Origin of the sequence: Sphingobium lactosutens DS20 (assembly GCF_000445105.1) — a bacterium.
GTDB classification, from domain to species: domain Bacteria; phylum Pseudomonadota; class Alphaproteobacteria; order Sphingomonadales; family Sphingomonadaceae; genus Sphingobium; species Sphingobium lactosutens.
In genome coordinates this window covers 53,465-165,188 of record NZ_ATDP01000103.1, presented here as the reverse complement: position 1 = coordinate 165,188, position 111,724 = coordinate 53,465, and the positions used below count along the sequence as shown (strand labels likewise).

At 63.1% G+C, this 111,724-nt stretch carries 116 protein-coding genes and 4 pseudogenes (2 of these 120 cut by a window edge); 92 read left to right on the top strand and 28 right to left on the bottom strand.

Features of this window, described 5'->3' with window-relative positions; translation table 11 throughout:
- The 24 genes from RLDS_RS48065 to RLDS_RS0128685 all read left to right on the top strand — a co-directional run.
- Nucleotides 1–970 carry the 3' portion of a hypothetical protein gene (locus RLDS_RS48065; RefSeq protein ID WP_009824059.1) on the top strand. It extends 239 nt beyond the left edge of the window, so only the last 970 of its 1,209 coding nucleotides appear in the window; its start codon lies beyond the left edge, outside the window; its stop codon occupies nt 968–970.
- 208 nt (nt 971–1,178) lie between these two features.
- Complete coding sequence (gene nirB / locus RLDS_RS48060) at nt 1,179–3,701, top strand: nitrite reductase large subunit NirB (RefSeq protein ID WP_009824060.1); 2,523 nt, start codon at nt 1,179–1,181, stop codon at nt 3,699–3,701.
- A gap of 5 nt (nt 3,702–3,706) precedes the next feature.
- Nucleotides 3,707–4,042 (top strand): nitrite reductase small subunit NirD, encoded by a 336-nt coding sequence (nirD, locus tag RLDS_RS48055; RefSeq protein WP_021224520.1) that lies wholly within the window; start codon nt 3,707–3,709, stop codon nt 4,040–4,042.
- Entirely contained in the window at nt 4,042–6,651 is a 2,610-nt protein-coding gene (locus RLDS_RS48050; RefSeq protein ID WP_009824062.1) for a nitrate reductase, read from the top strand. Before nirD ends, RLDS_RS48050 begins: the two co-directional genes overlap by 1 nt.
- A complete protein-coding gene (gene cobA, locus RLDS_RS48045; protein ID WP_009824063.1) occupies nt 6,638–7,426 on the top strand; it encodes a uroporphyrinogen-III C-methyltransferase in 789 nt (262 codons plus the stop codon). Before RLDS_RS48050 ends, cobA begins: the two co-directional genes overlap by 14 nt.
- A gap of 9 nt (nt 7,427–7,435) precedes the next feature.
- Nucleotides 7,436–8,653, top strand: a complete 1,218-nt coding sequence (locus RLDS_RS48040; RefSeq protein WP_009824064.1) for a molybdopterin molybdotransferase MoeA — start codon at nt 7,436–7,438, stop codon at nt 8,651–8,653.
- Nucleotide 8,654: 1 nt separating this feature from the next.
- Nucleotides 8,655–9,176, top strand: a complete 522-nt coding sequence (locus RLDS_RS48035; protein ID WP_009824065.1) for a molybdenum cofactor guanylyltransferase — start codon at nt 8,655–8,657, stop codon at nt 9,174–9,176.
- Between the two features lie 420 nt (nt 9,177–9,596).
- Entirely contained in the window at nt 9,597–10,022 is a 426-nt protein-coding gene (locus RLDS_RS48030) for an MASE1 domain-containing protein (protein WP_021224521.1), read from the top strand.
- 36 nt (nt 10,023–10,058) lie between these two features.
- Nucleotides 10,059–10,337 (top strand): hypothetical protein, encoded by a 279-nt coding sequence (locus tag RLDS_RS48025; protein WP_021224522.1) that lies wholly within the window; start codon nt 10,059–10,061, stop codon nt 10,335–10,337.
- An 89-nt stretch (nt 10,338–10,426) separates the two neighbouring features.
- On the top strand, nt 10,427–10,843 hold the full coding sequence (locus tag RLDS_RS48020; RefSeq protein WP_021224523.1) for a PaaI family thioesterase: 417 nt from the start codon (nt 10,427–10,429) through the stop codon (nt 10,841–10,843).
- A gap of 355 nt (nt 10,844–11,198) precedes the next feature.
- A complete protein-coding gene (locus RLDS_RS48015) occupies nt 11,199–13,238 on the top strand; it encodes a conjugal transfer protein TraG (RefSeq protein WP_021224524.1) in 2,040 nt (679 codons plus the stop codon).
- A gap of 14 nt (nt 13,239–13,252) precedes the next feature.
- Complete coding sequence (locus RLDS_RS48010; RefSeq protein WP_021224525.1) at nt 13,253–13,654, top strand: ribbon-helix-helix domain-containing protein; 402 nt, start codon at nt 13,253–13,255, stop codon at nt 13,652–13,654.
- Nucleotides 13,651–14,628: a P-type conjugative transfer ATPase TrbB gene (trbB, locus tag RLDS_RS48005; protein WP_021224526.1), complete on the top strand. Its 978-nt coding sequence runs from the start codon at nt 13,651–13,653 to the stop codon at nt 14,626–14,628. Before RLDS_RS48010 ends, trbB begins: the two co-directional genes overlap by 4 nt.
- 3 nt (nt 14,629–14,631) lie before the next feature.
- Nucleotides 14,632–14,961: a TrbC/VirB2 family protein gene (locus RLDS_RS48000; RefSeq protein WP_021224527.1), complete on the top strand. Its 330-nt coding sequence runs from the start codon at nt 14,632–14,634 to the stop codon at nt 14,959–14,961.
- A complete protein-coding gene (locus RLDS_RS47995; RefSeq protein ID WP_021224528.1) occupies nt 14,961–15,263 on the top strand; it encodes a VirB3 family type IV secretion system protein in 303 nt (100 codons plus the stop codon). Before RLDS_RS48000 ends, RLDS_RS47995 begins: the two co-directional genes overlap by 1 nt.
- Complete coding sequence (gene trbE, locus RLDS_RS47990; protein ID WP_021224529.1) at nt 15,257–17,749, top strand: conjugal transfer protein TrbE; 2,493 nt, start codon at nt 15,257–15,259, stop codon at nt 17,747–17,749. The genes RLDS_RS47995 and trbE overlap by 7 nt, the downstream gene beginning before the upstream one ends.
- On the top strand, nt 17,746–18,468 hold the full coding sequence (gene trbJ, locus RLDS_RS47985; protein WP_021224530.1) for a P-type conjugative transfer protein TrbJ: 723 nt from the start codon (nt 17,746–17,748) through the stop codon (nt 18,466–18,468). The genes trbE and trbJ overlap by 4 nt, the downstream gene beginning before the upstream one ends.
- 11 nt (nt 18,469–18,479) lie before the next feature.
- Nucleotides 18,480–19,814: a P-type conjugative transfer protein TrbL gene (trbL, locus tag RLDS_RS47980; protein ID WP_021224531.1), complete on the top strand. Its 1,335-nt coding sequence runs from the start codon at nt 18,480–18,482 to the stop codon at nt 19,812–19,814.
- Nucleotides 19,815–19,819: 5 nt separating this feature from the next.
- A complete protein-coding gene (gene trbF, locus RLDS_RS47975) occupies nt 19,820–20,668 on the top strand; it encodes a conjugal transfer protein TrbF (RefSeq protein WP_021224532.1) in 849 nt (282 codons plus the stop codon).
- Nucleotides 20,665–21,642, top strand: coding sequence for a P-type conjugative transfer protein TrbG (gene trbG, locus RLDS_RS47970; protein ID WP_021224533.1), 978 nt, complete (start codon nt 20,665–20,667; stop codon nt 21,640–21,642). The genes trbF and trbG overlap by 4 nt, the downstream gene beginning before the upstream one ends.
- Nucleotides 21,639–22,940 (top strand): TrbI/VirB10 family protein, encoded by a 1,302-nt coding sequence (locus RLDS_RS47965; protein WP_021224534.1) that lies wholly within the window; start codon nt 21,639–21,641, stop codon nt 22,938–22,940. Before trbG ends, RLDS_RS47965 begins: the two co-directional genes overlap by 4 nt.
- Before the next feature lie 12 nt (nt 22,941–22,952).
- Nucleotides 22,953–23,174: a DUF2274 domain-containing protein gene (locus RLDS_RS47960; RefSeq protein WP_021224535.1), complete on the top strand. Its 222-nt coding sequence runs from the start codon at nt 22,953–22,955 to the stop codon at nt 23,172–23,174.
- Entirely contained in the window at nt 23,171–23,530 is a 360-nt protein-coding gene (locus RLDS_RS47955) for a DUF736 family protein (protein ID WP_021224536.1), read from the top strand. Before RLDS_RS47960 ends, RLDS_RS47955 begins: the two co-directional genes overlap by 4 nt.
- Nucleotides 23,523–23,744 carry a helix-turn-helix transcriptional regulator gene (locus tag RLDS_RS0128685; protein ID WP_031297364.1) on the top strand — a complete coding sequence of 74 codons (222 nt, stop codon included), beginning with the start codon at nt 23,523–23,525 and terminating at the stop codon, nt 23,742–23,744. Before RLDS_RS47955 ends, RLDS_RS0128685 begins: the two co-directional genes overlap by 8 nt.
- A 46-nt stretch (nt 23,745–23,790) precedes the next feature.
- On the opposite strand, the gene RLDS_RS47950 is transcribed toward RLDS_RS0128685, so the two are convergent.
- On the bottom strand, nt 23,791–24,258 hold the full coding sequence (locus RLDS_RS47950; protein WP_236616786.1) for a Gfo/Idh/MocA family oxidoreductase: 468 nt from the start codon (nt 24,256–24,258) through the stop codon (nt 23,791–23,793).
- A 25-nt stretch (nt 24,259–24,283) separates the two neighbouring features.
- On the bottom strand, nt 24,284–25,684 hold the full coding sequence (locus RLDS_RS47945; RefSeq protein ID WP_021224539.1) for an aldehyde dehydrogenase: 1,401 nt from the start codon (nt 25,682–25,684) through the stop codon (nt 24,284–24,286).
- A gap of 127 nt (nt 25,685–25,811) precedes the next feature.
- Between RLDS_RS47945 and RLDS_RS47940 the strand changes: the two genes are divergently transcribed.
- The 6 genes from RLDS_RS47940 (at nt 25,812) to RLDS_RS55485 (ending at nt 34,353) form a co-directional block, all read left to right on the top strand.
- Entirely contained in the window at nt 25,812–28,670 is a 2,859-nt protein-coding gene (locus RLDS_RS47940; protein WP_021224540.1) for a TonB-dependent receptor domain-containing protein, read from the top strand.
- An 81-nt stretch (nt 28,671–28,751) separates the two neighbouring features.
- The gene (locus tag RLDS_RS47935; RefSeq protein ID WP_021224541.1) at nt 28,752–29,666 is read left to right on the top strand and encodes a hypothetical protein; all 915 of its coding nucleotides are present in this window, start codon (nt 28,752–28,754) and stop codon (nt 29,664–29,666) included.
- A 49-nt stretch (nt 29,667–29,715) separates the two neighbouring features.
- Nucleotides 29,716–30,642 carry a ketopantoate reductase family protein gene (locus RLDS_RS47930; RefSeq protein WP_021224542.1) on the top strand — a complete coding sequence of 309 codons (927 nt, stop codon included), beginning with the start codon at nt 29,716–29,718 and terminating at the stop codon, nt 30,640–30,642.
- Between the two features lie 38 nt (nt 30,643–30,680).
- The gene (locus RLDS_RS47925) at nt 30,681–32,381 is read left to right on the top strand and encodes a thiamine pyrophosphate-requiring protein (protein WP_021224543.1); all 1,701 of its coding nucleotides are present in this window, start codon (nt 30,681–30,683) and stop codon (nt 32,379–32,381) included.
- Entirely contained in the window at nt 32,378–33,754 is a 1,377-nt protein-coding gene (locus tag RLDS_RS47920) for an MFS transporter (protein WP_021224544.1), read from the top strand. Before RLDS_RS47925 ends, RLDS_RS47920 begins: the two co-directional genes overlap by 4 nt.
- Nucleotides 33,755–33,858: 104 nt before the next feature.
- A complete protein-coding gene (locus RLDS_RS55485; protein WP_084514635.1) occupies nt 33,859–34,353 on the top strand; it encodes a MarR family winged helix-turn-helix transcriptional regulator in 495 nt (164 codons plus the stop codon).
- A gap of 343 nt (nt 34,354–34,696) precedes the next feature.
- Here RLDS_RS55485 and RLDS_RS57035 read toward each other — a convergent pair whose 3' ends face one another.
- Nucleotides 34,697–35,146: a plasmid pRiA4b ORF-3 family protein gene (locus tag RLDS_RS57035; protein WP_236616787.1), complete on the bottom strand. Its 450-nt coding sequence runs from the start codon at nt 35,144–35,146 to the stop codon at nt 34,697–34,699.
- 431 nt (nt 35,147–35,577) lie between these two features.
- A complete protein-coding gene (locus RLDS_RS47910; protein WP_031297370.1) occupies nt 35,578–38,919 on the bottom strand; it encodes an autotransporter domain-containing protein in 3,342 nt (1,113 codons plus the stop codon).
- Between the two features lie 321 nt (nt 38,920–39,240).
- Between RLDS_RS47910 and RLDS_RS47905 the strand changes: the two genes are divergently transcribed.
- The 5 genes and pseudogenes from RLDS_RS47905 (at nt 39,241) to RLDS_RS54700 (ending at nt 42,838) form a co-directional block, all read left to right on the top strand.
- The gene (locus RLDS_RS47905; protein WP_021227571.1) at nt 39,241–40,359 is read left to right on the top strand and encodes a Ppx/GppA phosphatase family protein; all 1,119 of its coding nucleotides are present in this window, start codon (nt 39,241–39,243) and stop codon (nt 40,357–40,359) included.
- Nucleotides 40,356–41,030 carry an RlmE family RNA methyltransferase gene (locus tag RLDS_RS47900; protein WP_021227570.1) on the top strand — a complete coding sequence of 225 codons (675 nt, stop codon included), beginning with the start codon at nt 40,356–40,358 and terminating at the stop codon, nt 41,028–41,030. The genes RLDS_RS47905 and RLDS_RS47900 overlap by 4 nt, the downstream gene beginning before the upstream one ends.
- Nucleotides 41,031–41,052: 22 nt before the next feature.
- Nucleotides 41,053–41,778: pseudogene (locus RLDS_RS47895) on the top strand (magnesium chelatase domain-containing protein); the annotation flags it as partial.
- A gap of 94 nt (nt 41,779–41,872) precedes the next feature.
- Nucleotides 41,873–42,280 carry a hypothetical protein gene (locus RLDS_RS47890; RefSeq protein WP_201767502.1) on the top strand — a complete coding sequence of 136 codons (408 nt, stop codon included), beginning with the start codon at nt 41,873–41,875 and terminating at the stop codon, nt 42,278–42,280.
- Nucleotides 42,281–42,385: 105 nt separating this feature from the next.
- Nucleotides 42,386–42,838 carry a Panacea domain-containing protein gene (locus tag RLDS_RS54700; protein ID WP_021227567.1) on the top strand — a complete coding sequence of 151 codons (453 nt, stop codon included), beginning with the start codon at nt 42,386–42,388 and terminating at the stop codon, nt 42,836–42,838.
- A 285-nt stretch (nt 42,839–43,123) separates the two neighbouring features.
- Here the strand turns inward: RLDS_RS54700 and RLDS_RS55480 are convergent.
- A pseudogene (locus RLDS_RS55480) lies at nt 43,124–43,881 on the bottom strand (IS5 family transposase).
- Nucleotides 43,882–43,996: 115 nt separating this feature from the next.
- On the bottom strand, nt 43,997–44,956 hold the full coding sequence (locus tag RLDS_RS47870) for an IS1595 family transposase (RefSeq protein WP_021227566.1): 960 nt from the start codon (nt 44,954–44,956) through the stop codon (nt 43,997–43,999).
- 106 nt (nt 44,957–45,062) lie between these two features.
- Between RLDS_RS47870 and RLDS_RS55475 the strand changes: the two genes are divergently transcribed.
- The 3 genes and pseudogenes from RLDS_RS55475 to RLDS_RS47865 all read left to right on the top strand — a co-directional run.
- Nucleotides 45,063–45,296, top strand: coding sequence for a DUF6471 domain-containing protein (locus RLDS_RS55475; RefSeq protein WP_021227565.1), 234 nt, complete (start codon nt 45,063–45,065; stop codon nt 45,294–45,296).
- Complete coding sequence (locus RLDS_RS56100; protein ID WP_031298769.1) at nt 45,248–46,174, top strand: hypothetical protein; 927 nt, start codon at nt 45,248–45,250, stop codon at nt 46,172–46,174. Before RLDS_RS55475 ends, RLDS_RS56100 begins: the two co-directional genes overlap by 49 nt.
- Before the next feature lie 110 nt (nt 46,175–46,284).
- Nucleotides 46,285–47,079, top strand: a pseudogene (locus tag RLDS_RS47865) (ATP-binding protein); the annotation flags it as partial.
- 33 nt (nt 47,080–47,112) lie between these two features.
- Here RLDS_RS47865 and RLDS_RS47860 read toward each other — a convergent pair.
- Together RLDS_RS47860 and RLDS_RS47855 are read right to left on the bottom strand one after the other, a co-directional pair.
- Entirely contained in the window at nt 47,113–47,493 is a 381-nt protein-coding gene (locus RLDS_RS47860; RefSeq protein ID WP_021227562.1) for a bactofilin family protein, read from the bottom strand.
- Nucleotides 47,474–48,583, bottom strand: a complete 1,110-nt coding sequence (locus RLDS_RS47855) for a M23 family metallopeptidase (protein ID WP_236616903.1) — start codon at nt 48,581–48,583, stop codon at nt 47,474–47,476. The genes RLDS_RS47860 and RLDS_RS47855 overlap by 20 nt, the downstream gene beginning before the upstream one ends.
- Before the next feature lie 523 nt (nt 48,584–49,106).
- Between RLDS_RS47855 and rpsL the strand changes: the two genes are divergently transcribed.
- From rpsL to RLDS_RS47715, 28 genes are all read left to right on the top strand, one after another.
- Nucleotides 49,107–49,478 carry a 30S ribosomal protein S12 gene (rpsL, locus tag RLDS_RS47850; protein ID WP_009820628.1) on the top strand — a complete coding sequence of 124 codons (372 nt, stop codon included), beginning with the start codon at nt 49,107–49,109 and terminating at the stop codon, nt 49,476–49,478.
- A gap of 18 nt (nt 49,479–49,496) precedes the next feature.
- Nucleotides 49,497–49,967: a 30S ribosomal protein S7 gene (rpsG, locus tag RLDS_RS47845; protein WP_021227559.1), complete on the top strand. Its 471-nt coding sequence runs from the start codon at nt 49,497–49,499 to the stop codon at nt 49,965–49,967.
- Between the two features lie 159 nt (nt 49,968–50,126).
- Nucleotides 50,127–52,220: an elongation factor G gene (fusA, locus tag RLDS_RS47840; RefSeq protein ID WP_021227558.1), complete on the top strand. Its 2,094-nt coding sequence runs from the start codon at nt 50,127–50,129 to the stop codon at nt 52,218–52,220.
- A 135-nt stretch (nt 52,221–52,355) separates the two neighbouring features.
- Nucleotides 52,356–53,546: an elongation factor Tu gene (tuf, locus tag RLDS_RS47835; protein WP_021227557.1), complete on the top strand. Its 1,191-nt coding sequence runs from the start codon at nt 52,356–52,358 to the stop codon at nt 53,544–53,546.
- Nucleotides 53,547–53,754: 208 nt separating this feature from the next.
- On the top strand, nt 53,755–54,063 hold the full coding sequence (gene rpsJ / locus RLDS_RS47830; RefSeq protein ID WP_007686587.1) for a 30S ribosomal protein S10: 309 nt from the start codon (nt 53,755–53,757) through the stop codon (nt 54,061–54,063).
- A 282-nt stretch (nt 54,064–54,345) separates the two neighbouring features.
- Nucleotides 54,346–55,101, top strand: coding sequence for a 50S ribosomal protein L3 (gene rplC / locus RLDS_RS47825; RefSeq protein ID WP_021227556.1), 756 nt, complete (start codon nt 54,346–54,348; stop codon nt 55,099–55,101).
- Between the two features lie 3 nt (nt 55,102–55,104).
- Entirely contained in the window at nt 55,105–55,728 is a 624-nt protein-coding gene (gene rplD, locus RLDS_RS47820) for a 50S ribosomal protein L4 (protein WP_021227555.1), read from the top strand.
- On the top strand, nt 55,721–56,035 hold the full coding sequence (locus tag RLDS_RS47815; RefSeq protein ID WP_021227554.1) for a 50S ribosomal protein L23: 315 nt from the start codon (nt 55,721–55,723) through the stop codon (nt 56,033–56,035). The genes rplD and RLDS_RS47815 overlap by 8 nt, the downstream gene beginning before the upstream one ends.
- Nucleotides 56,036–56,045: 10 nt before the next feature.
- Entirely contained in the window at nt 56,046–56,882 is an 837-nt protein-coding gene (gene rplB / locus RLDS_RS47810) for a 50S ribosomal protein L2 (protein ID WP_009820634.1), read from the top strand.
- Nucleotides 56,883–56,887: 5 nt separating this feature from the next.
- Complete coding sequence (gene rpsS, locus RLDS_RS47805; RefSeq protein ID WP_009820635.1) at nt 56,888–57,163, top strand: 30S ribosomal protein S19; 276 nt, start codon at nt 56,888–56,890, stop codon at nt 57,161–57,163.
- Nucleotides 57,163–57,549 carry a 50S ribosomal protein L22 gene (rplV, locus tag RLDS_RS47800; protein WP_009820636.1) on the top strand — a complete coding sequence of 129 codons (387 nt, stop codon included), beginning with the start codon at nt 57,163–57,165 and terminating at the stop codon, nt 57,547–57,549. Before rpsS ends, rplV begins: the two co-directional genes overlap by 1 nt.
- A 4-nt stretch (nt 57,550–57,553) precedes the next feature.
- Nucleotides 57,554–58,249, top strand: coding sequence for a 30S ribosomal protein S3 (rpsC, locus tag RLDS_RS47795; protein ID WP_021227552.1), 696 nt, complete (start codon nt 57,554–57,556; stop codon nt 58,247–58,249).
- A gap of 21 nt (nt 58,250–58,270) precedes the next feature.
- Nucleotides 58,271–58,702, top strand: a complete 432-nt coding sequence (gene rplP, locus RLDS_RS47790) for a 50S ribosomal protein L16 (protein ID WP_007686573.1) — start codon at nt 58,271–58,273, stop codon at nt 58,700–58,702.
- Nucleotides 58,703–58,705: 3 nt separating this feature from the next.
- Nucleotides 58,706–58,906: a 50S ribosomal protein L29 gene (gene rpmC / locus RLDS_RS47785; protein ID WP_021227551.1), complete on the top strand. Its 201-nt coding sequence runs from the start codon at nt 58,706–58,708 to the stop codon at nt 58,904–58,906.
- A gap of 15 nt (nt 58,907–58,921) precedes the next feature.
- Complete coding sequence (gene rpsQ / locus RLDS_RS47780; RefSeq protein WP_009820639.1) at nt 58,922–59,185, top strand: 30S ribosomal protein S17; 264 nt, start codon at nt 58,922–58,924, stop codon at nt 59,183–59,185.
- Nucleotides 59,186–59,355: 170 nt separating this feature from the next.
- Nucleotides 59,356–59,724, top strand: a complete 369-nt coding sequence (rplN, locus tag RLDS_RS47775; RefSeq protein ID WP_009820640.1) for a 50S ribosomal protein L14 — start codon at nt 59,356–59,358, stop codon at nt 59,722–59,724.
- On the top strand, nt 59,724–60,035 hold the full coding sequence (rplX, locus tag RLDS_RS47770) for a 50S ribosomal protein L24 (protein ID WP_021227550.1): 312 nt from the start codon (nt 59,724–59,726) through the stop codon (nt 60,033–60,035). The genes rplN and rplX overlap by 1 nt, the downstream gene beginning before the upstream one ends.
- Nucleotides 60,035–60,607, top strand: a complete 573-nt coding sequence (gene rplE / locus RLDS_RS47765; RefSeq protein ID WP_021227549.1) for a 50S ribosomal protein L5 — start codon at nt 60,035–60,037, stop codon at nt 60,605–60,607. The genes rplX and rplE overlap by 1 nt, the downstream gene beginning before the upstream one ends.
- 53 nt (nt 60,608–60,660) lie before the next feature.
- On the top strand, nt 60,661–60,966 hold the full coding sequence (rpsN, locus tag RLDS_RS47760) for a 30S ribosomal protein S14 (RefSeq protein ID WP_009820643.1): 306 nt from the start codon (nt 60,661–60,663) through the stop codon (nt 60,964–60,966).
- Nucleotides 60,967–60,978: 12 nt separating this feature from the next.
- Complete coding sequence (gene rpsH, locus RLDS_RS47755) at nt 60,979–61,374, top strand: 30S ribosomal protein S8 (protein WP_009820644.1); 396 nt, start codon at nt 60,979–60,981, stop codon at nt 61,372–61,374.
- Nucleotides 61,374–61,907 (top strand): 50S ribosomal protein L6, encoded by a 534-nt coding sequence (rplF, locus tag RLDS_RS47750; RefSeq protein WP_021227548.1) that lies wholly within the window; start codon nt 61,374–61,376, stop codon nt 61,905–61,907. The genes rpsH and rplF overlap by 1 nt, the downstream gene beginning before the upstream one ends.
- Before the next feature lies 1 nt (nt 61,908).
- A complete protein-coding gene (rplR, locus tag RLDS_RS47745) occupies nt 61,909–62,262 on the top strand; it encodes a 50S ribosomal protein L18 (RefSeq protein ID WP_021227547.1) in 354 nt (117 codons plus the stop codon).
- Between the two features lie 2 nt (nt 62,263–62,264).
- On the top strand, nt 62,265–62,993 hold the full coding sequence (rpsE, locus tag RLDS_RS47740; RefSeq protein ID WP_009820647.1) for a 30S ribosomal protein S5: 729 nt from the start codon (nt 62,265–62,267) through the stop codon (nt 62,991–62,993).
- A gap of 6 nt (nt 62,994–62,999) precedes the next feature.
- On the top strand, nt 63,000–63,179 hold the full coding sequence (gene rpmD / locus RLDS_RS47735) for a 50S ribosomal protein L30 (RefSeq protein ID WP_009820648.1): 180 nt from the start codon (nt 63,000–63,002) through the stop codon (nt 63,177–63,179).
- A gap of 137 nt (nt 63,180–63,316) precedes the next feature.
- On the top strand, nt 63,317–63,838 hold the full coding sequence (gene rplO / locus RLDS_RS47730) for a 50S ribosomal protein L15 (protein ID WP_021227546.1): 522 nt from the start codon (nt 63,317–63,319) through the stop codon (nt 63,836–63,838).
- Nucleotides 63,839–64,080: 242 nt separating this feature from the next.
- Nucleotides 64,081–65,445, top strand: a complete 1,365-nt coding sequence (gene secY, locus RLDS_RS47725) for a preprotein translocase subunit SecY (RefSeq protein ID WP_021227545.1) — start codon at nt 64,081–64,083, stop codon at nt 65,443–65,445.
- A gap of 52 nt (nt 65,446–65,497) precedes the next feature.
- Nucleotides 65,498–66,154 carry an adenylate kinase gene (locus tag RLDS_RS47720; RefSeq protein ID WP_031298762.1) on the top strand — a complete coding sequence of 219 codons (657 nt, stop codon included), beginning with the start codon at nt 65,498–65,500 and terminating at the stop codon, nt 66,152–66,154.
- A gap of 209 nt (nt 66,155–66,363) precedes the next feature.
- Nucleotides 66,364–67,407 (top strand): acyltransferase family protein, encoded by a 1,044-nt coding sequence (locus RLDS_RS47715; RefSeq protein WP_021227543.1) that lies wholly within the window; start codon nt 66,364–66,366, stop codon nt 67,405–67,407.
- A gap of 54 nt (nt 67,408–67,461) precedes the next feature.
- On the opposite strand, the gene RLDS_RS47710 is transcribed toward RLDS_RS47715, so the two are convergent.
- On the bottom strand, nt 67,462–68,274 hold the full coding sequence (locus tag RLDS_RS47710) for a CsgG/HfaB family protein (RefSeq protein WP_021227542.1): 813 nt from the start codon (nt 68,272–68,274) through the stop codon (nt 67,462–67,464).
- 165 nt (nt 68,275–68,439) lie between these two features.
- On the opposite strand from RLDS_RS47710, the gene lepA reads away from it, so the two are divergent.
- Complete coding sequence (lepA, locus tag RLDS_RS47705; protein WP_031298760.1) at nt 68,440–70,245, top strand: translation elongation factor 4; 1,806 nt, start codon at nt 68,440–68,442, stop codon at nt 70,243–70,245.
- Nucleotides 70,246–70,325: 80 nt separating this feature from the next.
- Nucleotides 70,326–70,727, top strand: coding sequence for a hypothetical protein (locus RLDS_RS47700; RefSeq protein WP_021227540.1), 402 nt, complete (start codon nt 70,326–70,328; stop codon nt 70,725–70,727).
- Nucleotides 70,728–70,830: 103 nt separating this feature from the next.
- Here RLDS_RS47700 and RLDS_RS47695 read toward each other — a convergent pair whose 3' ends face one another.
- The 3 genes from RLDS_RS47695 to RLDS_RS47685 form a co-directional block, all read right to left on the bottom strand.
- Nucleotides 70,831–71,334, bottom strand: coding sequence for a DUF3617 domain-containing protein (locus RLDS_RS47695; protein ID WP_021227539.1), 504 nt, complete (start codon nt 71,332–71,334; stop codon nt 70,831–70,833).
- A gap of 88 nt (nt 71,335–71,422) precedes the next feature.
- Nucleotides 71,423–71,713 (bottom strand): hypothetical protein, encoded by a 291-nt coding sequence (locus tag RLDS_RS47690; RefSeq protein ID WP_021227538.1) that lies wholly within the window; start codon nt 71,711–71,713, stop codon nt 71,423–71,425.
- A gap of 12 nt (nt 71,714–71,725) precedes the next feature.
- Nucleotides 71,726–72,289 carry a DUF3617 domain-containing protein gene (locus RLDS_RS47685; protein WP_021227537.1) on the bottom strand — a complete coding sequence of 188 codons (564 nt, stop codon included), beginning with the start codon at nt 72,287–72,289 and terminating at the stop codon, nt 71,726–71,728.
- A 52-nt stretch (nt 72,290–72,341) separates the two neighbouring features.
- On the opposite strand from RLDS_RS47685, the gene uvrB reads away from it, so the two are divergent.
- The 3 genes from uvrB to RLDS_RS47670 all read left to right on the top strand — a co-directional run bounded on the left by uvrB (nt 72,342) and on the right by RLDS_RS47670 (nt 75,093).
- Nucleotides 72,342–74,525 carry an excinuclease ABC subunit UvrB gene (gene uvrB, locus RLDS_RS47680; protein ID WP_021227536.1) on the top strand — a complete coding sequence of 728 codons (2,184 nt, stop codon included), beginning with the start codon at nt 72,342–72,344 and terminating at the stop codon, nt 74,523–74,525.
- 98 nt (nt 74,526–74,623) lie between these two features.
- Nucleotides 74,624–74,875 (top strand): type II toxin-antitoxin system HicA family toxin, encoded by a 252-nt coding sequence (locus tag RLDS_RS47675; protein WP_021227535.1) that lies wholly within the window; start codon nt 74,624–74,626, stop codon nt 74,873–74,875.
- Complete coding sequence (locus tag RLDS_RS47670; protein ID WP_021227534.1) at nt 74,872–75,093, top strand: type II toxin-antitoxin system HicB family antitoxin; 222 nt, start codon at nt 74,872–74,874, stop codon at nt 75,091–75,093. The genes RLDS_RS47675 and RLDS_RS47670 overlap by 4 nt, the downstream gene beginning before the upstream one ends.
- Before the next feature lie 6 nt (nt 75,094–75,099).
- Here RLDS_RS47670 and RLDS_RS47665 read toward each other — a convergent pair whose 3' ends face one another.
- From RLDS_RS47665 to RLDS_RS47655, 3 genes and pseudogenes are all read right to left on the bottom strand, one after another.
- A complete protein-coding gene (locus RLDS_RS47665; RefSeq protein WP_236616902.1) occupies nt 75,100–75,447 on the bottom strand; it encodes a hypothetical protein in 348 nt (115 codons plus the stop codon).
- Between the two features lie 69 nt (nt 75,448–75,516).
- Nucleotides 75,517–76,457: pseudogene (gene pip, locus RLDS_RS47660) on the bottom strand (prolyl aminopeptidase).
- Nucleotides 76,458–76,507: 50 nt separating this feature from the next.
- Nucleotides 76,508–76,984, bottom strand: a complete 477-nt coding sequence (locus RLDS_RS47655; protein WP_021227532.1) for an SspB family protein — start codon at nt 76,982–76,984, stop codon at nt 76,508–76,510.
- Nucleotides 76,985–77,079: 95 nt separating this feature from the next.
- Here RLDS_RS47655 and hisB point away from each other — a divergent pair, with 95 nt between their 5' ends.
- The 8 genes from hisB to RLDS_RS47615 all read left to right on the top strand — a co-directional run bounded on the left by hisB (nt 77,080) and on the right by RLDS_RS47615 (nt 81,510).
- Complete coding sequence (gene hisB, locus RLDS_RS47650) at nt 77,080–77,667, top strand: imidazoleglycerol-phosphate dehydratase HisB (protein WP_031298759.1); 588 nt, start codon at nt 77,080–77,082, stop codon at nt 77,665–77,667.
- 26 nt (nt 77,668–77,693) lie between these two features.
- Nucleotides 77,694–77,984: a YciI family protein gene (locus tag RLDS_RS47645; RefSeq protein WP_021227530.1), complete on the top strand. Its 291-nt coding sequence runs from the start codon at nt 77,694–77,696 to the stop codon at nt 77,982–77,984.
- Complete coding sequence (gene hisH, locus RLDS_RS47640) at nt 77,981–78,595, top strand: imidazole glycerol phosphate synthase subunit HisH (protein WP_021227529.1); 615 nt, start codon at nt 77,981–77,983, stop codon at nt 78,593–78,595. The genes RLDS_RS47645 and hisH overlap by 4 nt, the downstream gene beginning before the upstream one ends.
- A gap of 27 nt (nt 78,596–78,622) precedes the next feature.
- A complete protein-coding gene (hisA, locus tag RLDS_RS47635) occupies nt 78,623–79,360 on the top strand; it encodes a 1-(5-phosphoribosyl)-5-[(5-phosphoribosylamino)methylideneamino]imidazole-4-carboxamide isomerase (RefSeq protein WP_021227528.1) in 738 nt (245 codons plus the stop codon).
- Nucleotides 79,357–80,121 (top strand): imidazole glycerol phosphate synthase subunit HisF, encoded by a 765-nt coding sequence (gene hisF, locus RLDS_RS47630; protein ID WP_021227527.1) that lies wholly within the window; start codon nt 79,357–79,359, stop codon nt 80,119–80,121. Before hisA ends, hisF begins: the two co-directional genes overlap by 4 nt.
- A 126-nt stretch (nt 80,122–80,247) precedes the next feature.
- A complete protein-coding gene (locus tag RLDS_RS47625; RefSeq protein ID WP_031298757.1) occupies nt 80,248–80,514 on the top strand; it encodes a PEP-CTERM sorting domain-containing protein in 267 nt (88 codons plus the stop codon).
- Between the two features lie 42 nt (nt 80,515–80,556).
- Complete coding sequence (locus RLDS_RS47620) at nt 80,557–80,877, top strand: phosphoribosyl-ATP diphosphatase (protein WP_021227525.1); 321 nt, start codon at nt 80,557–80,559, stop codon at nt 80,875–80,877.
- Between the two features lie 63 nt (nt 80,878–80,940).
- A complete protein-coding gene (locus tag RLDS_RS47615) occupies nt 80,941–81,510 on the top strand; it encodes a hypothetical protein (RefSeq protein ID WP_021227524.1) in 570 nt (189 codons plus the stop codon).
- Here the strand turns inward: RLDS_RS47615 and RLDS_RS47610 are convergent.
- Nucleotides 81,464–82,414, bottom strand: coding sequence for a histone deacetylase family protein (locus tag RLDS_RS47610; RefSeq protein WP_052034186.1), 951 nt, complete (start codon nt 82,412–82,414; stop codon nt 81,464–81,466). The genes RLDS_RS47615 and RLDS_RS47610 overlap by 47 nt on opposite strands.
- A gap of 56 nt (nt 82,415–82,470) precedes the next feature.
- Here RLDS_RS47610 and RLDS_RS47605 point away from each other — a divergent pair, with 56 nt between their 5' ends.
- From RLDS_RS47605 to RLDS_RS47580, 6 genes are all read left to right on the top strand, one after another.
- Complete coding sequence (locus tag RLDS_RS47605) at nt 82,471–83,940, top strand: L,D-transpeptidase family protein (RefSeq protein WP_040603880.1); 1,470 nt, start codon at nt 82,471–82,473, stop codon at nt 83,938–83,940.
- A gap of 4 nt (nt 83,941–83,944) precedes the next feature.
- Nucleotides 83,945–84,259: a hypothetical protein gene (locus RLDS_RS47600; RefSeq protein ID WP_021227521.1), complete on the top strand. Its 315-nt coding sequence runs from the start codon at nt 83,945–83,947 to the stop codon at nt 84,257–84,259.
- Nucleotides 84,260–84,311: 52 nt separating this feature from the next.
- Nucleotides 84,312–84,974: a murein L,D-transpeptidase catalytic domain-containing protein gene (locus RLDS_RS47595; RefSeq protein WP_021227520.1), complete on the top strand. Its 663-nt coding sequence runs from the start codon at nt 84,312–84,314 to the stop codon at nt 84,972–84,974.
- A gap of 65 nt (nt 84,975–85,039) precedes the next feature.
- Complete coding sequence (locus tag RLDS_RS47590; RefSeq protein WP_021227519.1) at nt 85,040–86,098, top strand: DUF3667 domain-containing protein; 1,059 nt, start codon at nt 85,040–85,042, stop codon at nt 86,096–86,098.
- Nucleotides 86,099–86,129: 31 nt separating this feature from the next.
- A complete protein-coding gene (locus RLDS_RS47585) occupies nt 86,130–87,047 on the top strand; it encodes a DMT family transporter (RefSeq protein ID WP_021227518.1) in 918 nt (305 codons plus the stop codon).
- 97 nt (nt 87,048–87,144) lie between these two features.
- On the top strand, nt 87,145–88,506 hold the full coding sequence (locus tag RLDS_RS47580; protein WP_031298755.1) for a methyl-accepting chemotaxis protein: 1,362 nt from the start codon (nt 87,145–87,147) through the stop codon (nt 88,504–88,506).
- 49 nt (nt 88,507–88,555) lie between these two features.
- Here the strand turns inward: RLDS_RS47580 and RLDS_RS47575 are convergent, their stop codons facing one another.
- The 7 genes from RLDS_RS47575 to RLDS_RS47545 all read right to left on the bottom strand — a co-directional run bounded on the left by RLDS_RS47575 (nt 88,556) and on the right by RLDS_RS47545 (nt 95,789).
- Nucleotides 88,556–89,338 (bottom strand): tetratricopeptide repeat protein, encoded by a 783-nt coding sequence (locus RLDS_RS47575; protein ID WP_084514916.1) that lies wholly within the window; start codon nt 89,336–89,338, stop codon nt 88,556–88,558.
- A 136-nt stretch (nt 89,339–89,474) separates the two neighbouring features.
- Nucleotides 89,475–90,170, bottom strand: a complete 696-nt coding sequence (locus RLDS_RS47570) for an ATP12 family chaperone protein (protein WP_021227515.1) — start codon at nt 90,168–90,170, stop codon at nt 89,475–89,477.
- Nucleotides 90,167–90,427: a hypothetical protein gene (locus tag RLDS_RS47565; protein ID WP_021227514.1), complete on the bottom strand. Its 261-nt coding sequence runs from the start codon at nt 90,425–90,427 to the stop codon at nt 90,167–90,169. The genes RLDS_RS47570 and RLDS_RS47565 overlap by 4 nt, the downstream gene beginning before the upstream one ends.
- On the bottom strand, nt 90,424–91,083 hold the full coding sequence (locus RLDS_RS47560; RefSeq protein WP_021227513.1) for an HAD-IA family hydrolase: 660 nt from the start codon (nt 91,081–91,083) through the stop codon (nt 90,424–90,426). The genes RLDS_RS47565 and RLDS_RS47560 overlap by 4 nt, the downstream gene beginning before the upstream one ends.
- A gap of 10 nt (nt 91,084–91,093) precedes the next feature.
- The gene (locus RLDS_RS47555) at nt 91,094–92,434 is read right to left on the bottom strand and encodes an RluA family pseudouridine synthase (RefSeq protein ID WP_021227512.1); all 1,341 of its coding nucleotides are present in this window, start codon (nt 92,432–92,434) and stop codon (nt 91,094–91,096) included.
- Complete coding sequence (gene crcB, locus RLDS_RS47550) at nt 92,431–92,829, bottom strand: fluoride efflux transporter CrcB (protein WP_021227511.1); 399 nt, start codon at nt 92,827–92,829, stop codon at nt 92,431–92,433. Before crcB ends, RLDS_RS47555 begins: the two co-directional genes overlap by 4 nt.
- Before the next feature lie 119 nt (nt 92,830–92,948).
- A complete protein-coding gene (locus RLDS_RS47545; protein ID WP_021227510.1) occupies nt 92,949–95,789 on the bottom strand; it encodes a TonB-dependent receptor in 2,841 nt (946 codons plus the stop codon).
- Nucleotides 95,790–95,917: 128 nt separating this feature from the next.
- Between RLDS_RS47545 and RLDS_RS47540 the strand changes: the two genes are divergently transcribed.
- Nucleotides 95,918–96,370, top strand: coding sequence for a PH domain-containing protein (locus RLDS_RS47540; protein WP_021227509.1), 453 nt, complete (start codon nt 95,918–95,920; stop codon nt 96,368–96,370).
- 144 nt (nt 96,371–96,514) lie between these two features.
- Nucleotides 96,515–97,216 carry a hypothetical protein gene (locus RLDS_RS47535; RefSeq protein ID WP_040603879.1) on the top strand — a complete coding sequence of 234 codons (702 nt, stop codon included), beginning with the start codon at nt 96,515–96,517 and terminating at the stop codon, nt 97,214–97,216.
- Nucleotides 97,217–97,225: 9 nt separating this feature from the next.
- Here RLDS_RS47535 and RLDS_RS47530 read toward each other — a convergent pair whose 3' ends face one another.
- Genes RLDS_RS47530 through rnd form a run of 3 tightly spaced genes read right to left on the bottom strand, consistent with a single transcriptional unit; the run spans nt 97,226 to nt 99,121 of the window.
- Nucleotides 97,226–97,615 carry a nuclear transport factor 2 family protein gene (locus RLDS_RS47530; RefSeq protein WP_021227507.1) on the bottom strand — a complete coding sequence of 130 codons (390 nt, stop codon included), beginning with the start codon at nt 97,613–97,615 and terminating at the stop codon, nt 97,226–97,228.
- 25 nt (nt 97,616–97,640) lie between these two features.
- Nucleotides 97,641–97,943, bottom strand: a complete 303-nt coding sequence (locus RLDS_RS47525) for an I78 family peptidase inhibitor (RefSeq protein WP_031298750.1) — start codon at nt 97,941–97,943, stop codon at nt 97,641–97,643.
- 11 nt (nt 97,944–97,954) lie between these two features.
- Nucleotides 97,955–99,121: a ribonuclease D gene (gene rnd, locus RLDS_RS47520; RefSeq protein WP_021227505.1), complete on the bottom strand. Its 1,167-nt coding sequence runs from the start codon at nt 99,119–99,121 to the stop codon at nt 97,955–97,957.
- Between the two features lie 129 nt (nt 99,122–99,250).
- Here rnd and aspS point away from each other — a divergent pair, with 129 nt between their 5' ends.
- The 4 genes from aspS (at nt 99,251) to RLDS_RS47500 (ending at nt 103,634) form a co-directional block, all read left to right on the top strand.
- A complete protein-coding gene (gene aspS, locus RLDS_RS47515; protein ID WP_031298749.1) occupies nt 99,251–101,035 on the top strand; it encodes an aspartate--tRNA ligase in 1,785 nt (594 codons plus the stop codon).
- Between the two features lie 141 nt (nt 101,036–101,176).
- Nucleotides 101,177–101,959 carry a polyphosphate kinase 2 family protein gene (locus tag RLDS_RS47510; protein WP_031298747.1) on the top strand — a complete coding sequence of 261 codons (783 nt, stop codon included), beginning with the start codon at nt 101,177–101,179 and terminating at the stop codon, nt 101,957–101,959.
- An 89-nt stretch (nt 101,960–102,048) separates the two neighbouring features.
- Nucleotides 102,049–103,377, top strand: coding sequence for a methyl-accepting chemotaxis protein (locus RLDS_RS47505; RefSeq protein ID WP_169534114.1), 1,329 nt, complete (start codon nt 102,049–102,051; stop codon nt 103,375–103,377).
- 71 nt (nt 103,378–103,448) lie between these two features.
- Complete coding sequence (locus tag RLDS_RS47500) at nt 103,449–103,634, top strand: hypothetical protein (RefSeq protein WP_021227501.1); 186 nt, start codon at nt 103,449–103,451, stop codon at nt 103,632–103,634.
- Nucleotides 103,635–103,667: 33 nt separating this feature from the next.
- On the opposite strand, the gene RLDS_RS47495 is transcribed toward RLDS_RS47500, so the two are convergent.
- Complete coding sequence (locus RLDS_RS47495) at nt 103,668–107,900, bottom strand: translocation/assembly module TamB domain-containing protein (RefSeq protein WP_021227500.1); 4,233 nt, start codon at nt 107,898–107,900, stop codon at nt 103,668–103,670.
- On the bottom strand, nt 107,900–109,996 hold the full coding sequence (locus RLDS_RS47490) for an autotransporter assembly complex protein TamA (protein ID WP_031298745.1): 2,097 nt from the start codon (nt 109,994–109,996) through the stop codon (nt 107,900–107,902). The genes RLDS_RS47495 and RLDS_RS47490 overlap by 1 nt, the downstream gene beginning before the upstream one ends.
- A gap of 140 nt (nt 109,997–110,136) precedes the next feature.
- Here RLDS_RS47490 and recJ point away from each other — a divergent pair, with 140 nt between their 5' ends.
- Nucleotides 110,137–111,724 carry the 5' portion of a single-stranded-DNA-specific exonuclease RecJ gene (recJ, locus tag RLDS_RS47485; protein ID WP_031298743.1) on the top strand. It continues 179 nt past the right edge of the window, so 1,588 of the gene's 1,767 nt are visible here — the first part of the coding sequence; the start codon lies at nt 110,137–110,139; its stop codon lies off the right edge, out of view.

Here is a 111,724-nt window from a genome sequence, read left to right as displayed (position 1 = left end):
TTATTATGACGGCCTCAATGGCGCGCCGACACGGCCGATCGTCGCCGATCCGGAAAATGTCGCGCTCTACATCGCGCAGCTTCAATATAAGACGAAGGCGGTCGCCCTGACGGCGGGACGCCAGAAGATCGTGCTCGATGACGAACGCTTTGTCGGCAATGTCGCCTTCCGCGACAATGCGCAGACGTTCGATGCAGTGCGGGCCGAACTCACGCCGGTAAAGGGCCTGAAGCTGGACGTCGCCTATGCCTGGAGCGTCAGGTCGATCTGGGGCGTTCAGGGGACACGTGCCCGGCAGCAGGCGGTGAGCGGCGACAATATCCTCGCCAATCTTTCCTACACGACGCCCATCGGCACGATGACGGGCTTTGCCTATCTGGTAAATCAGGATGAGGCGGCGGTGCAGGCATATCGCCTGTCGAGCCAGACCTACGGCGTGCGGCTCGCCGGCGCGAAGGCGCTGTCGAAGGCGGCGAAGCTCAGCTACCAGCTCAGCTATGCGCGCCAGTCCGACTATCATCGCAATCCCAACGACTATAGCGCCGATTACTGGCTGGCGGACGCCACGCTGGACGTGAAGGGGTGGAAGCTCAATGGCGGCTACGAAGTGCTAGGCGCCGACAACGGACGACCCTTCACCAGCTTTCAGACGCCGCTCGGCACCAATTTCAAGTTTCAGGGATGGGCCGACAAGTTCCTGACCACGCCCGCCAACGGCGTGCGCGACCTCTATGTCGGCGGCGGCTATGACTGGAAGAAGTGGGGCAGGTTGTCGGCCATCACCCTGACGGCAAGCTGGCACAGGTTCGACAGCGATAGGCTCGACCAGCATTATGGCAATGAGGTCGATCTTCTGGCGACCGCGAAGGTGAAAAAGACGGCTCTGTCGGTGCGCTACGCCCATTATGATGCGCGAGCGCTGGCGACCGACACGAACAAAGTCTGGCTTCAGGCGGACTGGGCCATCTGATTTGAAAGCATCGCGACGAATCGCTTGAGCCACCTAGCGATTCGTCCTATGCTGCGACGCAAGGGACAAGGATGTCCTCCTTCACATAGCCGCGACGATCCACAGACGGGTCGGCAAGGCACGATATGATGGCAAAGCCGCCATCCAGACTCTCGGTTCTCACCGATGGTCCGGATGGCGGCTTTTTTGTTTTCCGAAAGGCACTGGGATGGAATTTCAGCGTGAGACTGTTCCGGTCGCGGAGCGCGTTGACGATCTTCTCGTCACCTCCCCCGACCCGCGCGAACATCTGGTTGTGGTGGGCAACGGCATGGCGGGATGCCGTGCGGTCGAAGAACTGCTGGCGCGCGACGCGGGGCGCTATCGCGTCACGATCTTCGGCGCCGAACCGCATGTGAACTACAACCGCATCATGCTGTCGCCGGTTCTGGCGGGGGAAAAGACTTTCGAGCAGATCGTCATCAACGATGCCGCCTGGTATGCCGACAACGCCATCGAGCTGATCTCGGGCGACCCGGTGACGGCGATCGACCGCACCGCCAAGCGCGTGACGGCGCAGAGCGGGCGCAGCGTCTCCTATGACAAGCTGCTGATCGCGACGGGGTCAGACCCCTTCATCATCCCGGTGCCGGGCAAGGATCTGCCGGGCGTCATCAGCTTCCGTGACATGAAGGATGTCGACACCATGCTGGCGGCGGCGGAAGCCGGGAAGGCCAATGGCGGCGGCAGCGCGGTGGTGATCGGCGGCGGCCTTCTGGGACTGGAGGCGGCGCATGGCCTGACCCTGCGCGGTATGAAAGTGACGGTCATCCACCTCATGGACACGCTGATGGAGCGGCAGCTCGACGAGGCGGCGGGCTGGCTGCTGAAGACGGCGCTGGAGGCGCGCGGCCAGACGATCCTGACGGGCGCCAATACCGAAGCCATCTATGGCGACGGCAAGGTCGAGGGCGTCCGCCTGAAGGACGGTCGCGAAATCCCCGCCAGCCTCGTCGTCATGGCGGTGGGCATCCGCCCCGCGACGGCGCTGGCGCGCGAGGCGGGCCTCACCGTCAATCGCGGCATCTGCGTCGACGATCATATGGTGACGAGCGATCCCGACATCCTGGCGGTCGGCGAATGCGTCGAACATGACGGCAATGTCTATGGCCTCGTCGCGCCGCTGTGGGACATGTGCCGCAGCCTTGCCGATGGCCTCACCGATCAGCACAGCGGCTATCGCGGCTCGGTCACATCCACAAAGCTCAAGGTCGCGGGCCTTGACGTGTTCTCCGCTGGCAACTTTTCGGGCGGAGATGGCTGCGAGGACATCGTGATGCGCGACGCATCGCGTGGCATCTACAAGCGCGTCGTGGTGAAGGACGACCGCGTCGTCGGCGCCGTGCTCTATGGCGATACCGTCGATGGCGGCTGGTATTTCGACCTGCTCAAACGCGAGGAAAATGTCGCGGATATTCGCGACATGCTGATCTTCGGACAAGCCTTCGCCCAGGGAGGGGGCGCGCTGGACCCTAAGGCGGCCGTTGCGGCGCTCTCGGACGATGCCGAGATTTGCGGCTGCAACGGCGTCAGCAAGGGGCAGGTCGTGGCGTGCATCGGGGCGGGCAATGCCAGCCTCGACGCCGTGCGCGCGACGTGCAAGGCGTCGGCCAGCTGCGGCAGCTGCACCGGCCTTGTCGAAAATCTGCTGAGCGTCGTGCTGGGCGATGATGTGAAGTCCGGTCCCAAGACGATGTGCAAATGCACCAGCTTCACTCATGACGACGTTCGGCGCGAGATCGTGGCGCAGGACATGCGCTCCATCCCCGAGGTGATGCAGAAGCTGCACTGGTCGACGCCCGATGGCTGCTCGTCGTGCCGCCCTGCGCTCAACTATTATCTGCTGTGTGCGCTGCCCGGCGTCTATCACGACGATCAGCAAAGCCGCTTCGTCAATGAACGGATGCACGCCAACATCCAGAAGGACGGCACCTATTCGGTGGTCCCGCGCATGTGGGGCGGCCTGACCAACCCGCGCGAGCTGCGCGCGATCGCGGATGTGGTCGAGAAATATAACGCGCCGATGGTCAAGGTCACGGGCGGTCAGCGGCTCGATATTTTCGGGATCAAGGGCGAGGATCTGCCCGCCGTCTGGGCCGACCTCAACGCCGCGGGCATGGTTTCGGGCCACGCCTATGGCAAGTCGCTGCGGACGGTGAAGACCTGCGTCGGGTCCGAATGGTGCCGCTTTGGCACGCAGGATTCGACCGGCCTTGGCGTCAAGGCCGAGCGGATGACCTGGGGATCGTGGATGCCCCACAAGTTCAAGATCGCCGTGTCGGGCTGCCCCCGCAACTGCGCGGAGGCGACGATCAAGGACTTCGGCGTCGTCTGCGTCGATTCAGGCTATGAGCTGCATGTCGGCGGCAATGGCGGCATCCACGTTCGCGCCACCGACCTTCTGTGCAAGATTTCGACCGAGCAGGAGGCGCTGGATTACTGCGCCGCCTTCATCCAGCTCTATCGCGAAGAGGCCCGCTATCTCGAACGCACCGCGCCGTGGATCGAGCGCGTCGGCGTCGACTATGTAAAACAGCGCATCGTCGAAGACGCCGCCGGTCGGGAAGCCCTGCGCGCCCGCTTCCTCTATGCCCAGAGCTTTTCGCAGGACGATCCTTGGGCAGAGCGCGCCGCTGGCCAGCACGCCGAACTGCACCAGCCCATCGCCCCCTTCGCCATCGCAGCAGAGTGAACGACATGACCACATGGATTGACATCGGAACGCTGGACGACATCCCCCAGCGCGGTGCCCGCACCGTCCAGATCGCGGGGCAGAAGGATCTTGCGGTGTTCCGCACAGGTGATGATCATGTCTTCGCGCTGGTCAACGAATGCCCGCACAAGAAGGGGCCGCTCAGCCAGGGCATCGTGCATGGGCACAGCGTCGCCTGCCCGCTGCACAACTGGAACATCGCGCTCAGGACCGGGCAGGCGCAGGGTGCGGACGAGGGATGCACGCCTGTCATCGAAGTGCGTCAGGAGGGCGGCCGCATCCTGATCGCGCAGCCCGACGCCATGCAGGCGGCCGCCTGATGCAAGAGGCGGTCCGCACCACCTGCGCCTATTGCGGCGTCGGCTGCGGCATCGTCGCGACGCCGACCGGCCCGCGATTGGTTTCTGTGAGGGGGGATGAGGCGCACCCGGCCAACGGCGGGCGCCTCTGTTCCAAGGGCACGCATCTGGGCGAGACGGTCGGTCTTCAGGGGCGGTTGCTGCATCCGATGATCGGGGGCAAGCGGGCGGGCTGGGACAAGGCGCTCGACCTTGTGGCAAAGCGCTTCAGGGACGCGATCGATCGCCACGGCCCCGACAGCGTCGCCTTCTACGTCTCCGGCCAGTTGATGACCGAAGACTATTATGTCGCCAACAAACTGATGAAGGGCTTCATCGGGTCGGCCAATATCGACACCAACAGCCGCTTGTGCATGTCGAGCGCGGTCGCGGGGCATAACCGCGCCTTCGGCGAAGACATCGTTCCGGCAAGCTATGACGATCTCGACGCGGCGGACCTCATCGTCCTGGTGGGATCGAACACCGCCTGGTGCCACCCGATCGTCTATCAGCGGATACAGGCGGCGCGGGCGGCACGCGGCACGAAGCTGGTCGTCATCGACCCGCGCCGCACCGAGACTTGCGAAGGCGCGGACCTGCACCTGCCCATCCGCCCCGGAACCGACGTTGCGCTTATGAACGGGCTGCTGGCCTGGTGTAATGCGACATGGACGATCGACCGGACGTTCATCGAGCGCTCGATCACCGCGCCAGAAGGCTTCTGGGAGCATATCCGGAACGGTCATGACCTTTGGACGACGGCGCAGACATGCGATGTCGAGCCCGCGCTCATCAAGCAGTTTTTCGAAATGTTCGCCGCGACACCGCGCACCGTCACACTGTTCAGCCAGGGCGTGAACCAGTCGATCCGCGGGACCGATCAGGTCAATGCGATCATCAACGTCCATCTTGCCACCGGCCGCATCGGCAAGCCGGGCGCGGCACCCTTTTCGATTACCGGGCAGCCCAATGCGATGGGCGGGCGCGAGGTCGGCGGCCTTGCCTCGACCCTTGCGGCGCACATGGACTTTGCGCCGGACAATGTGGCGCGCGTGGGCCGCTTCTGGGCCGCGCCCAACATGGCGACCAAGCCGGGGCTGAAGGCCGTCGATCTGTTTCGCGCAGTGGACGAAGGGCGGATCAAGGCGCTGTGGATCATGGCGACCAACCCCGCCGTATCGATGCCCGACGCAGGCCGCGTACGCGACGCTTTGGCCTTTGTCCCCTTCCTCGTCGTGTCGGACATCATGGCCAACACCGACAGCAGCACGCACGCCCATGTCAGCCTGCCCGCCGCCGGATGGGGGGAGAAGGACGGCACGGTCACCAATTCGGACCGCACGATCAGCCGCCAGCGTCCCTTCATGGCGCTGCCGGGTGAGGCAAAGCCCGACTGGTGGATCGTGAAGGAAGTGGGCCGTCGCATGGGGTGGGCCAACGCCTTCGCCTATGACCGGCCCGCCGACATATGGCGCGAACATGCGCGCCTGACCGCCTATCAGAATGACGGGCAACGATTGCTGAACCTTAAGGACAAGGCGACGATCGGCAACGAAGCCTATGAGGCGATGGAGCCGTTCCGGTGGGGCGGTCGGCCTTTTGCCGATCGCTCGTTTGCCACGCCCGAGGGCAAGGCGCGACTGGTGCTGACCAGACAAATGGACGTGCAGCCGCCGCTCAAGGACTGGCCGATGACGCTCAACACCGGGCGCTATCGCGACCAGTGGCACACGATGAGCCGCACCGGCCTGTCGCCCAAATTGTCGCGGCATCGTGAAGAGCCGCTCGTGGAAGTCCATCCGCAGGACGCGGCGGCGCTGGGGCTTGCCGATGGCGATCTGGCGCGGGTCGATACTGCGCAGGGGAACAGCGTCTTTCGCGTCGCCCTGAACGAAGGGCAGCGTGTGGGTGAGATTTTCACGCCGATCCACTGGACCGATCGCACGAGCAGCGGCGGGCGCACCGGGCTCCTGCCGCGTCCGCTGGTGGACCCACATTCGGGGCAGCCGGGCTTCAAGTCCACGCCCGCCAGCGTCACGCGGGTCGAGACCGAATGGAAGGGCTTCCTGATCCTGCGGGGAGAGACCTTCCCGCACATCCCCTGCCTGTGGGCCACCAAAATCACCGTGCCGGGGGGCGCCCTGTTCGAAGTAGCCGGGAACGGCGATCCCGCTCGGCTCGAGGCATTGCTTCCTCATGGCGAGCGGGTCGAGGCGCTGGACCGGGCGAAGGGCACGCGCCGCGTCGCCAGCATCAACGAAGGCCGTTTGCAAGCCGTCCTGTTCGTGACGCGCACCGGCCTCCTGCCCTCCCGCGACTGGCTGATCGCGCAGTTGGAAGCGGTCAACGTGGGTGGTTCGGTGCTCGCGGCACGTGGTCCGGGCAGTCAGCCCGACAAAGGCGCGACCGTGTGCGTCTGCTTCGACATCGGCCTCAACCAGATCGTCGCTGCGATCCGCGACCAGCATCTGATGGATGTCGCCGCTGTCGGCGCCGCACTTGGGGCGGGCACAAATTGCGGATCGTGCCGCCCCGCGATCGCGACCATCTTTACCCAGACCATGCAGGAGACGCTTGATGCCGCGGAATGACCTGATCGCGCCCGGAGACGTGTGGCTGGTGGGGGCTGGCCCCGGCGATCCCGACCTTCTGACGCGAAAGGCCGAGAAGCTGATCGCAGCGGCAGAGGTCGTCTTCTATGATGCGCTGGTCGGGCCGGGCGTGGTGGACCTGATCCCCTCCAGTGTCGAGCGGGTAAGCGTAGGCAAACGATCCGGCCGCCATTCGAAGGATCAATTGACGATCGACCAGATGTTGGTCGCCGCATCGCTGGCGGGCAGGCGCATCGTGCGCCTGAAGGGCGGCGACCCAGCCATGTTCGCCAGAGCAGCCGAGGAAATGTCCGCCCTGCGTGCGATCGGCGCGCGCGTTCGGATTTGCCCCGGCGTGACGGCCGCCAGCGCGGTGGCGGCGTCGGCGGGCGTGTCCCTTTCTCTCCGGGGTATCGCCCGCCGCGTTCAGTTCGTCACCGCGCACAGTCGGCGTGGGCAGGCGCTCGATCTGGACTGGAATGCGCTGGCCGATCCGACCAGCACGCTAGCGGTCTATATGGGCCGGGATGCCGCGCCCGAACTCAGTCGCGCCCTGATCGCCGCTGGCTTGCCCGGGTCGACCCCAGCGCTCATCACGTGCGACGCGTCCCTGCCGCAAGAGCAGATGCTGCGAACCCGGCTGGACCTGCTGCCTTTGGTGATCGAGTCCTTTGCCCAGGATCGCCCGACGCTGATCCTGATAGGAAAAGCGGTGGCGCAACCCGATCTGACCGTCGTAGCCGGGGCGGTTGCCGACAATGTCATGACGCACTAGGGCCGCGTCATGACCGCAGCAACCAGCATTGCGTGCGCCGCGACCATTGGCTTCGATGAAGCGCAGGCGATCGTGCGGAAGAGTTGCGTGCCGCTAGGTTTTGAGTTCGTGCCTCTTGGCAAGGCAGGCCGGCGCGTCCTTGCCAGGGATGTCGTCGCCGGGATTGATTCGCCACGGCGGGACTGCGCGGCTATGGACGGATATGCCGTGCATTCCCGCGATCTTGCGCAAGGGGTCATCCGGTTTCGCCTCTCCGGCGAAAGTGGCGCCGGTGGACCGCTTCCAGTGCCGTTGCCACCCGGCACGGCGGTTCGAATATCGACCGGCGCGCCGATGCCTCCGGGTGCCGACCGTGTCGTCATGCGCGAATATGCGATGATCGACGGGAAACATGTCATACTGACGGACAGGGGTGGCAAGGGCCATGTCCGCAGGCGCGGCGATGATTTTGCGCGAGGCCAGACATTGCTGACCGCAGGCACCCGCATGGATGCGCGGGCCATGGTCGTGACCGCCGCCGCCGACGTAGAGGGTGTGACCGTATGGCGCCGGCCGCGCGTGCATGTCATGACCAATGGCGACGAACTGGTCGAACCCGGCAAGGCCGCAATGCAGGCCGATACCGTTCCTGATAGTCTAAGCGAAGCTTTGACGCTGATAGCGCGGCAATGGGGCGGCAAGCTGACCGGCATGTCACGCGCGACCGACCGGATCGACAGCCTGCGCGATGCCGCGCAGGCCGCGCTTTCCGAAACCGACATTTTGGTGCTGGCGGGGGGCGCATCGCATGGACATCGGGATCTGGCCCGCGCAGCGCTCCTGCCGCTCGGCCTGCGCCTCGCCTTCGCGGGCGTTGCCATGAAGCCGGGCAAGCCTCTGTGGTATGGCAGAATCGGCAGGACTCACATTCTGGGCCTACCAGGAAATCCGACTGCCGCCCTGACGACCGCGCGTCTGTTTCTGGCGCCGATGATCGCGGCCATGTCAGGCGCCGGTTTCGCCTCTGCCTTGCGCTGGTCCAGCCATGCGTCGTCCCTTGCTTTGGAGGAAGGCGGCGACAGGGATCAGTTCTTATGCGGGGTGACGCAGGGCAATACCGTTCGAACTATTGAACGCCAGCAGGCGTCGGCGCAGATGATGCTGGCGCAAGCGGATGTCCTCGTCGAGCGACGGGCAGGTGTGCCTGCCGGTCCGGCAGGTTCCGTTCTACAATGCCTGCGCTTCTGACATGGCCCTGCTGGGAGCGATCATTGGAGGTGGCATGTCGCGGCGCTTCGGCTCCGACAAGGCCATGGCGCGGATTGATGGCGTTACGCTTCTGGACCACGTCCATGCCGCCTTGCAGCCTCAGGTCGACGATATCGTCTTGTGCGGGCGTAGCTGGCTGGAGTGGACCTCCATCCCGGACGTGCCGGGCCCGGGCCTTGGGCCGTTGGGGGGCATGGCCGCGGCCTTGGAATATGGCCGCCGTAACGGCTTCGACGCTGTTCTGACAGTTCCGTTAGACACCTATCCACTTCCAAGTGACCTCGCTCGCTCGCTCGGAACTGGGCCAGTTTGTTTCGCTGACCAGTATATGGTGGGTATTTGGCCAGCATCGCTATGTGCTCGCTTGAACGCGCATATTGTCAGCGGCCACCGGTCCGTGCGGTCATGGATCAGCGCCTCAGGCTGTCAATTAATAAAAGTCGATAATCTCGCCTGGAGAAACATTAATGTAGCTACAGATCTACATGAAATTTTTGAATAATCACAACATCATCTCGAAGGGATTCTTAAACTGCTAATCGCAGAGTTGACTGGCCACTTAGATGTGGCCTGATCAGAATCGCGCGCTTTCGGCGATGTTTAATCTTTTTAATAGTTCCTGGACAGGTGAGGCGGGCCCGTGGGGTGCACCCTTTCAATAATTTTATCGCCAGGGTCTTGCTGGGCCGCCAGCCTCTCCGCCAAGGCTGCCCGTTTCAAAGAGCAATGACGGTAAAATTACCGATGTCTGTTTCCAAACCAAAACCTGCCGCTCGCAAATACAAAACTGAATGGCAGGTTTGTCCCAGGCCCAGTCATAATCGGGCGGTCCGCTTTCAAGCATCGTAATATTGCGGTCGAACGGCTTGAGTGGGCGCAGTCCGGACAACTCACGGCAGCATCCACCGGCGCATTCCAGCCAATGGCGCTTTCCAGCTTGGTATTTGGACTTGGCTGGAAGGTCGCCATGCCGCTGGCGATCACAAATGTCGGCGAAGCCTTCGCCGCGGCGTGGATGGTCCGTCGTGCCTATCCCCGTTTCGGACAATTCTTGTCCGCTCGCGAGATTCTCTGGTTTGTAGCCGTTGCCGGCATCGCCGTTCCGCTGGTCGTCGCATTTGTCGGGGCCTTGTTCGTCCATATCGCCGGCCGGGCGCCCTATTGGACGACGTGGCGTGATTGGTTCACCGCCCATGCAGTGGGCGTGATCGCATTCGGCCCGCCGATGATCCTCCTGCTTGGAGGGTACATCAACAGGTGGATGAAACGCGTCGACCGGATCAGGGCGATAGAGGCATGGGCGATCATGCTGGCTGTGTGCGCCGTGGCGACTGTCACGTTTGGCTAGGGCCAGATCCCCCTTCTCGCGTTGCCCTTTCTGCCGATGATGCTGGCAACGCTACGACTTGGGCGTTTCGGTGCAGTCACCTCCATCGTCATCCTCGTCACCATCGCCAGCATTTTCTCCCTGTCCGGCGTGGGGCCCACGACGATGATTTCGGGCGGAATGGGCCTGCGCCTCCAGATCCTTCAGGCGTACTTCGCCACCGTCGTGATGGTGATCCTGCCAACCGCCGGCGCGCTCAAGTCAAGAGGGCGCCTGTATGAATTGAAGAGAGCCGAACGCTGGCTAGCGGCATTCCAGATGCCACCCTTTCGATAATCGAAGAAACGGGGTACCTCATTCCGTTGGAACAACCTCAACCGCTAATGAGCGTCTTGAAGGCCAAACTTTTCAATTGATTGGATGCCATGAATCCCTGTCTGTCATTAAGCGAACTTGCCGAGTTTCTCGATGGCGCATTTCCGAGCGAAACGCGCGCGTCCCTTGGCGCTGTGGTCGATGTTCAAGCTGGGCATGTCCGCATGACCCTCGATCCGAACTCAAGCATGGGTCGGCCCGGAGGGATCGTATCGGGGCCAACGCTCATGGCACTTACCGATGTTGCAGCCTATGCGGTGATTATCGCTCACCATGGGCGAAAGGAGATGGCAGTAACAAACGGTCTGTCCATCTCCTTCCTCCGCGCCTGCAAAATGGAGACGATCATTGCAGACGCCCGATTATTAAAGCTGGGCCGCCGACTGGCCACGGTCGATGTGCGGGTCTGGCAGGGGAATGAGGACCACCTTATCGCCCAAGCCACTGTCGGTTACGCGCTCCCGTAGCTTGGGCTTCAACGCGCCGCTGACGGAGGATCTGATACGCTCGTAAGCCAGGAATGTCCTCTGTCAGCGAAAGCGGGCGGTCGGGTGGCGAGCTTGGAACGACTGATTAGTCCCACACCAGTCAAATCCGAATGTCCGATTCTGGGCGGGAGCATAATGCTGCCAAACGGCTTGAATGGGCGCCGAGCTGCTGGACCGCTTATGAGGAACCAACGTCATTTGCCCGTCGGCGGTTGAAAGGACGTCTTAAGCGGGTTGGACTGAGCGTAACCGATGTAACGCTCTCGAACTGGCCTGATCCACCCTTGGTTTCACTTGCGCTGCCGTGATGGCCGGCGAGTCGGAGCCAAGGCACATGACCCCCACCAAGCTGCTAGTCGGGCAGATTTTCATCGTTTTCGCGATCGTCCTGCTGGGCGTATGGGCGGGAACCCAATGGGCCGCCGCCATGCTGGGCTATCAGGCGCAGCTCGGTGCGCCTTGGACGATCGCGTGCGGCATCCCGGTCTATCGGCCATGGCAGCTGTTCGGATGGTGGTATCATTACGAGGCTTATGCGCCCGAGGTCTTCGACAAGGCTGGCGCGCTGGCCGGGGCTAGCGGATTTCTCGGATGCGCTGCGGCCATCGTCGGATCGCTTTGGCGCGCGCGTCAGAACCGCCACGTCACCACTTATGGCTCGTCACGCTGGGCGTCGCAGCGCGAGATCGCTAACGCGGGCCTGCTGCGCGATGCCGGTGTCTTTCTCGGCCGGCTCGGCTCCGACTATCTGCGTCATGACGGCCCTGAGCATATCATGGCCTTTGCGCCGACCCGCTCGGGCAAGGGCGTCGGCCTCGTCGTGCCGTCTCTCCTGTCCTGGACCGGCAGTGTCGTCGTTCACGACATCAAGGGCGAGAACTGGACACTGACCGCCGGCTGGCGCTCGCGCTTTTCGCACTGCCTGCTGTTCAACCCGACCGATCCGCGCTCGGCCCGGTACAATCCGCTTCTGGAGGTTCGCAAAGGCCCGGACGAAGTGCGCGACGTGCAGAATATCGCCGATATTCTCGTCGACCCGGAAGGCGGGCTGGAGCGGCGTTCGCACTGGGAAAAAACCAGTCACTCATTGCTGGTCGGCGCCATTCTCCATGTCCTCTATGCCGAGGAAGAGAAGACGCTGGCGCGCGTCGCCACCTTTCTCTCCGATCCCCAGCGCAGCTTTGCCAGCACCCTGCGCCGCATGATGGCGACAAATCATCTGGGCACGTCCAAGCATCCCCAGGTCCATCCCGTCGTCGCCAGCGCCGCGCGCGAAGTGCTGAACAAGAGCGAGAACGAGCGGTCCGGCGTGCTCTCCACGGCGATGTCGTTCCTTGGCCTCTACCGTGATCCGACCGTGGCGCAGACGACATCCGCTTGCGACTGGCGCATCGCCGATCTCGTCGATGCCAGGGCGCCGGTGTCGCTCTACCTCGTCATTCCGCCCTCGGACATCTCGCGGACCAAGCCGCTGGTCCGGCTGGTCCTGAACCAGATTGGCCGCCGCCTGACCGAGCGGCTGGAGGGCGATCCCCGTAAGAGCCGCAAGCACCAGTTGCTGATGATGCTGGACGAATTCCCGGCACTGGGCCGCCTCGACTTCTTCGAGACCGCGCTCGCCTTCATGGCCGGCTATGGCATCCGCGCCTACCTCATCGCGCAGAGCCTGAACCAGATCAGCAAGGCCTATGGCGAGAGCAACGCCATCCTCGACAATTGCCACGTCCGCATCGCCTTCAGCTCGAACGATGAACGCACGGCCAAACGGATCAGCGATGCGCTCGGCACCGCGACCGAACTGCGCGCGCAGCGCAACTATGCCGGGCATCGGCTCGCGCCCTGGCTCAGCCATGTCATGGTGTCGCGACAGGAGACAGCCCGGCCGCTGCTGACGCCCGGCGAGGTCATGCAACTGTCGCCCGCCGATGAACTGGTGATGGTCTCGGGGCTGGCGCCGATCCGGGCAAAGAAGCTGCGCTACTATGAGGACCGCAACTTTGCCGCGCGCGTGATGCCGCCGCCAGTGCTTAGTGATGGCCCCTATCAGGATCGGCCGGAATCCCGCGCTGACGACTGGGGAATCGAAGTCCGCAGTCCCCATGATGGCCTCGCTGCTGCATCCACGGACGATGCCGATGCTTTCGCGGAGGCGGAGGGTGGTCTTCAGCGTGAGCGCCATCCCGGCCTCGCCGAGGAGCAGGCCCCGGCCCCGGATGAGACGGAGCGCGATGCCGCCCCCGGCACCGACGACGAGAGCGACGAGGTCGCCGACCGACGCGCCATGGACCGTCTGCGCAATCTGAACCCGGTCCAGCGTGCCTATGGCATTAACGAGAGCACGGATCGCGGCGACGATCTGCTGCCGAACTTCTGACGGGGAGAACGGCAGTGAAACCACGCCATCATCTCTATCTCGACGAGGAACTTACCGCCCGTCTCGACATGCTGGCATCGAAACCGGGCACGTCGAAGTCCGCGATCATCTCCGACGCCCTGCGCGAATATCTCAATCGCCGCGCCACCCGCGAAGTCGATGACCTGCTCAAGCACCGGCTCGACCGGCTCAGCAATCAGCTGGGACGTATCGAGCGCGACGCAACCGTGCTTCTCGAAACCCTGTCGCTGTTCGTCCGCTATCAGCTGACTGTGACGGCGCCGCTGCCCGAGGCGGACAAGGCTGCACAGGTGGTCGGGCGCGAGCGCTTCCGCCGTTTCGTCGATCAGGTGGGACGACAGCTTGCGACTGGTCGGTCGATCGACACTCCGGCTGGCGATGGTGAGCCGTCATGAGCGGCGCGCTTGGGGCACAGTCACGCGACCGTCGCAGCGCCATGCTGCGCACCGCCATGGGACCGGCCATTGCCGCCGCGCTCGCCGATCCGCTTGTCATTGAGATCATGGTTAACCCGGATGGCGTGCTGCGGCTCGACCGTCTTGGCGAAGGCCGGATCGAGACCAGCGCCCGGCTGGAAGTGGCCGAGGCAGAGCGGATCGTGCGTCTCGTCGCCAGCCATGTGCGCGCAGAGATCCATGCCGACGCGCCGATCATCAGTGCCGAACTACCTGACGGTGGCGAACGCTTCGAAGGTCTGCTCCCGCCGGTAGCGTCGGCGCCATGCTTCGCCATCCGCAAGCCGGCTGTCCGCATCCACCGCCTCGCTGACTATGTGGCCGACGGCATCATGCGTGCTGAAGTCGCCGTGGTGCTCGCCAAAGCCGTCGTCGACCGGCGCAACATCCTCATCGCGGGCGGCACCTCGTCGGGCAAGACCACGCTGGCGAACGCGCTGCTGGCCGAAATGGCTCAACTCGACGAGCGGGTGATCCTGATCGAGGATACGCGCGAGTTACAATGCGCCGCGCCCGATACAGTGGCGCTGCGAACGAAGCCCGGCGCCGTGACGATGGCCGATCTCGTCCGCTCGACCTTACGGTTGAGACCCGACCGCATCATCGTTGGCGAGGTCAGGGGCGGCGAAGCCCTCGACATGCTTAAGGCCTGGAACACTGGCCATCCCGGCGGCATCGCCACCGTCCATGCCAACAGCGCGCGATCCGCGCTCTACCGCATCGAACAGCTGGTGGCGGAAAGTGTCGTCACCGTGCCGCGCCGCCTGATCGCAGAAGCGATCGACATGGTGGTGCTCATCTCCGGCCGAGGCATCGGCCGCAGGATCGAGACCGTTGCCGAGGTCGGCGGGCTCGATGAGGGCGGCGATTACGCCGTCACTGACCTCGTCATCCCCCACAGCACTGGAGACTGATCCATGTACGCATCACGTTCGTTCGTCCCCGCGCGCCTGTCGCGCGCCACGCTCATCGCTGCCGCTCTGCTGCTGCCCGTCACTGCCATGGCGTCCGGTTCGGGGATGCCGTGGGAGGAACCGCTTCAGCAGATTCTGGAGTCGGTACAGGGGCCGGTCGCCAAGATCGTCGCGGTGATCATTATCATAACCACCGGCCTGGCGCTGGCGTTCGGTGAGACCTCCGGCGGTTTCCGCAAGCTGATCCAGATCGTTTTCGGCCTCTCGATCGCCTTTGCCGCCTCCAGCTTCTTCCTCTCCTTCTTCAGCTTCGGCGGCGGGGCATTGGTCTGATGGCCGGGCCTGGCTCCATCGCCGACGGCGGGCATAGCGGCAGTGCTCGTATCGAGGGCTTCGAGGTGCCGCTGCATCGCTCGCTGACCGAGGCGATCCTGCTCGGCGGCGCGCCGCGCGGGATCGCGATCCTCAACGGCACGCTCGCCGCCGCGATGGGGCTGGGCCTCCAGCAGTGGATCGCAGGCCTGCTGCTCTGGCTCGCCGGGCACAGCCTCGCCGTCTTTGCGGCCAAGCGCGATCCCGATTTCGCGCCCGTGCTGGCCCGACACCTCCGGCAGAAGGTCTATCTCTCATGCTGAACCTCAAGGAATATCGCAGCACGGCCGACCGGCTGGCCGACCATCTGCCATGGGCCGCGCTGGTGGCGCCGGGCGTTGTGCTCAACAAGGACGGCAGTTTCCAGCGCACCCTGCGTTTTCGTGGTCCCGACCTCGAAAGCGCGACCGAGGCCGAGCTGCTCTCGGTCTGTGCCCGTGCCAACAATGCGCTGCGGCGCCTCGGATCAGGCTGGGCCTTTTTCTTCGATGCCGAACGGATCGAGGCAATGGATTATCCCGACAGCACGTTCCCCGATGCAGCCTCCTGGCTGGTCGATGAGGAACGGCGGGTACATTTCGACGGGCGCAAGGGACAGCATTTCGAGAGCCGGACCCACCTTACGCTCTGCTACCTGCCGCCCGCCGATCAGGTCAGCCGTGCCGAGCGCGCGTTGCTGGAGCGCGATGCGCCCCAGCAGGATCGCGACTGGCGCACGGAACTGCGGGCCTTCATCGCCGAGACCAACAGGGTGCAAGACCTGCTCTCAGGCTTCATGGCAGAGGTTCGCGCGCTCGACGATCGCGAGACGCTGACTTTCCTGCACAGCTGCATCTCGCCCCGGCGTCACGTTGTCGGACTGCCGGAGACGCCGATGTATCTCGACGGCCTGCTGGTCGATACGCCGTTGTCGGGCGGGATCGAGCCGATGCTGGGCGACCGGCATCTGCGCACCGTCACCGTGCTGGGATTTCCCAACGCGACCCGGCCTGGCATTCTCGATGCCCTCAACCATCAGGACTTCGCCTATCGCTGGGCGACCAGGTTCATTGCGCTCGACAAGACGGCAGCGACCAAGGCGCTGACGAAGATCCGGCGCCAGTGGTTCAACAAGCGCAAGTCCATTGCCCAGCTGATGCGCGAGGTGATGATGAACGAGCCGGTCCCGCTGATCGACAGCGATGCAGACAACAAGGTGGTCGATGCCGACCTCGCGCTTCAGGCGCTTGGCGGCGATCATGTAGCTTTCGGTTACTACACGTCGACAATCACCGTCAGCGATGCGGATCGGGGACGCGCCGAAGAAAAGGTCCGCATCGTCGAGCGGATCGTCAATGGTCTGGGCTTCACCTGCATCCGCGAGAGCGTCAATGCGGTCGAGGCCTGGCTCGGATCGCTGCCCGGCCATGTCTATGCCAATGTCCGGCAGCCGCTGGTCCATACGCTCAACCTCGCGCACCTGATGCCGTTGTCGTCGGTCTGGGCTGGCCCGGCTTGCAACCGGCACCTCGGCGGACCTCCACTGCTTTATGCCGAGACCAGCGGTTCGACGCCGTTCCGCCTGTCCACTCATGTCGGCAATGTCGGTCATATGCTGATCGTCGGCCCGACTGGCGCGGGCAAGTCGGTGCTGCTGGGGCTGCTCGCGCTTCAGTTCCGCCGTTATCCCGGTGCCCAAGTCTATGTCTTCGACAAGGGCTTGTCCGCCCGCGCAGCGGTGCTGGCGATGGGCGGCGAGCATCATGCCTTGGGAAGCGGCGGCGAAACCGGAGATGCGCTGGCATTCCAGCCCCTGCGCAATATCGACGATGATGCCGAACGCACGTGGGCGGCCGAATGGATCGCGGCGCTCCTGACTGCCGAGCGCATGGAAGTGACCCCCGAGATCAAAGAGGCGCTGTGGTCGGCGCTGACCAACCTTGCCGGCGCTCCGCCCGAACAGCGCACACTGACGGGCCTATGCCTCCTGCTCCAGTCCAATGCGCTGAAGGCAGCGCTTATGCCCTACACTTTGGAAGGGCCGTTCGGCCGCCTGCTCGACGCGGTCGAGAATGCGTTGGCGTTGGGTGATGTGCAGTGCTTCGAGACCGAGGCGCTGATGCACAGTGCAGGCGCGGTCGCTCCGGTGCTGACCTATCTTTTCCACCGGCTGGAAGAGCGGTTCGACGGGCGGCCGACCCTGTTGGTGCTCGACGAGGCCTGGGTCTTCCTCGACAACCCGCTCTTCGCCGCTCGCATCCGCGAATGGCTGAAGGTTCTGCGCAAGCGCAATGTCAGCGTGATCTTCGCGACCCAGAGCCTTGCCGACATTGCCGACAGCAGCATCGCGCCCGCCATCATCGAAAGCTGCCCACAGCGCATCTTTCTTGCCAACGATCGGGCCGTCGAACCGCAGGGCCGCGCCGCCTATGAGCGTTTCGGCCTCAACGAGCGGCAGATCGAGCTGATCGCCCGTGCGACGCCCAAGCGGCATTATTACCTACAATCGCGCGCGGGGAACCGCCTGTTCGAACTGGCGCTGGGGCCGATCGCCCTTGCGCTGTGCGGTGCCTCCGATCCCGGCAGCCAGAACCTGATCGACCGGCTGCTCGATGAGCATGGGCGCGACGGTTTCACCGCTGCCTTCCTGCTCTCCCGCGGGCTCGACTGGGCAGCGGCGTTGCTCGCCGGCTTCGATGCCGTGCCCGATGCCGGCGCCGACCCTACCGCGACCGCTTCTCACCCCCAGCAAACGGAGCTTGATCTATGAAATCCCGTTTTCTCGCCGCCCTGATGGCCGCCACCGCCACGGTGACTGCCGCCGTCGTGCCCGTCCCACCGGCCTATGCGCTGCTGGTGTTCGATTCCTCCAACTATGCGCAGAACGTCCTGACCGCCGCGCGCACGCTTCAGCAGATCAACAACCAGATCCAGGCACTCCAGAATCAGGCGACGATCCTGACCAACATGGGCAAGCATCTCCAGCGGCTCGACTTCTCTTCCCTGAGCGAGATCAGCCGCTCGATGCAGCGGATCGGCACTCTGATGAATCAAGCCGAGGGCATCGCCTTTGATCTTGCCTCCACCGACGAAGCCCTGCGCAAGCAATTCCCCGCTGCATTCGATACCGCGCTCTCAACCAACGAGATCATCGCGCAGGCGCGTGCCCGCTATCAGGCATCGATGCAGGGTTACCGCCAGACCATGCGGGTGCAGTCGCAGGTGGTGGAGAATATCCAGTCCGACGCGACGCTGCTGACCGAACTGGTCAGTCAGAGCCAATCCGCCACCGGCAGCCTTCAGGTCAGCCAAGCGACCAACCAGTTGATCGCGGTCTCCACGCGCCAGCAGCTCCAGATCCAGCAGATGATGGCGGCGCAATACCGCGCCGATGCACTGGAGCGTGCCCGCGAGCAGCAGGCGATGGAGGCCGCGCGCGAGCAGAGCCGCCGCTTCATCGGCACCTCTACCCTCTACACCCGCCGCTAGGAGAACAGGCGATGGACCCCGACATTGGCGGGCTCGACCTCAATATCGTCGACGCGTTTCTCGACACCTTCCTCACCTATATCGACAGCGGCTTTGGCCTGCTGTCCGGCGACGTAGCCTTCCTGACTACGGTGCTGATCGGCATCGATGTCACGCTCGCCGCCCTGTGGTGGGTGATGGATAACGATCAGGATATGCTCGGGCGGCTGGTCAAGAAAGTCCTCTATGTCGGGGCCTTCGCTTATATTCTCGGCAATTTCTCGCGGCTTGCCGACATCGTCTATCGCAGCTTTTCGGGGCTGGGCATCACGGCGGGCGGCGGCGGCCTCTCCGCGGACGATCTCCTTCATCCCGGCAAGATCGCGGGCACCGGATTTACCGCCGCCTATCCGTTGATCGCCAAGGTCAACGACCTGATGGGCTTTCCCGAATTCTTCGGCAATTTTCTCGCCATCGCGGTGCTGCTGATCTGCTGGCTATTGGTGGTGCTCGCCTTCTTCATCCTCGCCATCCAGCTTTTCGTCACCATCGTCGAGTTCAAGCTGACCGCCTTGGCAGGCTTTGTGCTCGTGCCGTTCGCACTCTGGAACAAGACCAGCTTCCTAGCTGAACGGGTGCTGGGCAACGTCGTCTCGTCGGGCATCAAGGTGATGGTGCTCGCCGTCATCATCGGCATCGGCACCAACTATTTCGACCAGATGACCAGCCTTGTCGGCGATGATCCCGGTGTCTCCGAAGCGCTTACTCTACTGATGGGCGCGCTGACGCTGTTCGGTCTCGGCATCTTCGGCCCCGGCATTGCCTCCGGCCTAGTATCCGGTGCGCCGCAACTTGGTGCGGGCGCCGCCATCGGCACGGCGGCAGGCGCGGCGATCATGACTGGCGGCGCTGCCTTGCTCGGCGCACGCGGCGCGATGATGGCCGGGCGCGGCGGCATGGGCGCGATCCGTGCCGGGACGGCAATGGGTTCGGCGGCCTCGACCGCCTACAAGCTGGGCCAGGAAACCTCTGGCAGTGCCCGCGTCGGCGCAGGCCTCGGCGGTATCGCGACCGCAGCAGGCGGCGCGGCATCGCAGGTAGCCAGAGCGACGGCATCGCGTATCGCCGCCCCCGTGCAGGCCAGCGCCGCCGCAGGGCAGCAAGCAGCCTGGAATGCCGGGCGGACATCGCCAGCACCTGCCGCGCCCTCCGCCAACACCGCACCATCCGATCCGGCACCGGCCTGGGCGCAGAGCCTCCGGTCCCAGCAGACAGCACGGCACCACCGGCACATGGCGATGCAAGCCGTGAAGGACGGCGATCGACCCGGCGGCTCCGCCAATCCCGACCTCAGCGAAAAGGGGTGAAAGCCATGATCTTCAAGCGATCCATCCAGCGCTATGGGCAGACGCCCGCTCCGGAAACCCCATGGCAGCGCGCCGGGCAGCTATGGGATGAACGCATCGGCTCTGCCCGCGTTCAGGCGCGCAACTGGCGATTGGTCGCCTTCTCCAGCCTGGGCCTCACCGGCATCCTCATCGCCTCCAATGTCTGGCAGTCGATGCAGAGCCGGGTCGCACCCTATGTCGTGGAGGTGGATCGGCTTGGTGAGGCGCGCAGCGTTGCTCCGGCGATCCAGAACTACCGGCCGACCGATGGCCAGATCGCATGGCATCTGGGCCGGTTTGTTTCCAACGTCCGCTCGGTCTCGACCGATCCGGTGCTGGTGAAGCGCAATTGGCTCGATGCCTATGACTTCGCCACTGACCGGGCGGCGATCTTCCTCAATGACTATGCGCGATCCAATGACCCGTTCGCCGGGATCGGGCAGCGCAGCGTGTCGGTGCAAGTGACGAGCGTGGTCCGGGCATCGGACAGCAGTTTTCAGGTCAAATGGACCGAGAGCATCTTCGAGCGCGGCAGCCTTGCGAAGACCGAGCGCTGGACGGCCATGCTGACCGTCATCATGCAGCCGCCCAAGACCGCCGATGCGCTGCGAAAGAACCCGCTCGGCCTGTTCGTCAACGCCATTGACTGGGCGCGCGAACTGGACGGCCCATCCTCCGCAGCAGGGCGGCAGGCTGGCCGTGCTCAGGTGCCGACAGATAATCTGCCGACTGCCGAACACGCAGAACTTCCGAGCGAGCCGACGGCCGCCCCCATGTCAGCAGTTGCGCCGGCACCAGTCCCCACCACCGATGAGAAGGGAGATCGCCCATGATCCGCCTGTCCCTGCTGCCGCTTCCGATCCTGGCCCTTGGCGCTTGCGCTGGCGCGACGCCGCCTCCGGCCATCGCGCTCGATGCCGCCCGGTTCCAGCCTGCCACCCGTGAAGCAGAACCGCCCAGGCCCGTCGAGATCGTCACCGTTCCGCAGCCGCTGCCCTTGCCGGGACAGATGCTGCCGCCGCCATCCGCGACGAAGGAGACCGGCGCCCCTACCGCGCGGGTGGAAGCCGCGAACAGAGCGGCAACCCGTGAGCCTTCGAGCGCAGGCTATATCAACGCGATGCAGGTCTATCCCTGGACCGACGGCGCGCTCTATCGTCTCTATGCCGCGCCGGAGCGGGTAAGCGATGTCACGCTCCAGCCCGGCGAAAAGCTGCTGGCCGTTTCGGCGGGCGATACGGTGCGCTGGGTCATCGGTGACACCACCAGCGGCTCGGGCGACGATGCCCGTGTGCATGTGCTGGTGAAGCCCTTTGCCCCTGGGCTTGTCACCAACATGGTCATCGCGACCGACCGGCGCGCCTACCATCTGGCACTGGAGAGCACCGACCGCACCGCGATGGCAGCGATTAGCTGGACCTATCCGCAGGACAGGCTTCTGGCCTTGCAGCGGCAGAACCAGCTTGCCGAGCAGGCCAAGCCGGTTGCGTCCGACATTGTGCTGGCCGACCTGCGCTTTGCCTATGCCATCACCGGCGACAATCCGCCGTGGCGCCCGGTCCGGGCATGGGACGATGGTCGCAAGGTCTATATCGAGTTCCCGGCCCGGCTCGATCAGGGCGAAGCTCCGCCATTGTTCGTCGTTGGCCCGAGTGGTGGCAGTCAGCTCGTCAATTATCGCGTGAGCGGCAATCACTATATCGTCGATCGGCTCTTCGGTGCCGCCGAACTGCGACTTGGTGAAAAACCGCAGCAGGTCGTCCGCATCAGTCGGACCGACGCCGGGGTTGAGGGGAAGCGCAAGTGAGCGCGGGCGAAAATTCTCCCGCCAACGGCGCACGGGCTGACGATGTCGTTGCCGCTGAACCGGAGGCGACGTCAGCGCCGCAGAAGGTCGCACCAGAGGGACTGGTGCTGCGTGCCAGCCCCCGCCGCGTTGTCCGTTTCCGGCGCGGCGTCATCATTGGTGGGGCGGCGCTTGGCTCGCTGGCGATTGCCGGCGTGACGTGGATGGCGCTCGGGTCGAAGACGCTGCACATCGTCGAGGCGGGCAGCGAGAAGGCCGTCAGTGACCGCCGCACGCCGGCCGACGCCGTTGCCGATCTGCCCGGCGATTATAGCAAGGTCAAAGCCGGGACGCCGGTGCTGGGGCCACCGCTGCCGGGAGACCTTGGCCGTCCGATCCTTGAACATCAGCATGGGCTCGCCAATCAGGGAGATGGTCCCGGCGCCGGGCACACGGCGTCGACTGCCGCCGAGCAGGCAGCCGAAGCCGAACGCCAGCGGATCACGTCGCAGGCGCATCAGGCCCGCGAGGCCGGCGTGATGGTGCAATCATCGGCACACGTTGCGACTAGTTCGGCGAGCGATGCTGCCGGGGCCGCCGTCGCAGGACAACCAGTGGCGACCGGCGAGGCCGGGCGTCTGGCTCTCGATCCCGATAAGGACCAGAACAACCAGCAGCGCAAGATCGACTTCATGGCGCAGCAGGCAACCGGGGGAACGGCCAGTGTCCACCGGCTCGAAACACCGGCATCGCCCTATCAGTTGATGGCGGGAAGCATCATTGTCGCCAGTCTCGTCACCGGGCTGAACTCGGACCTGCCCGGCATGGTCGTCGCGCAGGTGACGGAGCCGGTGTTTGATACGGTCACGGGCCGGACCTTGCTGATACCGCAAGGCTCGCGGTTGATCGGCAGCTATGACAGTGTCGTTGCGTTCGGGCAGAAAAGAGCGCTGCTCGCATGGCAGCGCATCATACTGCCCGATGGCAGCTCGATCCAGATCGACAATCTGCCAGCGACCGATGCGGCGGGTTATGCGGGCCTTGCCGACAAGGTGGATTTGCACAGCTGGCAACTGCTGAAAGGCGTGGCGCTATCGACCCTGCTGGGCGTCGGCACGCAGCTTTCGCTCGGCAGTGATGAGAGCGATCTTGTCCGCGCGATCCGCCAGTCCACGCAGCAATCCGCCAATCAGGCGGGACAGCAGATCGTCTCAAAGAACCTCAACATCCAGCCCACGATCACGGTCCGCCCCGGTTGGCCGCTGCGCATCGTCGTCCACAAGGACATCACCCTGCGGCCCTGGGGCGGCGCTCGCTGAAAGGAGGAAACCATGCTCAAGCTGGCAAAACTGCCCGACCGTACCCCGATCAAGATCGGGCTGACGGTGACGCCCGATCTTGCAAAGGCGCTGGGCGACTACACCGCGATCTATAATCGCACCTATGGCGACAAGGCTGAGATGGCTGATCTCATTCCGGCCATGCTGGAGGCATTTCTTGCCAGCGACCGGGTGTTCGCCAGGGCGCGCAGGGATGGGGAGGGAGGGCCATGAGGCGATACATCGTGATCGGTCGGCTAAAGCATAGCTTTCAACGTGGCTGGGAAGGCAAGATCAACACCCTTACCCTTCGCCGACAGATCCGTTTGGTGCCGAACGATGATCGTGGAAGCAGTCATGCCCCCGCTTCCCGCATCACGCTGGGATGGCAGCACATTGAGAAAGCATGGGAAAGCGAGACCTGCAAGCAGCCCTCGCGAACCTATCTGCACCTTCCGATTGAGGATCCGCATTGTCCGTTAGATGCCTTCCTCTTTCCGGATGCGGACGCCGATTGCGCAAGCCTGATTATGGACTGTGGCAGGAAGGCGCCATCCGGCCATCCGACCAGGGAGGATTCGGATGGCTGAAGCTGAGCCAGTTCCGGAGCGGTTGCTGAGGTTGGATGAGGTAATGCGGCGCGTCGGCCTCGGAAAGTCGATGATCTATCGTCTGATCTCTGAGCGACGCTTCCCGCCGCCCTACAAAATTTCTCCCTTTGCCTCTCGCTGGAGCGAACGTGAGATTGTCGGCTGGATCGCGGATGTCAAAGACGGGTTTGAAGGCAAAAAGCGATCGATCTGAGCTACATTGATAGTTCCTAGCCTCGCAATGTCCTGAAATCCGCGTCTCACCGGCGATTATGAAAAGCGGTGACGATGCGCCCGATGCGCTCCGCTGCTGCGACGACCCGCCGCGCATCACCAAGCGAGGCAGCGAACGGCTTATTGATCACCACATGTTTGCCAGCATCAAGTGCTTGCACCGCATGATCCGCATGAAGATGGTCGGGGCTGGAGACGACCACGAGCTCGATGTCGGGCAGCGCCAGCATCTCCTCCACGGTCGCCGAGACAGCGACGTTTGCAATGTCGGCGTGAACCTTGCCCTGATCGCGTGATACGACGGCGCGCAACGACAGGTCGCGCGCAGCTCGGATATAGGGTGCGTGAAAGGCACGCCCACCAAGGCCGTACCCGATCAAGCCAACGCCAATGGGTTTGCTATGGTCAGTTTCTTTCGTGGTCTGCGGGTATTCTCGCTGCCAACGAATGCAACGCATCAATGTCCTTGAATGCGCCAGCAGCAAAGGTTGCATGGCCCTCTGCTGCTGGCGCTAAGCTTCAAATGGGATAGTGACCGGGCTGGGTTTCGATCGTGACCCACCGGGTCTCGGTAAAGCTGTCGATGCCCTGCCGTCCGCCAAAGCGACCATAGCCCGATGCTCCAACTCCGCCGAACGGCATCTGGGCTTCGTCATGAACGGTGGGACCATTGATATGGCAAATGCCGGACCGAATGCGCCGCGCGACCGCCAGACCCCGTGCCGCATCCCTGGTAAAGATCGCAGAAGACAGGCCGTATTCGCTGTCGTTCGCCAGTTCTATCGCATGATCCGCATCGCGCGCGCGGATGACGGCGACGATCGGGCCGAAACTTTCATCGCGGTAAAGTTTCATGGTCGAAGTGACTTCTGCAACAATGCTGGGCTGGATAACGACGTCGCTGGCCTTGCCCCCGGTCACGACGGTTGCGCCCTTGGCAACAGCGTCGTCGATCAGATCGTTAAGATGGTCGACGGTTTTGCGATCGACCACTGCACCAAGCGGCGTTGCGCTATCGCGAGGGTTGCCCGCACGCATCGACCCGACCTTGTCGGTGAATTTCTGCAGGAACGCATCCGCAACCGACTCGACAACGATAATCCGTTCGGTCGACATGCAGATCTGCCCCTGATTCATGAACGCGCCGAAAGCCGCCGCCTTCACGGCTTCGTCCAGATCCGCGTCGTCCAGCACCAGAAACGGCGCCTTGCCGCCGAGTTCCAGAAGGCAGGGCTTTAGGTGTTCGGCAGCCCGGCGGGCAATGATCTTTCCGACGGTAGTAGATCCGGTAAAATTGATCCGCTTTACCTCAGGAGCGTCGATCAGAGCGCCCACCACGTCCCCGGCATCCCGCGGGGCATTGGTGACGATGGACAGCACGTCAGCCGGGAGACCTGCTTCCTCGAACGCCTCGACTATGAGGCTGTGAGTCCGAGGGCAGAGTTCGCTCGCTTTGAGAATGACGCTGTTGCCGCATGCGAGCGGGACCGCGACGGCTCGGACCCCCAGAATGATCGGCGCATTCCATGGTGCGATACCGACTATCACGCCAACCGGTTCCTTCATCGCCATCGCGACGCATCCAGGTTTGTCGGATGGGATTACCTCGCCAAGAATCTGCGTCGTAAGCGCCGCGGCTTCCCTGACGATGCCTGCAGCCAGAGCAAGATTGAAGCGCGCCCAATTTTCAGCGGCGCCTACCTCGTCCATCATGGCGGTGACGAACGCGCTCTCCTTGGCCATGAGTGCATCGGCTGCCCTGTTCAGAACGGCGCGCCGCGCATTGGGGCCGAGCGCAGCCCAAGCGGGAAACGCGTCGCCCGCGCGCGTGGCGATCGCGCGAACGGCATCGACGGTCATGGCCTCAGCTCGCGACGCAACTTCGCCGGTAATGGGGTTCAAGCGTTCGAATTCCGGCATTTTCTCTCTCTCCTGTTTCTAACCTCGTGAACCCGTAGCAAATAATAGTTGGACATCCAACTATTATTTGCTACGGGGAGCGGGACGGCGCTCCCAAGACGCCGGGCCAGGAGAGGGAAGGAAAAAGATGGTTTACCCCCGCATCGCAAAGATTTGCTCGGTAAGCGTGATGGCATTGGCCAGCGCGAGCCTGTGGCAGCCTATGGCGCAGGCGCAAACGACTGCAGATACGCAGGATGCTGCCGCGACCACCGACGCTAGTACCCCCGCCGAAGCCGATATCGTGGTCACCGGATCGCGCCTGGCGTCGACCGGTATGGCGCAACCTACGCCGGTTACGGTCATGAGCGCTGAAAACCTGCAAGCGGCCTCGCCCAAGGGACTGGCTGAAGGCGTTCTGCAGTTGCCGAGCTTCAACGGCTCCAATTCACGCACGGCTGGCGGCGCCGCCGCCAATGCTGGCCATAGCTATCTCAACCTGCGCGGGCTCGGCATCAACCGCAACCTTGTGCTTCTTGACGGTCGCCGCGTCGTGGCGACCCAGGATACCGGTGCGGTCGATATCAACCTCTTTCCCCAACTGCTGATGAAGCGGGTGGAGGTCGTGACTGGCGGCGCATCGGCTGCCTATGGTTCCGATGCGGTGGCGGGCGTCACAAACTTCATCCTCGACGATCGCTTCTCTGGCATCAAGGGTCTCGCATCGCAGGGCATCAGCCGATATGGCGACAGCAAGACCACACGCCTGTCTCTTGCGGGCGGCGCGTCGTTCCTCGATGGCAAGCTGCGTGTCGTCGGCAGCTTCGACTTTACCCGTGATACGGGCGTCGAAGGCTACGCCATCGGTGGTAAGCGCCGTGCCTGGCAGGAGCGGGGGCGCTTTCTGATCAACAACCCAGGAGTGACCGCCGCCAACCCGGCCTCGCCCAGCAATCCTACGTTGATCGTTGGCGATGATGTTCGGTTCCCATTTGCGACAGATGGTGGCCTCATCACCTCAGGGCCGTTTGCTAACACGCAATTCCTACCCGGCGGCGCGACCGCGCCGATGGTTTACGGTGCGAACCGCACAGGTAGCACGATGTCGGGCGGAGACGGCGCGACCGCAGCGGGAACGGGCACTCTGTCCACACCGCTGAACTCCAAGGTCGCCTTTGGCCACGTGGCTTATGGTGACGCGCAAAGCGTCGAGGTCTTCGCCGAGGGCATGTTCTCGCGAACCTATGCGACGAATAACGCCGGCGCCAACAGCTACGGCTTCAACGCCACGGCCTATCGCATCTTCGGCGACAATGCGTACCTGCCGGCAAATATCCGGGCGGGCATGGCGCCTGGCGACAGCTTCACCATGGGTCGATGGAACGCGGACCTCGGCATTTATCAAAAGCAGGTTCTGACCAAGGTGTATCGTGGCGTAGTCGGCGCCCGTGGCAAATTGGGCTCAGCCTGGGACTGGGACGTCTATTATCAGCACGGCACGACCAAGGGCGACTTCACCGGCGGCAACGGCATCATCACGGCCAATCTCTACAATGCCGTCGATGCGGTGGTGAACCCGGCCAATGGCCAGATCGTCTGCCGTTCCACGCTCACCAATCCAGGCAATGGATGCGTGCCGATCAATCTGTTCGGCGTGAATTCGGCGTCGCAGGCGACGAGAGATTATGTGTCGGGTGACCCGTTCGCCTACCAGACGCTCAAGCAGGACGTGGCGGCGGCGACCTTGCGCGGATCGCCTTTCTCGACGGCCGCCGGGCCGGTCCAGTTCGCGCTGGGCTATGAGCATCGGCGCGAAGGCCTCAAGCAGGTGGTGTCGCCCTTGTCGACCATCAGGCAGGATGGAGGCGGCGCACGCGGCTTCCCCGCCAGCCTGATCGGCGTCCAGGGAGGATATTTCCTTGGCAACTCCGCTCCGGCAAATGCGAGCTACAACGTCAATGAGGCCTTTACCGAAGTCCAGGTGCCACTCGCACGGGATCAGGCCTGGGCACATTCGCTGGAATTCAATGCTGCGGGCCGTGTCACGCATTATTCCACGGCCGGCACAGTTTGGACCTACAAGGTTGGACTGGACTATGCCCCCGTGTCGGACGTCCGCTTCCGCGGCACCCTCTCGCGAGACATTCGGGCGCCCAGCCTTGGAGAGCTTTACCTGCCGCAGGCTCAGACCATCGCTGCCGTGCTCGATCGTCAGAATAACAATGCGGCCGTTACTGCTACGATCCAGTTGCCCGGCAATCCCAATTTACGTCCGGAAAAATCCGATACGAAAACGGTCGGTATTGTCCTCACCCCGACCTTCCTGCCAGGGTTTAGCGCCTCGGTCGATTATTACGACATCAAGATCAACGACGCTATTGGGCGCTTGTCCAACCAGCTGACGGTCGATCAGTGCGCAGCAGGCAATGCCGATGTGTGCAACCTCATCACCCGCAGCAACGGCGCTATTTCGTTGATCTCTACGCCAAATCTCAACCTTGCGACGCTCAAGACGCGTGGTCTGGACGTTGAGGCGAACTATAGCTTTGGTCTGGGCACTCTCTTCGGCGCTCCATCAAGAGCCTCAATTCGCGCCTTGGGTTCCTATGTGGCGAAGCTTGAGACCACGACGCAGGGGTCCGCGCCGGTGGATCGTGCCGACCAGACCCCGTTCCAGACGACGCTGAGCGCTAATTTCGACATCGGACGCTTTTCAGCGCTGCTTCAGGAGCGCCGGGTCGGGCCCCGCGAAATTGACACCACCTATTCCCCATCGTTCATCGGGCGAAACCGGATCGGCGCCGTGTGGTACACCGATCTCAACATCACCTATCGCCTCGGCGGCGCGCTCGAGGGCGTCGAGATATTCGGCGCAGCTAATAATCTGTTCGACCGTAATCCTCCCACGGGCAATGTTCCCTATGGTGTCGGAGGCGCGCCGACGCTCGTCCAATTCTATGATGTGGTCGGCCTCTATATGACCGGAGGTATTCGCTTCAAATTCTGAGCTTCTTCAGGCGTGGCCGCGACAAGCCTCGTTGCCGCCGCGCCCGAAGATCAAAAAGATACTTGGGACAGGAGACCTTTCATGAGCAACTCTTTGAAGAAAATGATCGCTGGTTCGCTGCTCGGCTTGAGCGCATTGGGGAGCCAAGGTGCTCTTGCCCAGTCCTGCGATCGTGCATGCCTGACTGGCATCATGAACAGTTACCTTGATGCTTTGCCGCTTCATGATCGCACAGCCTTACCGATCGCTGCCAATGCGCGGGAGACCGTTAACGGGCGGGAATCGAAGGCTGAGTCCGACTATCTTTGGCAGTTAATCGACGGCGTTCCCTACCGGCAGATTTCGGCCGATCCCACCACAGGTGAAGTTGCGTTAGTGGGCGTGGTGACTGAAGGCGGCGCGCGCGGCCCTTACTGGCTGCGCCTGAAGGTGCAGAATCGCAAGGTCACGGAGATCGAGCAGATCGTTGGCGCGCGCACCGCTGGCGGCGTGCCTGGGCTCGCCGCGCCCAATCCCTATTTCGAAGAGGTGTTGCCCAAAGAGAGCCGCTCCACGCGCGAGCAGCTGATCGCAATCGCCGACAGCTATTTCGAAGGGCTGGAAAAGCATAGCGGTGTCGGCGTGCAGACGGCGCCCAATTGCCGCCGTTTCGAAAACGGTAACCAGACGTCGCTGAATCCACTCGGCAACAACTGGCCGTGTGACGAGATGGACGATTACGTCTACATGGACAAGATCAAGGAGCGACGTTTCCCGATCGTGGACGTTGAGCGCGGGGTTGTAGTCGGCGCTATGGTCATCGAGGTTTCTAAACCCAAGGCTCCGGCAGTCCCAATCCCTAATCCTGGAACCGGTCCGAACCCGCAGAGCATCCCCTTGTTCAGCCGTCCGCATGACACGATGATTCAGGAGGTCTTCAAGATTTCCAACGGCAAAATTCAGGAAATCAACGTGATCAGGCACGACATGCCCTATCGTTGGGGCAGCGGGTGGTGATCTCCTATTGCAGCTGTATCGACCCAGAAGGGCCAAGGGGCATGCAACCATGAAGGTCGCGGTCGTGGGCGCGGGCGCTATGGGCATGTTGTTCGGCGGCCGCCTGGCCCGAGCTGGACACGACGTCATGCTGATCGATGTGGACGCCGCCCGCGTCTCTGCGATCGACGCGCACGGCGTGACCGAGAATGGCGCCGCCGTGTCATGCCGGGCGTTCCTGCCGGGGACCGCGCCGCGATCTATGGCTGACTTGTTGATCGTCTTCACCAAGGCAACACATACCGTGCCCGCCATCCGCCAGAATGCCGCACTGCTGCGCCCTGGGGGCGTGGTGCTGACGGTTCAGAATGGGCTCGGAAATGGCTCAGCCATCGCGGCGGAGGTTGGAGCGGATCATGTGCTGGTAGGCATTACCAACTGGCCCGCCGATCTCGAGGGGCACGGCGAAATACATGTGAGCGGAAGCGGCATGGTAAAGCTGTGGAGTTTCGATGGCGAGGATCGCCCCGTCGTTCATTCCATCGCGGATGCGCTGGAGGATGCGGGGCTGAATGCCTCAGCCGAGCCATCGGTCGATTCCGCGATCTGGACAAAAGTAATCTTCAACGCGACGCTCAACGGTATTGCCGCGCTCACCGGACTCACGGTGGGCCAAATTGGCGATATCGAACCCACACGCGCACTGGCGATGCGTCTGGTCGCTGAAGGTGTGGCGATTGCCGGGGCGAGCGGGATTACGATCGACGAAGAGGAGGTTCGCTCCTCCGTTGCGTTCGCTTTGACCCATCATCGCGATCACAAACCGTCTATGCTTCAGGACGTGGAAGCTGGCCGGCGAACCGAAGTCGACGCAATCCAGGGTGCGCTGGTGAATGCGGCTTATCGCCACGGCATCGCGGTTCCGGCCCTTGAAACCTGCGCAGCCCTGTTGCGGGGTATTGACGCGCGCAACGCGCCCGCCTCGCTTCAACAATGATTCCCCTGTCTGCTGCCGCATGGCCGCTGGAGTAAAGAATGTATACTAGCGCTACAGCCTTCCTCGAAGCCCTCGTCGAACAGGGGATCACCCACGCGTTCGTCAATTTGGGCAGTGATCATCCGGGCCTGGTTGAAGCGATTGCAAGAGCGCGGGCTCTGGGCAATCCCGTGCCGCGCATGATTACCTGCCCCAACGAGATGGTCGCTCTGAGCATGGCCCAGGGCTACGCACAAGTCAGTGGTCAGCCGCAGGCGGTCATCATCCATGTCGAATGCGGGACGCAGGCGCTTGCGGGCGCTGTTCACAACGTAGCGAAGGGCCGTGTGCCCGTCCTTATTTTCGCTGGCTCCTCACCCTTCACGCAGGAAGGGGAGATGGTCGGTAGCCGCAACGAGTTCATCCAGTGGATTCAGGATGTCCACGATCAGCGTGGACTGGTCCGTGGTTATATGCGCTACGATAACGAAATTCGTACTGGCGCGAATGTGAAGCAGATGGTCCACCGGGCCATGCAGTTCGCTAAATCCGATCCGAAAGGGCCGGTCTATCTGATGATGGCGCGCGAAGTGATGGAGGCGGAATGCGAGCCACGCGACATCGATATGGATCGGTGGCAGCCACTGGAGCCCACCTCACTCGGAGCCAGTAATGCTCGGAAGCTGGTCTGTGCTCTTGCAACCGCCAAACGGCCTTTGATCGTTACCTCCTACGTGGGCCGCAACGCTGATGCGGTTGATGCACTGGCCGAATTGAGCATGCGCCTTGGTATTGGGGTCATCGAGTCGGTGCCGAGCTACGTCAATCTTCCGCATGACCACCCCATGTATCTCGGCAATTACTGGAATGAGCCGAGCCGCAATATCGCTCTTGCGGAAGCCGACCTTGTCCTTGTGATCGACAGCGACGTTCCGTGGATTCCTACAAAGAATAGTCCGGCGGACGACGCGCGTGTCTATCATATCGATGTCGATCCCCTGAAGGAACAGATGCCGTTATGGTACATCGAGCCCCATGGCAGCTTTCGTGCGGACGCGGGTACCGCTCTGGCGGAGATGCTTCACGCACTAGATGATACTGCCTTGCAGGACACCGACGTGGAGGAGCGTGCGGCGCATTATCGCGCCATGGCTGCGGAGCGACGGCGCGCGCTGGAAGACAGGGAGCAATCGGGCGGTGGGCTGTCTATCGGCCGGCTCATGGCGGCGCTGCGGCAGCATGTGGATGCCAACACGATCCTCCTTAATGAAGGTATCACTAACTATCAGCCTGTCTTCGACCATTTGGCGCCCACGCAAGCGGGTACGATGTTTGCGAGCGGTGGCGGTTCGCTGGGTTGGAACGGGGGCGCGGCGCTGGGAGCCAAGTTGGCCCGGCCGGATGCGACCGTCGTGGCGGTGACGGGCGATGGCTCCTACATGTTCACGACACCGTCGAGCGTTCATTGGATTTCCCGCCGATACAATGCGCCCTTCCTACAGGTCGTTCTCAACAATGACGGGTGGAACGCGCCGCGACACTCCGCGCTCGCCGTCCACCCCAGCGGCTATGCGAGCCAGGCGGACGATCTCGATCTCAGCTTCTCGCCGGCACCCGATTATGGCGGCATCGCAGCTGCCTCTGGCGGGGCAGCATCTTTCGTTATCGACGCCGACAGTGATGTTGATGTGATATTGCACCAGGCGTTTGAAGCGTTGGAGCAGGGCCTTTCCGTCGTAGTAGAGGCGCGGCTGTCATGATCCTCAGCGGGGCGGACCCGGTAGGCGGCGATGACCGTGCAACCAACATCGGCGCCCTGATTGATAGAGCGCCTTGGAGTCCGTATCAGAAGCTTCTGCTTTGTCTCGTCTCGCTGGCCATTCTGCTGGACGGGTTCGACAATCAGGCGCTCGGGTTTGCCTTGCCGCATATTCTACGCGACTGGAAATTGGCCAAGGCTGACCTCTCCATGGCGCTTGCCGCTGCGCAGCTCGGGATGTTCTTCGGCGCAATCGGCGGCGGCCTCATCGGCGACCGGCTCGGACGAAAATCTGCTCTGGTGGGCAGCGTCCTGCTTTTCGGGGTCGCTACTGCGTTGATCGGGCTGGCTGACGGTCCCGGTACGCTTGCTGCTCTACGCCTTTGCGCCGGTATCGGTCTCGGCGCAGCTTTTCCCAATGTCGCCGCGCTTGCGGCGGAATTCACGCCCGCGAGACGCCGCAGTCTTGCCGTGGTCATCACCATTGTATGCGTGCCCCTCGGCGGGGTGATTGGCGGCACTGCCGCATCATTTATCATGCCGCTTCTGGGATGGCGCTCGCTCTTTGTCGGTGCGGGCGCGGTGACGCTTGCGATTTGCGGCCTAATCGTCATCGCATTGCCCGAATCTGTCCGCTTCCTTGCGCGGTCACCCAAAAATGCCGATCGGGTCGCAGCCATCCTGCGTCGAATGGGCATTGATCCGTCAGACGGCCTGCCTCTGCTGATGTCCGAGGGATGCACCGTTTCAGAGAAGCGGCATTCGGAAGGGTCGATCTTTGCATCCAGTCTGAGGCTAGACACACTTCTCCTGTGGACCGCGTTCTTCTTCTCGCTCATGTCCGTCTATGCAGCCTTCAATTGGCTTCCTACGCTGCTAGCGGACGACGGTCATGACATCGTGGTTGCCAGCAGAGGACTTGTAGCCTTCAACCTTGGCGGGGTTGTAGCGGCATTGTGCGGCGGCTGGGCCATCAGTCGTTTCGGCTCGAGGGTGACTATGGTGACGATGGCGTTTGCCGCCATCCTGTCGGCTGTCGCCCTCGCTTTTATGCCGACCGCCACCCTTTCATTGCCCATGCTCTTCACCTTGCTTGCGCTTGAGGGCGGCTTCATCAACGGCGTGCAGACGACGCTCTATGCGCTTGGATCAGCAATTTATCCGACGTCACTTCGCGCATCTGGTGTGGGGGCCGCCACGGGCATCGGCAGGGTTGGCGCAATCGCCAGTTCCTTGCTCGGAGCTATGGTAATTGGCTGGGGTGCGGCGGCGGGCTTCCATTGGTCAATAGCCATTGTCATGTTCGTAGTCGCTCTTGCTCTACTTGGGATCCGGAACCATGCTCGGCCCGCAGTCGTGACTCGCGCATATTGAGTGCAGTGCAGCGGAAATTTCTCTACCCCTCAGCTTTATGGTACAGCGGCATCAATGGCGTTTGATACGCCGCAGAACCGTATCGTTTAAAGCAAGGTAGATAGATGGACGTCGAACCCTCGGCAGAGCTGAAATATGAAGACGGAGGGGACAGTTCGACGCGGGCTACTGAAGGTCTTGCTAATGTCATCGGCTACCACCTGCGTCTAGCACAGGAGGCATCGTTCGCAGCCTATGCGCGGCGGGTCGGAGACACCCACATATGGCCCGGCTGGTATTCACTGTTGCGGATCATCCACGACAATCCAGGCATTAACCAGACAGAGCTCAGTATCGCTGCGGGACGCGACAAATCAACCCTTACAACGTCACTGCGAGAACTGGGCAAAGCCGGCTTGGTAGTAAAAACGCGGGACGGCAGTGACCGTCGTAATCTTCGACTTTCTTTGAGCGCGAACGGGGAAGAACACCTGGCGCGGCTGGAAAATCATGCTTTGGCACATGATGCGGAGATCGATCGTATCGTGGGCAGCAATGAACGCGCGAGATTCCTGGATACTCTGAAACGGCTAGCATCCGAACTAGCGAACCAATGTTGAACCGCAGTGAGTAAACTGAATGGTGTTAAAGTATTGCTGATTGCTTCCTTACTACTGCACAACCCGCGCGGGTTTTTCATTTAGGGACACAAGTGTTGATTGCCACTGAGATGTGACCCGGGGTTTCCATTGAGAATTGGCTCTGACTCACTTTTGCTGGTGGTTAGCCTCATGTTGCCCCTACCAATCGGGCCTCGAGCAGATCGAGCTTTGCCCGGCCATACATCTGTCGCTTGATAAGTTTAAGACGCGTGATCTGTCCCTCGGTCTGGCCGTTCGACCATGGTGAGACGATTGCGTTTCGGACGTAAGCGCCGACGGAAGGTGGCGTTGACGCGGCTTGTCAGGCTTTCCGGCGTGTCCGCGGCGCCCATTTTTTCGCGAGCGCTTCCAGCCTTGCCTCGATCAAGGGGATATCGGGCTGGGCGTTGGGATCATGGTCGTCGCCGAGAGTATCGAGCGCTTCTTCATCATATTCATGCTGAGGGTCGCCGAGCGCTTCGAGCTTTTCGGCATAGCCCCATGGCCCGCCACAGTCCTCCGGCGGGCGCATGCCTACTGCATCGAGGATGAGCGGATATGTCAGGTGCGGGCTGGCCGCGCTGACGCGCTCGATCTTGACGCTATGCTCGATTTTAGCCCACAAGTCTTGCAAATGTACGGTGGGTTCGATAGAGAGACCCTCCGTCGAACTCAGGTGACAAGTATCTGTTTTCAGGCGAAAATGTCGATGTGGTACTTTTCGTGGCATTTGGGTCAGTAGTTTCGAATATAGGCTCTGTATATCAGTCACTTAGCCGTTGAGTGCGAATCCCTCCCTCTCCGCCAATTTACATCGACGCATGTCTGGCGATTGCCGTGTCTGAGCTGTGAGCCGATGCCAGGCGATCTGCCATTTATGCGGCTATCCGGGTTTTTCCTGGTTTCCACGATACATGCCCGCCAGCTTGAGCGTGTTCATGGGCAGACCGAAGATACCGCTTTCAAACTCGTGGCGATACAATCCTGCGAGATGGAGACTCGCTCAACGCGCGGCCTCAAGCTCCTGATGAAGGTGATGTCGACACAGGGGGCGTGGAGGCGCCCCGCCTCATGCGCGCGTTTTCCCGGATGGGAATGCAGATAGGTTGATATAGTCTGCGGCCGTCGCCAGTCTGATCCGGGCGTCCATAGAAAAAGGCCGCCCCAGCGTGGGAGCGGCCTTTCCTTTGTTCAAATGGCGACTCAGAAGCGGAATTTCAGGCTTGCGCGATAGCTCTGATATTCCACGTCGCTGCGCCAGGCGGTCGTATCCGCCGACAGGCTGATGTCGACATTGCCGGTCGTGACGGTCAGGCCACCACCGATTTCCGCCCAGTTCTTGTCCTGACCGCCCAGCGCGAAGGGTGCGAGCGGGCCGGTGCCGCCGATCAGGTTCGCCTGCAGGAAGGCGGGCTGATCGCGGAACTCGTGGACGTAATTGGCGGTCAGATAGGGGCGGAAACCGCCGCGATCGGACTTGACCGTGGCGCCCAGGCGGCCCTGCGCGCTCTGGATCGCCTTGCGCTGGATGACCAGCGCTGCATCCCCGCCATATTCAGCCAGATTGCCCGAGCTGATATAGGCGCCACGCAGCGCCGCGCGCGGCACGATGCTAAATGCGTCGGTGCCCAATGCCTTGCTGAGGCCGATTTCACCCGACAGCGCCAGTTCCTGGTCGCTGCCATAGAGGGTGTAGGGCGTCGTGCCGACCGAGAAGGACCGGCGCGAGCGCGTTGCCATGGTGCCTGCGCTGCCGACCGCGTCGAGCTTCAGCCCGCCAAGGTCGAACGCGCCATAGACGGTGCCCTGATACAGGCGCGCCCGGCCCCAGTCGCTGGCGGCCGTCTTGCCCTTCAACTCGCTGAACGAGGCGGAAAGACCAACGACGCCATTGTCCCCGAACGCCTTTTCCACACCCAGCGCGGCATACCAGCCGTCGAACGTGTCGCGGCCCATCGGCATGATCGAGCGCATCGGCTGCGCTTTGCCGTCGATATAGCCGCCCGCAAGGAACGCGCTCATGTCGTCGGGCAGCACGCCTTCGCGCGTCACGCTTTCATTACCGCCCTGGTCCATGCCGAGGTCGATATTGTTGAGGCTTGCGGCTGCCAACTGCATCGGCTGGCCCGTCATGGTCAGCGTGCCGCCCATGGCTCCGCCATCCAGCTTGGTCAGGCGGTCACGATAGAAACGCGCCATATTATCGTTGAGCACTTCGCTCATCGACGTCTTGAGCGTTTCGGTGCGCGGCGCCATCGCCTCCAGCGTCGCCTGGATGCCCTCGACGCTCAGCAGGTCCGCCTCGCCATAGAGATTGGCGTAGTTGGCGTAGAGCGACCGGTTCTGGTCGAGCAGCTGGGCAAAGCTGGTCTGCGTGACCGATGCGCCATTGACGACATCGGCATAGAGCCCGGCGTCGATGCGCATGGAAACGGCATTGTCGCTGTAGCTCAGCACGGGCTTGAGGATCGCGGTCAGCTGCGCGGGCTGTTCGAAGCTGCCCTCGACACCGCCTTCGGCCGTGACGAAAGTATAGCTGTCGCCATAGCGCGGGCGGGTGCCGCTGGTGGCGCCGATGGCCACGCGGCCACCGACCGAAGCGACGCCGTCATCGCCCGCTTCGCTGGTCTTGACCGCCAGCACGTCGGACGTGCCATTGGGGCCGATATCGATGTGCAGGGTGCTGCCGGACGTGAGGATCGCATTGCCCTCGACCGTCAATGTGCCGACCGTGCCGACGCCGCCGGGCGCGATCGTGCCCATGACGTTGGTGAGGAAGGGGGTGCGCACCGTGCCGCTGCCAGATAGCAGGCCCGACAGCAGGAAGTAATCGCCGGTGCTGTTGAGCGCACCATCGACATTCACGCGGCCGGCCAGATGGGCTACGTCCATCTCGCTGGTCAGCGATCCTTCGCTGGTGATGTCGAGCGCGGCTTCCGTGCCCGAAATCGTGAAGCGATCAATGGTCACGTCGGTGTCGAGCGTGGTGGTGCCCGCCGCGCTCAGCGTCACGTCATAATAGCGGCCGATGATGCCTTCCGACGCGACCGGATCGATATTATTGGGGACAAATCCGCTCGCGCCGGGCAGGCCGTTGGCCAGCGTCGCGTCGGGCAGGGCCGTCGCGGTGACGTCGCCTTCCGCCTGCGGCTGCGCGGTCGTATCCAGCGATACATTGGCGGCGGTGGGGCTGCGCTCGGCGATTTCCACCTTGCCCTTGTTGTTCGTGACGGTCTTGCCGCCCGTGCTGGTGGCGGTTTCCGTCCCGTCCGTCACCGGTTCGCCATCGACGATCAGCGTCTGCGTGCCGACATCATAGCAAATGTCCGACGAGCCGTCGGTCGGCTGATAGCAGAGCTGGCCGAACTTCTGCGCGTCATCCTGGCCGAAGGCGCCCGCGCCCGGCGAGGTCGGAACGCCGTTCACCAGCGAACCGGTGCTGTCGATGATCCGGTAATTGGGGTCGAGCGCCGTCACCCAGTGATCGGCGTCGCTCCAATTGCCATCGCCCGCCTTGGCGGTGGCGTAGCGATACGGGTTGTTTTCCGCGATCCAGTCCCAGAACAGGTAGAGCGGCTGATAGAAGGACGTGCCGCCATAGGAGCTTTCGGGCTGGTCGAAGAAATAGCGGCTGCCGCCCGACAAAACACCCAAAATCGTCTTTTCATCGAACGTCTGATCCAGGATCAGCGGGCCGCCTGAGTCGCCGCCCGCCGTATTGCCTTCATTGGGCAGCGCGTCATCCTTGAACGCGTTGAAGTCGAACGGATTTTCGCGATCCGGATCGTCGAAATCCGTCTGGTAGAGATTTTGCGTATAGCCGCCGGCCGAGCCGAACAGGAAGCTGTCGACATCATCCAGCGAGCCAAGCATGCCGAGGAAATTCTCGGCCGTCTTGCGGCGGAAATCGATGCCGCCGCTATTGCCGGTCGTGCCGCTGCCGGTGCGGCCATAGCCGGTGATGGTGACATGATAGCCGGTGCCGGCCGTTTCGCTGATCGCGTCGGGCGCGGGCAGGGCGGAAAACAGCATCGTCCATGTCGGCACATCGGCGGCGGGCGTGTCCAGCGTCGCCATCGCGACGTCGCCATAAAGGAAGCTGAGCGCCGGCGGATCGAGCGAGTCGGGATGATAGGCGATATTGTTGACGTTATAGACGCTAAGCGATGTGTTGGTGCGATAGCCGTTCGAAATCCAGTCGATCAGGCCCGGACGGGCGTCATTCTGGAAGGCGAAGGCCACGGGTACGCCGCCATTGACCGTGCTGTAATCAGGCGTCGTCAGGTCGTTCACGCAGTGGGCCGCGAAGATCACGGTCCGCGGATTGATCAGCGTGCCGGTGCACACAAATCCGTCGTCGCGATACATGATGCCGACGCCGTTCACGTCGCTGCCGTCGACAATGTCGTCCGGAGTCAAATTGTCGTTCGGCACGACCGCCTGTGCGGCAGGTGCGATGCTCAGCGCTGCGGCAGCGACGGAGGCAAAGAGGCTGGAACGACCGGCGCGCGCCAGCATCCCCGCCCCATTCTTACGAATGTGCATGATAAACTCCCCATAGACCGGAGGCGAAGCTAACCAACGGAATTGGCGAAGACAATTGGCGGGGCAAATAAAGTTTATGCCTGTCGTAAATTAGTCACTGTGCTGCCGATCGACTTTCATCGGGACTGGCCGTCTCTGTGCCGCTGGTCCATCTCGTCTGTCTTTCGCCTATCACGTCTTTGCCCTGCTTGCGTCGCTGACTGTTACGCGCACGTTCCGTCCATCTGGTCCTGCCTTGCGTATCGCGGCTCTTCTGCTTAAGCATGAGGGCAAGTTCCGATCCCAAACGGGGTCGGCGATACAGAAGAAGCGAGTTACGGCATGGTGCAGCAGAGCCGCCCATCGCCGCAGAGTTCCGGCCCGTCCGGCGGTTATGTGGGCAAGCATGCCCGTTCCGGATCGGGCAATGGGAGCAAGGCTGCGGCCATTCCTCCCCCGGCAAAGCAGCGGGGCTTTTCGTCCGCGGGCGCGCGTGACCGGCGATCCTATGCCGCCATTGATCTGGGCACCAATAATTGCCGGCTGCTGATCGCCAAACCATCGGCTGACGGGTTCATCGTCGTCGATGCCTTTTCGCGCATCGTCCGGCTGGGCGAAGGATTGGCGTCGTCGGGACGGATCAGCGACGCGGCAATCGACCGGGCCATCGCGGCCCTCTCCGTCTGCGCCGACAAGCTGCGCCGCCGCCATGTGACGCTTGCGCGATCGGTCGCGACCGAAGCGTGTCGCCGCGCATCCAACGGATCGGAATTCATCCAGCGCGTCTATCGCGAAACCGGCATCGCGCTCGACATCATCAGCGCGCAGGAAGAGGCGCGACTGGCGGTGCTGGGCTGTCATGCCTTGCTGGAGCCGGGCGACGGGCCGGCACTGATCTTCGACATTGGCGGCGGCTCCACCGAACTGGTGCTGGTCGACGCGCATGGTGACGGCGCGCCGCACATCGTCGATTGGGTGAGCGCGCCCTGGGGCGTCGTGTCGCTGACCGAAAGCGAGGCGTTCGATCATGACGATCCGGCCGAGCGGCTGGCCGCCTATGGCCGCATGCGTGCCCGCGTGTCGGAGGCGTTCCTGCCGCTCGCGCGCCGCCTGCCGCGCGACGCGCAGGGCATCCGCCTGCTCGGCACATCGGGCACGGTGACGACGCTGGCCAGCCTGCACCTCAACCTGCCGCGCTATGACCGGCAGGTGATCGACGGGTTGATCGTGCCGTGCGACGCGATGCGCGCCATATCGGACCGGCTTTCGGGCATGGCGCTGGCCGAGCGGCAGCAGCTTCCCTGCATCGGGACTGAGCGCGCCGACCTCGTGGTCGCGGGCTGCGCGATATTGGAATCGATCCTCGACATCTGGCCGGCGGAGCGGCTGGGCGTCGCCGATCGGGGCATTCGCGAAGGCATTTTGCGCGGCCTGATGGATCGCGACGGGAGAGCGATGTGAGGGGTGCGGGCGCAGGCAAGGTCCGGGTCAAGACCGCGAAAGGCCGCACCGCGCAGTCGGTGCGCTGGCTCGAGCGCCATCTGAACGACCCCTATGTCAAGAAGGCGAAGGCTGAGGGCTGGCGTAGCCGCGCCGCCTTCAAACTCATCGAACTGGATGAAAAATTCCATTTCGTGAAGGGATCGCGCGCGGTCGTGGATCTTGGCGTCGCGCCGGGCGGCTGGGCGCAGGTGGTGCGCAAGATGGCGCCCAAGGCGGCGGTGGTGGGCATAGACCTGCTGCCGACCGATCCCATCCCCGGCGTCACCCTGTTCGAAATGGATTTCATGGACGACAAGGCGCCAGACCTGCTGCGCGAGGCGCTGGGGCAGGAGCCGGACCTTATCATTTCGGACATGGCGGCCAACACCGTCGGCCATGCCCAGACCGATCATCTGCGCACCATGGGCCTGGTCGAGGCGGCGGCGCAATTCGCGGTCGAAAATCTGCGCAAGGGCGGCACTTTTGTCGCCAAGGTGTTTGCCGGCGGCACGGATGCCGAACTGCTGGCGGTGCTGAAAAGACATTTCACGACGATCAAGCACGCCAAGCCGCCGGCCAGCCGCAAAGGCAGCGTCGAATGGTATGTCGTGGCGCAAGGGTTCAAGGGCAGGGCGGACGATCCGGCCTGAACGGCCGGACCAAGGGGGGCATTTGGTCGCAACGGTTTCGACGGTCGCCTATCTGGGGCTGGAGGCGCGCGCCGTGGAGGTGCAGTGCCAGCTGGTCCCCGGCCTCCCTAATTTCATCCTTGTCGGCCTGCCCGACAAGGCGGTTGCCGAAAGCCGCGAGCGGGTGCGCAATGCCATCGCCGCGATCGGCCTGTCGCTGCCGCCCAAGCGGATCACAGTGAACCTGTCGCCTGCCGACCTGCCGAAGGAAGGATCGCATTTCGACCTGCCGATCGCGCTGGCTTTGCTGGGGGCGATGGGCGTCATCGATGCCGAAACGCTGTCGGGCTATGTCGTCGTTGGGGAATTGGGGCTGGACGGGCGGACCGCGCCGTCGCCGGGCGTGCTGCTGGCCGCGCTGCACGCCGGCGGGCAGGATATGGGGCTGGTCTGTCCCGCCGCGCAGGGGGCGGAGGCGGCCTGGGCCGGGCAGGTGGAAGTCGTCGCCGCGCCCGACCTTTTAAGCCTGCTCAATCATTTCAAGGGCACGGCCGCGCTGTCGCCACCGCAGCCGGGGATCATCGAATCGCCGCTGCGCACCGCCGACCTCCGCCAAGTGAAGGGACAGGAAGTCGCCAAGCGCGCGCTGGAAATCGCGGCAGCGGGCGGCCATAACCTGTTGATGGTCGGGCCGCCGGGTGCGGGCAAATCGCTGATGGCCAGCTGCCTTCCCGGCATTTTGCCGGACATGATCCCGTCGGAGGCGCTCGGCATTATGTAGCAAACGCACCAGCGTAAGGATAGATGTAATCGCCCGCGCTGCGTAATGTCATCATATGACAGACTACATGGTAACAGGGCTGGTGAAGCGCCGCGCCGCGCTCGCTGGTGATATGAAGCGCGCTCAAGAGGCGCTTTCTCAAATGGCGCGCGATCTAGAAACGCTGGACGCGGCTATCAAGCTGGTAGCGCCGGATATGGAGATAGAGGCGATAGCGCCCAAGTTCGTCAAGCCGCCCGAAGATTGGTCGCGCAGGGGCGAAATGAGCCGTCAGGTTCTGTCCATCCTCCGCACATCCCCCAAGCCTCTTACGGCCCGTGAAATCGCCTCCAGAATGATCGTGGATCGCGGGCTGGCCGCTACCCCTAAGCTGCTGAACCTGATGACCCGGCGCGTCTCCACCTGTCTGCGCGATCGGCGCGAGCAAGGGCTTGTGCGTAATCCGGATACGCGGGTTGGGCTTTGGATGGAGTGGGAGGTGGTGCGTTAGCAGATGCAATTTGCCAACAAGCAGTGTTTCAGACATAGCACCCGTACGGATGACATTGACGGATTCTAGCAGATTCCCTATATGTTCCGTAGGAGAACCTTGTTTATGGCATTGTCCATTATGCAGGTTGCCAAGACCATCGGAGACCTGAGCGGATGGTCAAGGTCCAACCTAGAGATGCAGAAAATAGCGTATATTGCTGAGATGATTTATCTCGGCCGCAAAGGCGCGCCCTTAATAAGAGGCAATTTCCAAGCGTGGGATAATGGACCCGTTCACCCGGAACTATATCATTGGGCTAAAATGTATGGTTCAGAACCCATAAGCAAGCGCGCTTTTTTACACGTCGCGCCCGTCCCTGCTGGGACAGATGAGCATGACGCCATCTTGAGCGCGTATAAGGCAATGAAAGACTTTTCGCCTTGGGAAATGGTGGATTTGACCCACCAGACGGATGGCGCTTGGGCGAAGCACTATGTCCCCCGCCAGCGTGGAACTGTGATTCCTCGGTCAAGTATCAAGGAAGAATATGGAATCCGAATCACAGAAAACGACTAAAAAAGAAGTCGGATTTCGTGTTGATCAATCAACCGACAACAAATCTCTGGCGAAGGCCGCAGAGGTTTTGGGGGAAGATTTGGAAACCGCCAAGGACAATCGGGCGGAAGAGCGTTTTATCTGGATAATAGTTTGCTTACTCCTATTTGACTGCCTCATATTTATGCAAATGCAAAGTTGGTCAGGGCCAATTGTCATCGGTATAGTTGAGTTAGTCCTTATCATTGCGCTCGCCAAAAGGCTCCGCGTTGAAGAAATAGCGGGCTTACTAAGGCCTGTGGACATTCACTTCGCGGCGAGGATTGTCGCGACGAGGTGCCAGTTGGCGGTGTAACTGCAGGCAGTTTTCTCGTAGCGCGTAGCGATGGCTCGGAACTCCTTGATCTTCGCGAAGAAGTTCTCGACCAGGTGTCGCCACTTATAGGCATGCCGGTCGTAATTGCGCTTGATCTTGCGGTTCGCTTTGGGCGGAATGACTGCGCTCGCGCCGCGCACATCCAACTCGGCAAGCAGCCAGTCAGCATCGAAGGCCTTGTCGGCCAGAAGCGCATCGAATGCTACGTCCTCGATCAGCGGTGCGACGCCTTTCAGGTCATGAGCCTGACCCGGCAGGAGAACAAGGTTGAACAGGTTTCCAAGCGCATCGACCAGCGCCACGATCTTGGTGGTCAGTCCGCCGCGCGAGCGCCCGATGGCCTGAGCGTGAGTCCCCCCCTTGCGCCGCTCGCCTTCTGGTGAGCCTGAACGATAGTACCGTCGATCAGCGCGTATTCAAAATCCGGCTCGCCGCGGATCTCTCTGAAAAGACGTTCGAAAACACCACCCTTCGCCCATCGCCGGAAGCGCCGGAACACGCTGTTCCAATTGCCGAATTCCGGCGGCAGATCCCGCCATGGAAGACCGGTGCGCACACGCCAGAGAACCGCCTCTAAAAACATGCGATTGTCCTTACCCGTCACACCGCTATCGCTCTTCTTGCCGGGAAGGTGGGGTTCAACGCGCGCCCATATCCCATCCGTCACCACAAATCGCTGCTCGTCCATTCAGAACTCCCCTTGGGAATCCTGAATCAGAAATCAGGCAGCGTGGGAATCCTGAATGTCCACAGGCCTTAACTCGGTTCATGGATCGAGTTGGGGATTATCCAGATAAAAAGGGCTAGCTGCCCTCACGCTGCCAATACCCCTTCCACTGTCGGCTGACCCGTGAAGCCATCGCCGCCGCCGTCACCATGGCGGCCTGTCCACCGTTCGCCACGCGGCGGTTATCCTCGCGCCACGACGCTTCACCGGCATAGGCATAGAGATACGGGCCAGCGATATGGTGGTGCGTGCCGACTTCCATGCGGCGCAGACGGCTGAAATAGCTTTCCGCCTGATTGGTGCACGCGCCGTTGTCGAGAAACGCGACCGAGTGATTGACTCGGCGCGTGTCCCAGCCAGCGTGCAGAGCGTCCCAGCCCGAACCTTCGTCAGCCATGATCGTGGCGACAGTGCCGACATGATAGCGGACATAGGGGACGGCATCGCCTTCATTGCGAACGACGAAGGGCAGCGACTTGCCGTTGCGCTCGCGCATGATGACAACGCACTGGCGCTTGCCGGTGAGGTTTGCCTTCAAGCGACGATCCTTGCGATCCTCCTTGCGGTTTTCCGGCTTGCTGTAGCCGCCGAAATACGCGCCGTCGATTTCGACCGTGCCGTCAAGCTGGCGACCGGCCAGTTCCTTCGCCATTGCTTCGCGCAGCTTGTGCGTAAGAACGAAGGCCGTCTTATACTGGCAATCAAGATCGCGGCTGAGCTGGAGCGACGAAACGCCCTTGGCACCGTTTACGAAGATGACGATCGCGGCCAGAAGGTCGGTGAACGACATCTTGCGCGAAGCAAAGATGGTGCCCGATGTTACCGAAAACTGGTGATGACAGCCCACGCACTTGAACTTGCGGCGCGAGGTGATGTTGTAGGTTTCGACGCAGCCGCAACGCGGGCAAACCGCTTCGCCGTCCGTTTCCGGCCAGCGCATTTCGCAAAAGGTCCGATACGCCTTGTCCTCGCCCATGGTGAAAACAGCCTTGAGACTGATCGTGCGGGCCTGGGCAGAGAGGAGAAAGTGTTGCATGTCATCGTATCCGTTGCTTATGCATCGTATATAATGACGTTCACGCACTGTTGTCAATGACAAACGTATCGAATATGATGCGTCTAGCATCATTGGAGATACGGCTATGCCTAAGACGGCAAAGGATTGGGAAGATCAGGTAAAGGCGATGCTCAAGGCAGAGCTAAAGCGCCGGGGACTGTCCTATGCCGACCTTGTGGGCAAGCTGGCCGACATAGGCGTTATGGACTCTGAGCCGAATATCAGGAACAAGCTGAGCCGGGGAAAATTTACAGCGGTGTTTCTGGTGCAATGTCTAGAGGCTATTGGGGCTACATCGTTGCGGCTGTCGGATTTATAGCACTCTACAGCTTCGGACTAGGCTATTATCATGCAGCCTTAAACTATCCCCAAGAGGAGCGGTATCAGACCTATCGTGCAGCCCCCGATAAGATAGATGAAGTCGATCCGGCGGCGGCGAGACCAGCCAGCGCCAAGCCCTTCAAGTATCGCGCCCCCTGCAATGAACCAAAAGGGAAGGACGAAAGCGACCTTTGCGCCCAGTGGCGCGCGGCTAAGGCCGGGGAAGATAGCGCATTTTGGGCAAAGTGGGGTTTCTGGATCGGCGTAATCGGGTCCAGTCTTTTGCTCTGGCAAATTATCCTTACCCGCAAAGCTGTCCGAGATACTGGCGACGCCACGAAAGCGATGCTGGAGGCCAACAAGATCGCCAGGAGCGCCTATGAGGCGAGCACTAGACCTGTGTTGATATTTGAGCGTTGCGATTTCGAAGAAAGGGGAACTGGGAATATCGTTGCCAAATGCATATGGAAAAATACTGGTGGAAGCCCGGCCCGCATTGTGGGGATTTCTTATGGAAATGATTTTTCCAATATTTTCGTTGCCGACCGTATAATCTCGAATATCAGATCTAGATTTACCTATACACTTGTTATGGAGAGCATTGTTTACGCCAATGGTTTTGGTGAAAACGGGCAAGTTTTGTTTGAAAAAAACTGCCTCGCCGATGACGGACCTTTTGTCAGCCAAAATTTTTTGGCAGACTCCGTAACATATTCCAGGAACGAAATATCTTTTGTTGTTAAGATTTACTACAGGTCGGCGATAGACAGTAAGGCTCCTGTTTATTGGTCCGACATTGTCATTATGATAACCAAAAAAACTAAAGAAATTGGATTCTCTTATGAGTGCCTGGCCAGCTATACTCAAATGACCTAGCGCCAACAGCACCGCGAAAAATATAAACACGCTCTTTACCCCTTAAACGGGGGCATACGCAGCGCGCACGGTGGCGTTCGTAATCGCCTTGGTGCGTTTGCTACATAATGCCGGAGGCGCTAGAGAGCTCCATGGTGGCCAGCGTCGCAGGAACCTTGGAAGGCGGCCGGATCAGCCGCGCGCGCCCCTTCCGCAATCCGCATCACAGCGCGTCGATGGCCGCGCTGGTCGGTGGCGGGCTGAAAGCGCGGCCGGGCGAGGTCAGCATGGCGCATCTGGGCGTGCTCTTCCTCGACGAATTGCCGGAATTTCAGCGGGCCGTGCTTGATTCGCTGCGCCAGCCGCTGGAAACGGGCGAGGTCACGGTGGCGCGCGCCAATGCGCATGTGACTTTTCCGGCGAGGGTCCAACTGATCGCGGCGATGAATCCCTGCCGCTGCGGCCATCTGGGCGATCCGGCGCTCGCCTGTTCGCGCGCGCCGCGCTGTGCGGCCGATTATCAGGCAAAGGTGTCGGGGCCGCTGCTCGACCGCATCGACCTGCATGTAGAAGTGCAGGCGGTGACCGCTGCCGATCTGGTGTTGCCCCCGCCGGCGGAGGGGTCTGCCGAAGTGGCGGCCCGGGTCGCGGCGGCGCGCGCGGTGCAGACAACCCGCTATGCCGGGACGCCGGCGCGCACCAATGCCGAAGTCGATGGGGAACGGCTGGAAGAGGTGGCCGGGCCTGACGAGGCAGGGCGGCAGCTGCTGGCGCAGGCGGCGGCCGCCATGAAGCTGTCCGCGCGCGGCTATACTCGGGTGTTGCGCGTCGCGCGCACTATCGCGGATCTGGCCGGCGCGGAACGGGTTGGGCGCGCCCATATTGCCGAAGCCTTGAGTTATCGCCGCCGCGCGCCGGTGAATTAAGACTCGGCCGCGCGGCAGAGCGGACGCCGACGCCTATTCCGCCGCTTCGTTCGCCAGCAGCTTTATCTCGGCGGGCGCGTCGCTCGCCTTCGGGCTGAAGCGCCCTTCGATCCTGCTGCCCGGCTCGATCGTGATGCGCTCATAGGTGACGTCGCCGGTAATCCGGGCGCTGCTTTCCACCACCAGCTCCCCGGCCGCGATGGACCCGTCGACCAGGCCCGCCAGCCGCGCGCTCTGCGCGGTGACATGGCCGATGATGCGGCTGTCGGGTCCCTGCACCAGAGCGGCGCACCGAATATCGCCATCCACCATGCCGTCGACATGCAGGTCGACGCTGGCCGAAATGTCGCCAGTGATGGTGACGTCGCCCCCGATGAGCGAAAAGGGAATGGCTTTACCCCCGGTTGCCGACATCGGCGAAGCGGGCCTTGGCGATTTGCTGGACTTTGAGAACATCTTTGCGAGCCTCCAGGAAGCGGCGCGGGTTGATGGCCTGGCCGTTGAGACGAACCTCGAAATGCAGATGCGGGCCGGTCGAACGGCCGGTCGATCCCATGCGACCGATCGTCTCGCCGCGCGACACCTTCTCGCCCATATGGGCGGCAAAGCCTGACAGATGCGCGTAGCGGGTCATGATGCCATTGCCATGCGTCACTTCCACGACATTGCCATAGCCGCTGCGCTGGCCGACGAAGCTGACCGTGCCATCGGCGGCGGCATTTATGGGCTGGCCGCGATGGCCGGGGAAATCCAGTCCTGCGTGAAAGGCGGCGTGACCGTTGAACGGGTCGCGGCGATAACCATAGGAACTGGACAGCATCGGCGTGCTGGTGGGCTGGCCCGATGGAATGGACAGCAGGCTGCGTTCCAGAAACTCCATCCGCGCCATTGCGTCGGCCAGGTCTTCCAGCTCCCCGGTCAGCGCCTTTTCATCGCCGCTCCACGGCACGAACGGACCGCCCTGCGCGCGGGCCGCGCTGCGCGCCAGCTTGTCGGGATCGAGGCCGAAGCTGCGAATCGCGGCGGCAGCCCGTTCGGCCCGGCGTTCCACGGCGCCCGTCAGCAACAGGGCAAAGCGCCGCTGCCGATCTTCAAGGCGCATCAGGGGCGCGGCTTCCGGTCCCATGCTGACCTTCGTGGCTTGCGCGGACTTGTCATCCGGCACGTCCTTGCCCAGCAGATCCTCGCCGGCCTTCTCGTCTTCACCGCCGAAATGCGCGCGGTAGAGTTCATCCATGAAATCCTGACGCGCCTCCAGGTCCTGCGCCAGTTGATCGACCGATTTGCGATAGTCCGCGACCTTGCCGGCGGCCTTGGCGACCGACTGGCCCTTCGCCGCGAGCGCAGCGCGCTCCTGCTTGAGCGCCATGCCGTCGATGGCCATGCTGACGGTCGCGCCGCCCCAGCCAAGCAGGATGGCGGCCGCGCCGCCCAGCGTCACCAGCGTCAGAAGCTGCGCGCGGCGGCTGATACGGATGAATTTGACTTGTCCGCCCGAACGCAAAAAGATTTCGCGCTCCGGGCAAAGCGCATTCCACCATGCGCGGAGGGCAACGACCCTCTGGCTATTCCACTGCAACAATGACGACCCCGTGCTCTTTTCGAGTCGGGCCGCTAGCAAAGAGCGGTCGGAGTCGCGAATCCAGCCCGCCCCACGCGCGGTGAGGCGAAATGTCGGCGCGACAAAATGATGTTTCCGGCATTTTGTTCCCTCTCGAGGAAATAAATATTGGCTGCAATAGCGGTGGAGCCGGGCGAGCAAGTGTCCTCAGCGGAGGGCTTTGGGGCCGGCTTGACCATCCGGGGGGACGCGGCTATAGCGCCGCCTGCCCAGCGGCCTTGCCGTGCGAAGACTTGTCTCCTCGCGTCATATCGGCTGAGCGACATTAGAGCTGAACATTGCCGGGTGCTCTTGCGGCTCCAGGGGGCTTATGCCCGCCGGGGCCTTTGCTGTTTGGCGGAATCCTCCGCCTTGCGCACAGGACGCGGGAATGCCGGTAAAGTAACTGAAAAAGGTGAAGGGCTTCATGCCAACGATCAACCAGCTGGTCCGCAAGGGCCGCGAACTGCAGAAGGCCAAGTCGAAGGTCCCTGCAATGGAGGCGAACCCGCAGAAGCGCGGCGTTTGCACTCGCGTCTACACGACGACCCCGAAGAAGCCCAACTCGGCGCTTCGCAAGGTGGCGAAGGTGCGTCTGGTCAACCAGCGCGAAGTCATCACCTATATTCCGGGTGAAGGTCATAACCTTCAGGAGCACTCGGTCGTGCTGATCCGTGGCGGCCGCGTACGCGACCTTCCCGGTGTGCGTTACCATGTGCTGCGCGGCGTTCTGGATACCCAGGGCGTCAAGGACCGCAAGCAGAGCCGTTCGAAATACGGCGCGAAGCGTCCGAAGTAAGAAGGGGAGACCAGGAATATGTCACGTCGTCGTCGCCCCGAGAAGCGCGTTATCCTGCCGGATCCCAAATTCGGTGATATCGTGCTGTCGAAGTTCATGAACAGCATCATGCAGGACGGCAAGAAGGCCGTTGCCGAATCGATCGTCTATGGCGCTCTCGAAACTGTCGAGACCCGCGCCAAAAAGGACCCGATCGGCATGTTCCATGATGCGCTGAACAATGTGAAGCCGGGCATCGAGGTCCGCAGCCGCCGTGTTGGTGGTGCGACCTATCAGGTCCCCGTCGAAGTGCGTCCCGAACGCGCCCAGGCGCTGGCCATCCGCTGGCTGATCACCGCCGCGCGCAACCGCAGCGAAACCACGATGGCCGCGCGCCTGTCGGGCGAGCTGCTGGACGCCGCCAACAACCGCGGCAATGCCGTGAAGAAGCGCGAAGACACGCACCGCATGGCGGAAGCGAACCGCGCTTTCTCGCACTACCGCTGGTAAAGAGGGGGGCGGGCGCCTTCGTGCCCGCTCTTCCATCAGGGTCTTGAACATCGGTCCGTTCGTCAGGGGTGCTACCCATGACGGACGGATTGGTTTAGGGGCCTCGCGCAGAACAAACGAATCCCCTCACCGCCGGTGCGCCGGCAACGGAGAAGCATCATGGCCCGCAGCCATCCGCTCGAACATTATCGTAATTTCGGTATCATGGCGCATATCGACGCCGGCAAGACCACCACGACCGAGCGCATCCTTTACTACACCGGCAAGTCCTACAAGATCGGCGAAGTCCATGACGGCGCTGCGACCATGGACTGGATGGAGCAGGAGCAGGAACGTGGTATCACCATCACGTCGGCTGCGACGACCTGCGTGTGGAAGGCGGCTGAGGGCAAGGGTCCCGAACATCGCCTGAACATCATCGACACCCCCGGTCACGTCGACTTCACCATCGAAGTCGAGCGTTCGCTGCGCGTGCTCGACGGCGCGGTTGCCGCGTTTGACGGCGTTGCCGGCGTGGAGCCGCAGTCGGAAACCGTGTGGCGCCAGGCGGACAAGTATAAAGTGCCGCGCATGTGCTTCATCAACAAGCTCGATCGCACCGGCGCCGACTTCTATTATTGCGTGCAGACGATCATCGATCGCCTGGGCGCGACCCCGGCCGTGCTCTATCTGCCCATCGGCGCGGAAAGCGATTTCAAGGGTCTGGTCGACCTGGTCGAAAATCGCGCGATCATCTGGAAGGATGAGAGCCTGGGCGCGGAATTCTATTATGAAGACATCCCCGCCGACCTCGCCGACAAGGCTGCCGAATATCGCGAAAAGCTGATCGAACTCGCCGTCGAACAAGATGACGAGGCGATGGAAGCCTATCTGGAAGGCAATGAGCCCGACACCGCGACGCTCAAGAAGCTGATCCGCAAGGGCACGCTGGGCCACGCCTTCGTGCCGGTGCTGTGCGGCAGCGCGTTCAAGAACAAGGGCGTTCAGCCGCTGCTCGACGCCGTCGTCGACTATCTGCCTTCGCCGCTCGACATCGAAGACGTCCAGGGCGTCAAGATGGACGGCGAAACGCCCGACAGCCGTCCGACCGCCGACGACGCGCCCTTCTCGGGCCTGGCGTTCAAGATCATGAACGATCCCTTCGTGGGCTCGCTCACCTTCCTGCGCATCTATTCGGGTACGCTCACCAAGGGCACCTATCTGAACTCGGTGAAGGACAAGAAGGAAAAGATCGGCCGCATGCTGCTGATGCATGCCAACAGCCGCGAAGACATCGACACCGCCTATGCCGGTGACATCGTCGCGCTGGCCGGCATGAAGGAAACGACCACGGGTGACACGCTGTGCGCCGAGCGCCAGCCGATTATCCTGGAGCGCATGGAATTCCCCGAGCCGGTCATCGAACTGTCGGTGGAACCCAAGACCAAGGCTGACCAGGAAAAGATGGGCGTCGCCCTCAATCGCCTGGCCGCCGAGGATCCGTCCTTCCGCGTGTCGACCGACCATGAATCGGGCCAGACCATCATCAAGGGCATGGGCGAACTTCACCTCGAAATCCTCGTCGACCGCATGAAGCGTGAGTTCAAGGTCGAGGCGAATGTCGGCGCACCGCAGGTCGCCTATCGCGAATATCTCAAGAAGCCGGTCGACATCGACTACACCCACAAGAAACAGTCGGGCGGCACCGGCCAGTTCGGCCGCATCAAGGTGAAGCTGACGCCGGGCGAACGCGGCGCGGGCATCATCTTCAAGGACGAGATCAAGGGCGGTAATATTCCCAAGGAATATATCCCCGCGATCGAAAAGGGCATGCGCGAAACCGCGGCCACCGGCTCGCTGATCGGCTTCCCGATCATCGACTTCGAAATCCTGCTCTATGACGGCGCCTATCACGACGTCGACTCATCGGCGCTGGCGTTCGAAATCACCGGCCGTGCCGCGATGCGCGAAGCGGCGCAGAAATCGGGCATCACTCTGCTCGAACCGGTCATGAAGGTCGAAGTCGTGACCCCGGAAGAATATCTGGGCGACGTCATCGGCGACATGAACAGCCGTCGCGGCCAGATCCAGGGCACCGACACTCGCGGCAACGCGCAGGTGGTTGAAGCCATGGTGCCGCTGGCCAATATGTTCGGCTATGTGAACTCGCTGCGTTCCTTCACCCAGGGCCGTGCGAACTACTCGATGATCTTCTCGCATTATGACGAAGTGCCGCAGAATGTTGCGGACGAGGTCAAGGCGAAGATGGCCTGAGGGTAATCCCGGGGCGACCCGTGCAAACGGGTCGGTTTGGGGCTGGTAATCTGTAAATTTGCTGCTATGGACGCGCCTTCGCGAGGCGCGGCCGAGCGGTCTGACCAAGCTGATTTGATTAGAAGGTAGGAAAAAATGGCTAAGGCTAAGTTTGAGCGGAACAAGCCGCACTGCAACATCGGCACCATCGGTCACGTCGACCATGGCAAGACCTCGCTGACCGCGGCGATCACCAAGGTGCTGGCCGAAACCGGCGGCGCGACCTTCGTTGACTATGCCAACATCGACAAGGCGCCCGAAGAGCGCGAGCGCGGCATCACCATCTCGACCGCGCACGTCGAATATGAAACCGAAGCGCGTCACTATGCGCACGTCGACTGCCCGGGTCACGCTGACTACGTCAAGAACATGATCACCGGTGCGGCCCAGATGGACGGCGCGATCCTCGTCGTTTCGGCCACCGACGGCCCGATGCCGCAGACCCGCGAGCACATCCTGCTCGCTCGCCAGGTCGGCGTGCCGCAGCTGGTCGTGTTCATGAACAAGGTCGACCTGGTCGACGACGCCGAAATCCTCGAGCTGGTCGAGCTGGAAATCCGCGAACTGCTGAGCAGCTATGATTTCGACGGCGACAACATCCCCGTCATCCCCGGCTCGGCCGTGAAGGCGCTGGACGGTTCGAACGACGAGATCGGTCGTGAAGCCGTGCTGAAGCTGATGCAGGCTGTCGACGAATTCATCCCGCAGCCCGAGCGTCCGGTGGACAAGGCGTTCCTGATGCCGATCGAAGACGTGTTCTCGATCTCGGGTCGCGGCACCGTCGTCACCGGCCGTGTCGAAACCGGCATCATCAAGGTTGGTGAAGAAGTCGAAATCGTCGGTCTGAAGCCGACCGCCAAGACCACCGTCACCGGCGTGGAAATGTTCCGCAAGCTGCTCGACGAAGGTCGTGCGGGCGACAATATCGGCGCGCTGGTGCGCGGCACGAAGCGTGAAGAAGTCGAGCGTGGTCAGGTTCTGGCCAAGCCCGGCACCATCACCCCGCACACCGAATTCGACGCCGAAGTGTACGTGCTGTCGAAGGAAGAAGGCGGCCGTCACACCCCGTTCTTCGCCAACTATCGTCCGCAATTCTACTTCCGCACGACCGACGTGACCGGCGAAGTGATCCTGCCCGAGGGCACGGAAATGGTCATGCCCGGCGATAACGTGAAGCTCGGCGTCAAGCTCATCGCCCCGATCGCGATGGACTCGGGCCTGCGCTTCGCGATCCGCGAAGGCGGCCGCACCGTCGGCGCAGGGGTTGTCGGCACGATCTCGAAGTAATATAGGACCGCAGCGGCGCGAATCGTCTGATTCGCGCCGCTCGGAATTTCTGCCGCCCCGGATCGCCTTTCTCCGGCTCCCTTGGAGCTAGAAGGGCAGGGAGGGGGCGGATATTTTTTGTTGGCGCATTTCCGCAAGTCATCGGCTGCTCCGGCTGACTTTCGAAAATGCTCCGGGTTTTTGGCTCTTTCGCATCGGTACAGGAACAATGGACAGCAATATCCGCATTCGCCTCAAGGCGTTCGATCATCGCGTGCTCGATCAGGCGACCGGCGACATCGCCGACACCGCCCGCCGCACCGGCGCCCTCATCCGCGGTCCGATTCCTCTTCCGACGCGCATCGAAAAGTTCACGGTCAACCGTGGCCCGCACATCGACAAGAAGTCGCGCGAGCAGTTCGAGGTCCGCACTTACAAGCGCATGCTTGACATTGTGCAGCCGACGCCGCAGACGGTCGACGCGCTGATGAAGCTGGATCTGGCTGCCGGCGTGAACGTGGAAATCAAGCTGGCCTGACGCCGGCAAGTCCCTGCTCCCGCCTTCGGGCTCATGGGTGAGCAGGGTATCGGGTACTTTGCCAAGGCAGAGGCTCAAACGACACAAGGGATACCGCACGGCCACCGGTGAACCGGCAAGGCGCGTGGTCCTGGTCCCCCGTCGCCTTCCCCGAGAGGGGTCGGCATCCAACCCTGACGGGGTGATCGCTAATTTGGGTTGGACCGCGAAGGATATCTCCTTTGCGGTTTTTTCGTTGGATACGCCCGTTGCTAAGACGGGCCTCTATGGGAGTAATCAGTGATGCGCACAGGCGTGATCGCTAAGAAAGTCGGGATGACCCGTCTGTTCCAGGAGGACGGACGACATGTACCGGTTACGGTTCTGGCCCTTGAAGGCAACCAGGTCGTGGCGCGCAAGGAAACCGATCGGGATGGCTATGTCGCCGTTCAGCTCGGCGCCGGCGTCGCCAAGGTCAAGAATGTGGCCAAGCCGCAGCGTGGCCAGTTCGCTAAGGCCGAAGTCGAGCCCAAGGCCCGTCTGGTCGAATTCCGCGTCGCCGAGGATGCGCTCCTCGACGTCGGCGCCGAAATCGCGGCCGACCATTTCGTCGCTGGCCAGTTGGTCGACGTCGCCGGCCATACCCAGGGTAAGGGTTTTGCCGGCGCCATGAAGCGTTGGGGCTTCGGCGGCATGCGCGCCACCCACGGCGTGTCGATCAGCCACCGTGCCCATGGTTCGACCGGTAACCGCCAGGATCCGGGTCGCGTCTTCAAGAACAAGAAGATGGCCGGCCACATGGGTGATCGCGAGCGGACCCAGCAGAATCTGGAAATCGTGCGCACCGACGTCGAGCGCGGGCTGCTGTTCGTCAAGGGCAGCGTTCCGGGCGCCAAGGGCACCTGGCTGACCGTCAAGGATGCCGTCAAGGTTCCGCGTCATGCCGATGCTCCTTATCCGGCCAGCCTGAAGGCTGCTGCCAACAGCAACAACGCTCCGGCCGAGACGCCCGCTGATGAAGCGGCGGCTCCCGAAGCGACCGAAGGCCAGGAGGGCTAAACCATGAAGGTCAATGTACAGACCCTCGACGCGCAGTCTGCCGGCGAGCTGGAGCTGAACGATGCCGTGTTCGGCGTCGAGCCTCGCACCGACATCCTGCACCGCGTCGTCACCTGGCAGCTGGAAAAGCGCCGCGCGCCGGCTCGCGCCACCCGCGAGCGTTCGGACGTTGCCCGGACCGGCAAGAAGTTCGGCCGTCAGAAGGGTGGCGGCACCGCCCGTCACGGCGACCGCAAGGCGCCCGTGTTCATCGGCGGTGGTAAGGCGCACGGCGCCCGCGCCCGCGACTTTGGCCACGACCTCAATAAGAAGGTCCGTGCCCTGGGTCTCAAGATGGCGCTGTCGGCGAAGGCCAAGGACGGTTCGCTGATCGTTCTGGACAGCTTCGACGTGGCCGAAGGCAAGACCAAGACTTTGGTCGCACATCTCGCCAAGCTGAACCTCAACAAGGCGCTGTTCATCGACGGTGACGCGGTGAACGTCAGCTTCGCAAAGGCATCGGCGAACATCGTCGGCGTCAACCTGCTGCCGGCCGTCGGCGCCAACGTCTACGACATCCTGAAGGCCGATTCGCTGGTGCTGACCCGCGCCGCGGTCGAAAAGCTGGAGGCCCGTTTCAATGGCTAAGAAAGAAGCCGCGATCGTCGACAACCGTCATTTCGACGTCGTTGTCGCGCCGGTCATCACCGAGAAGTCGACGCTTCTCTCCGAAAACAATGCCGTGGTCTTCCAGGTGGCCAATGACGCGTCCAAGCCGGAGATCAAGGCGGCTGTCGAAGCCCTGTTCGGCGTGACCGTGAAGGCGGTCAACACGCTGGTTCAGAAGGGCAAGGTCAAGCGCTGGAAGGGCAAGCCCTACAAGCGCAATGACGTGAAGAAGGCGATCGTGACGCTGGCCGAAGGTCAGTCCATCGACGTCACCACCGGAATCTGAGGCGGGATAGATGGCACTCAAGCACTATAATCCGACCAGTCCCGCGCAGCGCGGCCTGATCCTCGTCGACAAGTCGAGCCTGCACAAGGGCAAGCCTGTCAAGGCGCTGACCGAAGGCAAGCGCAAGACTGGTGGCCGCAACAACAAGGGCCATGTAACCTCGCGCGGCATCGCGGGCGGTCACAAGCAGCGCTATCGCATCATCGACTTCAAGCGTCGCCTCTGGGACGTGGAAGGCACGGTCGAGCGTCTGGAATATGACCCCAACCGCACCGCCTTCATCGCGCTGGTCAACTATGCCGACGGCACCCAGGCCTATGTCCTGGCGCCGCAGCGTCTTGCCCCCGGTGACAAGATCATCGCCGGCAAGAAGACCGACGTGAAGCCGGGCAATGCGATGGAACTGGGCCAGATGCCGGTCGGCACCATCATCCACAATATCGAGATGAAGCCGGGCAAGGGCGGTCAGCTCTGCCGTTCGGCGGGCACCTATGCCCAGCTCGTCGGCCGTGATCGCGGCATGGTGATGGTCCGCCTGTCGTCGGGCGAGCAGCGCTACATTCGTTCGGACTGCATGGGCACCATCGGCGCCGTGTCGAACCCGGACAATGCCAACACCAATCTTGCCAAGGCCGGTCGTAACCGCTGGCTGGGCAAACGTCCGCTGACGCGTGGTGTTGCCAAGAACCCGGTCGACCACCCGCATGGTGGTGGTGAAGGCCGGACCTCGGGCGGCCGTCATCCGGTCACGCCCTGGGGCAAGCCGACCAAGGGTGCGCGCACCCGCCACAACAAGGCGACGGACAAGTTCATCATCCGTAGCCGCCACGCGAAGAAGAAGAGGTAAGCGAGATGGCTCGTTCCGTCTGGAAAGGTCCGTTCGTGGACCTCAGCCTTCTGAAGAAGGCGGAAGCCGCGCAGGACGCGGGTGGCCGTGCGCCGATCAAGACCTGGTCGCGCCGTTCCACCATCCTGCCGCAGTTCGTCGGCCTGACGTTCAACGTCTATAATGGCCGCAAGCATGTTCCGGTCTCCGTGAACGAGGATATGGTGGGTCACAAGCTGGGCGAATTCGCCCCGACCCGCTTCTTCCCCGGCCACGCCGCCGACAAGAAGGGCAAGCGCTGATGAGCAAGGAAAAGGCTCCCCGTCGCGTCGCCGACAATGAAGCGCTCGCCGTCGGCACGCAGATCCGTGGTTCGGCCCAGAAGCTGAACCTGGTCGCGACGCTGATCCGCGGCCGCAAGGTCGAGGACGCGCTCAACATCCTCGCCTTCTCGAAGAAGGCGATGGCTGTCGACGTGCGCAAGGTACTGGCTTCGGCCATCGCCAATGCGGAAAATAATCACAATCTGGACGTCGACGCCCTGGTCGTCGCGGAAGCATCGGTGGGCAAGAGCTTCACCATGAAGCGCTTCCACGCCCGCGGCCGCGGCAAGTCGACCCGGATCCTCAAGCCCTTCAGCCGCGTGCGCATTGTCGTGCGTGAAGCTGGCGAAGAAGCGGAGGCGTAAGCATATGGGTCACAAGAGCAACCCGATCGGTCTGCGTCTGCAGATCAACCGTACCTGGGACAGCCGCTGGTTCGCGGAAGGCCAGGACTATGGCCGTCTCCTGCTGGAAGATCTCAAGATCCGCCAGTATATCATGAAGACGCTGCCGCAGGCCGCGATTTCGAAGGTCGTGATCGAACGTCCGGCCAAGCTGTGCCGCGTGTCGATCTATGCCGCCCGTCCCGGCGTCATCATCGGCAAGAAGGGCGCGGACATCGAAAAGCTGCGCAAGAAGCTGAGCAGCCTGACCTCGTCCGACGTGTCGCTGAACATCGTCGAAATCCGCAAGCCGGAAGTTGATTCCAAGCTCGTGGCGCAGGGCATCGCCGATCAGCTGGAGCGCCGCGTCGCGTTCCGCCGCGCGATGAAGCGCGCGGTGCAGTCGGCCCTGCGTCTTGGCGCCGAAGGCATCAAGATCACCTGCGGCGGCCGTCTGGGCGGCGCGGAGATCGCGCGCGTCGAATGGTATCGCGAAGGCCGCGTTCCGCTGCACACGCTGCGCGCGAATGTCGACTATGCCGAAGCCACGGCGCACACCGCCTATGGCGTGTGCGGCATCAAGGTCTGGATCTTCAAGGGTGAAATCCTTGGTCATGATCCGATGGCCACCGACCGGCTGATGCTGGAGGCTCAGACCTCCGGCGTGCGCCCGGCGCGCTGAAGATAAGAAGGTAATAGCGTCATGCTGCAACCGAAGAAAATGAAGTTCCGCAAGACCTTCAAGGGTCGGATCAAGGGCGATGCCAAGGGTGGCTCGGCTTTGAATTTCGGCGCCTATGGTCTTAAGGCCCTGGAACCCGAGCGCGTCACCGCCCGCCAGATCGAGGCGGCGCGCCGCGCGATCCAGCGTCACCTTCGCCGTCAGGGCCGTCTGTGGATCCGCGTGTTCCCCGACGTGCCGGTGTCGAAGAAGCCCGCCGAAGTCCGTCAGGGCAAGGGCAAGGGTTCGGTCGAATATTGGGCGGCGCGCGTCAAGCCGGGCCGCATCCTGTTCGAACTGGACGGCGTGCCCGGTCCGCTCGCAGCAGAGGCCTTCTCGCGCGCCGCGATGAAGCTGCCCATCAAGACGAAGGTCGTCGCCCGCCTCGGCGACACCTCGCACCTGGAGGGTTAAGCCGTGGCAACTGTCGCAGACCTCAAGACCAAGACGGACGACGAACTGTCGACCGAACTCAACAACCTCAAGCGCGAGCAGTTCAACCTGCGTTTCCAGGCCGCCACCAACCAGCTGGAAAAGCCCAGCCGGGTGCGTGAAGTGCGCCGGACCATCGCGCAGATCAAGACGCTGCAGGGCGAACGCGCCCGCGCGGCGAAGTAAGAAGGAAATCACACGATGCCCAAGCGCGTGCTGACGGGAACGGTGGTTTCCGACAAGACCGACAAGACGGTGGTGGTTCGGGTGGAGCGCAAGGTAAAGCATGCGCTCTACGGCAAGATCATCCGCCTGTCGAAGAAGTATCATGCCCATGACGAGGGCAATGTCTACAAGGAAGGCGAGACGGTCCGCATCGAGGAAACCGCCCCGATTTCCAAGCTCAAGACCTGGAAGGTCATCGAGCGTGTGGACACCCACAAGTCGCCCGAAACGGCGGCCTGAGGATCAGTTGCCGGCCCATAAGGGCTAGAAAGTTCGAACGCGGGGCTGGCCTTTTCCTTTTGGAAGGGTTACAGGCCCGCGCTTCGTGCTTTCGAATCTGCCGGGTCGAACACGAAATTCGGAACCGCCGGGAATTGTCCCGGTAGGCCAAATAAGAAGGAACCGGATCCATGATCCAGATGCAATCCAATCTTGACGTCGCTGACAACAGCGGCGCCAAGCGCGTCCAGTGCATCAAGGTGCTGGGCGGGTCGAAGCGGCGCTTCGCTGGCGTGGGCGACATCATCGTCGTCTCGATCAAGGAAGCCCAGCCGCGCGGCAAGGTGAAGAAGGGTGACGTGCACCGCGCCGTCATCGTGCGGACCGCCAAGGACGTGCGTCGCGCTGACGGCAGCGTGATCCGTTTCGACGGCAATGCCGCTGTGCTCATCAACAAGAACGAGGAGCCGATCGGCACCCGTATCTTTGGCCCGGTCGTTCGCGAACTGCGCGCCAAAAAGCACATGAAGATCATCAGCCTTGCTCCCGAGGTGCTGTAATGAGCGCTGCTAAGATCAAGAAGGGCGACAAGGTCGTCGTCCTGGCTGGCAAGGACAAGGGCCGGACCGGCGCCGTCCTTCAGGTGATGCCCAGGGAAGACCGCGTTCTGGTCGAAGGCATCAACGTGCATGCGCGTCACCGCAAGCCCGATCAGGCGAACCCTCAGGGTGGCATTGATCGCAAGCCTGCGCCGCTGCACATTTCCAACGTCGCTGTCGCCGACAAGGATGGCAAGCCGACCCGCGTCCGTTTCGAGGATCGCGACGGCAAGAAGGTCCGCGTCGCCGTCAAGTCCGGTGAGGTGCTGTAATGGCCGACAAATATATTCCGCGCTCCAAGGCGCTCTATGACGCCGAAATCGCCAAGGCGATGACCGAGAAGTTCGGTTACAAAAACGTCATGGAAGTGCCCCGCATCGAAAAGATCACGCTCAACATGGGCGTGGGCGAAGCGACGCAGGACAAGAAGAAGGTCACGTCGGCTGCCGAGGAAATGGAACTGATCGCCGGCCAGAAGCCGGTCATCACCAAGGCCCGCAAGTCGATCGCCCAGTTCAAGCTGCGCGAAGGCATGCCGATCGGCGCCAAGGTCACGCTGCGCCGCGAGCGCATGTATGAATTCCTTGACCGTCTGATCAACGTCGCGCTGCCCCGCGTGCGCGACTTCCGTGGTCTGAACCCCAAGAGCTTCGACGGCCGTGGCAACTATGCCTTCGGCATCAAGGAGCAGATCATCTTCCCGGAGATCAACTATGACCGCATCGACAAGGTGCGCGGCATGGACATCATCGTGACCACCACGGCGAAGACGGACGATGAAGCGCGCGAACTGCTGCGCCTCTTCGGCTTCCCCTTCCCGCTCGAAGAGAAGCAGGCGGCCTGATTGCAGGTCCCGCTTCTCTCCCAACGCTTAAGCTAAGGAAGAGAACTTAAGTCATGGCGAAACTGAGTTCGATCAACAAGAACGAGCGCCGCAAGAAGCTGGTGAAGAAATATGCCGGCCGCTATGCGAAGCTCAAGGCGATCGCGAATGATACCGCGGCCGACGACAGCGATCGTCTGATCGCGCGTCTGAAGATGGCGGAGATCCCCCGCAACGGCAATCCGACCCGCATTCGGAACCGCTGCGAACTGACGGGGCGTCCCCGCGCATATTACCGCAAATTCCGTCTCTGCCGCGTGCAGCTGCGTGATCTGGCCAACAAGGGCCTGATCCCCGGCGTCACCAAGTCGAGCTGGTAAGGATCATTTGAGATGGCATTGACCGATCCCCTGGGTGATATGCTCACCCGCATCCGCAACGGGCAGCAGGCGAAGAAGGACAGCGTGATGTCCCCCGCGAGCAAGCTGCGCGCCCGCGTGCTCGACGTGCTGCAGCGTGAAGGCTATATCCGTGGCTATTCCGAGGAAGCCCTCGGCAAGCATGCCGGCCTGCGCATCGAGCTGAAATATTTCGAAGGGCAGCCGGCGATCAAGCATGTCGCCCGCGTGTCCAAGCCTGGCCGCCGCGTCTATTCGGGTTCCAAGGAACTGCCGATCGTGCGCAACGGCCTTGGCATCACCATTGTCTCGACGCCTCGCGGCGTTCTGTCCGACGCCGAAGCGCGCGAGCAGAATGTCGGCGGCGAAGTGCTGGCGGAGGTGTTCTGATGAGCCGCACTGGCAAAAAGCCGGTCACCGTTCCTTCGGGCGTGACCGCGTCCATCGCTGACGGTCAGCTGTCGGTGAAGGGCCCCAAGGGGACTCTCGCCATGCCGCTGGCCGACGAAGTCACCTACAGCGTCGAAGATGGTTCGATCGCGGTGAAGCCTGCCAATGACAGCAAGCGCGCTCGCGCTTTCTGGGGCATGCAGCGTACGCTGATCCAGAACCTCATCACCGGCGTGACGGAGGGCTACACCAAGAAGCTGCTGATCACCGGCGTCGGCTATCGTGCGAATGCCCAGGGCAAGACCCTGAAGCTGCAGCTCGGCTACAGCCACGACGTCGATTTCGCGGTGCCCGAGGGCATCGAGATCAAGACCCCGGATAACACCACGGTCGAGATCAGCGGCATCGACAAGCAGCAGGTTGGCCAGGTGGCCGCTGAAATCCGTCGTTGGCGCAAGCCCGAACCCTATAAGGGCAAGGGCATCAAGTATGACGGCGAGTTCATCTTCCGCAAGGAAGGGAAGAAGAAGTAAGATGGCAAAGCTTTCCCTCTTCGATCGGCGTCGTCGCCGCGTTCGTACCGCGCTCAAGGCGCGTTCGGGTGACAAGCCCCGTCTGAGCGTTCATCGCTCGGGCCGTCACATCTACGCCCAGGTCATTGATGACGCCGCCGGCAAGACCGTCGCCGCCGCTTCGACCCTGGACAAGGATGTGCGCGCCAAGACCGGCGCCACCGCCGAAGCCGCTGCCGATGTCGGCAAGCGCGTCGCCGCTGCGGCGACCGCCGCTGGCGTCACCAAGGTCGTGTTCGACCGTGGCGGCTTCCTGTTCCATGGCCGCGTCAAGGCGCTGGCCGATGCCGCCCGCGAAGGCGGGCTGGAGTTCTGATCATGGCTGACGAAAACCAAATCCAGGCCCAGCCTGGCGCACCTGCCGCCGTCGAAGGCGGCGAGCAGCCCCAGACCGAAAATCGCGGTCCCGGCCGTGGTCGTGGCAACCGTGGCGGTGGCGATCGCAACCGTGGCGATCGCGGCGGCCGTGGTCGTCGCGACGACCGTCGCGGCAACCGTGACGAGGATCAGGGCGAAGAACTGATCGAGAAGCTGGTGCACATCAACCGCGTCTCCAAGACGGTGAAGGGTGGTAAGCGCTTCGGCTTTGCCGCGCTGGTCGTCGTCGGTGACGGCAAGGGTCGCGCCGGGTTCGGTCATGGCAAGGCGCGCGAAGTGCCCGAAGCCATCAGCAAGGCGACCGCCGCCGCCAAGAAGGCGATGGTCCGCGTGCCGCTGAAGGAAGGCCGCACCTTGCACCATGACGGCCTCGGCCATTTTGGCGCCGGCAAGGTGACGGTTCGTTCGGCCCCGGCCGGTACGGGCATCATCGCGGGCGGTCCGATGCGCGCCGTGTTCGAAAGCCTCGGCGTGGCGGACGTCGTGACCAAGTCGAACGGCACGTCGAACCCTTATAACATGATCCGTGCGACCTTCGCGGCGCTGGGCGAACAGACCAGCCCCAAGTCGGTGGCGCAGCGTCGTGGCAAGAAGGTCGCCGACCTTCTGCGTCGCGGTGGCGCCTCGGCTGACGTCGCGCAGGCTGATGCCGAAGCGATTGCGGAGTAACAGGACATGGCAACCATCAAGATCAAGCAGATCGGTTCGCCGATCCGCCGCCCCGAAAGCCAGAAGAAGATTCTGATCGGCCTGGGCCTTGGCAAGATGCACCGCGTGGTGGAGCTGGAAGACACGGCGGAAGTTCGCGGTGCGATCAAGAAGCTGCCCCATATGGTGGAAGTGGTCGAAGGCTGAAGCCTTCCACCCCAAGACAATAGAAGCGGGAGAGGGGGCGACCCCTCTTTCGTTTTTTCAGCAGAAGCGTTAACCGGCGCTTCCTTTAGATGGTCCCTCAAGGGATCAGCGCGACAAAAGCGAAAGCGAGTGCGAACATGAAACTCAACGAACTCAACGACAATGCCGGCGCCCGCAAGGGCCGTATGCGCGTGGGCCGCGGTATCGGCTCGGGCAAGGGCAAGACCGCAGGCCGCGGCCAGAAGGGTGCCAAGGCACGCTCGGGCGTCAGCATCAATGGCTTCGAAGGCGGCCAGATGCCGCTCCACATGCGTCTGCCGAAGCGCGGCTTCAACAACATCTTTGCCAAGGATTACGCGATCGTGAACCTGGGCGAAGTGCAGAAAGCGATCGACGCCGGCAAGCTGGACGCGGCCGCGACGCTCGACCACGCCGCGTTCAAGGCCGCCAACCTTGCCCGTGGCGGCAAGGATGGTGTTCGCCTGCTGGCCAAGGGTGAACTGACCGCGAAGGTCAGCTTCTTGGTCGCCGGCGCGTCGAAGGGCGCTGTCGAAGCGGTCGAAAAGGCTGGCGGCAAGGTCGAAGTGATCGCCGTTGTCCCGGCCGCCGAAAAGGCCGCTGCCAAGAAGGGCACGGCCAAGGCCGCCAAGAAGGGCTGAACCGGGTCCTTATAGTCTTGCAAGCATGACCCCGCTGCCCGATATGGGTCGGCGGGGTCATGTGTTTCGGGGTTCCCGAACGCCTCTCCCCCCTTCCTTCGTTTCCCGCGCAGTCGAGAAACGCAGGGCTGACTGCTCCGTCGCCCGACTTTGCTCGACACGAACGGACCAGGGCGGTTAAGGGGATAGCGATTCCGGCCGGGCTTTTGCCCGGACCAAGAGTGATTTGAAGGGCAGCCACCATGGCATCGAGAGCCGACCAGCTCGCATCCAATCTCAGCCTCGCGAAATTCAGCCAGGCGACCGACCTCAAGAAGCGCCTTTGGTTTACGCTTGGCGCGCTGATTGTGTTCCGTTTCTTAAGCTTCGTGCCGTTGCCGGGTGTTGATCCGACCGCGCTGTCGACGCTCTATGCGCAGACCAATGGCGGCATCCTCGACATCTTCAACACCTTCTCGGGCGGGTCGCTCTCGCGCATGAGCCTCATCGCGCTCGGCGTCATGCCCTATATCACCGCGTCGATCGTGGTGCAGCTGGCAGCCTCCCTCTCGCCGCAACTCGCCGCGATCAAGAAGGAAGGCGAAAGCGGGCGCAAGAAGCTCAACCAATATACGCGCTATGGCACGGTCGGCCTGACGGCAGTGCAGGGTTATTTCATCGCCGCTGGCCTGGAAAGCTTCGGCGCGCAGTCGGGCGTCGCCGCCGTGATCGAGCCGGGCCTGCTGTTCCGTCTGACGGCGGTCGTCTCGCTGATCGGCGGCACGATGTTCCTGATGTGGCTGGGTGAACAGATCACGTCGCGCGGCATCGGTAACGGCGTCTCGCTCATCATCATGGCCGGCATCGTCGCGCAGTTGCCGGTAACGCTCAGCAACCTGTTCAAATCGGGTCGCGAAGGCTCCATTTCGGGCCTGCTGATCATGCTGGTCATCGTCATGGCGCTCGGCCTCATCCTGCTCATCTGCTACATGGAGCGGGCGCAGCGCCGCGTGCTGATCCAATATCCCAAACGCCAGACGCGCCAAGGCCTGATGCAGGCGGACCGCAGCCATCTGCCCTTGAAGGTCAACACCGCCGGCGTCATTCCGCCGATCTTCGCCAGCTCGCTGCTGCTGATGCCGCTCACCATCTCGCAATTTGCGGGCCAGACGGTTGCGGGCGAAAGCCGGCTGGGCGATTTCGTGCTGACGCTCAACCAGTATCTGTCGCACGGCAGCCCCGTCTATATGGCGCTTTATGGGCTGGGCATCGTCTTCTTCTGCTTCTTCTACACTGCCGTGGTGTTCAATCCGGAAGAGACGGCGGACAACCTCAAGCGCAATGGCGGCTTTATCCCCGGCATTCGTCCGGGCAAGAATACCGAACATTATCTCGATTATGTGCTGACGCGCATCACCGTCATCGGCGCGGCTTATCTGGCCTTCATCTGCCTGGTGCCGGAATTCGCGATCGCGCGTGCGGGCATCCCCTTCTACCTTGGTGGCACTAGCCTTTTGATCGTGGTCAATGTTACGGTCGATACGGTGACCCAGATTCAGAGCCATCTGCTGGCGCATCAATATGGGGATCTGATCAAGAAGGCGAAGCTCAAGGGTCGGCTGCGCTGAGGGGCGCGCCGACACTCTGACACAGCGCAACGAACAGGGGAGTATGCGCGCAATGAACATCATTCTGCTTGGCCCTCCGGGTGCGGGCAAGGGCACGCAGGCCGCGCGCCTCGTCGACAACCGTGGCATGGTGCAATTGTCCACCGGCGACATGCTGCGCGCGGCGGTGAAGGCGGGGACGCCGATCGGCCTCAAGGCCAAGGCCGTGATGGAAGCGGGCGAACTGGTGTCGGACGAGATCGTGTCGGGCATCATCGGGGAGGCGCTGGATGCGCTGTCGCCCGATACCGGCGTCATTTTCGACGGCTATCCCCGTACGGAGGCACAGGCGCATTCGCTCGACACCATCCTGTCGGAGCGCGATCGCACGCTTGACCATGTGATCGAGCTTGAAGTGAACGAAGACGCGCTGGTGGATCGCATTACCGGCCGCTTCACCTGCGCCACCTGCGGCGCTGGCTATCATGATCGTTTCAAGCAGCCCAAGGTCGAGGGCGAGTGCGACAAATGCCATGGGCATGAATTCAAGCGCCGGCCCGACGACAATGAAGAAACGGTGCGCACGCGCATGGCCGAATATCGCGCCAAGACCGCGCCCATCCTCCCCATCTACGAAGCGCGCGGCATCGTGTCCCGCGTCGACGGCATGGCTGACATGGATGATGTGACGGTAGCGATCTCCGCCATTCTGGATGGCAAGGCGCACTAAACTTCGTCGCGTGGCGAGGGTCGGGGCAGCGCCCCATTCGACCTTATCAAGGGCCGGCGCTGCGAAAGGCAGTGCTGGCCCTTTGCGTATATGGCGTTGCGCCGGTTCCTGTATCAAAGCGGGAAGGGGGGCAGCGAAACGCTGTCTTATCGTTTCCGGTTAACCATCTTCGTGGCGAACTTATTGCTGCTTCATTGCTATAGGGGTGCATGGATCGCCCGAAGCTCAATCATGGTCGCCTGACCGAACTGGATGCCCTGCGCGGTATCGGGGCGTTGTGCGTGCTGATCTTCCATTATTCGACGCGCTTTCACGAACTGTTCCCGCAGGCGGCGCATGTGCCGTTCAGCTTCCCCGGCGGCAATTATCGCGTGCTGCTGTTCTTCACGATTTCAGGCTTCGCGATCTTCTTCACGCTGGACCGGATCGGCACGGTCGCCGATTTCATGGTCAATCGCTTTGCGCGGCTTTATCCCGCCTATCTGGTGGCGATGCTGCTGACGCTTGCGGTCGAATATCTGGCCCATGCGACGCAATTGCTGATCGGCCCCGTCGCCATCCTGGCCAATTTCACCATGCTTCAGGGCTTTGCCTTCCTGCCCGAGGTGGATGGCGCCTATTGGACGTTGACGGTGGAGATCGCGTTCTATTTCTGCATGATCAGCATTTGGAAATTCGCCGGCACCCGTCGGCTCGAACCCTTGCTGGCCGGCTGGCTGCTGCTGCGCTGGCTCTACTGGATCTGGCCAGACATGCCCGAGCGCATCATCATGCTCCTGGTGCTGCGCTATACGCCCTTTTTCGTGATCGGCATGCTGGCCTATCGCTGCTGGCGCGGGGAACGCAGCCTCAGGCAGCAGGCGCCCTATGCCGCCCTGGCGCTGCTTTCCATCGCGACGATGGAAACATGGGACGTGACCCTGGTAGGGGTCGTGCTGCTCGCCGCCTTTACCGCACTCATCAACGGGAAGCTGCGTTTCCTGCGCTTGCAGCCCCTGATCTGGCTTGGTGGGATCAGCTATTCCTTCTACCTCATCCATCAGCATGTCGGCTTCGTCATCATGCTGGAAATGGCAAGGGCGGGCTACAGCCCCTGGATCGGCTTTGCTGCCGCCTTCGCCGTGGCGCTGCTGCTCGGCACCACGATCAATCGCTTGGTTGAGCGGCCAGCAGGCGAAGCCATCCTCGCCTGGTGGAAGCGCCGCCGCACCGCTCGCATGGTCATACCCGGTGTGACGCCCAGCCAGACATGACAAGGGCGCGGCCATCGCTGGCCGCGCCCTTTCGCCTCATTTAGCCGCCAACCCTTATTGCGCGACGGGCGCCGCCGCCGCCGCATTGTCGGGCAGGCCGCCCAGTTGCGTCACCAGCTTGGTATAGGCGTCGAGATAGGCGAGCACGATGACCTGGCCGATTTCGGTGTTCTGATAGCCCGAACCGCCAGCCGCCGCGAAGCCACCCCACCAGCCGCCGCCTGCGCCGCCACCAAAGCCGACATCGGTCTTGCGCGCATAGCCTTCGGTCAGCGCCTCTTCCTCGGTCGTGCGGGCGTTCACGATCGACAAGGTGACATTGGCTTCCTTCTTCTTGATGTTCAGCCCGCCCAGGATCGCGCCGCCAAAGCCGCCCATCAGGCCGCCCAGCGCGCCGCCGATGCCGCCGCCGCCCGAATTGCGGTTGGACGACACGATGTCGGGCTCCAGATAATAGTCCGCCGCCTTCACTTGGCCCTTGCCCAGATTCGATCCCGCCTGCAATTCGCCGGCGTCCGCCATGGCGCGTTCCATCGCGCGGCTCTGCATCGATCGGCCGCGATTGACCATGCGGAAACAGCCGGACTGCTGGACGAACACCTTCAGGATCGCCTCCGGGCTGCCCAGATTGAGTTCGCGCCACCACTGATTGTCCGGTTCGACGATCGCGACCGTCCCCAGCATCTTCGTGCAGTGCGGGATTTCGCGGGTTGCGCGCTCCTGCGAGCGCCGACCGGACGACGCGCCCTTGGTCGTGCCGTCCTTATAGGTCTTGCCCGAAGAACTCATGTTGGTCTGCGCGATGGTCGTCACTGGCGCGGCGGTCAGGACCGCCGTGGCGGCCAGCGCGGATAGGATTTTCGACATTGCCCCAATTTTCCCCTTGATGCGGTGAAGTTCAGCCGTTTTTTCTTATGGCGCGACCCGGCAAAGGAGGGCTTTCCTTAGCATGAAGTGACCCGCTTGCCTACAGATGCCGCACCGCGCGTCAGCCGTGCTGACAGGGCGGAGAATCGCTGCTATCGGGCGCCGATGACTGACCTGTCCCAGATCCGTAACTTCTCGATCATCGCGCATATCGACCATGGCAAATCGACCTTGGCCGATCGCCTCATCCAGCGCACCGGTGGCCTGACCGACCGCGAAATGAGCGCGCAGGTGCTCGACAATATGGATATCGAAAAGGAACGCGGCATCACGATCAAGGCGCAGACCGTGCGCCTCGATTATGTTGCCAAGGATGGGCAGAGCTACGCGCTCAACCTCATGGACACACCGGGGCATGTCGACTTCGCCTATGAAGTCTCGCGCAGCCTGGCCGCCTGCGAAGGCGCGCTGCTGGTCGTCGACGCCGCGCAGGGGGTGGAGGCGCAGACGCTGGCAAACGTCTATCAGTCGATCGAGCATGATCACGAAATCGTGCCCGTCATCAACAAGATCGACCTGCCGGCCGCCGAACCGGAAAAAGTGAAGGCGGAAATCGAGGAGGTGATCGGCCTCGATGCGTCCGAAGCGGTGCTGGCCAGCGCCAAGTCCGGCATCGGCATCGACGACATATTGGAAGCGATCGTCGCCAAGATCCCCGCACCAAAAGGGGACCGGGACGCACCCTTGGAAGCGATGCTGGTCGACAGCTGGTATGACCCCTATCTGGGCGTGGTCATTCTGGTGCGCGTCATGAATGGCGTCATCCGGAAGGGCCAGAATATCAAGTTCATGATCGGCGGCACCGAACATCTGATCGACCGGGTCGGCTGTTTCCGGCCCAAGATCGAGCAACTGGCCGAACTGGGACCCGGCGAAATCGGCTTCATCACCGCGCAGATCAAGGACATCAGCCAGACGCGGGTGGGTGACACCATCACCACGGTCAAAAACCCGGCGACCAAGCCCTTGCCGGGGTTCAAGGAAGTGCAGTCGGTCGTTTTCTGCGGCCTCTTCCCGGTCGACGCCAACGACTTTGAAAAGCTGCGCGATTCGATCGGCAAGCTGCGCCTCAACGACGCCAGCTTCTCGTTCGAGATGGAAACCTCCGCAGCGCTCGGCTTCGGCTTCCGCTGCGGGTTCCTGGGCCTGCTCCATCTGGAGATCATCCAGGAGCGGCTGACCCGTGAATATGATCTCGACCTTATCACCACCGCGCCGTCGGTGGTCTATGACATGCACATGAAGGACGGGACGGTGCGCCATCTGCACAACCCCGCCGACATGCCCGATCCCAACCATATCGAGATGATCGAGGAACCCTGGATCGAGGCGGTAATCTACTGCCCCGACGAATATCTGGGCAGCATCCTGAAGCTCTGCCAGGACCGGCGCGGCATCCAGAAGAACCTGACCTATGTCGGCGGGCGCGCGCAAGTGACCTATGAGCTGCCCCTCAACGAAGTCGTGTTCGATTTCTACGACCGGTTGAAGTCCATCTCGCGTGGCTATGCCAGCTTCGACTATCACCAGGTCGGCACGCGCGAGGGCGACCTCGTCAAGATGAGCATCCTCGTCAATAACGAACCGGTCGACGCGCTCAGCATGATCGTCCACCGCTCCGCCGCCGAAGCGCGCGGGCGGCACATGTGCGAGCGGTTAAAGGACCTCATCCCCCGCCACCTGTTCAAAATTCCGATCCAGGCGGCGATCGGCGGCAAGGTGATCGCGCGCGAGACGATCGCGGCGATGCGCAAGGACGTCACCGCCAAATGCTATGGCGGCGACATCAGCCGCAAGAAGAAGCTGCTCGACAAGCAGAAGGAGGGCAAGAAGCGGATGCGCGAATATGGCAGCGTGCAGATCCCGCAGGAAGCCTTCATTGCTGCGCTGCGCATGGGCGACGAAAGCTGACCGCGCCGGGCGATCCCTATTCGGCCCTGGCCGATCAGGTCGCCCGCATCGAACGCGCCGCTATTTTCCTTGCCAACGGGATGGCGACAGGCGGCTGCCCCGACGCCTGCGGTCGCCGCCGCGACGCCATGCCCGCGCGGCTCATGGGCAATGGCCTGCGCGAACTGGACCTGTTCCTGACCGACCTGATTGTCGAGGCCGACCGCGTCGACCGGCTGGGCGCGGCCGCCGGCGCAGATCCTGGCGTTCATCCGCAGCGCCGCATCTTCAGCGCCGCCGAAGCCTGGCGGCGGGTCGCCCCGCGCCTTGGCCTGCCTGCCGAAGGCCGCGCGCGCCTGCGGCAGATGCGCGCGGCCCAAAATCGCCATTGCTTCGGCGCATGGCGGGACGCGGGCAGCGGCCCGGCGCTCCAGCGCGCCTGCGCCGATTATGCCCGCTTCGCTGGCGACGTGCTGGCGGCGGCGCGGAGCAAGGCGGGGTAGGGCGGCCAATGCCGACAGCAAAAGCGACAGGTGCGATCCAACAAAAAGAGATGCCGCGCTACTGTCGGTTTCGGTGTCAATCTTGACGGCGCCAGCCTGTTCCTCAGCCCGCCTTCGGACAGTCGCCCACCCGCCGCGCGGTCAGGTCATGGGTGGTGCGCAGCACCGGTTTTCCACCCTCTGTCTTGGTCATCGTCGTGCCCAGCGTCATGCTGTCATTGGTATAATTGCCCTCGACCACCAGTTCCGACACGCCCGCGCCGGCCTTGCAACTGAGCGTCGCGATCAGCCGTCCCTTGCGCACCAGCTTGTCCTTGTAGACGCAATCCTGCCCCTCCGGCCCCGCAAGTGCATCGGCATCCGGCGCATTATCCGCGTCGAACGCGATGCAGAGCTTTTCCTCGCCTATCTGCTTCAATGCCTCCTGATATTGGGCGGGCGTCACGGTCGGGGTGTTATAGCCGGTCGTCTTGCGGGTCAGTTCCCATTGCCCGGCCTGCATGACGATGGGCGGCTCTTCGGCCTGCGGCGCGGGCGTCGGGTCACTGCCGCACGCGGCGAGGGCCAGCATCGGGGCGGTCATCGCGCCCAGCATCACAAATCGCATTTCCTCTCCCCAACCTTGGTGTCGAGTCATTGGCGCAAGGCTCTACTGCCCGGCCCTAAAGTGCAAGACCAAAGCGCATTGCGTCCCATCATCGCCCCCGCCGGACACCGCGCGTTGGCGCATGGAAATCGGGCGGCTTGCCGTCGATCCAGCGCAGGAAGGCGGCAAGGGCAGGCGCGCCACGCAAGTCGGCAGCGGAGGCAAAATCGCGAGCCAACTGCGCATTGGCGAAGGTCGCATGGATGGTGCGATGGCAAATGGGATGCACCGCCACCGTCTCCCGTCCGCCCCGGCTCTTGGGCACAGGATGATGCCACTCGATCCGCGCGCCCAATGGCCGCTCGCAGAGCCAGCAGGGCCGTTCGGCCTCATCCTGCATCGATGCTATGCGTTACTCGGTCTGCGTGCATTTCGGGCCGATCCACTTGCCCTCCGAACGGGCGGTCATGGCCATGGTCTGGCCTTCGGGGCCGCCTTCCATCTTCATGTCCATGTCCATCGCATAGCTGTCAGGTGCATAGCTGCCCGACATGGCGGCGTTCATGGTGCCACCCTCCGCCTTGCAGGAGACGCGGCCCTTCACCTTGCCCCCGGTGGCGGAGAAATCGGCGAAGCGGCAATTTTTGTCCTCTTGGCCTGAAAACATCTCCGCGCCCGGATTGGCGGCTTCTTCGGGCGTCACGCAATAGGTGAGTGATGTCTGGCTCATCATCCGCTTCATCTGTTCTTCCATCGCCGGCGGCGTGCCGGGCATGCCCGACAGATCAATGTCCTGGATGGTGAAGCGCCCCTGCCACTGGCCGGGCTTCAATTGCACCTTGTCCACGGCCTCTTTCACCTGCGCCTTGCTCATGGCGTCGGTCGCGGCAATGTCGCCGGCCTTCTCGCCTGGCTGATCGCCGCAGGCCGCCAGCGTCATGGTCAAGCCCAGCATCGTCAAAAGCGCTCCGCGCATCGTCCGATCTCCCTGTTGCACCCCTTATGTTCCGGCACCATATCAATCCGCGATGACAATTCAAATCCGCACCGACCTGTCCGAGCCGGAAACCGGCCAGAGCTTTGTCCCGCATCGTCCGGCGCGCCCGGAAAAGAGCGAGGGCGGGCGGCCGTTCACGCTGGTGAGCGATTATGAACCCTCCGGCGATCAGCCGACCGCGATCGCCGAACTGGTGGCGGCGGCGAAACAGGGCGAGAAGGACCAGGTGCTGCTGGGCGTCACGGGTTCAGGCAAGACCTTCACCATGGCTAAGACGATCGAGGCGTTGCAGCGACCCGCGCTGATTCTTGCGCCCAACAAGATCCTCGCGGCGCAGCTCTACGGCGAGTTCAAGAGCTTCTTCCCTGACAATGCCGTCGAATATTTCGTCAGCTATTACGACTATTACCAGCCCGAAGCCTATGTGCCGCGCTCCGACACCTATATCGAAAAGGAGTCGAGCGTAAACGAGAGCATCGACCGGATGCGCCATTCGGCCACCCGCGCGCTGCTGGAGCGCGACGACGTCATCATCGTGGCGTCGGTGTCCTGCCTTTATGGCATCGGCTCGGTCGAAACCTATTCGGCCATGACCTTCAGCATGAAGAAGGGCGGTGTGGAGGACCAGCGGGAGATTATCCGCAAGCTGGTCGCGCTCCAGTATAAGCGCAACGATGCCGGCTTTGCGCGTGGCAATTTCCGGGTGAAGGGCGACAATCTGGAGATTTTTCCGTCGCACTATGAGGACACCGCCTGGCGCGTCAGCTTCTTTGGCAATGAGATTGAGGACATCGTCGAATTCGATCCGCTGACCGGCAAGAAGGTCGCCAGCCTCGATTACGTCAAGGTCTTCCCCAACAGCCACCATGTCACCCCCGGCCCGACGCTCAAGCAGGCGATGGAGGCGATCCGTTTTGAACTGGCTGAGCGCCTCAAGGAACTGGTGGCGGAGGGCAAGCTGCTGGAGGCGCAGCGGCTGGAGCAGCGCACCAATTTCGATCTGGAGATGATCGCGGCGACCGGCAGCTGCGCAGGGATCGAGAATTATTCGCGCTTCCTGACCGGCCGCCTGCCGGGCGAGCCGCCGCCGACCTTGTTCGAATATCTGCCCGAAAACGCCGTGCTGTTCGTCGACGAAAGCCACCAGACCGTGCCGCAGATCGGCGCGATGGCGCGGGGCGACCACCGCCGCAAGATCACGCTCGCTGAATATGGCTTCCGCCTGCCAAGCTGCATCGACAACCGCCCGCTGCGCTTCAACGAATGGGACGCGATGCGACCGCAGACCGTCAGTGTGTCGGCGACGCCTGGCCCATGGGAGATGGAACAGACCGGCGGCGTGTTCAGCGAGCAGGTGATCCGCCCCACTGGCCTCATTGACCCGCCGGTCGAGATCAAGCCGGTCGAGGACCAGGTTGACGACCTCATCAACGAATGCCGCAAGGTCGCCGCGCAAGGGTATCGCACGCTCGTCACCACGCTCACCAAGCGCATGGCCGAGGACCTGACCGAGTTCATGCACGAGGCGGGGATCAAGGTCCGCTACATGCACAGCGACGTCGAGACGCTGGAGCGCATCGAGCTGATCCGCGACCTGCGGCTTGGCGTCTATGACGTGCTGATCGGCATCAACCTGCTGCGCGAGGGGCTGGATATCCCTGAATGCGGGCTGGTTGCCATTCTGGACGCGGACAAGGAAGGCTTCCTGCGCTCCGAAACCTCGCTCATTCAGACGATCGGCCGCGCCGCGCGCAATGTCGAGGGGCGCGTCATCCTCTATGCCGATCGCGTCACCGGGTCGATGGAGCGCGCGCTCAACGAAACCGCGCGCCGGCGTGAAAAGCAGCAGGCCTATAATCTGGAACATGGCATTACGCCGACGACGATCAAGCGCCAGATCGGCGACATCATCGCCCATGTCGCCTCCAAGGATCAGGTCACGGTGGATACCGGGCTGGACGACCGCCCGCATATGGTCGGCCACAATCTGCGCGCCTATATCGAGGACCTGGAAAAGAAGATGCGCGCCGCCGCCGCCGATCTGGAGTTCGAAGAGGCTGGAAGGATCAGGGACGAAATCCGCAAGCTGGAAGCAGAGGAACTGGGCCTGCCCGCCGACGAGCAGGTCGCCGCGCCGAGGGGGCGGGCGACGGAGGGCAAGCCGGGCACGCGAAAACTGCGCTATGGCAAGACACAGCGGAAATTCGGGCGATAGGGCTATCACTCCAATATCACAGTGGCTGCCCAAGAAACGTAGCATCGATTCAAATTGGTGTTGTGGGTTGGCAAGATGTGGGTTGAAAGGATTTCCCAATGGTCAAACCCGCCAAACTCTTGCAACGACTGCTCCAAGGCAGTCGCAACCTCAGTTTCCGCGATTTTCAACGGCTTCTCGAAGCCTTCGGCTTCCGGCTAAAGCGCGTCAGCGGCAGTCATCATGTTTACGGTCGCGCGGGCATTGATCGTCCTTTGATCATTCAGCCCCACGGCAAGGATGCCAAGACCTATCAGGTCCAGCAATTCCTTGATATGATCGAAGCGCAAGGACTCAGCATGGACGAATGATGGACCATCAGTATCACATCAATGTCTTTTGGTCGAAGGAGGACAAGGTCTGGATTGCAGATGTCCCTGACCTTAAGCCTTGTTCCGCGCATGGCGACACTCCCAGTGAAGCCATTGCCGAAGTCCAAATAGCGATCGCGCTATGGCTCGATTTTGCGCGCAAGAACGGTCATCCGATCCCGCAGGCCCGCTACCGCCCGGCCATCTACGCCGCCTAAAGCTGCTCAATAAGTCCGGCTCGTTACCTTGGCTGTACCGTCGGGCGTGATCTCGATCAGATGCGCGCTGTCATTGTCGCATTGCGCCTTCCAGCCTTTGACGCCCGGTCGAATGTCCGTTCGCTCCGACCCGGTGACGGTCGGGCAGGCAACGCCGGAATCGCGGATCGCCTTCTCGAACACGCCATTGCGCTGCTCAGGCGTCAGCTTGGCAACCTGCGCCGCCGCGCCGCTTTCCGCCATGGGCTGATTGCCGCTGGCCGCCGTCTGGTCCGTGGCCGCCTCTCCGCAACCGGCAAGTGCTGCCAACAGCGGCACCATCGTCCATCCCAGCATTCGTGTCGTCACTTGCATCGCTCCTGACTCATCTTGCTAAAGGCAAAACCCCACCGGACTTCCGGTTCCCGGGACTGGACCTTGTTTCTACCCCGCAAATCCATCCGTCGCGCGGATGAGGGCGTCCAATATGCCCGGTTCGTTATAGGCATGGCCCGCGCCCTCTATCAGTTCGAAACGCGTCTGCGGCCAAGCCTTGTGCAAAGCCCAGGCGGTTTCGGCGGGGCAGGCCATGTCGTAGCGGCCATGGATGATGACGCCGGGAATGTCGGCCAGCATGGCGGCATTGGCGATCAACTGGCCGTCGTCCAGCCAGCCGCGATGCACGAAATAATGATTTTCGATCCGCGCGAAGGCGAGCGCGAAATCATCGGCGTCATGCATCGCCGACAGCGCAGGATCGGGCAACAACCGCACCGTCTCGCCCTCCCAGACGCTCCATGCCCGGGCCGCCGCGAGGCGTGTGGCGGGATCGTCTCCGGTCAGCAGCCGTCGATAGGCCGCGACCATGGCGCCGCGTTCGGCTTCGGGCACCGGGGCGATGAATCGCTCCCATTTGTCGGGATAGATGCGGCTCGCGCCTTCCTGATAATACCAGTCGACCTCGGCCTGGCGGATCGTGAAAATGCCGCGCAGCACCAGTTCGCTGACGCGCGCAGGATGGGTCTGCGCATAGGCCAGCGCCAGCGTCGATCCCCAGCTGCCGCCGAACACCAGCCATTGGTCGACGCCCGCCATGGCGCGCAACCGCTCTATATCCGCAACCAGATGCCAGGTGCTATTGGCGTCGAGCGATGCATGCGGGGTCGACCGCCGCAGCCGCGCTGATCGAACAGCAGCAGATCGTATCGGGCGGGATCGAACAGCCTCCGATGATCGGGGCTGAAGCCGCCGCCCGGCCCGCCATGCAGAAAGACGGCAGGCTTCGCGCCCGGCGTGCCGCACCTTTCCCAATAGACATGATGGCCATCGCCGACGTCGAGATGGCCGGAGGCATAGGGTTCGATCGGGGGATATAAAGTGCGCATGCCGCCCTTGTAACAGGCGATGCGATTTCAGCCAGAGGCGGCGGCGACGCTTATTTCTTCTTGCCGAAATCCACCGTGACGACGTTCGAACCGTCCTCGTTCGTCACCTGCGGCCCGTCATTTTCCGCTTCGTCATGCGGTTCGGGGGCTTCGTCCGACTGGACCTGGAACTGAAGCGCGAAATTTACCGCGGGATCGACGAAAGCGGTGATTGCGCTGAACGGAATGACCAGATGCGCCGCGACCTGATTGAAGGTCAGGCTGACCTCGAAATGCTGATCGCTGACCTTCAAGTCCCAGAATTTATTCTGGAGGACGATGGTCATTTCATCGGGAAAGCGCTCGACCAGATGCTTGGGAATGTCGACGCCCGGAGCCTGCGTCTTGAAGGTGATATAGAAATGATGCGCGCCGGGCAGTCCGCCCGTCTGCTGCACTTCGTCCAGCACACGGCCAACGACCGCGCGCAGCGCCTCCTGCACGATCTCGTCATAGGGAATCAGGCTGTCGGGCAGGTCATCGCTCATGACGCAATGTCCTAACGGCCCGAAGCATGGGGTCAAGCCCGCTCCAGCGTGCGCGCGCACATTGCATGCTGCGTTCCACACGCTATAGGGCGGCCATGCGCACGGCCGAAATTCACCGCAACACTGCGGAAACGCAGATCGATGTGACCGTCAACCTGGATGGCACCGGGCTTTACACCGTGTCGACGGGCATCGGCTTTTTCGACCATATGCTCGAACAGCTTTCGCGCCATTCGCTGATCGACATGACGGTCAAGACCGTCGGCGACCTGCATGTCGACCAGCACCACACGACTGAAGATACGGCGATCGCCATTGGCGAAGCGGTGGCCAAGGCGCTGGGCGACAAGCGCGGGATCAGCCGCTATGGCAGCGTCTATTCTCCGATGGACGAAACGTTGAGCCGGGTCGCGCTGGATATTTCAGGCCGCCCCTGGCTGGTATGCAAGCTGCCCTTCACGGTCACGAAGGTCGGCGAATGGGATACCGAAATGGTGGAGCATTTCTTCCACAGCTTCGCCCAGGCGGCCGGCATCACGCTGCATATCGAACTCCTCTATGGCAGCAATAATCATCATATCGTGGAAAGCGCGTTCAAGGGCCTGGCCCGGGCGCTGCGGCAGGCGGTGGAGGTCGACCCGCGCAAGGCCGACGCCATCCCTTCGACCAAAGGCATGTTGTAAATTTCCGGCGTAAAGGACCATCAGGCATGTTCATCATTTCCCTGACCTATACCGCAGGGCTTGAAGCGCTTGAGCCCCACCGCCCGGCTCATCGCGCCTGGCTCGACCAGGGGATCGCCGACGGATGGATGCTGCTGGCCGGCCCACGCAATCCCCGCGACGGCGGGATCATCCTGGCGCGTGGCACGCGCGCGGAATTGCAGGAACAAGCCGCGACCGATCCCTTCTTCCAGAACGGGCTTTCGACTTTCGACCTCATCGAATTCAACGCGGTGCGCGCGGCGGCAGGCGTCACGCTGGAGTCGTTGCTGGCGTGACCATCGCCCTGATCGACTATGGCGCGGGCAACCTTCATTCGGTGCATAATGCCCTGCGCAAGGCGGGGGCGCGGCATATCGTCATCACGGCGGACGCCGATGCGGTAGCGCGGGCCGACCGTATCGTGCTGCCGGGCGTCGGCGCTTTTCGAGCCTGTCGCGACGCGCTGGTCGCGATTCCCGGCATGGTCGAAGCGATGGGCGAGGCGGTGAACGCGTGCGGCACCCCTTTTCTGGGCGTGTGCGTCGGCATGCAGTTGCTCGCCGATGCAGGCGAGGAATTTGGCCGTCATGAAGGCCTTGGCTGGATTCCCGGCACAGTGCAGCGGATCGAACCCGCCGATGCAACGGCCAAGGTGCCGCATATGGGCTGGAACGACGTGACGCTGACGGGCGCGCCGGGCCTGCTCCAGCCTGGGGAAGCCTATTTCCTGCACAGCTATCATTTCGATGCGGCCGATCCGGCCCATGTCGCCGCCGTGACCGACCATGGCGGCCCGCTGGTCGCCGCTGTCGCCCGCGACACGATCATCGGTTGCCAGTTTCACCCGGAAAAAAGTCAGGCCTATGGCTTGTCCTTCCTGTCCCGCTTTCTCGACTGGCGGCCCTGACAGCTGCCGCGCGCAAAGGTTTCACCCATGTCCCTGATCGTCTTTCCCGCCATCGACCTTAAAGGCGGCCAGGTCGTCCGCTTGGCCGAAGGGGACATGGATCGCGCCACAATTTATGGTGACAATCCCGCCGCGCAGGCGCTCCTGTTCGCGCAGGCGGGCGCGCAGCATCTTCACGTGGTGGATCTGGACGGCAGCTTCGCTGGCGAGGCGGTCAATGCCGCAGCGGTGGAGGCGATCATTGACGCCTTTCCCGGCCATGTTCAGCTGGGCGGCGGCATCCGTAACCGCGCGGCGGTGGAGCGCTGGTTCGATCTTGGCGTATCGCGCATCGTGATCGGCACCGCCGCGCTCAAGGACCCAGTCTTCGTCAAGGCGGCGGCTCGCGACTTTCCCGGCGGCATCGTTGTCGCGGTGGACGCGCGCGACGGGTTCGTCGCCACCGACGGCTGGGCGGAAAAGAGCGACATGCCGGTGGTCGACCTGGCCCGCCGTTTCGAGGATGCCGGTGTCGCCAGCCTGCTCTTCACCGACGTTGGACGCGACGGCCTGCTCAAGGGATGCAACATCGACGCGACCGTCGATCTCGCGCGCGCGACCGACATTCCGGTGATCGCCAGCGGCGGCGTGGCTGGGATCGCCGATATCCGGATACTCAGTCTTCATGCGGATGAGGGGATTGAGGGCGTCATCACCGGCCGGGCGCTCTATGATGGGCGCCTGGATCTGAAAACCGCCATGGCGGTCGCGCAGGCGGCGGCATGACCGTCCGCACCCGCGTCATTCCCTGCCTCGACGTCGCCAATGGTCGCGTGGTCAAGGGCGTCAATTTCGTCGACCTCAAGGACGCTGGCGACCCAGTGGAGCAAGCGCGCCTCTATGACGCGGCCGGCGCGGATGAGCTCTGCTTCCTCGACATCACCGCCACGCATGAGGCGCGGGGCACGATATTGGACGTGGTGCGGCGCACGGCCGAGGTATGCTTCATGCCCGTGACCGTCGGGGGCGGCGTGCGCAGCGCGGATGACGCACGCGCGCTGCTGCTGGCGGGCGCGGACAAGGTCGCGGTCAACAGCGCGGCGGTCGTACGCCCCGAACTGGTCGCGGATATTGCCGACCGTTTCGGCAGCCAGTGCATCGTCGGCTCCGTCGACGCGCGCAAGCTGGGGGAGGGGCGCTGGGAAATCTTCACCCATGGCGGGCGCAAGTCCACCGGCATCGACGCGCTGGAGCATGCGCTGCGCCTTGCGGAGCTGGGTGCGGGCGAATTACTGGTGACGTCGATGGATGGAGATGGAACCCGGCAGGGCTATGACATCGCCCTCACGCGTACCATTGCCGACGCGGTATCCGTGCCGGTGATTGCCAGCGGCGGGGTTGGCACGCTCGATCACCTCGTCGATGGCGTGATACAGGGGCATGCCAGCGCAGTGCTGGCCGCATCCATTTTTCATTTCGGTCAGCATAGCGTGGGCGATGCGCATCGCGCTTTAGCGGCCGCAGGGGTGCCGGTCCGCGCCGCCTGATGAAAGGGTGGATCAAAATGGCACATTTGCGCCGTCATTATTGTGGTTAATCCGTTGGAAAGGTGCCTGCGCGTCCCGTATTTCCGGACCTCGACCAATTCCGTTCTTTGGTAGCAGGGGTGTGACATGACATACGGAAAAACGCTTTTGATGGTTGGGGTTGCTGCTTTGATGGGCGCTGCCGTGCCCGCACCGGCGCAGGCGACCTGGGGATGCTGGTTCGGCAAGTGCGGCGGTTCGTCCTCGTCGGGTGGTGGCTCGTCCACCGGCGGTTCGTCGGGCGGCACGCCGACGCCGGTGCCCGAACCCGAGCAGATGGCGCTGTTCGCGATGGGTGCGGCCGTGCTGTGTGGCCGCGCGGTCGTGGCGCACCGCAAGAACCGCCGGAAGTAAATTTCATTTGACGGGTTGCGCGCGTGGCGCTTGATGCGCCCTATGCGCGCGACTCTTCATCACCTGGAACAGACCATCCTTCAACGGCGCACGGCCGATCCGACGGCGTCTTATGTCGCCAAGCTGACCGCCAGGGGCCGTGCGAAGATCGCGCAGAAGGTGGGCGAGGAAGCGGTGGAAACCGTGATCGCCGCGATGGCCGACGATCGCGCCGGCGCGGTGGGCGAAAGCGCAGATCTGCTTTTCCATCTTCTGGTCCTGCTCGCGGATCTCGATATTCCGCTGGACAGCGTCCTTGACGAACTGGACAGGCGCGAGGGGATGTCAGGACTTGCGGAAAAGGCGGCACGGCCGTCCGACTGAACGGATAAAATTGCCCCATCCGGCGTTTAGCCGGCGAAGTCATCGCAGGGATGGGGGACTATCATGGTTCGTTCGGTTATCGGGGGTCTGCTCGGCGGCCTCGCCATGTATATTATCGGCTTTGTCTTTTGGGGCACGCCGCTCAGCGCACTGGCCTTCAGCCGCGCGGGCGATCAGGAAAGCGCCAATCTTCAGGCCGCGCTCGCCCAGGGGCTGAACGCGACCGGCACCGGCGTCTATGTCATCCCCGATCCGGCCACCGCACAGGGCACGATCCTCTACGGCCGTGGCCCGATCGCCCAGGTCTTTTACAACAGCAGCGGTTTTCCGGTAACGGACGGCGCGTCGCTGATCGGCGGGCTGATCCTGGCACTGGCGGTCGGCATCCTCATCGCGCTCGCTCTGCGTTTTGCTTTGACCGATTTCGGCAGCCGCATGCGCGTCACCATTTTGTTTTCGATCGCCGCCGTGCTCTGGCTGCATCTCGGTCAGCCGGTCTTCAACCATGCGCCCTGGGGCTATTTCCTATATCTGGCCTTCAGCGATTTCATCGCGCTGGCCGCAGCCGGCCTGATCGCGGCCAGGATCATGGAGTCGAGGGCGCTGCCCGGAGCGTCGACGACGCATCCTTGACCGGCCACGCGGCCGCCTCCTGCGCCATGCGGATCATACAGGCCGCATGGCGACGCGCGATCGCCATGCGGTCCGCGCCATATCCGCCGCCCATGGTGCTGGCGACCGGAATGGCGCGCTGGCGGGCCTGACGCAGGACATATTTGTCGCGGGCGTCGAGTCCGGCGTCGGTAAGGTTCAACCGTCCTAACCTGTCATCGCCATGGGGGTCGACCCCGGCCTGATACAGGATCAGATCGGGCGCGAAGTCATCCAATATCCGTGGCAGGCTGTCAGTCAGCACGGCCATATAGCCATCGTCATCGACACCGTCCTCCAGCCCGATATCCAGGCTGGATCGCGCCTTTCGCACCGGGAAATTGCGTTCGGCATGAATAGACATTGTGAAGATATCGGCCCGCCCCGCCATCAATGCGGCGGTGCCGTCACCCTGATGCACGTCAAGGTCCAGGATCAGGATATGACCGGCGTCCCCTTCCGCGATCAACCGGTTGGATGCGATCGCCAGGTCGTTGAACACGCAATAGCCTGCGCCGGTTTCATACAGGGCATGGTGGCTGCCGCCCGCCGCATTGGCGGCATAGCCATGGACTTTCGCCAGTCGCGCTGCGGCCCAGGTGCCACCGGGCGACAGGAGGGACCGTGTCGCCACGCGGTCGGTGATGGGAAATCCGATCCGGCGCGCCTTATCCGGCGGGACAGTCAGGCTTGTCACCTCTTCCACATAATCGGGGTCGTGCACGGCTTCGATCCATGCGCGCGGCATCGGTTCTGGCGTATGAACGGTCATCTTCGCGCCGCTTTGCGCCAGCGCATCCATCACCAGGCCATATTTGTCGAAACGATAGGCGCTGCCGGGTGTTGCCGGGGAGACATAGGCCGGGTGGTGAACAACGTGCAGCATGATCTTTTCCACTATCGCGATTTGAACCTAGAAAGCTTTGCGCTATCTGGTCCAGCATGAACCGTCCCTCCATGACCCGATTTTCCTTCGCCGCAATGGTCGGCTTTGCCGCTTCATCGCTCGTCGTCCTGCCTGCCCTGGCGCAGACGCCGCCGCCCGCGGTTGCGCCGACCCTGCCGGGATCGGGCATGGTGCAGCCCATTCCCGCGCTGCGACCGCCCGTTCCCATCCCGTCCCTGTCCGCCGCGCAGGAAGCGTGGGCCAATGACTGGCTCAAGACCGGCGCTGCCCAGGGGCTGATGGCCCGGCAAAAGCGCAGCGGTCCGCTGCGTGGCCAGGCGCTTGTCGACGCGATGCTCGACCGCGCCCGCGCGCTCAGCACCGGACGCGTCGACACGGCCGATTTCCTCGATATCTGGGCGCTGCGTCCGGAAAAGTTCGACCCGCGCCCCGGCCTTGCCAAGGCGGTGGCGGAGGACAGCCTGGACCAATGGGCCAGCCGGCTGACACCGCCCTGGGCGGGCTATGAGACGTTGCGCAAGGGGCTGGAGCGCTACGAAGCGATCCGGGATCAGGGCGGCTGGCAGACCCTGTCCGCCTCCTCGTCGCCGGACGCCGTTCGCAAGCGCATCGCCCTGGAAGACCCCAGCGTGTCGCCGGACGAAAAGCTGACCGATATCATTCAGCGGGCGCAACGCCGCTACGGCCTCAATCCCACCGGCAATCTGGACGCCCGGACGCTCGCCGCGCTCAACGTCGGGGTCGATGACCGCATCGCCGCGATCATGGCGAATATGGAACGGTGGCGCTGGATGCCGCGCAGCCTGCCCGTCAACCGGGTGCAGGTGAACATCGCCGCCGCCGTGCTGACGCTGTTCGAAGGGGACCAGCCGGTCACGTCGATGCGCGCCGTGACAGGCAGCCCGGATAACCAGACGCCGATGCTGTCCTCCAGCATCCATTCGATCGTCGTCAACCCGCCGTGGAACGTGCCGATGTCGATCGCCCGGCGCGAACTCTTCCCCAAGGGACGCGCCACGCTGATCCGGCAGGGGTACAAGATCGTCAAGACGCCAGAAGGGGGCGAGCGCATCGTGCAGCCGGCCGGTCCCAACAGCGCGCTGGGCCGATTGAAGTTCGACTTCAACAACCCCTTCGCCGTCTACCTGCATGACACGCCGTCGCGGGGCAAATTTTCCAGCTATGACCGGCTGGCGAGCCATGGCTGCATCCGCTTGGAAAAGCCGGTGGCCTTGGCCGAGCAGATGGTTGCTGCCTCCCCGGACCTCAATGGCCAGATCCAGAACCTGATTGACGAAGGGAAAACGCAGCGCGTGTCCCTGCCACAGGATGTCGCCGTCTATCTCCTTTACTGGACGGCCTTTGCCAATGGCGACGGCGTCGTGTCGTTCCGTAATGATCCCTATGGCTGGGACAAGCTGCTGGCGCAGAAGATCGAGGCGTCGAGCAGCCGCGCCGATCCGACCGCCGCACCGGCCCCCGCCTCCATCGCATCGAAGGACTGATCCCATGCGCAAAATTGCCCTGATCGCGCTGTCCGGCGCCCTTGCCCTGGCCGCTTGCGGCAAAAAGGAAGAAGACGCGCCTGCGCCGGTCAATAATCTGGTCGAGCCGCCGGTCGAAAATGTCATCGTCGACGAACCGGACGCGCCGATGCCAGAGCCGCAAAACCAGGTCGAGGCGCCGCCGGTCGCGCCGCCGCCTGCGATCTCGCAGGAGCAGCAGATCCTGGATGATGCGGAGGCGACAGGCATGACGTCACGCCTGCCGCGCGACGATGAGGCGGTTCAGCCTGTCGATGAAGCGAGCAATATAGGCGGCTGACCTCTCGCGCTCCGGGGTTCAACCGGGGCGCGCGCTTTGCTATAACGCGGGCATGGATCGCCGCAATTTTACGAAGTTCGCTTTGAGCGGACTCGCTTTTTCGTTTTTATCGGACAGCATGGGCCGTGCCGCGCCGCCGGTCATGCCGCAACCCGCCGCGCCGCCTCCCGTCCCCGCAGCACCGGCGCGGCCGTTGCCGCGCTATGCCGCGCTGCTGGACCGCGCGCGCGCCGCGCTGGACCAGCATGGCGCCGCCTTCGCCCTGCGTGACCGCGTCGGCATCGTCGATTTCGACGCGCCGTCAAAGGATATGCGGATGCATATCGTCGATCTGGTCAGCGGACAGGCCAACAGCTATCTCGTATCGCATGGGCGTGGATCGGACCCCGGCCATTCCGGCTGGCTGCATAGCTTTTCCAATGAATTCAATTCTCTAGCGAGCTGCCAGGGCGCGTTCCGCACGGAGGCGGAATATGTGGGCCAGCATGGACGTTCAATGCGCCTTGCCGGGCTCGATCCACAAAACAACAACGCCGAAGCGCGCGCCATCGTCATTCATGGCGCGGATTATGTGACGGAAGATCATGTCGCGACCTGGGGCAAATGCGGCCGGAGCGAAGGCTGCTTCGCGGTTGCGCCGCATCTGGTGCCGCAGGTCTTGGGGCTGCTGGGGCAGGGCCGGCTCCTCTATTCAGGCAAGCTCGGCGCGGCCTGATCCGACGGGAGCGCGCGTCCATTCGCTGTCTGGCGTTGCTGATACACCGCTGATAGTCTGCGCGCATGAACGGGGGAATCGAAGCAGCGGGTGACGCGGTCACCGGGGCGATGCTGGCGCGGACTGTCGAGCCGGCCCATGGCGAGGCGCATCAGCCTGGCCACGGCGCCTGCCTCAATTGTGGCGCGGCCCTCGACGGCCCTTATTGTGCGCAATGCGGCCAGGCGGCGCACACGCATCGCAGCTTTGCTGCGATCGGGCATGATCTGGCGCATGGCGTGCTGCATCTGGAAGGCAAGATATTCACGACCTTGCCCGAACTGGCGCTGCGACCGGGCAAGCTGACACGCCGCTACGTCCATGGGGAGCGCGCGAAATTCGTGTCGCCCTTTGCCCTGTTCCTGTTCAGCGCCTTCCTGATGTATGCGGTCTTTTCGCTGACCAGTCATCATGGGCCCGAAGGCCAGAGCAATGGCGTCCAGATGAATGCCGCTGCTCGCGCCGAACTGGCGCAGGAACAGGCAAAGGCGGATGCCCGGATACGAAAGCTGGAAGCTGACCTCGCGCGGCCTGGCTTGACCCGCGACCGGCGGGAGGCATTGGCCGAGGCGCTTGACGATGCGCGCGATGACCGAAAAGGGCTGACGCTCGCGGGCAATATCACCAACGCCCTGACCGTCGATGGCGTTAATGGCGGCGTTGCCAGGACGGTGGGTAAAACCATCAATGCGGCCGCCAAAAATCCGGAGTTGGCCTATTACAAGCTAAAGGCCAACGCCTATAAATTCTCCTGGGCGCTGATCCTCATCTCCCTGCCGTTCCTATGGCTGCTCTTTCCCTTCAGCCGCCGCTTCAAGATGTATGATCACGCCATTTACGTGACATATTCCATCGCGTTCATGTCGCTGCTTTTCTCCCTGTCGATGATAATGACGGCCTTGCATGTCACCAGCGGTCTTGTCACAACCGCTTTGTTGCTGTTCGCGGCCTGGCATATGTATCGCCAGTTCAAGGACGCCTATTCCCTGTCGCGGACCAGCACGATTTTGCGCCTGCCGCTGCTGTACGGCTTCGCCTGCGTGTCGCTGTCGCTCTTCTTCACTTTCGTGGCGATGATGGGATGACGGCGCGCGCGTCCCCGCTATAGGACGCGGCATGATCACTTCTCCCATATGGCTGCCAGCCACCTTGGTCGCCGGCGCGCTTCAGGCTTGGCGCACGGCGGTCCAGCGCCGGGTGAGCGACACCCTGTCCCTGAACGGCGCGGGCCTGGTCCGCTATCTTTACGGCATTCCCTTCACCATTACGCTGCTGGCGCTCTATCGCGTCCTCTTTCCCCATCCCTGGCCGCGCATGGATGCGAACGTCCTGTTCTTCTGCGCCGCGGGCGGTCTGGCGCAGATCATCGCGACCAATCTGCTGATCAGCGCATTTCGCTATCGCAATTTCGTCGCCGGCACGGCCTATTCCAAGACGGAGGCGGTGCAGGGTGCCGCCCTGTCTTTTCTGCTGCTGGGCGAAAGATTGCCGCCGCTCGCCTGGATCGGCATCGGTTTCGGCGTTGCGGGCGTGATGTTGCTATCGACCGGCGGCCGCAAGATGGGGTTGATGGATTTCCTGCGCGCCCTGGGCCAGCCTGCGGCGGTTACGGGCATTGCCTCGGGCTTCTTCTTCGCGCTGACGGCAATCGGCATTCGTCGTGCGACGCAGGGCGTGCACACCGATACGCCGATCTTCGCCGCCCTTATCATATTGGCGATGACCGTGCCGATGCAGACGGTCATGCAGGGCGGCTGGCTCTTGTGGCGAGAGCCTGCCGAAATGCGCAGGGTTTTCAGCAGCTGGCGGGTATCCGGCCAAGTGGGTTTCCTGTCGGCCTTGGGGTCGGCCTGCTGGTTCACCGGCTTTGCCACCGCGCCGGTCGCGCTCGTCCGGATCGTGGGGCAGGTGGAGGTGGCATTCACCATGGCGTTCGGGCATTTCTATCTGCGCGAAACTATGCGCCGCAGCGAAGTGGCGGGTCTTGTGCTGGTGGCGACCGGCGTCGTCCTCGCTCTGGCGGGCGCGCTCTAACAGGTAGCTTGGTGCCGCTAACAGATAATTTACTATGCGGCGATAAGGCTTCATAGTGATGAGGGACACGCATTCCGACAATGTCGCGCGCGCGGTGATGAAGGTTGCCAAATTATCTGGCGACCTGGGCATTCGCACGCTTGATCTACAAGCCGATATCGGCGAGCTCGCCACGCGCGTGACGCAGCAGGCGCAGACGATCGAAGCCATCAGTTCTGCCGCCGCCCAATTGTCTCAGGATGGCGAACGCGTATCGCTGGCGGGTCAGGATGCCCGCGAAAAGGCCGTGGCCGCCCGCGCGATCATTGACGATTCGGGGCGTCAGCTGTCGGCCGCCAATATGAATTTCGTCGATCTGATCGAACAGGTCAGTCGCATCCACGCGCGGCTCGATGGCTTTGGCGAGGCGCTCAAGACCGTCGCTCATGTCACCAGCGTCATCAGCGGCATTGCCAGCCAGACCAATTTGCTGGCGCTCAACGCGACGATCGAGGCCGCGCGCGCCGGTGACGCCGGTCGCGGGTTCGCCGTGGTCGCGGCAGAGGTCAAGAAACTGGCGCAGGAAACCGGCGCGGCGACCCAGACGATCGAACGATCGATCGCGGCGCTGACGGGTGAAGCGGACGGCATGCTGGACAGCATTTCGCGTGGCGCGCAGACCGCCCGCACGGCCCAGTCCGACACGCGCAATATCGAGGCACTTGTGGAGCGGTTAGCGGCGCTCATGCTTGACCTGTCGAACAATAGCGAAACCGTGGCGCAACGCATTGGGTCCATGGTGGGATCGGCGGGAGAAATTCGCGTCGGGCTATCCGCCCTGGCCAGCACGTCGAGCGACAATGCCGGGGGTTTGCAGCGTCTGTCCGGCCGCATCACCAGCGCTAGCGAAGACACAAATCTCCTGCTGCAATATCTCGCCGAAAGCGGCGTCGATATTCCGGATTCGCCCTATATACGCTTCAGCCTGGAATCTTCGCAGGCCGTGTCCCAAGCGGTCGAACGAGCGATCGCCAAGGGGGAGATCAGCGAGGCCGACGTGTTCAGCGAAAATTATGCGCTGATCACGGGCACGGACCCTGAACAATATACCCATCCCGTGCAATCTGTGATGATCCCGGCGGCCCGTGCGCGTCAGGAAATGGCCAGAGGCTATACCGGCCTGTTTGGGATGACCTTTACCGATCGTAATGCCTTTGGCGCGGTCGCCATGCCCGAACGCGCGCATCCGCAGCGTCCGGGGCAACCGGTCTGGAACGCGGAGCATTCACGCCAGGGTCTGATCTTCGATTTTCCCGATACGCGCGAGCAATGCCGAACGACGCAGCCCTTCTGCATCAAGGCCTATCGTCGTCCGACCGCAGACGGCGAGGTGGTCCTGTTGAAACAGGTCATCGCCTCTATCCATATTTGCGGCCGGCACTGGGGTGTGTTGCAGATGGCCTATCAGGACCAGGGATAAGCCGACCTGCCGGGACCAGGCGCTCTGCGCGCCCGACCCCGGCAATCATTCAGCCGGATTTTGCGCCGGTCATGATCTCGATCGAGGGGCGATTGGTCGCGTCGATCGTGCCGTCCGCCATCATCGCCTTGCCCATGTTGAGCGCTTCGTCGCGCAGGCCTTCTTCCGTCGTCGTCTGGCTCGCACCGATCAGCGCCGACAGGAGGATATTCTTGCTGACCGCATCGGTCGGCTGGGCTGCCGCGGATTTGCGCGCCAGCGTCAACGCTTCCTGATAATAGGGATCAGCGCCATCTGTGTCCTGCACGGCGAGCTTTTGGTTACCCATCTGGATCAGCATGCCGGCCAGAATGTTCCGGCTCGCCGTATCTTCAGGCTTGGCCTCCACGACCTTGCGCCAATAGGGCAGGGCCTCGTCATAGAGCGAGATCACCTTGTCCATCTGGCCCATCGCGCCATAGGCCGCGGCATCGGCATAAAGCGCATTGGCCAGGAAATTCACATTGTCGATCTTGCTGGGATCGGCCTCTACTGCGGTGCGGATGGCGGGGATAGCCGCGTCATATTTGGCCACCGCGCCGGCATTGTCGCCGGCCTGCTGGGCGCTCTGGCCGGCGGTGAAGTCGGTCACGGCCTGATTGAAGGCCGCGATCTCGTCGGGCGTCATTTCGCGCGCCGTAGTAGCCGGCGCAGGCGTCGTTGCATCAGTTGCGGGGGTTGCCGTGGTATCAGCCGGCGTCGTCGCGTCGGTGGGCTGCGCGGGGGCGGCCGGAGCGGCCGGCGTCTGCTGCGCCATCGCGGGCGCAGCCAGCGCCAGCGGTGCTGCGAACATCAGATAGGCGAATTTGGCATATCGGGCCAATGTCAGGGTCTCCTTGAACTGGTTGCATCGAAACGATCGATCCAGCGCGATTTCCGCGCGTCTCAACTCCTTCAATGAACGAAGCAATAGCCCGGTTCCGAGTCCCTCAAACTCGGCTCATCGTGCAAAACGCTCCGGCTGTGGAAAACTCGCCCGCGCGACGCAGGTTCCGCGCGGCCGCTTGCGAATCTTCGCCCCATTGCTCGCTCTGCCACTGTTCGTCGACCTGCACCGCCTGCCATAGCGCGTCGGGATCATGCCCGCCCTCGACAATCGCCAGCCCGCAGATCAGCGATCCGCTTAGCGTCACCAATGTCGACAATCCTGCGAGCATGAAAGGATCATGGGCTCGTACCGCCGCCTCCAGGCGGGCGAGGCTGTCTTGGGGTTGCGACACCGGGATGACACTCTGGGTCACGATCAGAGGCGCATCATAGCGGTTTGCCGCCCAGTCCAGCAGTGGGTCCCATGCCGCCGCTTGCCGCGCCACCAGCGCGTCGGGGCCATCCGCGCGATAGCAGAGCAGGTCGCTTTGCGCGTAACGGGCGATGCCGGCCGCGAACTCCTCCGGATTGGGCGCGATATGATCGATGGCTGCGTTCGACAGGCCGGTGAAGATCATCGCCGCCGGGTCGATCTCGTCCCCCTGCGCCCGCCATTCGGCTGCAACGGCCTCCGCCAGATCCCGGGTGGGAAGCGCCAGCGGCGCGCGCGCGGGCGTGCGGACGGCCCGGCCATCCAGTTCGATGGCCAAACCATCCCGTCCCTCGACGATGGTCACGTCCTTGTAAAAGCGCTTCATTGCGGCGGCCTTTTGCGAAACAGCGCCAGCAGCAGGCGCGGCACGATGACGAACTGGAACAGGCCGGTCAGCACCATGATGGTCCCGAAGGCTTTTGCCTTGCCACCCTGCACCCAGGAAAATCGCTGCATGATCGCCAGGAAGCCGAACATGACGATGAACGCCCCGGACAGGCGAAACAGGCCGATGGCGAAATGGCGCTGGCGCGCAACCTTTTCCGGATCGGGGGAGGGCGGGGGAGGGGGGCTATCGTTCATGGCGCGCCGATATGGCGGCGCAGGTCGGCGCTGTCCATGGCGACGCCATGCGCGCCGGCCGCTGTCAGCTGCTGCGGCGGATGATAGCCCCATGCGACGCCGATCGCGCGTGCGCCGGCCGCCAGCCCCATGTCGATGTCGAAGCTCGTGTCGCCGATCATCACGGTTGTCTCAGGCGCCGCGCCCGCTTCCGCCATCGCCGTCAGCAGCATTGAGGGATGGGGCTTGGACGGGTGACGGTCGGCGGTCTGGAGCGTCACGAACCGGTCGATGATGCCATGATGCGTGAGGCAGAGATGGAGGCCGCGATCGGACTTGCCCGTCGCCACGCCCAGCAGCCAACCCGCCGCGTCCAGTTCCGCGATCAGGTCGGCCATGCCGGGATAGAGCGGTTCCGATACGGCATTGTCCTGCCGCAGCGACCGGAACGCCTGTTTGTAATGCTCGGCCATATGGTCATGGAAGTCGCTTTCCGCGTCCGGCAGCAGATGCGCCATCGCGACTGGCAGCGATAGCCCCACCACCGCGAGGATCGCCAGCCGTTCGGGCGGGGCAAGCTGCACCGCCTCGAACGCGCGGGTCATGGCGGCGCAGATATTATGCTGGCTGTCGACCAGCGTGCCGTCGCAATCGAACACGGCCAGGCGATTGGTCATGCGCGGCGCCTCACCCCTTGCGCGTGCTGCCGCGCGCGCGCCGTTCGCCCTTGCGCCCCTTGCGATATTGTTTGGCGTGTTGGCGCGCGGCTTTCTTCTCATCCTCGCGCGTGGGTGTCCGGTCGATCTCGTCGTCCAGCGGCATGTCGCCCAGCGCCAGATCGAACCCCAGTTCGTGCAGACTGTTGGCGAAATGCGTTGGCAATTGTGCCGTCATGTCGACCCGCCCGCCATCGGGATGATCGACCCGAATGCGCCGGGCGTGCAGATGCATCTTGCGGCTGATCGTGCCCGACAGAAAGGCGTCCTTGCCGCCATATTTGCCGTCGCCCACGATCGGGTGGCCGATCGCCGCCATATGCACGCGCAACTGATGGGTGCGGCCGGTATAGGGTTGCAACTCGACCCAGGCGGCGCGATTGCCCGCGCGTTCGATGACGCGATAGCGCGACCGGGCGGGCAGCCCTTCCTCCTCATCGACATGCATCTTCTCGCCACCGGTGCCCGGCTGCTTGGCGATCGGCAATTCGATCATGCCATCCTCGATCGACGGCACGCCCATCACCAGCGCCCAATAGACTTTCCGCGCCGTGCGGCTGGAAAAGGCCTTGGCGAAATGGGCGGCGGCGCGGCTCGTGCGCGCCAGCAGCAGCGCGCCCGACGTGTCCTTGTCCAGCCGATGCACCAGCTTCGGGCGGGATTCGGCGTCGAACAGCAGCGCGTCGAGCAATTTGTCGACATGCTCGTCGGTCTTGGTGCCGCCCTGCGTCGCAAGGCCCGGCGGCTTGTTGATGACGATCGCCTGGGCGTCGCGGTGGATCACCATGTCCTGCGCGTAGCTGATTTCATCCGGCGTCAGGTCGACGACCCGGACGCGCCTGGGTCGGTCGGCTGCATCGGGCTTTTGTTCGGCCGGCGGCACCCGGATCATCTGGCCTTCGCTGATGCGGTCGCCCGGCGCGGCGCGCGCGCCATCGACCCGCAACTGCCCGGTGCGCGACCAGCGTGAAACCAGGTTGAAGCCGACATCGGGCAGATGCCGCTGGAACCAGCGATCCAGCCGGATGCCGTCATCATCCGCCGCGACGCGATATTGCCGCACGTCGAGCGACACGCCTCTAGCCGGGTTGGGCTTGGCCGCATTGGGTTTTGTCGCAACCGCCGGCTTGGGCGCCGCGCTGCGGGCAGCGCCCGATTTCGCTGCGGCCGGCGCGCGGGGTTTGAACGCCGGCTTGTCGCCATCGCGGGTGCGCGCGCCCGTCGGCTTGCCGCGCGCCGCGGGCTTGCGGCCATCCTTGGGATTGCCACCGCGCGCGGGCGGGCCGCTTTTGCCGGGAGGACGCCCCTTCATGCCGCAGCGCTCCGCATCAGCATCAGGCCCAGCCCCAAAGCGCAGACCGCGCCACCAAGCGACGCCAGCGCATATAGCAACGCCGTGATCGCCTGACCGCGCTCGATCATCAGCATCGTTTCTAGGCTGAAGGCGGAAAATGTGGTGAACCCACCCAGCAGGCCGACGCCCAGCAACAGGCGCAGCGATTCGCCGTTGATCGGCCCGGTCGCGCCACTTTCGCGCGTCAGCCATCCGGCCAGCAGCCCCATGGCGAAGCCGCCGATCAGATTGGCGGCGAACGTGCCCCAGGGCCAGGTCGCGCCCGGCGTCAGATGCCCGGCCAGGCGGCCAAGCTGATAGCGTAGCGCCGCGCCAACCGCGCCGCCCCCCATCACGAGAAGAATATTGGTCATGCGGTTCGCCCTATAGCGAATCGGCCACAGGGGAAAGGACGCAATCGGGCCGGCTGTCCACCATGGACCCGCAGCACGACACGCGCTCCCCGGTCCTAACCGCCCTGGCCCTGATCCTTCTATCGCCGCCCGCCAAATGCCGGGGTGAACAATTTGCGGAACTGGATGGAGACGCTGCGTCCCAAGGGGTCGAGATAGTCCTGCTGATAGCGCAGCGGGGTCATTCCGGTCGCATCGCGCACCTCTCGCCGCTGATTGAACATATTATCTATCCGTAATGAAATGCGTGATCCTTTGAGGAAGGGCATGGACTTCACCAGATTGGGCATCTGCCCCAGATTGGCGAACAGGCGCAGGTTCGCCGTTGCCAGGCTGCCAAATTCCAGCCGCGACGTGCCATTGAGCGCGCCATCGACATGGGTGCCGCTCTCCCAATCCACGCCCAGTCGCGCGCCGATCCCGTTGTTGGAATAGCCGACCCGCGCCTTGATCTCGTGACGCGGCTGCCCGCCCGATGACCCGGTGGCGTCGCCGTTCAGCAGGTCAAGCTCCGGCACGCCGGGCGCGATCAGGATACTCTCCTCCAGATGCCAGGTGTGATACAGGCTGACGCTCAGCCGTCCGCCGCCATTGCCGCCGCCACGCCCGCGCCCGCCGCCGCCAAAGCTGCGTCCTGGCCCCCCGCGATCGCCGCGCGCCTGTTCGCGCTCGCCGCTTCCGGCACTCTCGTTCGATCTGTCCCTTTCGCCGTCGCCGCTTTGGCGTTCGCCATTTTGCGACTCGCCGCCCCGGACGCGGTTGCCGCCAAAGGCCGCGCGCATCTCGTCCAGTTCCTTGGGGCGATCCTCGGGCCGCGATCCGCTCGCGCGCCACGCCTCGATCACTTTCTGGATATGCGATTTGAGCGGCACCGACAGGTCGAAACCCCAGCGCAACTGCTCGCTGCGCGATCGCAAAAAATTGATCGGCCGCGCATCCACCTGGATCAGCGCGCCATCCGCGTCGCGCAGGAATCTTTGCGGGAATGCAGCCTCCAGATCGGGCGTGGGCGTGGGGAAGGCGGCGATGGGATTGCTGGTCCAGCTGTTGAGATAGGTCGCGGTCAGCGTGAGGTTCGGCTTGTCGAACGGTTTGATGCGCGCGTTCAGGCGAAACTGGTCGCGCACGCTTTCTTTCAGCGCCGCGTTGCCGCCCGACAATTGCGTCACGAACACGCTTTGCCCGGTGGCATAATCAAACACGGACACATTGGGCGTGGAAATCAGCGGATCGGTGATCTGCGCGCCCGTCGGCGCGGCGCGATCCTGATTGGCGGAAGCTAGGATCTGAATCGCCCTTATCGGTTGCCAGCGCAGGCCATAGCCCAAAGTGGACAAGGTGCCGAAATCCGAAAGCTGTTGCGCCGCGACGTTCAGGTTGACGCCGATATCGCCGATGCCGCCCATTATGCCCTTGGACCGACTGGTCAATGGGACGTCCACGCTGATCTGCCCGCTGCCGGTGTCCCGGCTATAGCTGGTGCTGCGCGCGACGCCGGATCGGACCGATCGGCTGTCAAATCCGTTCGCCGACGCGCCGAGGCGGATCGAGGTCATGACATCGCCGGCGGGCATCGCGAATAACGTGCCGCTCACCAGCAGGTCGCCGGTCACGGCCTGGCTCTTGGCGCGCGCGCTATCGATGGTGCGGGCGGCGATCAGCCCCGGCGCGAAATCGCCATAGGGGTTCACCGACGGATCGCCCGCATCCAGGGCGGCCTGTATGGCGTCGGTGTCGATGCCGCGATCGGTCCGGGTGCGGGTGATGGACAGGTCGCCATTGCCGGTGAAGGACCATTGCCATTTCCGGCTGATCTGGCCGTTGAGCGTCACGCCGATATGGCCGGTCGTGCCCCGGATATGCTGCCCCAGCGCCCCGCCTTGCGCCAGATAGCGATACAGGGTGACGTCTTGCGCGAAGGGTGAGAAGGGCGATCCGGCGGCCAGGCCCAGCGCGGCGGTCGACAGCCCCTGAAGCGAATCATTTTCCGACAGCGCCAATCGCCCGTTGATCGTCGCCGATACGCCCCCCAGCGCCCGCGCCAGCGTCGCATTGGCGGAAAAATTCTCCGTCGCCGGGCTCAGCGTGCGATAGGGGGTCAGGTCGGTGACAGACGCGTTGTTCGCGCCTGCCACGAAATCGGTCAGGGATGGCGCAGCATTGGCGGCATTGGCTGGAGCGGCGGCAATGGAAAGGGTCTGACCGACGAGCGCCGACAAGGCAGGGTCGACCTCTCCCCCAACGAGCGCCCCCGTGACATTCCCACCCAGCGCATAGGGGCGACGGGCCGGCGTGGTGATGATATCCCGCTCGCTCTCCAACAGCCGCCCGGCGCGGCTATATTCCAGGTCCAGCGAAAAGCGGTTGTCGCCCCGGATGCGCAGCAGCCCGGCTTCGACTTCGCCACTGTCCCGGCCGCCTTCGGTCGTCGTCCCCAGTTGCGCTTCTGCCTTTTCGGACCGGAAACGCTGGCGCAGGACGACATTGACGACTTTCTGCGTCGGCGCATAGCCATAGGACAAGGCAACCTGCTCGGGCAGTATGTCCACTCGCGCGACAGCTTCTGAGGGGATGTCGCGAATTTCCGAGAAGCTGGAAATCCGCTTGCCGTTCAGGAGAATGATCGGCGACCCGTTGGTCTGCGGCTCCAATTCGGTGATGATCTCGGCGATCGACGTAACGCCCAACGCCCTTATATCGGCCGACGACAATTTCTGCTCCGCTTCGATATCGCCGATCACCGCGCCCCGTTCCGGTTGCCCGGTGACGATGATCTCCTCGCCTTCGTCCGCCTCGTCCTGCGGCGGGGCAGCCCGTTGTTCGACCTCCTGCGCCATCAGGGCGCCGGGCGCGGCGCCGGTGAGCAAAGGCAACAGGATCAGATATGCGGATCGACGCACGAATACCCCCAGGCAAATCATTGACGCTTTCATGGCCGATCTAGGCGCCATCTGTCGCAAGATTCTGGCATATGTCGGACAAATTTGTCGCAAAATGTAATGGCTTGGCTGAACACAGGCTTGCGCGGCGCCAAAGGAGGCAAGGGCCTGTGCGCGTGCCGCTTGACGAGCGGCCAAGCCCCATGGTGAAAGACCGGACGATCGCGGGAGGCGGCATGAGCGACACCTGGCTATATGACGAGCATCCTGCGATGTTCCGGGCGCATCCGGTGCTGTTCCTGCTGCTGCTCATTTCCGTGATCGGCATCCTCGCCATCGCGATCTGGTGGCTGATGCACAAGGGCGAGCGGCTGGCGCTGTCCGACCGCGACGTGCTGATGGAAAAGGGGCTTTTGTCCAAGCAGCGAACGGAAATCGCGCTGTCGAGCATTCGGTCGGTGCGCATCACCCAGACGCTGGGACAGCGTATCTTTCGCGTCGGCCATGTCGAATTGTTCAGCGCGGGCGACTATGCCGAAATCGCGATCAAGAATATGCCGAACCCTGATCGGATCCGGGCGATCGCGGCGTCGCGGAACGTGGACCTGCTGCCCCAGCGATAGACTATTTCGCGCAGCCCCTTGACTTGCGCGCATATATTTCAACGATAGCGGCATCATGAAGCCGTCAGAGCTTCGACCGTGAGGACGCCATGTCAGGAATCCCTGACCGCATTTGGGCGGGCAGGGCATTGAAGGGGTGTCGCCATGGTAGGCTTGCGAGTGATGCCGTCCTTGCCGGATCTGACGGCCGAGGAACGCGCGACCGTCCGCCAATCCTGCGGCTTTGCCTGTGTGCGGTGCGGTGTCACCATCTATCGCTATCTGCGCTTGCCCGACAGTCCTGGTGTGACGCTGTTCTGTCCCACCTGCCACGGCCTGGTGGAGGAAGGACGGCTGACGCCCACACAAGTCCATAGCTTTCACGCCAATCCGGTCGTGCGGCAGCGCCATTTCGCGCGCGATCGCCTGCCATTTTCCGCCGAACTGCCGCAATTGATCGTGGGCGGATCGCGGCTGCTGCGCGACACGCCTATCCCGATCACGCTGGATGGCGAGCCGATCCTGATGTTCGCGCCGCCTCGCCGCACCAATGGCGCGACCCGCATCAGCGTGCGGCTGGGCAATGCCGATGGTGATGCGATGCAGGTGATCGACGGCAATGAATGGAAGCCATTGGACGGAAGCTGGCACTTCCTGCTGCGTGGCGATCGCTATTCGATGATGGCCGCGCGGGGCGACGGCCTGTGCGTGCTGCGCATCGTGGCGCGCAACCGGATCGCGGTCGAACATTTGCGCACCACCATCCGGGGACGACGGCTGGAAGTCACACCCGATTGGCTGGAGATCGACGGCAAGCGCCATGTCGATCGCATTGGCAGCGGCACCCTGATTGGTCTGGAACTGTGATCGCGCGGGTTACGCCAAAGTGACGAAGATTTCCGCTTCGATCAGCCAGGACCCCGCCACGTCGCGCCATTTCGCGCAATAGCTGCCCGATGTGAGGATGCGGCCGTCCGCTGCGGCCGCCCCCGTCCATCGACCTTCCTCCATCGCGATCGGTTCGACCGGGGAAATGGTGATCCGATCGGGCGTGCGCATGTAGACAAGGCGGTCCGATGCTGCAAATTCCCGCTTCCATGCGGCAAGCTGCGCACGCTTGCCCGCTAGAACCGCGCTATCCGATCCTGTCACCAGCATCACGTCGCGCGCGAGCAAGGGCTCGATCGCTTTCAGATGCGCTTCGGCCAATGCCCGATTGAAGGCGGCGCGCGCCATCCTGATGGCAAGATCAGCAGAGGCGGTCATCGAAGAAAGCTGGCCACGCGGCGGCTTATCCGCAGCGAACGGTGGTAATCGTCATTGCCTCGTCATAGCTGACGGTCAGCCGATCGGCACGGAAATCCATCGTCATGGCCATGCTTGGCGCGCCCCAGCGCAGCGTCTTCGCGCCCGATGCCGCCAGCAATTGCGCGCCAATGTCGCCGCTTGCCTTCTGTCCGACGAACCGGTCCAGCCCCGCGTCGCGGCAAGGGCCATCCGCCATTGCGGGCGGCGGCGTTCGGGGACCGGAGCCATGGGCGCCGGCACAGCCCGTCAGGCCGGCGATCATCATTGCCGTCATTGCCCAGCGCATCGCCATGCCTCCTACTCGGTTCGCGTCATTTTCAGCCGCCCGCCCTTGACCGCAAAGGCGAGCCGGCCTTCGACCAGGTCAACCGCGTCGCGGCCAAATTGTTCATACCGCCAGCCTTCCAGGATCGACAGGCCTTCGCGCACGCCCGCCGCCAGCGCGTCGATGTCGTCGCTGCGCGCGATCAGCCGGGCAGCGACGTCAATGTCGCGCGAGCGGATCTTGAGCAGCAGTTTCAGCAAGTCGGCGACCAGCGCGCCATCCTTGCCCAGGCCCGGCCGCTTGGGATCGCGCTCGGGCATTTCGTCGCGGTCCAGCGGTTGCGACGCCTTGATCGCGCTCATCAGTCGCGCGCCGATGTCGTTGGTCTTCCAGGTGGCGGACAGGCCGCGCACCTTGCCCAGATCCTCCTGCGCGCGCGGCGGGTGGCTGGCGATATCGGCCAGCGTCTCGTCCTTGACGATGCGCCCGCGCGGCAAATTCTTGTCCTGCGCCTCCATTTCCCGCCAGGCGGCCAGCGCCTTGAGGCGGCCCAGCACGTCGGCCTTGCGGCTGGCGATGCGCACGCGTTTCCACGCGTCGGCCGGGTCGTTTTCATAATTGGATGGATCGCTGATCCGTTCCATTTCCTGGTCCAGCCAGTCGCCGCGCCCGGTCTTCTTCAACTCTTCCAGCATTTTGGGGAAGATTTTGATGAGATAGGTGACGTCGCCGATCGCATAGTCGATCTGCCGCTTGTCGAGCGGCCGCCGCGCCCAGTCGGTGAAGCGCGCGCCCTTGTCGAGCTGCACGCCCAGCCATGCGTCGACCAGATTGCCATAGCCAATCTGTTCGCCAAGGCCGAGCGCCATCGCCGCGATCTGCGTGTCGAACATGGGGTGCGGGGTCTTGCCCGTCAGGTTGTGGACGATTTCAATGTCCTGCCCGCCGGCATGAAAGACCTTGAGCACATCCTCATTGTTGACCAGCAGGTCGAGCAGCGGCGTCAGGTCGATGCCCGGCGCCTTGGGGTCGATCGCCGCGGCCTCATGACTATCGGCGACCTGCACCAGGCAAAGGTCGGGCCAATAGCTGTTTTCGCGCATGAACTCCGTGTCGACGGCGACATAGGGGGAATTCGCGATGCGGGCGCAAAAATCGGAAAGCGTCTTGCTGTCGGTAATCAGCGGATGAATTTGCATATGGTCTTCGATCTTATTATGGGCTGGCCCGCGTCCGGCGGGCTGGTCGAAAGGTCGACAAGGCAAGCCCATAGCCGGGCCGCAACAATTTGTCATTTCCGTAAAACGATTCTGAAAGATCAAAACGCCATGCATGCCTATCGCACCCACACCTGCGGCGCCCTGACCATCGCCGATGCCGGCAATGAGGTCCGCGTGTCGGGCTGGGTGCATCGCAAGCGCGACCATGGCGATCTGGTCTTCATCGACCTGCGCGATCATTATGGCATGGTGCAGATCGTGACCGAAGTGGACGGCCCGGTGTTCCAGGTGATCGAGGGGCTGCGGGCCGAAAGCGTCGTGACCGTGACCGGCAAGGTCGTTGCCCGCGCGAAGGAAGCGGTGAACCCCAACCTGCCGACCGGCGAGATTGAGATTCGCGCGCTGGACGCGGCCGTCCTGTCTGCCGCCGCTGACCTGCCGCTGCCGGTCGCTGGTGAACAGGACTATCCCGAGGATATTCGCCTGCGCTACCGCTTCCTCGACCTGCGGCGCGAGACGCTGCATGCCAATATCGTCAAGCGCACGAAGATCATTTCGGACATGCGCCGCCGTATGGAAGGCGCGGGCTTCACCGAATATTCGACGCCGATCCTGACCGCCTCCTCGCCCGAGGGCGCGCGCGACTTTCTAGTGCCCAGCCGCATCCATCCCGGCAAATTCTACGCCCTGCCGCAGGCGCCCCAGCAGTATAAGCAGCTGCTGATGGTCGCTGGCTTCGACCGCTATTTCCAGATCGCGCCCTGCTTCCGCGACGAAGACCCGCGCGCCGATCGCCTGCCCGGCGAATTCTATCAGCTCGACCTTGAAATGAGCTTCGTCACGCAGGAAGACGTCTGGAACACGATGGAGCCGGTGATCGCGCAGGTGTTCGAAGCCTTTGCGGACGGCAAGCCCGTGACCCCGGCGGGCAGCTTCCCGCGCATCCCGCACGCCGAGGCGATGCTAAAATATGGCAGCGACAAGCCGGACCTGCGCAACCCCATCATCATCCAGGACGTGACCGATCATTTCGTCGGGTCAGGCTTTGGCATCTTCGCCAGCCTCGTCGATGGCGGCGCGCGCATCCGCGCCATTCCTGCACCGGGCGCAGGCGCGGGCAGCCGCAAATTCTTCGATGACATGAACGTCTGGGCGCGGGGCGAAGGCTATTCGGGCCTTGGCTATATCAACATCAAGGATGGCGTGCCCGGCGGCCCGATCGCCAAGAATCATGGACCCGAAGCGACCGCCCGGCTGATCGAGGCGCTGGGCCTTGGCCCAAATGACGGCGTGTTTTTCGCCGCCGGCAAGGAAAGCCAGGCCGCCAAGCTCGCCGGCCTCGCCCGCATCCGCGTTGGCGAGAGCCTAGACCTCATCGACAAGGACCGGTTCGAACTCTGCTGGATCGTCGACTTCCCATTCTACGAATATGACGAGGATACGAAGTCGATCGACTTCGCGCACAACCCGTTTTCCATGCCGCAGGGCGGGCTGGAGGCGCTGGAGAGCCAGGACCCGCTCACCATCAACGCCTATCAATATGACATGGTGTGCAACGGCTATGAAATCGCCTCCGGCTCGATCCGCAACCAGTCGCCCGACCTGATGGTCAAGGCCTTCGAACTGGTCGGCCTCAGCAAGGCGGACGTGGAGGAGCGGTTCGGCGGCCTCTATCGCGCCTTCCAATATGGCGCTCCGCCCCATGGTGGCATGGCGGCCGGTGTCGACCGCATCGTGATGCTACTGTGCGGCGCGCAAAATCTGCGCGAAATCACGCTCTTCCCGATGAACCAGCGCGCCGAAGACCTGCTGATGGGCGCGCCCAGCGCAGCGGAGTTCAAGCAGCTGCGCGAACTCCACGTCCGCGTGGTGGAGCCGCAGGCGAAGAATTAGGTCGACCCCGTTCGTCCTGAGTAGCCCCTGAGCTTGCCGAAGGGGTGTATCGAAGGGCATGGTGCGCCCAGTGCTTCGATACGGGCCTTCGACATGCTCAGACCCTACTCAGCACGAACGGATGTTGAGAGGGATATGCGCATGACCATCGACCTGTCCGACCACGAAAAGGGCAAGAAATATAAGGGCGACTATGACGCCGATCTGGCTGCCCTCCAGGAGCGGCTGGCGAAGATCCAGGTCGCGCACATCGTCCACGACCGGCGCAGCGTGATCCTGCTGGAAGGCTGGGACGCGGCGGGAAAGGGCGGCATCATCAAGCGGATGACCGCTGACTGGGACCCGCGCTATTATCAGGTGCACCCGATCGCCGCGCCGACGGAGGTGGAGCGCGACCATCATTTCCTCTGGCGTTTCTGGACGCGCCTGCCCGCGGGCCGCAACATCGCGATCTTCGACCGCAGCTGGTATGGCCGCGTGCTGGTCGAGCGGGTCGAGGGCTATTGCGACAAGGCAGACTGGAAGCGCGCCTATGACGAGATCAACGCCTTCGAACGGCAGCAGATCGACGCGGGCGCCAATATCGTCAAACTGTTCGTCCACATCACCCAGGAAACGCAGGACGAACAACTCGCCCAGCGTCTCGACACGCCGTGGAAGCGATGGAAGACGGGCGCCGACGATTATCGCAATCGTGCGCGGCGCGCCGACTATCTCGACGCGATGCATGATATGTTTCGAAAGACGGATACGAAGGACGCGCCCTGGCATGTGATCGACAATAACTACCGAAAGGCCGGACGCATTGCGGCGCTCACCTATGTGGCCGATCGCCTTGAAAAGCTGGTGCCGATGGACTTCCCCGACGCCGATCCTGCCGTGGTCGAACTTGCGCGCGAGGCGTTCGGCTATCAGAAGACGTGACAGGAAAACACTTAGAAAACAAATGCTTGTAATATAAATGTAACTTTAGCCTAACTGCGCTTTTACGATTGCGCTCTATGGCGTCGGCCATGACCGCTACCGTGCTGCCCTTCTCCTCGCCCTCTCCGGCATCCCTGCTGGCTCGATCCGACATCCATCTGGCGGCGAGCGGGCCGTCGGTGCGCCTGGATTGTCCGCTGAGCGAGGTCGTCGATTATTTCCAGCGCGATTCCGCGCTGCGTCTGCTGCCGGTGCTCGACATGGCCGATCGACCCGTTGGTGCGATTTATGAGCGCGACATGCGCCGCATCCTCTTCAATCCCTTCGGCCATGCCCTGCTCCGCAACCCCAGCTTCGGCGGCTGCCTGAACGACCATGTCCGTCCCTGCGCGAGCGCGGATCGGGCGACGGACGTGGAAACGCTCGTCGATCTTTTCGCCGCGCAGGGGGAGGGATGCGAAGGATTGATCGTCACCGATGGCGGGGTATTTGCCGGAGTGCTCGGCGGGTCGCTGCTGCTGCGGCTGACGGCGCAGCGTGATGCGCGCGTCGCCGTGGCGCGGGCAGAACGCATTGAAAAAATCGCGCAGGAAAGTGCTGATTTCCGAACCGATGTCGAACGATTGATCGCGGATCTGGTTATCATGGCCGACCAGTTGGCGACTCTCGCTGGTGAGGCGACAGAGCGGGCGGCGCTGGATGATGCCGACGCGGCCGCGATGGCGGTGGCGGCTGTTCAGACCGCCGACCGGCTGGCGGGCATCTCGACGGGCGGCGCGGACCTTGGCGCATTATTCGCTGCGATGGAGGCGGAAACGCGCGACGCTGGAGAGGCGATAAGGGACGCGGTGGCGCGCAGCCGTTCTGGAGCCGCTCGAAGCGAGGCCTTGGCGCAGGAGGCCGAGGATATCGGCACCGTGGTCGCCATGATCGACACGATCGCGCGGGCCACCAGCATGCTGGCGCTCAATGCCAGTATAGAGGCGGCGCGCGCGGGCGCTGCCGGGGAGGGCTTTGCTGTCGTGGCCAGAGAGGTGCAGTCTCTGGCCGCCCAAACGCGCGATGCGGCCGCGCAGATTTCCGGGAAGATCGACCATTTTCGCGGCGCGATCAGGGAGGTTGCCGCCGGCCACGCCCATATGGACACCGCCATGGCGCGCGTGAAACATCTTTCAGCGGCAGTCTTCGATGCGGTGGCCCGGCAGAGTGCCTTCAGCCTGACCATTTCTGAGAGCGTCGCCGAAGCCGCTCTGTCGAGCGACCATATCCGCACAGGCGCACGGCAGATCAGCGACAATGCGTCGGGCCGGGCACAGGCGGCGCGCCTGATGCGCGATGTCGCCGGGCGGCTTGCGGAGGAGGCGCATCGGCTGGAAAATCGGGCGGGCGGATTCATCACCGCGATCCGGGCGGCCTGATCGCGACCCACTGGCGCGATCTTGCGAAACCGCTACTCTGCGTCTCCCATAGAAAAAAGGAGAGGCATGCCATGCTCGTCATGTTCGTCGGTACAGACCGCACGCAGACCGCGGTCAATCCCGCGCAAGTCACATTCGTCACCCAGGTCAGCGACGGCACCCGCATCCGCTTTGGCGAGGGGCGCAGCGTTACCGTGACGGAACCGATTGCCGCGGTGCTCGAAAGTCTGAACCAGGCGTTGCGACCGCACGACTAGCGAAGGGGAGGGAGGGGCGCTGCCCGCCCTCCCTCAATAATCCTTCGAATAGCGCAGGTTCGCGGACGACCCTGCGTTGGTGCCCGTATTCGACAGCAGGCTCAGCGTCTTGGACAGAGCGATTTCCAGCTGAGTCGCGGTGAAGCCCTTGGAGTCGGTGATGACCTCAACATAGATATTGTTGGAGATATGTTGGCCAACCGCCAGGCTGGTGCCGCGACCCGTCGAGTCATCTCCGCCAACGATGCCGATCCGGTCTAGCCCGGTCGCGCCCTGCAGCTTGCCCATCGGATTGAGGCCACCGCTGCCACCCCGCAAGCCGTTCAGCGCCGCCGCCAGCTGCACCGCCTGGATTGGCGAGAGATTGGCGACATTGTCGCCGAAGAGGATGCGGGACAGGATTTCATCCTGCGGCAGCGTCGGCGTGGAAATGAAGCTGATGTCAGGCTGCTGCGCGCTGCCCGTAACGCGAATGCCCGCTGTCACCGTGTCGATCCGCGTTTGCGCCGTAATCTGCAGGGTCGGGTTCGTCATCGGGCCATTGAAGCTGATCAGGCCCTGTTCCAGATCGAACTGATGGCCTGAGAAGCTGTAGCGGCCGCGGATCACCTCGACCTGCCCGACGACGCGCGGATTGGTCGCCGTTCCGGTGACGCGCATGTTCGTCTTCCATTCGGAATCCAGTCCCATGCCGGTCACATAGATCTCATTGTCGGCACGCACGCGAATGTCCAGCTTCCACGGTTTGGGCGCAGCGGCCGCCTTGCGATCGGCCAGGCGCTGGTCGAGGAGATCGGTCCCTTCGCCCTTGCGCCGCACACCCGTCAGCTGTCGGATTTCCGTGCCTCCCTGCCAAGCGACGCGATAGCGCGTTTCGGGCAGCCGCAGGTCGCCCTTGATCAGGCCGCCATTGGCCGCGCTGTTGGTGATGTTGAGCGTGCCGCTGACGACGCTGGTGATCGCCTCGCTGCGCGCGAGACGGGCGCGGTCCAGCTTGATCGCGATGTTCATTGGGAAACCGCTATCCGCCGCCAGCCCGACATCGCCGCTCGCCTGCACCGTGCCATCGCCAGCGCGTCCGGAAAAGTCGCGAATTTCCAGATGATCGTTCGTGAAGCGGCCATCGAGCCGCATTTGCGTCACGCGGGTGCCGAAGCTCTCATTCTCGTACGTCAGGCTGTTGGCGCGCACCACGCCATTGAGGCGCGGGTCGCTGAGCCGGCCATTGAAATCGGCCGCCACGGCCATGCCACCGGTCAATTGCTGATCGGCCAGCCCCGCAAAGGAGAATAGCACATCGGCCGGACCCGAATAGCGAATGCCTCCGCCCAATGGCGCATTCTGCAACTGCTCCGTCCAGGACGCACCGGCTCCCGGAGGCGCCAAGGTGGCGACGAAGCGGCCGAGGGTCGCGCCGCCGCGACGGATGAGGCCGCGCATGTCGCCGCCTGCCGACGACAGCTTGCCTTCGACATTCATCGATACCGGGTCCGAGACCGCGGTCAGGCTGGACCGGCGAAAATCATTGATGGCCAGGCGCGTGGTCGCGGTCGGGAAGGCATTGCCGGTCTGGCTGTAATCCAGAGTGCCGGTGGCGCGCCCGCTGATGCCCAGGCCAGGCGCCGCCATATTGGCGATGGCAAGGTCGAAATCCTTGAACCGGGCCTGCATCGCGGTAGTGCCGCCGAACCGGCCGGCGAGATCCACCTTGCCCTGCGGCAGCACCAGCGTGACCGGCTCCAGCCGATATCCGCCGCTTTCCGACCGGATGATCGCCGGCTTTGCCAGGCGGAAATCAATATTGGCGGCCTTCCCCTGGAGGGCGACGGCATAAAGATCAGGGCGCAGCGCTGCATTGACCGCGACCGAGAAGGGGACGCCGCTGGAGCCGTCGGCGACCAGCTGCGCCTTGCCGCGTCCGCCCTGATAATCGAGCTTGGCGCGGGCCTTGCGCACGACATAGTCGCCATAGGCGGCATTGCCGATCTGCGCGTCGGCGCGGATCTGCGGCTGGTCGGTGAGCAGGATCGACGCATTGACGATCGCGCGGCCGATGATGATGTCGGCCTCACCGGGCAATTTGGCGTTGGTCGCATTGGCGTTCACGTCCACGCCCTGCACCTTGCCGACGGCTGCCAGACGGACGGCGCCAGTGATGCCGGACCCGTTCATGTCGAGCCGTCCGGTGAAAGGTCCGGCCGCACTTTGCTGGATGCGGCCGTTCATATCGATCCCGGCGAAGCGCGCGCGGGTGACGTCAATGGTCAGCGGGCCTTGCGCCGTGCGGATGAGGACATTGGCGAAGAAGGGACCATAGGGGGAACCGCCCGTCGCCTCCAGCCGGTAGCCGGCGGCTTCGCCGTTCAGCTTCGCCACCACATCGGTCAACTGAACGCCGACATTGGGACGCGCGGCGCGCAGGACGGCTTGTGGGCGATCCACGGTGCCACGAACGCTAAGCGCTAATGGGCCATATTGTTTGGACGACGCCGCCGCATCGAAGGCGATCTGCCCATCGGTGTCATAGCTGCCGGAGCCTGACTGGATGGTGAAATTGGGCGCCGCGCCCTTGAGGCCTGCCAGCGTGAATTTGCCCTCCGGCGTCATGCCGATCCGCCCTGACACCACGGCATTGCCACCCAGGAAATCCCGGACCGAGGCGTTTTCCCAGCGCGCCGTGCGCACGCCGAACCGGCCGGACAGACCAAAGCCGCCCTTGGGCCCTGGCACCAGTTCGACATCGGTGTTCAAATTGACGATGCCGACGCCATCGATCCGATAGTCATTGACGCGGCCTTTGAGGCCGCCGCGATAAATGGCGTTGTCGAGGTCGGCGAGCACGATCGCCGTTGCGTCGACCTTGTCACTGTCGATCTTGAGATTGTCGCTGATCAGCTTTCCTGCGGCATAGGCGAAATCGCCCTTCACCCGAAGATTCTGAAGCAGGCCGCCGGCAGCGGCGTTGAGGCCGGTCACGCGGCTTGCGGTGGCGTTCACGGGAATGCGGATGCGATCGGCGTCGATCACCGCGCGGCCGCTGGCCTTCAAATTCTCGATACCGGTCGCGTCGAAGGCAATGCTCCTGGCGGTGATGTCATAGTCGATGAACGGCGTGGCCATCGGTCCATCGAGGATGACCGAAGCGCGCACGTCGCGACCCCGGACTTTTTCCATGATCGCACCGGGCGTCAGCAGCGCGGCATTGATCCGCAGCGCGCCGAATTTGCTTTGGGCAAGGTCCACCAGACCCTGAATATCGGCGGTCATGGCCGATGACCGCACCGACCCCTTGAGATTGACCTTGCGCTCATCAAGGCCCGCGAACAGGTCCAAATCCAGCTGCGGCGCGGTCAGCCGATCGACAGTGCCGGCAAAGACCAGTCCGGGGCGCAGCGGGCCCTTTGCCGTGAAATTGCCGTCGCGCGCCGCCAGCGCGATGTTCGCCAGTTCGCCCTTGGGCGACGTCGCGACGATCCGCCCGTCCCAGGCTTGCCAGCTACCCTTGCCGTCCAGCGTTGCGGTCATGCCATCGGTCAGGCCGGACATGGCGGCGATGACGCCGCCTTTGGGCGCGGTCAGCGTGCCGCTCATGGCCAGGCGGTTTTGATCGGGCACCGCGTCCAGCTTCGCCTGCAAACGGTCGCCACTGTCGACCAGTGCGCTTGCCTCCAGCTGGGCACGGCCATCGGCGATATGGGTGACAGCGTCGATCGCGATTTCCCGCTTTTGCCCGATCACCGGCTTGGCGAGCACGAACTTGCCGATCTTCAACCTGTCCACGTCGATGTCGAGGTCAGGCAGGATCGGCGCGTTGGGATCGCTTTCCGTGACGTTGAATTGCGGGCTGCGCGCCAGCACGACCAAGGGGGTTTCCAGCAGGCTGACGGAAATATGATTATTGACGTAGCGAAAGGGCTTCCACACGACATGGACGCGTGGGGACACGGCAAATACGCCCTTGGGATCGCGCAGGATAAGGTCATGGATGACCATGTCGCTATAGATCGACCCGTCGATCCGGCCGACCTCGATCTGCATGCCCGATTCAAGCTGAAGCGCCGCAATCTGCTTGATCAGGAATTTCTTTCCAGGCTGGGTGTTGAGCCCGAGCAGCAGCACGCCGACCAGCAGGATGAGGCCGACCAGCACGCCAGCTACGCCAATGGCGATTTTTTGCCATAGCGGCCGCTTTTCGCGCACGACGATGGTTTCGGCAGGCGTCTCAGCCACTGCCGGAGCGGAAGGAGGGGTGTCGTCCTGTGCCATCAGAAAGCCTGCCCAATGCCGATATAGATGGCGAATTTGGATTCACCCGGTTGCCGGTTGATCGGCATGGCGATGTCGGCGCGGAACGGGCCGAAATTGGTATAGAAGCGCCCGCCCACGCCGACGCCGTAGCGCATGTCGGAAAATTTGGGGATCGAGCTGTCATAGACCTGGCCAGCGTCGACAAAGGCGACGACGCCATAATTGCCGAAGCGATAGCGCCCTTCGACCGCGAATTCATTGACGGACCGCCCGCCGATCGGATGGTTGTTCACGTCCTTGGGGCCAAGTTCCTGATAGCCAAAGCCGCGGACCGATCCGCCGCCGCCGGCATAGACGCGCCGCGATGGCGCCACATCGTCGCGGTCGACGCCGCTGATCGTGCCCAGCCGCGTGCGCGCCGCGATGACCAGGCTGTCGGACACCGGATAGTAGCCCGAAAGATCGAAGGTGGCGCGCAGATAGGGCGAGAAATTGCCCTGCAATGATCCCTCCGGTTCGGCGCGCAGATTAGCGCGGAACCCCTTGGTCGGATTGAGCAGGTCATTGGACCGGTCATAGCCGATCTGGAGCGGCAGGCCGCCGATGAAATAGGTGCGCCGCGTCTTTTCCGCCGTGGTCGGGTCGATCACGACCTGTTCGTTGGTCAGCAGGATTTCGGCGCCATAGCTGTAAGTCCAGCGCTTCTGGAAGATCGGCGTGGATTGCCGCGCCCAGCCGATGTTGATGCCGGCGGTATAGGCTTCATAGGCATCATAATTCTGGTGATTGAGCGTGATGCCGGTCTGGAAGGTCTTGTCCCGCTTCCCGGCATTGGAGCGGCGAAATGTCGCCGACGCGCCCTGTTCCTGCGTCCCGGCGATCGCCCCAAGAATGAGCGCGCCTTCAGGCGGAAACAGGTTGCGATGCGTCCAGGTGCCTTCAGCGCGAAATCCCTGGCCCGTGCCGTACCCCGCTTCACCGGCCAGCGTGCGCGGCGGGCCGGCATCCTGTTCGACGTGCAGGTCGACATATTCTGTGCCGTCAGGCCCCGGTTCGCCCGTGCGAACGGGATCGACCGCCACGCTGGAGAATAAGCCAGTCGCCACCAGCGCCTTGCGCAGGTCATCGACCTTGCGACTGTCATAGAGTTCGCCAGGCTTGTACCGCTTGATCACTTCCATATGGTCCGCGCCGAACGCCTGATCCTCACCACTGGTGGTGATGTTGCGGAAACTGGCGCGCGGGCCGGTTTCCACCGGCAGCGTATAAGCGCCCGTCACGGTCGCGGGATCGAGCAATATGTCGCGCTGCCCCACTTCGACGAAGGGATAGCCATTTTCGGGCAGCTTGAGCGCGACATTGGCCTCCGCGCCCTCGACATTGGCGGCAACGATGTAATCGCCGGTTTTGAGCGGCAGGCTGTCACGCACCAGTCCGGGCGGCACGGTTGGCTTGGCGTTGATGACGATATCGCCAATCTTGTAGCGCTTGCCCGGCGTCACCGACACGACAGCGGTCAATGTCCCGTCGCCGCCCTGATCCAGGCTGGCGATCGCCGTCCCGTCATAATAGCCCTGGGAATAGAGCAGGCGCACGGCCAGATCCTGATCCGCTTCGGCGCGCTGCTGCACCATCGTTGCCGTATCGGCCTTCCCATCGCCATCGAACAGCGCCGACTCCGCCCGGAATTCGTCCTCCAGTCCGGTCTTGCCGAAGCCCTCGACCCGGGTCGCGTAGCGGACGTCGGGCAGTTCGGCATTAGGGTCGTCCTGCGTCGCTTCATTCGCTGGAACCGTCACGCTACCTAGGGGCGGCAGGGGCTGCGCCAATTCACGTTCTTCCGCAGGATCAACGGCAGGCGGCAGTTCCGCGGGCATGGCGGACTCGGCCGGCATCTGCTGGTCGATCCAGTTGTCGATCGAAGGCAAGGGTGCGTTGGGATCGCTACCTTCGATCTTGGGCAAGCGCGCCTCGAACTGCGCATCGGGCAAAATGGGTTCTTCGGCGTCTGGTTGTGGGGCGGGGGCGGTCTGGGCAAGCAGGGGAAGGGGAGATGCGGTCAACAGCAGGAAGCCCAACATGCGCTGGACATGAAATGCCTGTCGTCTCGTCATTGTCGTGCGTCGCCCCTTTTGCGCCACGCCCGTTATGACGTCCGGCAAAGACTAAATACGCCCAACAGGTTGCGACGGTTCCGCCTGCGACATGATTCCCGCCACTTTCCATGGGGCTTGCGGGCGGCTACAGGCTTTTCATGACATTTGCGCTCAATATTTCGCGTTCCCTGTCCGGGCAGCCTTGGCGCTGGCGTGGGCCGGGGGCCGACACGCGAGAGCCTGCCTGTCTCCCCGACGATCTGGTCACGCAATTGCTGCTGGCGCGCGGCTGCACCCGCGACGGGCTGGATGTGCATCGCAATCCGACGATCCGCGGCTTCATGCCCGATCCCAGCCTGTTTCGCGACATGGACGTCGCGGCCGAACGCTTGGCCGATGCGGTGCAGCGTCAGGAAGATGTGCGCATCTTCGGTGATTATGACGTCGATGGCGCGACCAGCGCGGCGTTGTTGATCCGGTTGCTGCGCGACCTGGGGCTGAGCGCGCGTCCCTATATTCCCGACCGGCTGATGGAGGGATATGGCCCATCGGGCGAGGCGCTGGTCCGCCTGGCCGGCGAAGGGGCGAGCCTGATCGTCACCGTCGATTGCGGCGCGCAGGCGTTCGAGGCGCTGGCGATGGCCAAGGCTGTCGGCGTCGATGTCGTGGTGGTGGATCACCACAAATGCGCCAGCCAGTTGCCCGAGGCGTTTGCGCTGGTGAACCCCAATAGGCTGGACGAACATCCCGAAGCGGCGCTGCACGGACATCTGGCGGCGGTCGGCGTGGCTTTCCTGCTGGGCGCGCGCTTGTTGAAGACGCTGGATGACAGGGGCTGGTTTGCGAACCGCAACAAGCCCAATCTGCTCGACTTGCTGGATATCGTCGCACTTGGCACCGTAGCGGACGTAGCGCAGCTGAAGGGGCTGAACCGCGCCTTCGTTGCGCAGGGGCTCAAGGTGATGGGCAAGCGCCGCAATATCGGGCTGGCTGCTTTGATCGACGCCAGCCGCCTGACGCGCGCGCCGCTGTGCCATGATCTTGGCTTTGCGCTCGGTCCGCGCATCAATGCGGGCGGCCGGGTGGGGCAGGCGGATCTGGGCGTCCGGCTGCTGACGACCGAGGACCCCGCGGAAGCCGCGCAGATCGCGGCGCAGCTCGACCAGTATAATGAGGAACGGCGCGCGATCGAATCGACGGTGCAGGAGCAGGCGGAAGCGCTGCTCGCCGCCCAAGGGAACAGAGCCGTCGCAGTGATTGCGGGCGCCGGCTGGCACCCCGGCGTCATCGGCATCGTCGCAGGTCGGATCAAGGAGAAAGCCGGGCGTCCCGCGATTGTGATTGCGCTGGACGACGCGGGCGTCGGCAAGGGGTCGGGCCGTTCGATTTCCGGCGTAGACCTGGGCGCGGCGGTGCTGGCCGCAAAGGATAGCGGGTTGCTGGTTGCCGGCGGCGGGCACGCGATGGCGGCGGGGCTGACCGTGGCGGCGGACCGCATCGACGCGCTGGCGGATTATCTGGACGACCGACTCTCGGCAGCCGTGGCAAAGGCGCGGGACGATCGCGCCCTGCTGATCGATGCGGTCCTTGCGCCCACCGGCGTCAACCCGGACTTTGTTGCGGCGCTCGACCAGGGTGGCCCTTATGGCGCGGGTTGGCCCGCTCCGCTCATTGCAGCCGGCCCGATGCGCGTCATCAAGGCCGACGTGGTGGGCAATGGTCATTTGCGGGCGATCATGGCCGGCG

Excerpts from the sequence above, each read along its gene's own strand:
- nirB (WP_009824060.1), top strand. The coding sequence starts at position 1,179 with ATGGAATTTCAGCGTGAGACTGTTCCGGTCGCGGAGCGCGTTGACGAT.
- nirD (WP_021224520.1), top strand. The coding sequence starts at position 3,707 with ATGACCACATGGATTGACATCGGAACGCTGGACGACATCCCCCAGCGC.
- RLDS_RS48050 (WP_009824062.1), top strand. The coding sequence starts at position 4,042 with ATGCAAGAGGCGGTCCGCACCACCTGCGCCTATTGCGGCGTCGGCTGC.
- cobA (WP_009824063.1), top strand. The coding sequence starts at position 6,638 with ATGCCGCGGAATGACCTGATCGCGCCCGGAGACGTGTGGCTGGTGGGG.
- RLDS_RS48040 (WP_009824064.1), top strand. The coding sequence starts at position 7,436 with ATGACCGCAGCAACCAGCATTGCGTGCGCCGCGACCATTGGCTTCGAT.
- RLDS_RS48035 (WP_009824065.1), top strand. The coding sequence starts at position 8,655 with ATGGCCCTGCTGGGAGCGATCATTGGAGGTGGCATGTCGCGGCGCTTC.
- RLDS_RS48030 (WP_021224521.1), top strand. The coding sequence starts at position 9,597 with ATGGCGCTTTCCAGCTTGGTATTTGGACTTGGCTGGAAGGTCGCCATG.
- RLDS_RS48025 (WP_021224522.1), top strand. The coding sequence starts at position 10,059 with ATGATGCTGGCAACGCTACGACTTGGGCGTTTCGGTGCAGTCACCTCC.
- RLDS_RS48020 (WP_021224523.1), top strand. The coding sequence starts at position 10,427 with ATGAATCCCTGTCTGTCATTAAGCGAACTTGCCGAGTTTCTCGATGGC.
- RLDS_RS48015 (WP_021224524.1), top strand. The coding sequence starts at position 11,199 with ATGACCCCCACCAAGCTGCTAGTCGGGCAGATTTTCATCGTTTTCGCG.
- trbB (WP_021224526.1), top strand. The coding sequence starts at position 13,651 with ATGAGCGGCGCGCTTGGGGCACAGTCACGCGACCGTCGCAGCGCCATG.
- RLDS_RS48000 (WP_021224527.1), top strand. The coding sequence starts at position 14,632 with ATGTACGCATCACGTTCGTTCGTCCCCGCGCGCCTGTCGCGCGCCACG.
- RLDS_RS47995 (WP_021224528.1), top strand. The coding sequence starts at position 14,961 with ATGGCCGGGCCTGGCTCCATCGCCGACGGCGGGCATAGCGGCAGTGCT.
- trbE (WP_021224529.1), top strand. The coding sequence starts at position 15,257 with ATGCTGAACCTCAAGGAATATCGCAGCACGGCCGACCGGCTGGCCGAC.
- trbJ (WP_021224530.1), top strand. The coding sequence starts at position 17,746 with ATGAAATCCCGTTTTCTCGCCGCCCTGATGGCCGCCACCGCCACGGTG.
- trbL (WP_021224531.1), top strand. The coding sequence starts at position 18,480 with ATGGACCCCGACATTGGCGGGCTCGACCTCAATATCGTCGACGCGTTT.
- trbF (WP_021224532.1), top strand. The coding sequence starts at position 19,820 with ATGATCTTCAAGCGATCCATCCAGCGCTATGGGCAGACGCCCGCTCCG.
- trbG (WP_021224533.1), top strand. The coding sequence starts at position 20,665 with ATGATCCGCCTGTCCCTGCTGCCGCTTCCGATCCTGGCCCTTGGCGCT.
- RLDS_RS47960 (WP_021224535.1), top strand. The coding sequence starts at position 22,953 with ATGCTCAAGCTGGCAAAACTGCCCGACCGTACCCCGATCAAGATCGGG.
- RLDS_RS47955 (WP_021224536.1), top strand. The coding sequence starts at position 23,171 with ATGAGGCGATACATCGTGATCGGTCGGCTAAAGCATAGCTTTCAACGT.
- RLDS_RS0128685 (WP_031297364.1), top strand. The coding sequence starts at position 23,523 with ATGGCTGAAGCTGAGCCAGTTCCGGAGCGGTTGCTGAGGTTGGATGAG.
- RLDS_RS47950 (WP_236616786.1), bottom strand. The coding sequence starts at position 24,258 with ATGCAACCTTTGCTGCTGGCGCATTCAAGGACATTGATGCGTTGCATT.
- RLDS_RS47945 (WP_021224539.1), bottom strand. The coding sequence starts at position 25,684 with ATGCCGGAATTCGAACGCTTGAACCCCATTACCGGCGAAGTTGCGTCG.
- RLDS_RS47940 (WP_021224540.1), top strand. The coding sequence starts at position 25,812 with ATGGTTTACCCCCGCATCGCAAAGATTTGCTCGGTAAGCGTGATGGCA.
- RLDS_RS47935 (WP_021224541.1), top strand. The coding sequence starts at position 28,752 with ATGAGCAACTCTTTGAAGAAAATGATCGCTGGTTCGCTGCTCGGCTTG.
- RLDS_RS47930 (WP_021224542.1), top strand. The coding sequence starts at position 29,716 with ATGAAGGTCGCGGTCGTGGGCGCGGGCGCTATGGGCATGTTGTTCGGC.
- RLDS_RS47925 (WP_021224543.1), top strand. The coding sequence starts at position 30,681 with ATGTATACTAGCGCTACAGCCTTCCTCGAAGCCCTCGTCGAACAGGGG.
- RLDS_RS47920 (WP_021224544.1), top strand. The coding sequence starts at position 32,378 with ATGATCCTCAGCGGGGCGGACCCGGTAGGCGGCGATGACCGTGCAACC.
- RLDS_RS55485 (WP_084514635.1), top strand. The coding sequence starts at position 33,859 with ATGGACGTCGAACCCTCGGCAGAGCTGAAATATGAAGACGGAGGGGAC.
- RLDS_RS47910 (WP_031297370.1), bottom strand. The coding sequence starts at position 38,919 with ATGCACATTCGTAAGAATGGGGCGGGGATGCTGGCGCGCGCCGGTCGT.
- RLDS_RS47905 (WP_021227571.1), top strand. The coding sequence starts at position 39,241 with ATGGTGCAGCAGAGCCGCCCATCGCCGCAGAGTTCCGGCCCGTCCGGC.
- RLDS_RS54700 (WP_021227567.1), top strand. The coding sequence starts at position 42,386 with ATGGCATTGTCCATTATGCAGGTTGCCAAGACCATCGGAGACCTGAGC.
- RLDS_RS47870 (WP_021227566.1), bottom strand. The coding sequence starts at position 44,956 with ATGCAACACTTTCTCCTCTCTGCCCAGGCCCGCACGATCAGTCTCAAG.
- RLDS_RS55475 (WP_021227565.1), top strand. The coding sequence starts at position 45,063 with ATGCCTAAGACGGCAAAGGATTGGGAAGATCAGGTAAAGGCGATGCTC.
- RLDS_RS56100 (WP_031298769.1), top strand. The coding sequence starts at position 45,248 with ATGTCTAGAGGCTATTGGGGCTACATCGTTGCGGCTGTCGGATTTATA.
- RLDS_RS47860 (WP_021227562.1), bottom strand. The coding sequence starts at position 47,493 with ATGTCGGCAACCGGGGGTAAAGCCATTCCCTTTTCGCTCATCGGGGGC.
- rpsL (WP_009820628.1), top strand. The coding sequence starts at position 49,107 with ATGCCAACGATCAACCAGCTGGTCCGCAAGGGCCGCGAACTGCAGAAG.
- rpsG (WP_021227559.1), top strand. The coding sequence starts at position 49,497 with ATGTCACGTCGTCGTCGCCCCGAGAAGCGCGTTATCCTGCCGGATCCC.
- fusA (WP_021227558.1), top strand. The coding sequence starts at position 50,127 with ATGGCCCGCAGCCATCCGCTCGAACATTATCGTAATTTCGGTATCATG.
- tuf (WP_021227557.1), top strand. The coding sequence starts at position 52,356 with ATGGCTAAGGCTAAGTTTGAGCGGAACAAGCCGCACTGCAACATCGGC.
- rpsJ (WP_007686587.1), top strand. The coding sequence starts at position 53,755 with ATGGACAGCAATATCCGCATTCGCCTCAAGGCGTTCGATCATCGCGTG.
- rplC (WP_021227556.1), top strand. The coding sequence starts at position 54,346 with ATGCGCACAGGCGTGATCGCTAAGAAAGTCGGGATGACCCGTCTGTTC.
- rplD (WP_021227555.1), top strand. The coding sequence starts at position 55,105 with ATGAAGGTCAATGTACAGACCCTCGACGCGCAGTCTGCCGGCGAGCTG.
- RLDS_RS47815 (WP_021227554.1), top strand. The coding sequence starts at position 55,721 with ATGGCTAAGAAAGAAGCCGCGATCGTCGACAACCGTCATTTCGACGTC.
- rplB (WP_009820634.1), top strand. The coding sequence starts at position 56,046 with ATGGCACTCAAGCACTATAATCCGACCAGTCCCGCGCAGCGCGGCCTG.
- rpsS (WP_009820635.1), top strand. The coding sequence starts at position 56,888 with ATGGCTCGTTCCGTCTGGAAAGGTCCGTTCGTGGACCTCAGCCTTCTG.
- rplV (WP_009820636.1), top strand. The coding sequence starts at position 57,163 with ATGAGCAAGGAAAAGGCTCCCCGTCGCGTCGCCGACAATGAAGCGCTC.
- rpsC (WP_021227552.1), top strand. The coding sequence starts at position 57,554 with ATGGGTCACAAGAGCAACCCGATCGGTCTGCGTCTGCAGATCAACCGT.
- rplP (WP_007686573.1), top strand. The coding sequence starts at position 58,271 with ATGCTGCAACCGAAGAAAATGAAGTTCCGCAAGACCTTCAAGGGTCGG.
- rpsQ (WP_009820639.1), top strand. The coding sequence starts at position 58,922 with ATGCCCAAGCGCGTGCTGACGGGAACGGTGGTTTCCGACAAGACCGAC.
- rplN (WP_009820640.1), top strand. The coding sequence starts at position 59,356 with ATGATCCAGATGCAATCCAATCTTGACGTCGCTGACAACAGCGGCGCC.
- rplX (WP_021227550.1), top strand. The coding sequence starts at position 59,724 with ATGAGCGCTGCTAAGATCAAGAAGGGCGACAAGGTCGTCGTCCTGGCT.
- rplE (WP_021227549.1), top strand. The coding sequence starts at position 60,035 with ATGGCCGACAAATATATTCCGCGCTCCAAGGCGCTCTATGACGCCGAA.
- rpsN (WP_009820643.1), top strand. The coding sequence starts at position 60,661 with ATGGCGAAACTGAGTTCGATCAACAAGAACGAGCGCCGCAAGAAGCTG.
- rpsH (WP_009820644.1), top strand. The coding sequence starts at position 60,979 with ATGGCATTGACCGATCCCCTGGGTGATATGCTCACCCGCATCCGCAAC.
- rplF (WP_021227548.1), top strand. The coding sequence starts at position 61,374 with ATGAGCCGCACTGGCAAAAAGCCGGTCACCGTTCCTTCGGGCGTGACC.
- rplR (WP_021227547.1), top strand. The coding sequence starts at position 61,909 with ATGGCAAAGCTTTCCCTCTTCGATCGGCGTCGTCGCCGCGTTCGTACC.
- rpsE (WP_009820647.1), top strand. The coding sequence starts at position 62,265 with ATGGCTGACGAAAACCAAATCCAGGCCCAGCCTGGCGCACCTGCCGCC.
- rpmD (WP_009820648.1), top strand. The coding sequence starts at position 63,000 with ATGGCAACCATCAAGATCAAGCAGATCGGTTCGCCGATCCGCCGCCCC.
- rplO (WP_021227546.1), top strand. The coding sequence starts at position 63,317 with ATGAAACTCAACGAACTCAACGACAATGCCGGCGCCCGCAAGGGCCGT.
- secY (WP_021227545.1), top strand. The coding sequence starts at position 64,081 with ATGGCATCGAGAGCCGACCAGCTCGCATCCAATCTCAGCCTCGCGAAA.
- RLDS_RS47720 (WP_031298762.1), top strand. The coding sequence starts at position 65,498 with ATGAACATCATTCTGCTTGGCCCTCCGGGTGCGGGCAAGGGCACGCAG.
- RLDS_RS47715 (WP_021227543.1), top strand. The coding sequence starts at position 66,364 with ATGGATCGCCCGAAGCTCAATCATGGTCGCCTGACCGAACTGGATGCC.
- RLDS_RS47710 (WP_021227542.1), bottom strand. The coding sequence starts at position 68,274 with ATGTCGAAAATCCTATCCGCGCTGGCCGCCACGGCGGTCCTGACCGCC.
- lepA (WP_031298760.1), top strand. The coding sequence starts at position 68,440 with ATGACTGACCTGTCCCAGATCCGTAACTTCTCGATCATCGCGCATATC.
- RLDS_RS47700 (WP_021227540.1), top strand. The coding sequence starts at position 70,326 with ATGGCGACAGGCGGCTGCCCCGACGCCTGCGGTCGCCGCCGCGACGCC.
- RLDS_RS47695 (WP_021227539.1), bottom strand. The coding sequence starts at position 71,334 with ATGCGATTTGTGATGCTGGGCGCGATGACCGCCCCGATGCTGGCCCTC.
- RLDS_RS47690 (WP_021227538.1), bottom strand. The coding sequence starts at position 71,713 with ATGCAGGATGAGGCCGAACGGCCCTGCTGGCTCTGCGAGCGGCCATTG.
- RLDS_RS47685 (WP_021227537.1), bottom strand. The coding sequence starts at position 72,289 with ATGCGCGGAGCGCTTTTGACGATGCTGGGCTTGACCATGACGCTGGCG.
- uvrB (WP_021227536.1), top strand. The coding sequence starts at position 72,342 with ATGACAATTCAAATCCGCACCGACCTGTCCGAGCCGGAAACCGGCCAG.
- RLDS_RS47675 (WP_021227535.1), top strand. The coding sequence starts at position 74,624 with ATGGTCAAACCCGCCAAACTCTTGCAACGACTGCTCCAAGGCAGTCGC.
- RLDS_RS47670 (WP_021227534.1), top strand. The coding sequence starts at position 74,872 with ATGATGGACCATCAGTATCACATCAATGTCTTTTGGTCGAAGGAGGAC.
- RLDS_RS47665 (WP_236616902.1), bottom strand. The coding sequence starts at position 75,447 with ATGCAAGTGACGACACGAATGCTGGGATGGACGATGGTGCCGCTGTTG.
- RLDS_RS47655 (WP_021227532.1), bottom strand. The coding sequence starts at position 76,984 with ATGAGCGATGACCTGCCCGACAGCCTGATTCCCTATGACGAGATCGTG.
- hisB (WP_031298759.1), top strand. The coding sequence starts at position 77,080 with ATGCGCACGGCCGAAATTCACCGCAACACTGCGGAAACGCAGATCGAT.
- RLDS_RS47645 (WP_021227530.1), top strand. The coding sequence starts at position 77,694 with ATGTTCATCATTTCCCTGACCTATACCGCAGGGCTTGAAGCGCTTGAG.
- hisA (WP_021227528.1), top strand. The coding sequence starts at position 78,623 with ATGTCCCTGATCGTCTTTCCCGCCATCGACCTTAAAGGCGGCCAGGTC.
- hisF (WP_021227527.1), top strand. The coding sequence starts at position 79,357 with ATGACCGTCCGCACCCGCGTCATTCCCTGCCTCGACGTCGCCAATGGT.
- RLDS_RS47625 (WP_031298757.1), top strand. The coding sequence starts at position 80,248 with ATGACATACGGAAAAACGCTTTTGATGGTTGGGGTTGCTGCTTTGATG.
- RLDS_RS47620 (WP_021227525.1), top strand. The coding sequence starts at position 80,557 with ATGCGCGCGACTCTTCATCACCTGGAACAGACCATCCTTCAACGGCGC.
- RLDS_RS47615 (WP_021227524.1), top strand. The coding sequence starts at position 80,941 with ATGGTTCGTTCGGTTATCGGGGGTCTGCTCGGCGGCCTCGCCATGTAT.
- RLDS_RS47610 (WP_052034186.1), bottom strand. The coding sequence starts at position 82,414 with ATGCTGCACGTTGTTCACCACCCGGCCTATGTCTCCCCGGCAACACCC.
- RLDS_RS47605 (WP_040603880.1), top strand. The coding sequence starts at position 82,471 with ATGAACCGTCCCTCCATGACCCGATTTTCCTTCGCCGCAATGGTCGGC.
- RLDS_RS47600 (WP_021227521.1), top strand. The coding sequence starts at position 83,945 with ATGCGCAAAATTGCCCTGATCGCGCTGTCCGGCGCCCTTGCCCTGGCC.
- RLDS_RS47595 (WP_021227520.1), top strand. The coding sequence starts at position 84,312 with ATGGATCGCCGCAATTTTACGAAGTTCGCTTTGAGCGGACTCGCTTTT.
- RLDS_RS47590 (WP_021227519.1), top strand. The coding sequence starts at position 85,040 with ATGAACGGGGGAATCGAAGCAGCGGGTGACGCGGTCACCGGGGCGATG.
- RLDS_RS47585 (WP_021227518.1), top strand. The coding sequence starts at position 86,130 with ATGATCACTTCTCCCATATGGCTGCCAGCCACCTTGGTCGCCGGCGCG.
- RLDS_RS47580 (WP_031298755.1), top strand. The coding sequence starts at position 87,145 with ATGAAGGTTGCCAAATTATCTGGCGACCTGGGCATTCGCACGCTTGAT.
- RLDS_RS47575 (WP_084514916.1), bottom strand. The coding sequence starts at position 89,338 with ATGTTCGCAGCACCGCTGGCGCTGGCTGCGCCCGCGATGGCGCAGCAG.
- RLDS_RS47570 (WP_021227515.1), bottom strand. The coding sequence starts at position 90,170 with ATGAAGCGCTTTTACAAGGACGTGACCATCGTCGAGGGACGGGATGGT.
- RLDS_RS47565 (WP_021227514.1), bottom strand. The coding sequence starts at position 90,427 with ATGAACGATAGCCCCCCTCCCCCGCCCTCCCCCGATCCGGAAAAGGTT.
- RLDS_RS47560 (WP_021227513.1), bottom strand. The coding sequence starts at position 91,083 with ATGACCAATCGCCTGGCCGTGTTCGATTGCGACGGCACGCTGGTCGAC.
- RLDS_RS47555 (WP_021227512.1), bottom strand. The coding sequence starts at position 92,434 with ATGAAGGGGCGTCCTCCCGGCAAAAGCGGCCCGCCCGCGCGCGGTGGC.
- crcB (WP_021227511.1), bottom strand. The coding sequence starts at position 92,829 with ATGACCAATATTCTTCTCGTGATGGGGGGCGGCGCGGTTGGCGCGGCG.
- RLDS_RS47545 (WP_021227510.1), bottom strand. The coding sequence starts at position 95,789 with ATGATTTGCCTGGGGGTATTCGTGCGTCGATCCGCATATCTGATCCTG.
- RLDS_RS47535 (WP_040603879.1), top strand. The coding sequence starts at position 96,515 with ATGGTAGGCTTGCGAGTGATGCCGTCCTTGCCGGATCTGACGGCCGAG.
- RLDS_RS47530 (WP_021227507.1), bottom strand. The coding sequence starts at position 97,615 with ATGACCGCCTCTGCTGATCTTGCCATCAGGATGGCGCGCGCCGCCTTC.
- RLDS_RS47525 (WP_031298750.1), bottom strand. The coding sequence starts at position 97,943 with ATGCGCTGGGCAATGACGGCAATGATGATCGCCGGCCTGACGGGCTGT.
- rnd (WP_021227505.1), bottom strand. The coding sequence starts at position 99,121 with ATGCAAATTCATCCGCTGATTACCGACAGCAAGACGCTTTCCGATTTT.
- aspS (WP_031298749.1), top strand. The coding sequence starts at position 99,251 with ATGCATGCCTATCGCACCCACACCTGCGGCGCCCTGACCATCGCCGAT.
- RLDS_RS47510 (WP_031298747.1), top strand. The coding sequence starts at position 101,177 with ATGACCATCGACCTGTCCGACCACGAAAAGGGCAAGAAATATAAGGGC.
- RLDS_RS47505 (WP_169534114.1), top strand. The coding sequence starts at position 102,049 with ATGACCGCTACCGTGCTGCCCTTCTCCTCGCCCTCTCCGGCATCCCTG.
- RLDS_RS47500 (WP_021227501.1), top strand. The coding sequence starts at position 103,449 with ATGCTCGTCATGTTCGTCGGTACAGACCGCACGCAGACCGCGGTCAAT.
- RLDS_RS47495 (WP_021227500.1), bottom strand. The coding sequence starts at position 107,900 with ATGGCACAGGACGACACCCCTCCTTCCGCTCCGGCAGTGGCTGAGACG.
- RLDS_RS47490 (WP_031298745.1), bottom strand. The coding sequence starts at position 109,996 with ATGACGAGACGACAGGCATTTCATGTCCAGCGCATGTTGGGCTTCCTG.